General features: G+C 46.8%; 122 protein-coding genes and 1 tRNA gene (2 of these 123 only partly in view). 77 read left to right on the forward strand and 46 right to left on the reverse strand.

What is annotated here, in order from left to right:
- Together MHH91_RS04730 and MHH91_RS04735 are read right to left on the reverse strand one after the other, a co-directional pair.
- A protein-coding gene (locus MHH91_RS04730; protein ID WP_013351606.1) for a hypothetical protein crosses the window boundary here: on the reverse strand, nt 1-220 show its 5' end (the start). It extends 248 nt beyond the left edge of the window; the window shows 220 of its 468 coding nt (coding positions 1-220); its start codon is at nt 218-220; its stop codon lies beyond the left edge, outside the window.
- Nucleotides 217-420, reverse strand: a complete 204-nt coding sequence (locus tag MHH91_RS04735) for a helix-turn-helix transcriptional regulator (protein WP_014469942.1) — start codon at nt 418-420, stop codon at nt 217-219. The genes MHH91_RS04730 and MHH91_RS04735 overlap by 4 nt, the downstream gene beginning before the upstream one ends.
- Before the next feature lie 188 nt (nt 421-608).
- On the opposite strand from MHH91_RS04735, the gene MHH91_RS04740 reads away from it, so the two are divergent.
- Nucleotides 609-682, forward strand: a tRNA-Gly gene (locus tag MHH91_RS04740).
- A gap of 90 nt (nt 683-772) precedes the next feature.
- Here the strand turns inward: MHH91_RS04740 and MHH91_RS04745 are convergent.
- Entirely contained in the window at nt 773-1,396 is a 624-nt protein-coding gene (locus MHH91_RS04745) for a hypothetical protein (RefSeq protein ID WP_013351608.1), read from the reverse strand.
- Between the two features lie 84 nt (nt 1,397-1,480).
- Between MHH91_RS04745 and queG the strand changes: the two genes are divergently transcribed.
- From queG to MHH91_RS04835, 18 genes are all read left to right on the forward strand, one after another.
- Nucleotides 1,481-2,641, forward strand: coding sequence for a tRNA epoxyqueuosine(34) reductase QueG (queG, locus tag MHH91_RS04750; RefSeq protein ID WP_013351609.1), 1,161 nt, complete (start codon nt 1,481-1,483; stop codon nt 2,639-2,641).
- A gap of 76 nt (nt 2,642-2,717) precedes the next feature.
- Nucleotides 2,718-3,629 (forward strand): amidase domain-containing protein, encoded by a 912-nt coding sequence (locus MHH91_RS04755; RefSeq protein ID WP_038463192.1) that lies wholly within the window; start codon nt 2,718-2,720, stop codon nt 3,627-3,629.
- Between the two features lie 36 nt (nt 3,630-3,665).
- Nucleotides 3,666-4,148 (forward strand): tRNA (uridine(34)/cytosine(34)/5-carboxymethylaminomethyluridine(34)-2'-O)-methyltransferase TrmL, encoded by a 483-nt coding sequence (gene trmL / locus MHH91_RS04760; protein WP_088030492.1) that lies wholly within the window; start codon nt 3,666-3,668, stop codon nt 4,146-4,148.
- Nucleotides 4,149-4,273: 125 nt separating this feature from the next.
- Entirely contained in the window at nt 4,274-4,906 is a 633-nt protein-coding gene (locus tag MHH91_RS04765) for a YhbD family protein (RefSeq protein ID WP_013351612.1), read from the forward strand.
- Nucleotides 4,897-5,610 carry a polymer-forming cytoskeletal protein gene (locus MHH91_RS04770; protein WP_013351613.1) on the forward strand — a complete coding sequence of 238 codons (714 nt, stop codon included), beginning with the start codon at nt 4,897-4,899 and terminating at the stop codon, nt 5,608-5,610. The genes MHH91_RS04765 and MHH91_RS04770 overlap by 10 nt, the downstream gene beginning before the upstream one ends.
- Before the next feature lie 11 nt (nt 5,611-5,621).
- Entirely contained in the window at nt 5,622-6,332 is a 711-nt protein-coding gene (locus tag MHH91_RS04775) for a hypothetical protein (RefSeq protein WP_013351614.1), read from the forward strand.
- Nucleotides 6,333-6,690: 358 nt separating this feature from the next.
- The gene (gene prkA, locus MHH91_RS04780; protein WP_013351615.1) at nt 6,691-8,586 is read left to right on the forward strand and encodes a serine/threonine protein kinase PrkA; all 1,896 of its coding nucleotides are present in this window, start codon (nt 6,691-6,693) and stop codon (nt 8,584-8,586) included.
- A 188-nt stretch (nt 8,587-8,774) separates the two neighbouring features.
- Entirely contained in the window at nt 8,775-9,953 is a 1,179-nt protein-coding gene (yhbH, locus tag MHH91_RS04785; protein WP_014469945.1) for a sporulation protein YhbH, read from the forward strand.
- A gap of 187 nt (nt 9,954-10,140) precedes the next feature.
- The gene (locus MHH91_RS04790) at nt 10,141-10,605 is read left to right on the forward strand and encodes a MarR family transcriptional regulator (protein WP_013351617.1); all 465 of its coding nucleotides are present in this window, start codon (nt 10,141-10,143) and stop codon (nt 10,603-10,605) included.
- A 36-nt stretch (nt 10,606-10,641) separates the two neighbouring features.
- Nucleotides 10,642-11,307: an HlyD family secretion protein gene (locus MHH91_RS04795; RefSeq protein ID WP_014471640.1), complete on the forward strand. Its 666-nt coding sequence runs from the start codon at nt 10,642-10,644 to the stop codon at nt 11,305-11,307.
- A 40-nt stretch (nt 11,308-11,347) separates the two neighbouring features.
- Complete coding sequence (locus tag MHH91_RS04800) at nt 11,348-12,943, forward strand: MFS transporter (RefSeq protein WP_013351619.1); 1,596 nt, start codon at nt 11,348-11,350, stop codon at nt 12,941-12,943.
- A 24-nt stretch (nt 12,944-12,967) separates the two neighbouring features.
- The gene (locus MHH91_RS04805; protein ID WP_013351620.1) at nt 12,968-13,501 is read left to right on the forward strand and encodes an NAD(P)H-dependent oxidoreductase; all 534 of its coding nucleotides are present in this window, start codon (nt 12,968-12,970) and stop codon (nt 13,499-13,501) included.
- A 12-nt stretch (nt 13,502-13,513) separates the two neighbouring features.
- Nucleotides 13,514-13,885, forward strand: a complete 372-nt coding sequence (locus MHH91_RS04810) for a hypothetical protein (RefSeq protein WP_013351621.1) — start codon at nt 13,514-13,516, stop codon at nt 13,883-13,885.
- A gap of 118 nt (nt 13,886-14,003) precedes the next feature.
- Nucleotides 14,004-14,771: a hypothetical protein gene (locus MHH91_RS04815; protein WP_014469946.1), complete on the forward strand. Its 768-nt coding sequence runs from the start codon at nt 14,004-14,006 to the stop codon at nt 14,769-14,771.
- Nucleotides 14,772-14,773: 2 nt separating this feature from the next.
- Entirely contained in the window at nt 14,774-15,151 is a 378-nt protein-coding gene (locus MHH91_RS04820) for a GntR family transcriptional regulator (protein ID WP_014471641.1), read from the forward strand.
- Nucleotides 15,141-15,857, forward strand: coding sequence for an ABC transporter ATP-binding protein (locus MHH91_RS04825; protein ID WP_014469948.1), 717 nt, complete (start codon nt 15,141-15,143; stop codon nt 15,855-15,857). Before MHH91_RS04820 ends, MHH91_RS04825 begins: the two co-directional genes overlap by 11 nt.
- Entirely contained in the window at nt 15,858-16,775 is a 918-nt protein-coding gene (locus tag MHH91_RS04830) for an ABC transporter ATP-binding protein (RefSeq protein ID WP_014471642.1), read from the forward strand. It abuts the gene before it with no gap.
- A complete protein-coding gene (locus tag MHH91_RS04835; protein ID WP_013351626.1) occupies nt 16,768-17,715 on the forward strand; it encodes an ABC transporter permease in 948 nt (315 codons plus the stop codon). The genes MHH91_RS04830 and MHH91_RS04835 overlap by 8 nt, the downstream gene beginning before the upstream one ends.
- 83 nt (nt 17,716-17,798) lie before the next feature.
- Here the strand turns inward: MHH91_RS04835 and cspB are convergent, their stop codons facing one another.
- Nucleotides 17,799-17,999, reverse strand: coding sequence for a cold shock-like protein CspB (gene cspB / locus MHH91_RS04840; protein WP_003155376.1), 201 nt, complete (start codon nt 17,997-17,999; stop codon nt 17,799-17,801).
- Nucleotides 18,000-18,379: 380 nt separating this feature from the next.
- Here cspB and MHH91_RS04845 point away from each other — a divergent pair, with 380 nt between their 5' ends.
- Nucleotides 18,380-19,213, forward strand: coding sequence for a MetQ/NlpA family ABC transporter substrate-binding protein (locus MHH91_RS04845; RefSeq protein ID WP_014469949.1), 834 nt, complete (start codon nt 18,380-18,382; stop codon nt 19,211-19,213).
- A gap of 15 nt (nt 19,214-19,228) precedes the next feature.
- Here MHH91_RS04845 and MHH91_RS04850 read toward each other — a convergent pair whose 3' ends face one another.
- Nucleotides 19,229-20,311 (reverse strand): GGDEF domain-containing protein, encoded by a 1,083-nt coding sequence (locus MHH91_RS04850; protein WP_013351628.1) that lies wholly within the window; start codon nt 20,309-20,311, stop codon nt 19,229-19,231.
- 151 nt (nt 20,312-20,462) lie between these two features.
- On the opposite strand from MHH91_RS04850, the gene MHH91_RS04855 reads away from it, so the two are divergent.
- Both MHH91_RS04855 and MHH91_RS04860 read left to right on the forward strand, forming a co-directional pair.
- Nucleotides 20,463-21,854 (forward strand): L-cystine transporter, encoded by a 1,392-nt coding sequence (locus MHH91_RS04855; protein ID WP_013351629.1) that lies wholly within the window; start codon nt 20,463-20,465, stop codon nt 21,852-21,854.
- 291 nt (nt 21,855-22,145) lie between these two features.
- Nucleotides 22,146-22,481 (forward strand): M20/M25/M40 family metallo-hydrolase, encoded by a 336-nt coding sequence (locus MHH91_RS04860; RefSeq protein WP_013351630.1) that lies wholly within the window; start codon nt 22,146-22,148, stop codon nt 22,479-22,481.
- A gap of 168 nt (nt 22,482-22,649) precedes the next feature.
- On the opposite strand, the gene MHH91_RS04865 is transcribed toward MHH91_RS04860, so the two are convergent.
- Nucleotides 22,650-23,156 carry a hypothetical protein gene (locus MHH91_RS04865; RefSeq protein WP_013351631.1) on the reverse strand — a complete coding sequence of 169 codons (507 nt, stop codon included), beginning with the start codon at nt 23,154-23,156 and terminating at the stop codon, nt 22,650-22,652.
- A 143-nt stretch (nt 23,157-23,299) separates the two neighbouring features.
- Here MHH91_RS04865 and MHH91_RS04870 point away from each other — a divergent pair, with 143 nt between their 5' ends.
- The gene (locus tag MHH91_RS04870) at nt 23,300-23,791 is read left to right on the forward strand and encodes a YhcN/YlaJ family sporulation lipoprotein (RefSeq protein WP_013351632.1); all 492 of its coding nucleotides are present in this window, start codon (nt 23,300-23,302) and stop codon (nt 23,789-23,791) included.
- 122 nt (nt 23,792-23,913) lie between these two features.
- Nucleotides 23,914-24,816, forward strand: coding sequence for a hypothetical protein (locus tag MHH91_RS04875; RefSeq protein WP_013351633.1), 903 nt, complete (start codon nt 23,914-23,916; stop codon nt 24,814-24,816).
- Here the strand turns inward: MHH91_RS04875 and MHH91_RS04880 are convergent, their stop codons facing one another.
- Nucleotides 24,817-25,485, reverse strand: a complete 669-nt coding sequence (locus tag MHH91_RS04880) for a spore coat protein (protein WP_013351634.1) — start codon at nt 25,483-25,485, stop codon at nt 24,817-24,819.
- A 186-nt stretch (nt 25,486-25,671) separates the two neighbouring features.
- Between MHH91_RS04880 and MHH91_RS04885 the strand changes: the two genes are divergently transcribed.
- On the forward strand, nt 25,672-27,735 hold the full coding sequence (locus MHH91_RS04885; protein ID WP_013351635.1) for a bifunctional metallophosphatase/5'-nucleotidase: 2,064 nt from the start codon (nt 25,672-25,674) through the stop codon (nt 27,733-27,735).
- Nucleotides 27,732-28,328 (forward strand): class D sortase, encoded by a 597-nt coding sequence (locus MHH91_RS04890; protein WP_013351636.1) that lies wholly within the window; start codon nt 27,732-27,734, stop codon nt 28,326-28,328. Before MHH91_RS04885 ends, MHH91_RS04890 begins: the two co-directional genes overlap by 4 nt.
- On the opposite strand, the gene MHH91_RS04895 is transcribed toward MHH91_RS04890, so the two are convergent.
- On the reverse strand, nt 28,325-29,233 hold the full coding sequence (locus tag MHH91_RS04895) for an RluA family pseudouridine synthase (RefSeq protein ID WP_013351637.1): 909 nt from the start codon (nt 29,231-29,233) through the stop codon (nt 28,325-28,327). The genes MHH91_RS04890 and MHH91_RS04895 overlap by 4 nt on opposite strands.
- Nucleotides 29,234-29,342: 109 nt before the next feature.
- On the opposite strand from MHH91_RS04895, the gene MHH91_RS04900 reads away from it, so the two are divergent.
- From MHH91_RS04900 to MHH91_RS04960, 13 genes are all read left to right on the forward strand, one after another.
- Nucleotides 29,343-29,738: a DUF5365 family protein gene (locus MHH91_RS04900; protein WP_014471644.1), complete on the forward strand. Its 396-nt coding sequence runs from the start codon at nt 29,343-29,345 to the stop codon at nt 29,736-29,738.
- 131 nt (nt 29,739-29,869) lie between these two features.
- A complete protein-coding gene (locus MHH91_RS04905; RefSeq protein WP_013351639.1) occupies nt 29,870-30,292 on the forward strand; it encodes a CBS domain-containing protein in 423 nt (140 codons plus the stop codon).
- A 128-nt stretch (nt 30,293-30,420) separates the two neighbouring features.
- Nucleotides 30,421-31,110 (forward strand): HAD family hydrolase, encoded by a 690-nt coding sequence (locus MHH91_RS04910; RefSeq protein ID WP_013351640.1) that lies wholly within the window; start codon nt 30,421-30,423, stop codon nt 31,108-31,110.
- Complete coding sequence (locus MHH91_RS04915; RefSeq protein ID WP_013351641.1) at nt 31,103-32,641, forward strand: bifunctional GNAT family N-acetyltransferase/carbon-nitrogen hydrolase family protein; 1,539 nt, start codon at nt 31,103-31,105, stop codon at nt 32,639-32,641. Before MHH91_RS04910 ends, MHH91_RS04915 begins: the two co-directional genes overlap by 8 nt.
- A 240-nt stretch (nt 32,642-32,881) precedes the next feature.
- Nucleotides 32,882-34,234, forward strand: a complete 1,353-nt coding sequence (locus tag MHH91_RS04920) for an aspartate aminotransferase family protein (RefSeq protein WP_118977612.1) — start codon at nt 32,882-32,884, stop codon at nt 34,232-34,234.
- Nucleotides 34,235-34,250: 16 nt separating this feature from the next.
- Nucleotides 34,251-34,826 carry a glycerol-3-phosphate responsive antiterminator gene (locus tag MHH91_RS04925; protein ID WP_014469957.1) on the forward strand — a complete coding sequence of 192 codons (576 nt, stop codon included), beginning with the start codon at nt 34,251-34,253 and terminating at the stop codon, nt 34,824-34,826.
- A 173-nt stretch (nt 34,827-34,999) separates the two neighbouring features.
- Nucleotides 35,000-35,827, forward strand: coding sequence for an MIP/aquaporin family protein (locus MHH91_RS04930; RefSeq protein ID WP_014469958.1), 828 nt, complete (start codon nt 35,000-35,002; stop codon nt 35,825-35,827).
- A gap of 16 nt (nt 35,828-35,843) precedes the next feature.
- Entirely contained in the window at nt 35,844-37,334 is a 1,491-nt protein-coding gene (gene glpK / locus MHH91_RS04935; RefSeq protein ID WP_013351645.1) for a glycerol kinase GlpK, read from the forward strand.
- A 137-nt stretch (nt 37,335-37,471) separates the two neighbouring features.
- Nucleotides 37,472-39,139 (forward strand): glycerol-3-phosphate dehydrogenase, encoded by a 1,668-nt coding sequence (gene glpD, locus MHH91_RS04940; RefSeq protein WP_013351646.1) that lies wholly within the window; start codon nt 37,472-37,474, stop codon nt 39,137-39,139.
- A 132-nt stretch (nt 39,140-39,271) separates the two neighbouring features.
- Nucleotides 39,272-41,014 carry a phospho-sugar mutase gene (locus MHH91_RS04945; protein ID WP_014469959.1) on the forward strand — a complete coding sequence of 581 codons (1,743 nt, stop codon included), beginning with the start codon at nt 39,272-39,274 and terminating at the stop codon, nt 41,012-41,014.
- A gap of 144 nt (nt 41,015-41,158) precedes the next feature.
- The gene (locus MHH91_RS04950; protein WP_014469960.1) at nt 41,159-42,298 is read left to right on the forward strand and encodes a GAF domain-containing sensor histidine kinase; all 1,140 of its coding nucleotides are present in this window, start codon (nt 41,159-41,161) and stop codon (nt 42,296-42,298) included.
- The gene (locus tag MHH91_RS04955) at nt 42,298-42,942 is read left to right on the forward strand and encodes a response regulator (RefSeq protein ID WP_014469961.1); all 645 of its coding nucleotides are present in this window, start codon (nt 42,298-42,300) and stop codon (nt 42,940-42,942) included. Before MHH91_RS04950 ends, MHH91_RS04955 begins: the two co-directional genes overlap by 1 nt.
- On the forward strand, nt 42,943-43,467 hold the full coding sequence (locus MHH91_RS04960) for an NADPH-dependent FMN reductase (RefSeq protein ID WP_014469962.1): 525 nt from the start codon (nt 42,943-42,945) through the stop codon (nt 43,465-43,467). It begins immediately after the preceding gene.
- Between the two features lie 13 nt (nt 43,468-43,480).
- On the opposite strand, the gene MHH91_RS04965 is transcribed toward MHH91_RS04960, so the two are convergent.
- On the reverse strand, nt 43,481-43,723 hold the full coding sequence (locus tag MHH91_RS04965) for a YhdB family protein (RefSeq protein ID WP_013351651.1): 243 nt from the start codon (nt 43,721-43,723) through the stop codon (nt 43,481-43,483).
- Between the two features lie 191 nt (nt 43,724-43,914).
- Between MHH91_RS04965 and MHH91_RS04970 the strand changes: the two genes are divergently transcribed.
- On the forward strand, nt 43,915-44,238 hold the full coding sequence (locus MHH91_RS04970) for a DUF3889 domain-containing protein (protein WP_013351652.1): 324 nt from the start codon (nt 43,915-43,917) through the stop codon (nt 44,236-44,238).
- 42 nt (nt 44,239-44,280) lie between these two features.
- Here MHH91_RS04970 and MHH91_RS04975 read toward each other — a convergent pair whose 3' ends face one another.
- The 3 genes from MHH91_RS04975 to MHH91_RS04985 form a co-directional block, all read right to left on the reverse strand.
- Nucleotides 44,281-45,732, reverse strand: coding sequence for a C40 family peptidase (locus MHH91_RS04975; RefSeq protein WP_014471646.1), 1,452 nt, complete (start codon nt 45,730-45,732; stop codon nt 44,281-44,283).
- Nucleotides 45,733-45,912: 180 nt separating this feature from the next.
- On the reverse strand, nt 45,913-46,347 hold the full coding sequence (gene nsrR, locus MHH91_RS04980; RefSeq protein WP_014469964.1) for a nitric oxide-sensing transcriptional repressor NsrR: 435 nt from the start codon (nt 46,345-46,347) through the stop codon (nt 45,913-45,915).
- A gap of 132 nt (nt 46,348-46,479) precedes the next feature.
- Nucleotides 46,480-47,997: a mechanosensitive ion channel gene (locus MHH91_RS04985; protein ID WP_013351655.1), complete on the reverse strand. Its 1,518-nt coding sequence runs from the start codon at nt 47,995-47,997 to the stop codon at nt 46,480-46,482.
- Nucleotides 47,998-48,170: 173 nt separating this feature from the next.
- Between MHH91_RS04985 and MHH91_RS04990 the strand changes: the two genes are divergently transcribed.
- On the forward strand, nt 48,171-49,577 hold the full coding sequence (locus tag MHH91_RS04990) for a SpoVR family protein (protein ID WP_013351656.1): 1,407 nt from the start codon (nt 48,171-48,173) through the stop codon (nt 49,575-49,577).
- Between the two features lie 38 nt (nt 49,578-49,615).
- Here MHH91_RS04990 and MHH91_RS04995 read toward each other — a convergent pair whose 3' ends face one another.
- Entirely contained in the window at nt 49,616-50,995 is a 1,380-nt protein-coding gene (locus MHH91_RS04995) for an alkaline phosphatase (RefSeq protein WP_013351657.1), read from the reverse strand.
- Nucleotides 50,996-51,455: 460 nt separating this feature from the next.
- Between MHH91_RS04995 and MHH91_RS05000 the strand changes: the two genes are divergently transcribed.
- Nucleotides 51,456-52,286, forward strand: coding sequence for a C40 family peptidase (locus MHH91_RS05000; protein ID WP_014471647.1), 831 nt, complete (start codon nt 51,456-51,458; stop codon nt 52,284-52,286).
- Nucleotides 52,287-52,355: 69 nt separating this feature from the next.
- Here the strand turns inward: MHH91_RS05000 and MHH91_RS05005 are convergent, their stop codons facing one another.
- Entirely contained in the window at nt 52,356-53,231 is an 876-nt protein-coding gene (locus tag MHH91_RS05005; RefSeq protein WP_014469967.1) for a LysR family transcriptional regulator, read from the reverse strand.
- A gap of 109 nt (nt 53,232-53,340) precedes the next feature.
- Between MHH91_RS05005 and MHH91_RS05010 the strand changes: the two genes are divergently transcribed.
- From MHH91_RS05010 to MHH91_RS05025, 4 genes are all read left to right on the forward strand, one after another.
- A complete protein-coding gene (locus MHH91_RS05010) occupies nt 53,341-54,444 on the forward strand; it encodes a citrate synthase/methylcitrate synthase (RefSeq protein ID WP_014471648.1) in 1,104 nt (367 codons plus the stop codon).
- Between the two features lie 78 nt (nt 54,445-54,522).
- On the forward strand, nt 54,523-55,392 hold the full coding sequence (locus MHH91_RS05015) for an SDR family oxidoreductase (protein WP_014469969.1): 870 nt from the start codon (nt 54,523-54,525) through the stop codon (nt 55,390-55,392).
- Nucleotides 55,393-55,742: 350 nt separating this feature from the next.
- Complete coding sequence (locus MHH91_RS05020) at nt 55,743-57,146, forward strand: amino acid permease (protein ID WP_013351662.1); 1,404 nt, start codon at nt 55,743-55,745, stop codon at nt 57,144-57,146.
- A 113-nt stretch (nt 57,147-57,259) separates the two neighbouring features.
- A complete protein-coding gene (locus MHH91_RS05025) occupies nt 57,260-58,615 on the forward strand; it encodes a sodium-dependent transporter (RefSeq protein WP_013351663.1) in 1,356 nt (451 codons plus the stop codon).
- A gap of 40 nt (nt 58,616-58,655) precedes the next feature.
- Here MHH91_RS05025 and MHH91_RS05030 read toward each other — a convergent pair whose 3' ends face one another.
- The 3 genes from MHH91_RS05030 to sigM are packed head-to-tail and all read right to left on the reverse strand — an operon-like array spanning nt 58,656 to nt 60,491.
- Nucleotides 58,656-58,946, reverse strand: coding sequence for an anti-sigma-M factor (locus tag MHH91_RS05030; RefSeq protein ID WP_003155315.1), 291 nt, complete (start codon nt 58,944-58,946; stop codon nt 58,656-58,658).
- The gene (locus tag MHH91_RS05035; protein WP_013351664.1) at nt 58,934-60,007 is read right to left on the reverse strand and encodes an anti-sigma factor; all 1,074 of its coding nucleotides are present in this window, start codon (nt 60,005-60,007) and stop codon (nt 58,934-58,936) included. The genes MHH91_RS05030 and MHH91_RS05035 overlap by 13 nt, the downstream gene beginning before the upstream one ends.
- Complete coding sequence (gene sigM / locus MHH91_RS05040) at nt 60,000-60,491, reverse strand: RNA polymerase sigma factor SigM (RefSeq protein ID WP_003155312.1); 492 nt, start codon at nt 60,489-60,491, stop codon at nt 60,000-60,002. Before sigM ends, MHH91_RS05035 begins: the two co-directional genes overlap by 8 nt.
- A 238-nt stretch (nt 60,492-60,729) precedes the next feature.
- On the opposite strand from sigM, the gene MHH91_RS05045 reads away from it, so the two are divergent.
- Complete coding sequence (locus MHH91_RS05045) at nt 60,730-61,329, forward strand: lysophospholipid acyltransferase family protein (RefSeq protein ID WP_013351665.1); 600 nt, start codon at nt 60,730-60,732, stop codon at nt 61,327-61,329.
- A gap of 44 nt (nt 61,330-61,373) precedes the next feature.
- Here MHH91_RS05045 and MHH91_RS05050 read toward each other — a convergent pair whose 3' ends face one another.
- Both MHH91_RS05050 and MHH91_RS05055 read right to left on the reverse strand, forming a co-directional pair.
- A complete protein-coding gene (locus MHH91_RS05050) occupies nt 61,374-62,708 on the reverse strand; it encodes a hemolysin family protein (protein WP_013351666.1) in 1,335 nt (444 codons plus the stop codon).
- Between the two features lie 61 nt (nt 62,709-62,769).
- Entirely contained in the window at nt 62,770-63,195 is a 426-nt protein-coding gene (locus tag MHH91_RS05055; protein ID WP_013351667.1) for a MerR family transcriptional regulator, read from the reverse strand.
- Nucleotides 63,196-63,373: 178 nt separating this feature from the next.
- On the opposite strand from MHH91_RS05055, the gene MHH91_RS05060 reads away from it, so the two are divergent.
- The 3 genes from MHH91_RS05060 to MHH91_RS05070 all read left to right on the forward strand — a co-directional run bounded on the left by MHH91_RS05060 (nt 63,374) and on the right by MHH91_RS05070 (nt 67,457).
- On the forward strand, nt 63,374-64,558 hold the full coding sequence (locus MHH91_RS05060; protein WP_038463195.1) for a pyridoxal phosphate-dependent aminotransferase: 1,185 nt from the start codon (nt 63,374-63,376) through the stop codon (nt 64,556-64,558).
- Nucleotides 64,559-64,590: 32 nt separating this feature from the next.
- Nucleotides 64,591-65,835, forward strand: coding sequence for a beta-ketoacyl synthase N-terminal-like domain-containing protein (locus MHH91_RS05065; protein WP_013351669.1), 1,245 nt, complete (start codon nt 64,591-64,593; stop codon nt 65,833-65,835).
- A gap of 233 nt (nt 65,836-66,068) precedes the next feature.
- Entirely contained in the window at nt 66,069-67,457 is a 1,389-nt protein-coding gene (locus MHH91_RS05070) for a hemolysin family protein (protein ID WP_013351670.1), read from the forward strand.
- Nucleotides 67,458-67,470: 13 nt separating this feature from the next.
- Here MHH91_RS05070 and crcB read toward each other — a convergent pair whose 3' ends face one another.
- The 3 genes from crcB to MHH91_RS05085 are packed head-to-tail and all read right to left on the reverse strand — an operon-like array spanning nt 67,471 to nt 68,940.
- The gene (gene crcB / locus MHH91_RS05075; RefSeq protein WP_013351671.1) at nt 67,471-67,830 is read right to left on the reverse strand and encodes a fluoride efflux transporter CrcB; all 360 of its coding nucleotides are present in this window, start codon (nt 67,828-67,830) and stop codon (nt 67,471-67,473) included.
- Entirely contained in the window at nt 67,827-68,222 is a 396-nt protein-coding gene (locus MHH91_RS05080; RefSeq protein ID WP_013351672.1) for a fluoride efflux transporter FluC, read from the reverse strand. The genes crcB and MHH91_RS05080 overlap by 4 nt, the downstream gene beginning before the upstream one ends.
- Nucleotide 68,223: 1 nt before the next feature.
- Complete coding sequence (locus tag MHH91_RS05085; protein ID WP_013351673.1) at nt 68,224-68,940, reverse strand: glycerophosphodiester phosphodiesterase; 717 nt, start codon at nt 68,938-68,940, stop codon at nt 68,224-68,226.
- Between the two features lie 169 nt (nt 68,941-69,109).
- Here MHH91_RS05085 and MHH91_RS05090 point away from each other — a divergent pair, with 169 nt between their 5' ends.
- The 3 genes from MHH91_RS05090 (at nt 69,110) to MHH91_RS05100 (ending at nt 71,288) form a co-directional block, all read left to right on the forward strand.
- Entirely contained in the window at nt 69,110-69,214 is a 105-nt protein-coding gene (locus MHH91_RS05090) for a YhdX family protein (protein WP_003155299.1), read from the forward strand.
- 162 nt (nt 69,215-69,376) lie between these two features.
- A complete protein-coding gene (locus MHH91_RS05095; protein ID WP_014469974.1) occupies nt 69,377-70,492 on the forward strand; it encodes a mechanosensitive ion channel family protein in 1,116 nt (371 codons plus the stop codon).
- Between the two features lie 64 nt (nt 70,493-70,556).
- Nucleotides 70,557-71,288 carry an NAD-dependent protein deacylase gene (locus MHH91_RS05100; protein ID WP_285854272.1) on the forward strand — a complete coding sequence of 244 codons (732 nt, stop codon included), beginning with the start codon at nt 70,557-70,559 and terminating at the stop codon, nt 71,286-71,288.
- Between the two features lie 33 nt (nt 71,289-71,321).
- Here the strand turns inward: MHH91_RS05100 and MHH91_RS05105 are convergent, their stop codons facing one another.
- Nucleotides 71,322-72,170, reverse strand: a complete 849-nt coding sequence (locus MHH91_RS05105) for a polysaccharide deacetylase family protein (protein WP_014469976.1) — start codon at nt 72,168-72,170, stop codon at nt 71,322-71,324.
- Nucleotides 72,171-72,430: 260 nt separating this feature from the next.
- Here MHH91_RS05105 and dat point away from each other — a divergent pair, with 260 nt between their 5' ends.
- Nucleotides 72,431-73,282, forward strand: coding sequence for a D-amino-acid transaminase (gene dat, locus MHH91_RS05110; RefSeq protein WP_014469977.1), 852 nt, complete (start codon nt 72,431-72,433; stop codon nt 73,280-73,282).
- A gap of 42 nt (nt 73,283-73,324) precedes the next feature.
- Here the strand turns inward: dat and MHH91_RS05115 are convergent, their stop codons facing one another.
- Nucleotides 73,325-73,909, reverse strand: coding sequence for a TetR/AcrR family transcriptional regulator (locus MHH91_RS05115; protein WP_013351678.1), 585 nt, complete (start codon nt 73,907-73,909; stop codon nt 73,325-73,327).
- A gap of 108 nt (nt 73,910-74,017) precedes the next feature.
- On the opposite strand from MHH91_RS05115, the gene MHH91_RS05120 reads away from it, so the two are divergent.
- On the forward strand, nt 74,018-74,569 hold the full coding sequence (locus MHH91_RS05120) for a hypothetical protein (protein WP_014469979.1): 552 nt from the start codon (nt 74,018-74,020) through the stop codon (nt 74,567-74,569).
- A 66-nt stretch (nt 74,570-74,635) separates the two neighbouring features.
- Here the strand turns inward: MHH91_RS05120 and MHH91_RS05125 are convergent, their stop codons facing one another.
- A complete protein-coding gene (locus tag MHH91_RS05125) occupies nt 74,636-75,136 on the reverse strand; it encodes a universal stress protein (protein ID WP_014469980.1) in 501 nt (166 codons plus the stop codon).
- Between the two features lie 419 nt (nt 75,137-75,555).
- Here MHH91_RS05125 and MHH91_RS05130 point away from each other — a divergent pair, with 419 nt between their 5' ends.
- Both MHH91_RS05130 and MHH91_RS05135 read left to right on the forward strand, forming a co-directional pair.
- On the forward strand, nt 75,556-77,313 hold the full coding sequence (locus tag MHH91_RS05130; RefSeq protein WP_013351681.1) for an ABC transporter ATP-binding protein: 1,758 nt from the start codon (nt 75,556-75,558) through the stop codon (nt 77,311-77,313).
- Nucleotides 77,310-79,331, forward strand: a complete 2,022-nt coding sequence (locus tag MHH91_RS05135; RefSeq protein ID WP_013351682.1) for an ABC transporter ATP-binding protein — start codon at nt 77,310-77,312, stop codon at nt 79,329-79,331. Before MHH91_RS05130 ends, MHH91_RS05135 begins: the two co-directional genes overlap by 4 nt.
- 37 nt (nt 79,332-79,368) lie before the next feature.
- Here MHH91_RS05135 and MHH91_RS05140 read toward each other — a convergent pair whose 3' ends face one another.
- The 6 genes from MHH91_RS05140 to MHH91_RS05165 all read right to left on the reverse strand — a co-directional run bounded on the left by MHH91_RS05140 (nt 79,369) and on the right by MHH91_RS05165 (nt 83,412).
- On the reverse strand, nt 79,369-79,989 hold the full coding sequence (locus MHH91_RS05140) for an NAD(P)-dependent oxidoreductase (RefSeq protein WP_014469982.1): 621 nt from the start codon (nt 79,987-79,989) through the stop codon (nt 79,369-79,371).
- A 28-nt stretch (nt 79,990-80,017) separates the two neighbouring features.
- Nucleotides 80,018-80,143, reverse strand: coding sequence for a hypothetical protein (locus MHH91_RS05145; protein WP_014469983.1), 126 nt, complete (start codon nt 80,141-80,143; stop codon nt 80,018-80,020).
- A 102-nt stretch (nt 80,144-80,245) separates the two neighbouring features.
- Nucleotides 80,246-80,452, reverse strand: coding sequence for an alpha/beta-type small acid-soluble spore protein (locus tag MHH91_RS05150; protein WP_013351684.1), 207 nt, complete (start codon nt 80,450-80,452; stop codon nt 80,246-80,248).
- Nucleotides 80,453-80,674: 222 nt separating this feature from the next.
- Entirely contained in the window at nt 80,675-80,890 is a 216-nt protein-coding gene (locus MHH91_RS05155) for a YheE family protein (RefSeq protein ID WP_012117190.1), read from the reverse strand.
- An 82-nt stretch (nt 80,891-80,972) separates the two neighbouring features.
- A complete protein-coding gene (locus tag MHH91_RS05160) occupies nt 80,973-82,331 on the reverse strand; it encodes a YheC/YheD family endospore coat-associated protein (RefSeq protein ID WP_014469985.1) in 1,359 nt (452 codons plus the stop codon).
- Nucleotides 82,321-83,412, reverse strand: coding sequence for a YheC/YheD family endospore coat-associated protein (locus tag MHH91_RS05165; RefSeq protein ID WP_013351687.1), 1,092 nt, complete (start codon nt 83,410-83,412; stop codon nt 82,321-82,323). The genes MHH91_RS05160 and MHH91_RS05165 overlap by 11 nt, the downstream gene beginning before the upstream one ends.
- A 239-nt stretch (nt 83,413-83,651) precedes the next feature.
- Here MHH91_RS05165 and MHH91_RS05170 point away from each other — a divergent pair, with 239 nt between their 5' ends.
- The 5 genes from MHH91_RS05170 (at nt 83,652) to MHH91_RS05190 (ending at nt 89,598) form a co-directional block, all read left to right on the forward strand.
- Complete coding sequence (locus MHH91_RS05170; RefSeq protein WP_013351688.1) at nt 83,652-84,785, forward strand: DUF445 domain-containing protein; 1,134 nt, start codon at nt 83,652-83,654, stop codon at nt 84,783-84,785.
- 85 nt (nt 84,786-84,870) lie between these two features.
- Nucleotides 84,871-85,221: a YlbF family regulator gene (locus tag MHH91_RS05175; protein ID WP_014469986.1), complete on the forward strand. Its 351-nt coding sequence runs from the start codon at nt 84,871-84,873 to the stop codon at nt 85,219-85,221.
- 505 nt (nt 85,222-85,726) lie between these two features.
- Complete coding sequence (locus MHH91_RS05180) at nt 85,727-86,593, forward strand: Cof-type HAD-IIB family hydrolase (protein ID WP_014469988.1); 867 nt, start codon at nt 85,727-85,729, stop codon at nt 86,591-86,593.
- Nucleotides 86,594-86,704: 111 nt separating this feature from the next.
- Nucleotides 86,705-88,207 (forward strand): coproporphyrinogen III oxidase, encoded by a 1,503-nt coding sequence (locus MHH91_RS05185; RefSeq protein ID WP_013351691.1) that lies wholly within the window; start codon nt 86,705-86,707, stop codon nt 88,205-88,207.
- A gap of 101 nt (nt 88,208-88,308) precedes the next feature.
- On the forward strand, nt 88,309-89,598 hold the full coding sequence (locus tag MHH91_RS05190) for a lysine N(6)-hydroxylase/L-ornithine N(5)-oxygenase family protein (protein ID WP_013351692.1): 1,290 nt from the start codon (nt 88,309-88,311) through the stop codon (nt 89,596-89,598).
- 24 nt (nt 89,599-89,622) lie between these two features.
- On the opposite strand, the gene MHH91_RS05195 is transcribed toward MHH91_RS05190, so the two are convergent.
- From MHH91_RS05195 to MHH91_RS05205, 3 genes are read right to left on the reverse strand one after another with little or no spacing between them, the layout of a single operon-like run.
- The gene (locus MHH91_RS05195; RefSeq protein WP_014469989.1) at nt 89,623-90,837 is read right to left on the reverse strand and encodes a cation:proton antiporter; all 1,215 of its coding nucleotides are present in this window, start codon (nt 90,835-90,837) and stop codon (nt 89,623-89,625) included.
- A 7-nt stretch (nt 90,838-90,844) separates the two neighbouring features.
- Nucleotides 90,845-91,342 carry a cation:proton antiporter regulatory subunit gene (locus tag MHH91_RS05200; RefSeq protein WP_014469990.1) on the reverse strand — a complete coding sequence of 166 codons (498 nt, stop codon included), beginning with the start codon at nt 91,340-91,342 and terminating at the stop codon, nt 90,845-90,847.
- A 27-nt stretch (nt 91,343-91,369) separates the two neighbouring features.
- Nucleotides 91,370-91,723 (reverse strand): hypothetical protein, encoded by a 354-nt coding sequence (locus MHH91_RS05205; protein WP_013351695.1) that lies wholly within the window; start codon nt 91,721-91,723, stop codon nt 91,370-91,372.
- A gap of 182 nt (nt 91,724-91,905) precedes the next feature.
- Here MHH91_RS05205 and MHH91_RS05210 point away from each other — a divergent pair, with 182 nt between their 5' ends.
- Nucleotides 91,906-92,673 (forward strand): enoyl-CoA hydratase, encoded by a 768-nt coding sequence (locus MHH91_RS05210; RefSeq protein ID WP_014469991.1) that lies wholly within the window; start codon nt 91,906-91,908, stop codon nt 92,671-92,673.
- 24 nt (nt 92,674-92,697) lie between these two features.
- Here the strand turns inward: MHH91_RS05210 and MHH91_RS05215 are convergent, their stop codons facing one another.
- Entirely contained in the window at nt 92,698-92,883 is a 186-nt protein-coding gene (locus tag MHH91_RS05215) for a YhzD family protein (protein WP_014469992.1), read from the reverse strand.
- A 105-nt stretch (nt 92,884-92,988) separates the two neighbouring features.
- Here MHH91_RS05215 and MHH91_RS05220 point away from each other — a divergent pair, with 105 nt between their 5' ends.
- The 6 genes from MHH91_RS05220 to MHH91_RS05245 all read left to right on the forward strand — a co-directional run bounded on the left by MHH91_RS05220 (nt 92,989) and on the right by MHH91_RS05245 (nt 100,713).
- Nucleotides 92,989-93,885, forward strand: a complete 897-nt coding sequence (locus MHH91_RS05220; protein WP_013351698.1) for an ABC transporter ATP-binding protein — start codon at nt 92,989-92,991, stop codon at nt 93,883-93,885.
- Nucleotides 93,878-95,137 (forward strand): ABC transporter permease, encoded by a 1,260-nt coding sequence (locus MHH91_RS05225; RefSeq protein WP_013351699.1) that lies wholly within the window; start codon nt 93,878-93,880, stop codon nt 95,135-95,137. Before MHH91_RS05220 ends, MHH91_RS05225 begins: the two co-directional genes overlap by 8 nt.
- Before the next feature lie 112 nt (nt 95,138-95,249).
- Nucleotides 95,250-96,473 carry a metallophosphoesterase family protein gene (locus MHH91_RS05230; protein ID WP_014469993.1) on the forward strand — a complete coding sequence of 408 codons (1,224 nt, stop codon included), beginning with the start codon at nt 95,250-95,252 and terminating at the stop codon, nt 96,471-96,473.
- Complete coding sequence (locus MHH91_RS05235) at nt 96,470-99,352, forward strand: ATP-binding protein (protein ID WP_013351701.1); 2,883 nt, start codon at nt 96,470-96,472, stop codon at nt 99,350-99,352. The genes MHH91_RS05230 and MHH91_RS05235 overlap by 4 nt, the downstream gene beginning before the upstream one ends.
- Nucleotides 99,353-99,425: 73 nt before the next feature.
- Entirely contained in the window at nt 99,426-100,370 is a 945-nt protein-coding gene (yhaM, locus tag MHH91_RS05240) for a 3'-5' exoribonuclease YhaM (protein WP_013351702.1), read from the forward strand.
- A gap of 115 nt (nt 100,371-100,485) precedes the next feature.
- Nucleotides 100,486-100,713, forward strand: coding sequence for a sporulation YhaL family protein (locus MHH91_RS05245; RefSeq protein WP_013351703.1), 228 nt, complete (start codon nt 100,486-100,488; stop codon nt 100,711-100,713).
- Nucleotides 100,714-100,751: 38 nt separating this feature from the next.
- Here the strand turns inward: MHH91_RS05245 and MHH91_RS05250 are convergent, their stop codons facing one another.
- Complete coding sequence (locus MHH91_RS05250; RefSeq protein ID WP_014469996.1) at nt 100,752-101,609, reverse strand: peptidylprolyl isomerase; 858 nt, start codon at nt 101,607-101,609, stop codon at nt 100,752-100,754.
- A gap of 158 nt (nt 101,610-101,767) precedes the next feature.
- On the opposite strand from MHH91_RS05250, the gene MHH91_RS05255 reads away from it, so the two are divergent.
- A complete protein-coding gene (locus MHH91_RS05255) occupies nt 101,768-101,854 on the forward strand; it encodes a YjcZ family sporulation protein (RefSeq protein WP_016938346.1) in 87 nt (28 codons plus the stop codon).
- A gap of 123 nt (nt 101,855-101,977) precedes the next feature.
- Complete coding sequence (gene yhzE2 / locus MHH91_RS05260) at nt 101,978-102,064, forward strand: sporulation protein YhzE2 (protein ID WP_013351705.1); 87 nt, start codon at nt 101,978-101,980, stop codon at nt 102,062-102,064.
- A 55-nt stretch (nt 102,065-102,119) separates the two neighbouring features.
- On the opposite strand, the gene MHH91_RS05265 is transcribed toward yhzE2, so the two are convergent.
- Nucleotides 102,120-102,338 (reverse strand): hypothetical protein, encoded by a 219-nt coding sequence (locus MHH91_RS05265; protein WP_003155245.1) that lies wholly within the window; start codon nt 102,336-102,338, stop codon nt 102,120-102,122.
- A 59-nt stretch (nt 102,339-102,397) separates the two neighbouring features.
- Nucleotides 102,398-102,928 (reverse strand): DUF3267 domain-containing protein, encoded by a 531-nt coding sequence (locus MHH91_RS05270; protein ID WP_013351706.1) that lies wholly within the window; start codon nt 102,926-102,928, stop codon nt 102,398-102,400.
- 210 nt (nt 102,929-103,138) lie between these two features.
- Between MHH91_RS05270 and MHH91_RS05275 the strand changes: the two genes are divergently transcribed.
- Nucleotides 103,139-103,480 (forward strand): YhaI family protein, encoded by a 342-nt coding sequence (locus MHH91_RS05275; protein ID WP_003155243.1) that lies wholly within the window; start codon nt 103,139-103,141, stop codon nt 103,478-103,480.
- Here the strand turns inward: MHH91_RS05275 and MHH91_RS05280 are convergent.
- Nucleotides 103,477-104,088, reverse strand: coding sequence for an HTH-type transcriptional regulator Hpr (locus tag MHH91_RS05280; RefSeq protein WP_013351707.1), 612 nt, complete (start codon nt 104,086-104,088; stop codon nt 103,477-103,479). The genes MHH91_RS05275 and MHH91_RS05280 overlap by 4 nt on opposite strands.
- Before the next feature lie 179 nt (nt 104,089-104,267).
- Entirely contained in the window at nt 104,268-104,624 is a 357-nt protein-coding gene (locus MHH91_RS05285) for a YtxH domain-containing protein (protein ID WP_013351708.1), read from the reverse strand.
- Nucleotides 104,625-104,740: 116 nt separating this feature from the next.
- On the opposite strand from MHH91_RS05285, the gene MHH91_RS05290 reads away from it, so the two are divergent.
- Nucleotides 104,741-104,932 carry a hypothetical protein gene (locus MHH91_RS05290; protein WP_007409223.1) on the forward strand — a complete coding sequence of 64 codons (192 nt, stop codon included), beginning with the start codon at nt 104,741-104,743 and terminating at the stop codon, nt 104,930-104,932.
- Nucleotides 104,933-104,989: 57 nt separating this feature from the next.
- On the opposite strand, the gene MHH91_RS05295 is transcribed toward MHH91_RS05290, so the two are convergent.
- The 3 genes from MHH91_RS05295 to MHH91_RS05305 form a co-directional block, all read right to left on the reverse strand.
- Nucleotides 104,990-105,508, reverse strand: coding sequence for a tryptophan transporter (locus tag MHH91_RS05295; RefSeq protein WP_013351710.1), 519 nt, complete (start codon nt 105,506-105,508; stop codon nt 104,990-104,992).
- Between the two features lie 120 nt (nt 105,509-105,628).
- The gene (gene serC / locus MHH91_RS05300) at nt 105,629-106,708 is read right to left on the reverse strand and encodes a 3-phosphoserine/phosphohydroxythreonine transaminase (RefSeq protein ID WP_013351711.1); all 1,080 of its coding nucleotides are present in this window, start codon (nt 106,706-106,708) and stop codon (nt 105,629-105,631) included.
- 136 nt (nt 106,709-106,844) lie between these two features.
- Entirely contained in the window at nt 106,845-107,282 is a 438-nt protein-coding gene (locus tag MHH91_RS05305; protein ID WP_007409220.1) for an HIT family protein, read from the reverse strand.
- A gap of 490 nt (nt 107,283-107,772) precedes the next feature.
- Between MHH91_RS05305 and MHH91_RS05310 the strand changes: the two genes are divergently transcribed.
- From MHH91_RS05310 to MHH91_RS05320, 3 genes are read left to right on the forward strand one after another with little or no spacing between them, the layout of a single operon-like run.
- Nucleotides 107,773-108,516: an ABC transporter ATP-binding protein gene (locus tag MHH91_RS05310; protein ID WP_013351712.1), complete on the forward strand. Its 744-nt coding sequence runs from the start codon at nt 107,773-107,775 to the stop codon at nt 108,514-108,516.
- A complete protein-coding gene (locus MHH91_RS05315) occupies nt 108,509-109,735 on the forward strand; it encodes an ABC transporter permease (protein ID WP_013351713.1) in 1,227 nt (408 codons plus the stop codon). The genes MHH91_RS05310 and MHH91_RS05315 overlap by 8 nt, the downstream gene beginning before the upstream one ends.
- A gap of 43 nt (nt 109,736-109,778) precedes the next feature.
- Entirely contained in the window at nt 109,779-110,483 is a 705-nt protein-coding gene (locus MHH91_RS05320) for an EcsC family protein (RefSeq protein WP_013351714.1), read from the forward strand.
- A 22-nt stretch (nt 110,484-110,505) separates the two neighbouring features.
- Here the strand turns inward: MHH91_RS05320 and MHH91_RS05325 are convergent, their stop codons facing one another.
- From MHH91_RS05325 to hmoB, 3 genes are all read right to left on the reverse strand, one after another.
- On the reverse strand, nt 110,506-111,633 hold the full coding sequence (locus MHH91_RS05325) for an amidohydrolase (protein WP_373419137.1): 1,128 nt from the start codon (nt 111,631-111,633) through the stop codon (nt 110,506-110,508).
- Nucleotides 111,634-111,760: 127 nt separating this feature from the next.
- Nucleotides 111,761-113,146 (reverse strand): hypothetical protein, encoded by a 1,386-nt coding sequence (locus MHH91_RS05330; protein ID WP_013351716.1) that lies wholly within the window; start codon nt 113,144-113,146, stop codon nt 111,761-111,763.
- A 115-nt stretch (nt 113,147-113,261) separates the two neighbouring features.
- The gene (gene hmoB / locus MHH91_RS05335) at nt 113,262-113,762 is read right to left on the reverse strand and encodes a heme-degrading oxygenase HmoB (RefSeq protein WP_013351717.1); all 501 of its coding nucleotides are present in this window, start codon (nt 113,760-113,762) and stop codon (nt 113,262-113,264) included.
- A gap of 122 nt (nt 113,763-113,884) precedes the next feature.
- On the opposite strand from hmoB, the gene MHH91_RS05340 reads away from it, so the two are divergent.
- Nucleotides 113,885-115,343, forward strand: the 5' portion of a protein-coding gene (locus MHH91_RS05340; protein WP_013351718.1) for a transglycosylase domain-containing protein. 683 nt of this gene lie beyond the right edge of the window; the window shows 1,459 of its 2,142 coding nt (coding positions 1-1,459); the start codon lies at nt 113,885-113,887; its stop codon lies off the right edge, out of view.

Consider the following 115,343-nt stretch of genomic DNA (forward strand, 5'->3'; position numbering starts at 1 on the left):
TGTGCTGTTTGCCGTTCCGTTTTTTCTTTTCAGCATAGATATACAGTGCGGCACAAACGGAAAACAGCAGAAACGGAGTGATATTCAGCTCAAATGAACCGCTCCCTTCCGTTTGGAAAAACTGAGCGATCTGCGGTATTGCTTCCATAAAAGAAATCAGCGTCCAGCAGGACAATCCGTAGAGAGCAAGGTGAAAACACGCTTTGCTTTTTAAACTCATTTTTTCTCCTCCTCCAGCCAGAATACTTCCTCCATCGTCAGGGAGAAAGCCCGGCAGATGTTAAGCGCCAATAAGAGTGAAGGCACATAATCTCCTTTTTCAATCGCTGCAATCGTCTGTCTGGTGGCTCCGGCTTCTTTTCCGAGCGTTTCCTGAGAATAGCCGTATCTGGCTCTCAGCTCTTTTACTTTATTTTTCATCATCAGACGTACCTCAAGTTTTCTTCTTTTTCATATTGTATGAGATTCTTAACAAAATGTAAACTCAACTTAACATGTGGACAAAAAAAGAATTTTTTTCGACAAATTTTTTAACATTCCCTTGACGAAAAATAAATAAACATGTAACATTAGAAACATCAAATCGGTACTGAAAAAATAATTTTGATGCGGGTGTAGTTTAGTGGTAAAACCTCAGCCTTCCAAGCTGATGTCGTGAGTTCGATTCTCATCACCCGCTCCATACATACGTTATTAACGCAGTGTTTCGTTTCTCTGATAAACGAAGTATTGCGTTTTTTTATGTGAAAAAAGACACGAAAGGCGTGTCTTTTTATGAAAGCCAAGAGACGGTATGGGTGCCTCCGTGAATTTGTTCAAACATATTGGTTAAGGATGATAACAGCTCTTCGGCCGCTTCGGCGTGAAACGAAGGCGGGAAAAAGATCAGCTGCAGCATTTTTTTCGTATCGGACGTAACGGGGCGGGTATTGATATGTCCGGTAAGGCTGCCGAAAACGCCGTCCGGGCCGGAGAAGGCCAGTACGTCTTCTTTTTCTCCGATCGTAATGGAAATCGGTTCATCGATGTCTGGGGCATCATACGCCATGATGGGCAATGAATATTTCAAGGAGAAAAAAAGTATGGTATCATGGGCTGAATTCACACTTTCGACGAATCGTTCCCGGGAAATATCGCCGAGCATAAGTTCCATCGGCGTTTTTTGTCCAGAAAAGGCGGGGCTGAGCTGTTCCATTATACGCGCCCATTCTTTCACAAAAGGCTGTTCATCTATGCCGCCGTCTGCATAATCAAAGTAAAGCGATTCTTGAAATAAACGGAGGCGGCCTTTCAGCATTTGCGGGGCGGGCCCGACTTCGATCTGTTCATATAATACGGCTGCCGCTTTGATCCCCGGCACCCGTTCAGCAATAAGAGGATCTAAACTGATGTTCAATTGTGTTCACTCCATTCCGGGATGATAAAACTCTATTATACCCGGGCTGGAGCCTGATCACAAAGAAAGGAGGCTGTGCAAAAAATGAATATCCATAAACTGAAAGAGGAATTAATCGAATACGCCAAAAGCATCGGAGTCGACAAAATCGGGTTTACGACGGCTGATACATTCGACAGTCTGAGGGACCGGCTGATTCTTCAGGAATCACTCGGCTATTTATCCGGCTTTGAAGAACCGGATATTGAAAAACGGGTCACACCGTCTTTGCTTCTGCCGAAAGCCAAATCGATCGTCGCCATCGCCCTTGCCTATCCTTCCAAAATGAAAGATGCGCCAAGGAGCACGAGGGACGGCCGGCGCGGCATTTTTTGCAGAGCTTCCTGGGGAAAGGATTATCATGACGTTCTGCGGGAAAAGCTTGATCTGCTGGAGAATTTTCTTCAAAGCAAACATGAAGATATCCGCACCAAGTCAATGGTGGATACAGGAGAATTGTCCGACAGGGCCGTGGCTGAACGGGCGGGAATCGGCTTCAGCGCCAAAAACTGCATGATCACCACACCTGAATACGGCTCTTACGTATATCTGGCTGAGATGATCACAAATCTGCCTTTTGAACCGGATGTGCCGATTGAAGATATGTGCGGCTCATGCACGAAATGTTTAGACGCATGCCCGACCGGCGCACTCGTCAATCCCGGACAGCTTAACGCCCAGCGCTGTATTTCATTCCTTACCCAGACAAAGGGATTTTTGCCGGATGAGTTCCGCACGAAAATCGGAAACCGTCTGTATGGCTGTGACACGTGCCAGACGGTCTGTCCGATTAATAAAGGGAAAGATTTTCATCTTCATCCGCAGATGGAGCCCGACCCGGAAATCGCAAAGCCGCTGTTAAAGCCGCTTTTGACCATAAGCAACCGTGAATTCAAAGAAAAATTCGGACATGTATCAGGCTCATGGCGCGGCAAGAAGCCGATTCAGCGGAATGCCATTTTGGCATTGGCCCATTTCAAAGATGCATCGTCTCTTCCTGAATTAACGGCCTTGATGCACCAAGACCCGCGCCCTGTCATCAGGGGAACGGCCGCTTGGGCCATCGGGAAAATCGGTGATCAGGAATATGCAGCGGAATTAGAAAAAGCGCTTTATAAAGAGCAGGATGAGGAAGCCATACAGGAAATTAAAAAGGGACTGGAACTGCTATCGGTTTCTGATAAGACTAAAACCGGCCAGTCCTGACATATGTATAGAGAAAAAGCACTTGGCCGGAGTTCAAGTGTTTTTTCTTTATAAAAAAGTATGGTGGGTGGAGCGCTTGAAGCATATTATTGAAGATTTAGCGGAGGCCCGGCTTCATTATTTAGTCAACGGAACCGAGATGAGGCAGAATGGACCGGCCGGCGATCTTGAAGCCCTGACGAGAAAAAAAGAGCTGCTTGAAAAACGGAAAGTTGACATCGTTAAAGCGAAGGCGAAAGCCGTCATTGTCAACAGCAGTCTTGAGGACGACGGCACGTTATGCGTATTGTACACGATTCATTTCGAATATTTGTGCAAGGAGCAGGACGGACATCTTTATTTAGAAGAGCAGATTGAGGAACGGACTGCATTTCTCTATGATCAGCTGCTGATTAAAGATCGGGAAGTAAAGAAAAAACCGGCTGGATTTTCTGACGGAAACAGCGTAATCGAATATGAGCGGAGTGAACGGGAAGATTTCGGGAGGGCATTTCAATACGACCGTCTGGCTGCCGTTCAGTACGCGGAAAAGTTTTGGAATAAACGAAACCCCGCTTATAAAAATTTCAGCGACAATTGCACAAATTTTATTTCGCAATGTTTGCATGCCGGAAAAGCGCCGATGCGCGGGCATCCGAACAGAGGCTCAGGCTGGTGGATGAAGCAAAGTTCATGGAGCTACAGCTGGACGGTCGCGCATTCCATGAAGATGTATCTGGCTCAATCAAAGGCCGGTCTTCGCGCGGTGCAGGTGTCAAGCGCCGAAGAACTGATGCCCGGGGATGTGATTTGCTATGATTTTGAAGGAGACGGCCGTTTTAATCATACGACGATTGTCGTCGCAAAAGATAAAAGCAATATGCCGCTTGTCAATGCCCAAACGTATGACAGCAGAATGAGATATTGGTCATATGAGGATTCAACGGCGTATACTCCTTCCATCAGATATGCGTTTTTTCATATTACGGATGATACGACAAAAGAGTAATTAATGATATAATGGTGGGCGGAATAAAAAACAGAGGTGAACATCGTGGCATTACATGTCGTTTTATATCAACCCGAAATCCCGGCCAATACGGGAAATATCGCACGTACTTGTGCGGCAACAGACACAACGCTTCATTTGATCCGCCCGCTCGGATTCTCAACCGATGATAAAATGCTGAAGCGCGCCGGACTCGATTACTGGGAGTTCGTCAACGTCGTATATCATGATTCATTGGACGAATTATTTGAGGCATATGAGAACGGAAAGTTTTTCTTCATTACAAAATTCGGGCAAAAGCCGCATACATCGTTTGACTACTCAAATACGGAGGAAGATGTTTTCTTCGTATTCGGCAGAGAAACGAGCGGACTTCCGAAAGAATTGATCGAAAACAATATGGACCGCTGCCTGCGTCTTCCGATGACCGAGCATGTGAGATCATTAAACCTGTCCAACACTGCCGCGATTCTTGTCTATGAAGCGCTGCGCCAGCAAAATTACAGAGATTTGACCTGAGAAAAAACCGCCCGGATACGGGGCGGTTTTTTTATGTAGCCGTGGTTCATGACATTTTTATATTTATAGGCTTAACAAACGTAACAGTGTTATGTTACAATGTTTTCATCAAAGGAGCTGGATTTATGGAGGAACAACTGATTTCTAAAAAAGAATTACTTGAAGAAACATCAATCTCATACGGACAGCTGTACCGCTGGAAGCGGAAAAATTTAATTCCTGAGGAATGGTTTATCCGAAAATCAACGTTTACAGGCCAGGAAACATTTTTTCCGAGAGCGGAAATATTAAAACGTATCTCAAAAATACAGAAAATGAAAGAAAATCTGTCTTTGGATGAAATGAGGGAAATGCTGTCTCCGCAAATGGCTGATGTCAACATAACGTTTGCGGAGCTGCTTCAAAAAGGGCTGATTTCAAAGGCCGCGCTGCAAGTTTACGGAGAAGGCGGCGTGACATTTACAGCTCGCGCGCTGCTGTCTTTATATGTGCTTGAAGGGCTTTTGCAGTCAGGCAATATCAATCTTGACGAAGGGAAAATGGCGGCGGAGGTGCTGAAAGTGTATGAGGATTCCGAGCTGAAAGCAAATACGGAGCTCGTCATGCTCCGAAAACTCGGCGTAACGACGTGCTTCATCTCAGACGCTGAACATATTCTGTTTGAACCATCTGTCAAAGTGGTTGAACGGGTGGCGCTTGCTGCGGCATCAGAAGAATTAAAAACGAAATGGATGCAGGAGGACCATCAATGGACGTAACAGATAAATTAGTCATCAACGGTTCAGGAAGTTCAAAAGGAGGCCGTTTTCATACGGTGGAGATCAACGGAAGCGGCACGGTCTCGGGTGATGTCGAGTGCACGAGCCTTCTGTTTAACGGCAGCGGAAAAACAGACGGGAATGTCAAGACGCAAACGCTGACGATCAGCGGTTCGGGGAAAATTTCCGGCAGCGCTGAAGCCGAATCTATCCGTATCAACGGAACGGGTGTCATTAAAGGTGATGTCAAAACGGAGCGGTTGAACGTCGCGGGATTTTCATCTTTCGGCGGCGGTGTGAAAGCTGATGATATCTTCATATCCGGGAAAGTCGGAATCGAAGGCGATTGTGAGACAGAGACGTTCCGTTCGGAAGGCAAATGCAAGATCGGCGGCCTGCTGAATGCCGATGAAGTCAGTATGAAGCTGGCGGCGGGTGAGAGCCATGTGAAGGAAATCGGCTGCCGCCATTTGAAGGTGATGAGCAGAAAAAGCGTGCTTACGCGTTTTAAACTGATGCCGGCTCCGGTGCTGACCGCAGAGCTGATTGAAGGTGACATCATTGACTTGGCGGACACAAACGCGCAGACAGTACGCGGGAAAACTGTGCGGATCGGCGCGGGATGCATCATTGAGACGGTGGAATACAGCGGCGATTTTACATGTGATCCTTCCGCTTCAGTAAACAAAGTCGTGAAAATATAGGAGGAGCTGCAGTGGAAACAACAAAAAAATTGAGTCATTTAAAAATGTACGGAGCCGGACACGCGGCCGGAGGCTCCTACCAGAATGTAAGCATTAAAGGCGAAGGGACTGTCGGCGAAGGACTTCGAAGCGAACGCTGCCGGATATTCGGTACAGGGCGTTTTCTCGGAGATGCCGAAACCAATCGGCTGAAAATTTTCGGAGAGCATGAGGTTGAAGGAGATTTATCGGCTCGTTCCGCAAATGTGATCGGCACGCTGAAAATTGGCGGCTCTATGCGTTTCACCCGAATGAGGCTGAAAGGACTTGCTGACATTTCCGGCAGTGCTGCGGGAGAGCAGTGCCATATAAAAGGCAGTCTCACCGTCAGCGGGGATTGCGAGACGGAGCAGCTTCATGTAACCGGCTGTATCAATGTGGCGGGATTGTTAAACGCGGGAGACGTAAACATCCATTTGCGTTATGACCAAAGCAAAGTCAAAGAAATCGGCGGCACATCGATTACCGTCAGACGGAAACCCGGTCTTCTTAAACGGAAAGCGGGAATGCTTTCTGCTGAATTGATTGAAGGAGACACGGTTTACCTCGAATATACGAAAGCGGACATCGTCAGAGGGAAGCATGTGGAAATCGGCCCGGGGTGCAAAATCGGAAAAATCGAGTATCGAACAAGCTGTAAAACACATGAGAAATCAACTGTCCAAGAACACATTCAAATATGAAACATTGTTATGTTGTACAGGAAAGGGTGCTCTTCATAAGGAGCACCCTTTTTGCCGTTATTCGTTTTCAGGCTTGCTGTCGTAACCCGCCGTAAAAATGGATACTAAAAAAGTGAGAATGACCCCCAGTAAAATGATCGTTTTCATCATTTCTCCTCCTCTTTGCTTTTCCATTTGCTGTCCGAGTCTGGATGAAACTGTATTTCTTTCATTATGAACGGTGCACCGGACCCTTGTCAATGACCGCCTTAAAACGCCTTTATTTTTAAGAAACGAAAAGCATGTATTTCACATCACCGCATAGATTGTAACAAAGTACCTTATTTCTAGTGCATTAACCATGATAGAGGAGGTTCTTATGGATATATTAAAGAAAATTGAAAAGTACAGAGAGGAAGAGCAGCGTCTCAAATGGGAAGGGACGTTCGCTGATTATTTGGAGATCATAAAAGAAAATCCATTGGTCGCACAGTCTGCTCATTCTCGCGTTTTTAATATGATAAAAGACAGCGGAATCGAGGAGAATGACGGTAAAAAGACATACAGCTTTTTCTCGCGGGAGCTGTTCGGCCTTGAAGAATCTCTGGAACGGCTCGTGGAGGAATACTTTCACCCGGCTGCCAAGCGGCTCGATGTAAGAAAACGGATTTTGCTATTAATGGGACCCGTCAGCGGCGGGAAATCAACCCTTGTCACCATGCTGAAAAAAGGGCTTGAAGCCTACTCATTGACAGACAACGGCGCAGTTTACGCCATCAAAGGCTGCCCGATGCATGAAGATCCTCTCCATCTCATTCCCCATCATCTGCGCGAAGACTTCTACAGAGAATACGGGATCAGAATTGAGGGCAGCCTGTCTCCGCTTAATGTCATGCGGCTTGAAGAAGATTACGGCGGCAGAATTGAAGATGTAAAGGTTGAACGCATTTTCTTCTCTGAGGATAAGCGTACCGGAATCGGAACCTTCAGTCCGTCCGACCCGAAATCACAGGATATTGCCGACTTGACGGGGAGCATTGATTTTTCAACGATTGCCGAATACGGCTCGGAATCAGATCCACGCGCCTATCGGTTTGACGGGGAATTAAATAAAGCAAACCGCGGAATGATGGAGTTTCAGGAAATGCTGAAATGCGATGAAAAATTTCTGTGGCACCTTCTGTCACTCACGCAGGAAGGGAATTTCAAAGCCGGGCGGTTTGCGCTCATCTCAGCTGACGAATTGATTGTTGCGCATACGAACGAAACGGAGTACCGCTCGTTTATTGCCAATAAAAAAAATGAAGCCCTTCATTCCAGAATCATCGTGATGCCTGTCCCTTATAATTTAAAGGTGTCCGAGGAAGAACGGATTTATGAAAAAATGATTTCTGAAAGTGATGTTTCTGACGTTCACATCGCCCCCCATACATTAAAAGTGGCTGCGATGTTTTCTATTTTAACCCGGCTGAAGGAACCGAACCGGTCTGATATTGATCTTGTCAAAAAAATGAGGCTCTATGACGGGGAAAGCGTTGAAGGTTACAATTCTGTTGATCTGGAGGATATGAAGAAGGAATTCCATGATGAAGGAATGAGCGGAATCGATCCGCGCTATGTCATCAACCGCATTTCCTCAACAATTATCAGAAAAAATATGGAATCCATCAATTCGCTTGACGTGCTGCGTTCCTTAAAAGAAGGACTTGACCAGCATCCTTCCATCTCTGCCGAGGACAAAGAGCGGTATATGAATTTTATTTCCGCCGCCCGGAAAGAGTACGATGACATTGCCAAAAAAGAAGTGCAGAAGGCGTTTGTCTATTCATATGAAGAATCCGCTAAAACACTCATGGATAATTATCTAGATAATGTGGAAGCGTACTGCAACAAAAATAAGCTCCGCGATCCGCTGACGGGAGAAGAAATGAATCCTGACGAAAAGCTGATGAGATCCATTGAAGAGCAGATCGGCATTTCAGAAAACGCGAAAAAAGCGTTCCGAGAAGAAATTTTAATCCGCATATCGGCCTATGCAAGAAAAGGAAAACGCTTCGACTACAATTCACATGAAAGACTCCGGGAAGCGATTCAGAAAAAGCTGTTCGCCGACTTAAAAGATGTGGTGAAAATTACGACTTCAACCAAAACGCCGGATGAGCAGCAGCTTAAAAAGGTCAATGAGGTAGTGGCGCGGTTAATAGATGAACACGGCTATAATTCGACAAGCGCAAATGAACTGCTGAAGTATGTCGGAAGCTTGTTAAACCGCTGATGCTTGATTCATGAAAGGCCCGTCCGTATAAGGACGGGTTCTTTTGTCTGTTTTTCGCAATTGTTTGTCAATTGGAAAGTCCGTCCGGCATAAGATAAGAATAAATCTTTTCGCCGGACTTGTTTCATAAACAGGAACAAGCCGGAATACACATGTAAAACGACCATAACGGTTAAGGAGGGGAATTCATGTCCCGTAATGACAGCGGAAATTTTTTGATTTCAGAGGAAGACTGGTCCCTCCATCGCAAAGGCTTTGACGACCAGCAGCGCCACCAAAAGAAAGTACAGGAAGCGATAAAAAACAACCTTCCGGACCTTGTCACTGAGGAAAGCATTATTATGTCCAACGGAAAGGATGTCGTGAAAATCCCGATTCGTTCGCTTGATGAATATAAAATCCGTTATAACTATGATAAAAACAAACATGTCGGCCAAGGTGACGGTGACAGCGAAGTCGGCGATGTCGTCGCAAGAGACGGCGCAGATAAAAAGCAGGGGGCCGGAAAAGGCCAGGGAGCCGGCGATCAGGCAGGCGAGGATTATTATGAAGCGGAAGTTTCATTGATGGATCTGGAAGAAGCGCTGTTTCAGGAATTAGAACTGCCGAATCTGCAGCAAAAAGAAAGGGACAATATCGTCCATACCGATATCGAGTTCAATGATATCCGGAAAACCGGACTGACAGGGAATATTGATAAGAAAAGGACGATGCTGTCGGCCTATAAACGAAACGCCATGTCAGGCAAGCCGTCGTTTTACCCGATTTATCCGGAAGATTTGAAATACAAAACATGGAATGATGTGACGAAGCCGGAATCGAAAGCTGTCGTATTAGCCATGATGGATACAAGCGGTTCGATGGGCGTATGGGAAAAATATATGGCGAGGAGCTTCTTTTTTTGGATGACACGATTTTTACGGACAAAGTATGAAACGGTTGATATCGAATTTATCGCCCATCATACGGAAGCGAAGGTTGTGTCTGAAGAAGATTTCTTTTCAAAAGGCGAGAGCGGCGGAACCATCTGCTCCTCCGTATACCGGAAGTCTCTTGAATTAATTGATGAAAAATATGATCCCGCGCGCTACAACATCTACCCGTTCCATTTCTCAGACGGAGATAATTTAACATCGGATAATGCGAGGTGCGTAAAGCTTGTCAATGACATCATGAAAAAATCGAATCTGTTCTGCTACGGTGAGGTCAATCAATATAACAGGCATTCCACACTCATGTCCGCCTATAAAAATGTCAAAGATGATAAATTTAAATATTACATCCTGAAGCAGAAATCAGACGTATTTCAAGCGCTGAAAAGCTTTTTTCAAAAAGAAGAAGCGGGTGTAAGCAAAGCATCGTATTAAACAAAAAGCCGAGTGAAGAATCGTGCGGCTGCGATTCTTCCTCTCGGCTTTTTTTAATTAAAAATAAAGAGAAAAAGCGGCATAAAAAAAATCCTTAAAAAATGAAACTTTTCTCTTTACAAACCTTCTTACATTTATTAATATTTTATCTTGTGAACTATTATTAAGGGAATGAGGTGAAAATACGGTGATTGAATCAGAGCTCGCTTTGCTCAGTTTTGAACAGCTGTTTGATACTTCCAGATCGATTTACAAAAAGCAGAAAATGATTCTGGAGACAGTTCTGGAACCTTATGATATTACAGTCCTGCAGTATCTGCTGATGTTCAAAATACATAAGAGCAAAAGCACGCAGCTTTCAAGGCTGGCTTTGTCGCTTGATCTGAAACCGGCGTCTGTCACGAGAATGACCGATATTCTGTATAAGCGCCGCTTAATGGATCGGAGCGACTATCACGACGACCGGCGTGTTGTTATGATTCAGTTAACCGAAGAGGGGGAAGAACTTCTACAGAAAGCTGCTGTTCAATATGCCGAAAAAGCGGCGATCTTATACCAGCAGCTCAATACCGCTGACCTGCAGTACCTGCGCAAGCTTGCCGAAAGTTTAACGAAGCTTGCAAACGGCTGTGCAGTGAAAAACGGTAAATAAAAAAATCCCCACATATTTTTATCATCATTCCACAAAATGATAGAGGAAGAAACGAAAGGAGAAAACAAAATGAACAGAGGACGTTTAATTCTGACCAACATTATCGGTTTGATTGTTGTTCTTGCAATTATAGGCGGAGGTGCTTACTACTATTATCAAAGCACACACTATGTAAAAACCGATGAAGCGAAAGTTGCCGGCGACATGGCTGCTATCACAGCTCCTGCTGCGGGTAAAGTAACTGACTGGAACCTTGACGAGGGGAAAGAAGTAAGTAAAAACGACGTTGTTGCAAAAATCAAAGGACAGCAAAATGCTGACGTAAAAGCCATCATGGATGGAACAATCGTGAAAAACCAAGTGAAAAACGGCCAAATGGTGCAAGCCGGTACGACAATTGCCCAGGAAATTGACATGAAACACCTTTACATCACTGCGAACATTAAAGAAACAGACATTAAAGACATTGAAGTAGGAAACAAAGTAGATGTCGTTGTTGACGGAGACCCGAATACAACATTTGACGGAACTGTAGAAGAAATCGGTTATGCGACAACTTCAACTTTTGATATGCTGCCTTCTTCAAACTCAAGCGGCAACTACACAAAAGTAACGCAAAAAGTTCCTGTTAAAATTTCACTTAGCAACCCATCTGACAAGGTGCTTCCTGGTATGAACGCATCTGTAAAAATCTCTGAATAATACAGATCAGTCATCAAACCATGAAGGGAGGTTGTCTTAGGTGGCTAAATCAGATAATCAAGTAAAAAGTCCTAAAACATTGCTTATTGTGCTTATGGCCGGGTTATTCCTGGCGATCTTGAACCAAACGCTTCTTAACGTGGCGATGCCGCACTTAATGACCGAGTTCGGTGTGAGTGCGACGACGATTCAGTGGCTGACGACCGGGTACATGCTGGTCAACGGCGTTTTGATTCCGTTATCGGCCTTCTTAATTACCCGGTTCGGGCAGAGAAGCCTCTTTCTCGTAGCCATGTTCTGTTTTACAGCGGGAACGTTAGTCTGCGGTATCGCGCCTAACTTCTCAACCATGCTGATCGGCCGGTTAATTCAGGCGGTCGGCGGCGGTATCCTGCAGCCGCTTGTCATGACAACCATTCTGCTTATCTTCCCGCCTGAAAGCAGGGGGAAAGGAATGGGGATTTTCGGTCTTGCGATGATGTTTGCTCCTGCGGTCGGACCGACTCTTTCCGGCTGGATCATTGAGCATTACACATGGCGCATTATGTTCTACGGCCTTGTTCCGATCGGGGCGATCGTTATTATCGTAGCGTTCTTCCTCTTTAAGAACTTGGTGGAACCGCAAAAAATCAAACTCGACAGCTTGGGTGCGATCCTATCCATTGTCGGATTTGCTTCATTGCTTTACGGAGTCAGTGAAGCGGGCAGTGACGGCTGGGGAGATCCGATCGTTCTGTCTACTGTCATTGTCGGTATCATCGCGATTGCCGCGTTTGTCATTCAGCAATTGCGCTCTGAAAAACCGATGCTCGACTTCCGGGTATTTAAATATGATATTTTCTCACTTTCCAGTGTGATTAACATCATTATTACCATTGCGCTTTACACAGGAATGTTCCTGCTTCCGATTTACCTGCAGAACTTAGTCGGCTTTACGGCGCTGCAATCGGGTCTCTTGCTATTGCCGGGCGCGATTGTCATGCTGATCATGTCGCCGATTTCCGGTATTCTGTTTGACAAAATCGGTCCGAGACCGCTTGCGATCATCGGGCTGGTCATCACGGTCGCAACGACATTCCAGTATACAAAATTGACAATTGACACACCTTATACGCATATCATGCTTGTCTATGCCATCCGCGCATTCGGTATGTCACTGTTAATGATGCCTGTTATGACAGCCGGAATGAACCAGCTTCCGGCACGATTGAACAGCCACGGCACGGCGATGAGCAACACGCTCCGCCAGATCAGCGGTTCAATCGGAACAAGTTTGATCACAACTATTTATACGAACCGCACGACTATGCATTATTCGCAGATTGCGGATAAAACGAGCACGGCTGATCCAAACTTCATGCAGTCGTTCCAAAGCGCGGTTTCGAATTTAATGGTCAACATGAACATGTCGCTTGATGCGGCGAAACAAACCGTTTATTCATATCTCTACAAAACAGCTTCACTTAATTCCAATGTTATGGGGATTAATGACGCGTTTATGTGGGCGACGATTTTCGCTGTTATCGGCGTTGTCCTGAGCCTGTTCTTGCGTGACGTACGGAAAGACAAACAGCGGGCGAAGAAAAAAGAGGAGCTGTCATTGCTTCCGGCCCCTAAAGAAGTGAAGGAATCTTAATCATCTGAATGGGAGGTTTCCTGAATGAAAATTTACGTAGTGTACGATAGTGAAGGCGAACACACAAAACACCTTGCCGAAGCCATTGCGGAAGGAGCAAGAGAAAACGCTGAGGCTGAGGTTCTGATTGACCATGTCGATCAAGCCGACATCCGCAAGCTGAAAGATATGGATGCCATTATCTGGGGATGCCCAGGACACTTTGGCACTATCAGTTCAGGCTTAAAAGCGTGGATCGACAAACTCGGCTACCTGTGGGCTGAAGGCGAGCTGATTGATAAAGTCGGCGCTGTATTCTGCACGACGGCGACAACGCACGGCGGATTAGAAATGACAATGCACAATCTGATTACTCCGATGTTTCACCAAGGCATGATTGTTGTCGGCCTTCCCGGAAACGTCCCTGAAAACGCTCTGTACGGCTCTTACTACGGCGCAGGCGTCACATGCCCGGTTGACAGCGATGTGCTGATGACGGAAGAAGGCCTTCAATTAGGCCGAGCGCTTGGCCGACGTGTCAGCCAGGTTACAGGTAATTTAACAGCCGGACGACAGTAAGGAGAGGGTTATATGGCCATTATTATAGCGGTTATTGCTGCTGTCATTGTAATTGCACTTCTTATCACATTCAATGTCCGCAGCACTGCTGCAGGACAGAATGTCAGAGAAGAAACCAGAGAAGCGATCGGCACTGCAGCCGAACAGCCGGAAAAGCATGATCCGGCCGAGGAACGCTCGGCCGAGCATGTTCCCGTCGTTGTAAAATCTGAAGCTCCCCGTGAGAAAAAGAATACAATGGGCGATGATGTGTACCGTCAGGCGCTTCAGAAGTTTAAGACTTCTGACACGGATCAGGAAACAAATGATCCCGAAAGCGGCGGCAAAATGCAGGATAGCAGCTATCGTGATGCGCTGCTCTCCTTAAAAAACAAAAAGAAGTAACGGAAAAGGCAAATCTGCGTAAGAGCGGATTTGCCTTTTTTTATTGAAGATATTGTCATTCACTATGATCTAGTGTACTATGTTACTCATACACTGGATTCGAATGGAGAGAAAAAGAATGACATCGTTTTTAGGTTTGCTGAAAAAAGATGCGAAGGTTTCATGGGTCTGGCTCGCAGTTTGGCTTTGCGTCATGATTTGCTGGGCGCTTACAGCCCACATAATCGCTGCCCGGCAGAAAGAACCGCTCGTCATTTTCGGCTTTTTTGCGGCAATGGGGTTTTTTCAATTTCTTGTGGCGCCGCTTTTTATGTACTATCACCTCCATAAGGAAGGGAAAAATCAGCTGTGGCTTTACAATCCGAATGGCGGGTTTTATCTGCTGGCTTCGAAGCTGACGGCCTCACTGCTGTATCAGTTTATCGGACAGCTGGCGCTGACCGGCTACGGCATTTGGATGTACCGGATGCTTTCTGCAAAAGGAGCCCTTGAACAGCCCGTTCCCCTTGCCGGCACAATGACCGGACTGAATGCTTATCTGCTGATCAGTTCAGCGTACTTATCTGTGATCGTAGCCGTATTTTGGACTGTTTTTCACTCGTTAAAACATTTTCCCATCCTCCGTTGGGTGATCTGCATCGTGCTTGCCGCAGTATGGTCTTATATTGACGATAAAATCATGACGCCTTTCACTTCATCTCAGCATCATTTATGGCCGGTAAAAGTGTATGCGGATTTTGATTTTCACTATACAAAATTGGCCGGCTGGAAGATGGAACTGACGGCCGTCCACTTCTCGCTTTTCAGCTTCCTTGCCGTGATCGTGTTTTCGGCGGTTTGTCTCGCGCTGGCCTCTATGCTGCTGAATCGCAAGGTTGAGGTGTAATGATGGAGCATGAATTTCAGTCATCTAAGCCGATTTATCTGCAGATTGCCGACCGTGTATATTACCGGCTGATCCGAAGTGAGCTTTTACCGGGAGATAAATTGCCGTCCGTTAGAGAGATGGCCTTACAGATGAAAGTGAATCCGAATACGATACAAAGAACATACAGTGAAATGGAAAGGCTGGGGATCGTGGAAACGAAAAGAGGACAGGGAACCTTTATAGCGGAAAGACCTGATCTGAAAGCAGAGCTGAAAGACCGGCTGACAAAAGACGTATTCAAACGCTTTATTCAGGAAATGGCGGAGCTGGGGCTATCTGCTCAAGAAATGCTCGACGGGATCAAACAATATGCGGAGGAAGCAAACGATGAATCTTGATTTTGAACACGTAACAAAAAAATACGGCCGCAGGCTCGCGGTCAGTGATGTCTCATTTTCATTGTCTCCGGGTAAGATCTACGGAATATTAGGGCCGAACGGAAGCGGTAAATCCACAACGCTGAAAATGCTTGCCGGGCTTGCGTTCCCGACCGCGGGAACCGTCCGGATCGGAGGCCGTGCCGTAAGCCGGAACATGCTTTTTCGCACGGCTTATTTAACCGAACATGATATGTTTTTCGCCCGGACGACTGTCGGTGATATGCTCACATTTTATCATTCACAGTTCCCGGATTTTCAGCTGGAAAAAGCACACGGCCTATTATCGGAAATGAATCTTTCAGCGGAGCAGAAGATAAAAGAGCTGTCCAAAGGCAGCCGGGGCAGGCTGAAAATCGTCCTGGCCCTGTCAAGAAAAGCATCCGTTATTCTGCTGGATGAGCCGTTTTCCGGCCTGGATCCTGCGGTCAGGGAATCGATTGTCAACAGTCTCGTATCTTATATTGATTTTGACAGTCAGATCGTAGTCATCGCCACACATGAGATCGATGAGATTGAGACGCTGTTAGACGAAGTGATGGTGTTCAGAAAAGGGAAAATCGCTGAACAGCGCGAGGTCGAAGAAATTCGCGAACAGGAAGGAATGTCCGTGCTTCAATGGTATAAAACCGTGATGCAGAAGCACGAAAAAGAAGGGGGATTCTAATTGGAAACGGTATTGGAACTGCAACAGGTAAAGAAAACGATAAAAGGACGAACGATTATTCATGATCTGAGCTTTTCCGTCCAAGCGGGCGAAGTATTTGGGTTTTTAGGGCCGAACGGAGCGGGAAAAACCACTACGATCAGAATGATGGTCGGATTAATGAAACTGTCTCATGGAGACATCGTAATCTGCGGAGAATCCATTACGAAAAACTATTCAAAAGCGGTCAGGCACATCGGAGCCATCGTGGAAAACCCGGAACTGTACAAATTCCTGAGCGGTTATAAAAACTTACAGCAGTACGCAAGGATGGTAAAAGGCGTTACGAAAGAAAAAATAGATGAGGTCATCGAGCTCGTCGGATTACAGGACAGAATACATGACAAAGTAAAAACCTATTCTCTTGGGATGAGACAGCGCCTCGGCCTTGCCCAAAGCCTGCTGCATAATCCTAAGGTTCTGATTCTGGATGAACCGACAAACGGCCTTGATCCCGCAGGCATCAGGGAAATCAGGGACCACCTGAAAAAGCTGACACGTGAAAAAGGGATGGCGGTCATCGTCTCAAGCCATCTGCTGTCAGAAATGGAGTTAATGTGCGATCGAATCGGCATTCTGCAAAAGGGGGAGCTTGTCGATATACAAAAGGTAAGGGATGAAGGAAAAGAGGATAAAGATGCATACTTCTTCCATATTGAACAAAGAGAAGAGGCACTTGCCGTCCTGACTCAATTTGACTGTGTGAAGAAGACAAACGGCTTTGAGATCAAGCTGTCAAAACAGGAAGTGCCTGATGTGATTTCACTTCTCGTCCGTGAAAATGTCCGCTTATATGAAGTGAAAATCGTCACAAAATCTTTAGAAGACCGTTTCTTGGAAATTACCGGGGGAACGAAAGAGGAGGTTCAATATGTTTAACCTGATCTATAATGAATGGATTAAAATTTTCAGCCGTGTCGGCACGTGGGCAATGATTGTGATTTTAGGCGTTGCGATGATAGGCTTTGCGCTTCTGTCAAACCACTTTACTTCCAATGAAGCCAATCCGAATTGGAAACAAGAGCTCCAGGCTGAAAACAAAGAAATGAAACAGCAGATGAAGGAAACCGGAAATCAGACTCTCATTGATAATCTGAAACAGAATATCGCGATAAATGAATATCGCATTGATCATAATATCCCGAAAGATACAGGGTACACAGTATGGTCATACGTAGCTGATTCTGCGATGATGACTGTTTTGACCGGCTTGTTTACGATCATCATTGCCGCAGGCATCGTGGCGAATGAGTTCAACTGGGGGACGATCAAGCTTCTGGCCATCCGCCCGCTCAGCCGTTTTCAGATTTTGCTTTCTAAATATATGACGGTGCTGCTGTTCGGGCTGCTTATGCTTGTAATTTTATTTGCCGGCTCCGCTCTGTTGGGATTACTCTTTTTCGGCACAAGCGGCGACACAGCCGCTAATGTTCATCTCGTATACAAAGACGGACAAGTTTTTGAGCAAAATATCATCGCATTTCTGGCGAAAACATACGTATATGAATCTGTCTCGGCCTTTATGCTTGCGACGATGGCGTTTATGCTGTCTGCAGTATTCCGGAACAGTTCGTTAGCGGTCGGATTCTCTATTTTTCTATTGGTTATGGGAAGCACGGCGACTGTATTTCTCGCTGCGAAATTTGAATGGGCAAAATATATTTTATTTGCCAATACGGATTTATCGCAATATATGAACGGGACTCCTTTAGTAGAGGGCATGACGATGACATTTTCGGTTGTGATGCTTGTGATTTACTTCATCATTTTTATGGCGCTCGCATTCGGCGTCTTCTTAAAACGGGATATTGCTACCTGATATAAAAAGCTGTTTTGCCTTTGCAAAACAGCTTTTAAATTAAAAAAACCTGCCGGCGTACACCGGCAGGTTTTTTAAGACATTTATGCTTTTGTTACGTTAGCAGCTTGTGGTCCGCGGTTTCCTTCAACGATTTCGAAAGAAACAGATTGGCCTTCTTCTAAAGTTTTGAAGCCTTCGCCTTGAATAGCAGAGAAGTGAACGAATACATCGTCTTGACCTTCTACTTCGATGAATCCGAATCCTTTTTCAGAGTTGAACCATTTTACTTTACCTTCTAACATGAAATTTCCTCCTAAAGCGACATAACGCTTAAATTCACTATTCTTGCTCTAAAACAAACTTCCAAGACGAAAACTCTTACAAAACTTTCTTCTTAAAGATAGTTCGAACAAAAATAATTACCTTTACTCTACCAGTAATCCGGAGAAAAAACAACTGCTAAATGTAACTTTTTTTGAAATAACATTATTTAAGGCGGAACACTCTGGTGGGGAAAGCCGATCTGAGACTGAACAGCACATTTTCAGCTGGTAAAAGCCGCTTTTTACCCTGTGAAGGAAGCAATTGACAACCCTTTTTTAAATCGGTATTGTTAACATAATCATAGCCCGAATGCATGGTGCAGCTTTTGCACATAACAATAGATAGGGAGTAGGTTATCTTGAACCTGCGGCTTATAAACAGTCTGTTTCTCTTCATCGTGATCATGTCACTTACTTCATGCCATTCCCCCGCGGGGAATCGGACAATTACTATCGGAATCAATGAATCTGATCAAATGATCTGGGATTTTGTCGCAAAAAAAGCAAGAGAGAAAGGGTTGAATCTTTCATTGGCAGCGTTTTCGGATTATGCGGAGGCTGATTTGGCACTTGCCGGCGGAGATCTCGATGCCAATGCGTTTCAAACCGTTTCTTATTTTAAATCCTTGCCGCCTAATGTGAAAAATAAGCTGGCTCCTTTAGGAACGACATATGCGGCGTCGATCGGGGTGTATTCCAAGCAGTATAAACAGCTGGAGGATATACCGGACGGCGCGGTCATTGCCGTGCCTGACGAAGCGGCGGCCTTCGACAGAGCGCTCTTTCTCATGCAGGAGGCCGGACTGATTACATTGAAAAAAGGATTCAACGGGACGGGTTCAGCAGATATGATCAAGGACAACCCGAAACATCTGATCTTAAAAACGGAAACAAAAAAGAACGCATTTCAAGCGGCGGAACATGCTGACGCAGCAGTTCTCAGTCAAAGTGACGCGAAAAAAGCAGGATTTCATGCGGAGAAGGACGCATTGATCCGATCGGCGCAGATGAAGGAAGCGTATCTCCATCTGATCGCCGTCAGAGCTGAAGATAAAGATGATGAGCGGATGCGAACACTCCTGTCTTTGTATCAATCAGATGATACCGCGGCGTTTATTGAAAAAGAATATCAGGGCAGCCTGGTTCCTGTTTTCCTGCCGGGCAGCAGCGTTCTCACTGAAAAGAAAGAATGATTCCCCTTGCGGCGGTCATTCTTTTTTTTCAGTGCTGCATACTTGGTTGCGTCCCGATGTTTTTGCTTTGTACAGCAGCCGGTCTGCGATCAGAGGCAATGTCTGCGGATCCGCCGTATTTGTCGGATAATGCGCGATGCCGAGGGAAACGGTCACGGGAATTGTATCTCCGCTCGTTAAAAGAATCGGGTTCCCGTCAATAGCCTGTCTGATTTCTTCTGCGAGGTGAAGCCCTTTTTTATATGTGCAATTCGGTATAAGCACGGCAAATTCTTCGCCGCCGATCCGGGCTGACGGATCAGAGCCGCTGATTAAGAACCTCAGCCGCGCCCCCAGTTCCTTCAGCACTTGATCGCCTTCATAATGGCCGTATTGATCATTGATCTGTTTAAAGTGATCAATATCAAAATAAATAAGCGCGAGCTGAGATGAGGCGGATTGAGACGCCCGGTCGTAAAGAACGCGCGAGACTTCCTCAAATTTTCTCTTATTAAAAATTCCCGTCAGAAAATCATAATTCGCTTGAAACTTGTATTGCTTGAATAAAAGGCGGGCGTCGGCTTCGTGTTTGATGATATACAGTGACAGCATTCCGCCCACGGTGGAAATGAGCCAATAATAAACGAGGGCCCCGGCAGGCTGCTGTTCAGGCATAAGTAACAGCATCGTCAAGGTGAAAATAACGTTTGAGAAAAGCAGCATAACGAACGCCTTTTTGCGATCCGGCTTTTTTCCTCTGAGGACGGCCACAGAAAGAATCGCAATCATCCCGACTGCGACGATGGAAAAAATGGCGCTGGCATTGAAATTGATCAGTATCCGGCCTGCGACGATAATCATAAAGGCAGCTGCCGTAGACACCCAGCCTCCGTAAAGAGCGGCAATAATAATGGGGATATTTCTGAGATCAATGATGGAATCGGAGTAAGAAAAGCCGAAAGCAATCAGAAAAACCCCTAAAAGCCCGCAGGCCGTCCCCTTCAGTAATTGAAACATCGGACGGTCTTCTTTATGCGAAAGCGACTCTTTAAAAAGAAGGGTGAAGAGATAATTAAATGTGATTAAAATCGTCAAATTAAGAAACAGTTCCTTCAGCATAACAATCACCCTTATATAAGTTACTAAAGAAAGGGTGGAAAGAAAAGAGAAAAGTCTATAAAAATACATATATTGTCAATTCTTACTTGACCGATCGGAATTGATATAATATAGTGTTAAAGGATAATGAACAAGGGAGTGTTTACCTGTTTTGGAGAATTTATTTGTTGTCTTACATGTTTTCATAATGCTTTTGCTTATAGCAGGTCTGTTTGTGATGCAAAAAAAACACGTTTCCTTTTCTAAACGTGTCTTTACCGCGCTCGGATTAGGCATTGTATTCGGTTTTGCACTGCAATTGATTTACGGGCCGGCTTCACATATCGTTACACAAACGGCCGATTGGTTTAATATCGCCGGCGGCGGTTATGTCAAATTGCTTCAGATGATCGTCATGCCGCTCGTCTTTATTTCCATTCTCGGCGCATTTACGAAACTGAAGCTGACCCATAACATCGGAAAAATCAGCGGCCTGATCATCGGAATTTTAATCGCCACGACAGCAATTGCCGCGGCAGTCGGAATTGTTTCGGCGCTTTCCTTTGATCTGAAGGCCGTTCATATCGACCAAGGGAGCACTGAGTTATCAAGAGGACAGGAGCTGCAGCAAAAATCTGAGGATATGACGGCCAAAACGCTGCCTCAGCAAATCGTTGAACTTCTGCCGGCGAATCCGTTTCTTGATTTCACGGGGGGAAGACCGACTTCCACCATCGGAGTCGTTATTTTCGCCGCTTTTCTCGGCATCGCTTTCCTCGGAGTGAAACGGAAGCAGCCGGAGCACGCTGCGACATTCAGCGGAATTGTCGATGCGGTTTACGCGATTATTATGCGAGTCGTTACATTAATTTTAAGGCTGACGCCTTACGGGGTATTGGCGATTATGACAAAAACGATCGCGACAAGCGACATCGACAGCATTGTGAAATTGGGCATGTTTGTTATCGCTTCATACGCCGCGCTTATCGTCATGTTTATCATTCACTTGCTGCTGATTACGTTCAGCGGTTTAAATCCGGTCACATATGTGAAAAAAGCATTTCCGGTCATGGTGTTTGCCTTTACGTCCCGTTCTAGCGCAGGGGCTTTGCCGCTCAATATTAAAACACAAAAAAGCATGGGCGTACCGGAAGGAATTGCGAACTTCGCAGGTTCATTCGGCTTATCGATCGGACAAAACGGCTGTGCCGGCATTTACCCGGCGATGCTTGCGATGATGATTGCGCCGACGGTGGGGCAAAATCCGTTTGAACCGGGATTTATCATTTCCGTCATCGCGATAGTGGCAATCAGTTCCTTCGGTGTAGCAGGCGTAGGAGGCGGCGCGACATTTGCGGCTCTTCTCGTCTTATCCGCTTTAAACATGCCTGTTGCGCTTGCCGGTCTGCTCATTTCAATTGAGCCGTTAATTGACATGGGGCGCACCGCCTTAAATGTCAGCGGCAGCATGACTGCGGGACTGTTAACAAGTAAAATGACGAAGGAAACCGATACCTCGGTTTATAATGATTCTTCCATCGTCATTGAAGCTGAAGAAGCTTAACTAAAGCCTGCCATTGGCACATAAGTTTTTTGTCAGCCACACTGCATGGCTGGTCTCATAAAAATAAAATTCTCGACCTTAAAAAGCCTTAACTTCACCCGGAAGTTAAGGCTTTTTTTAGTGAGAAGAAAGACGTTTGCCGCTGCATTAATTGTCTGTTCCCCAGACTATCAGTGTCTCCCTCAGTATTAATCACTAGGTTTTGAGCCAAATGCTATCAATGTAATTCCGTCATTAGCGACATTTACAGTTGATTTATGTGATCCGGACGAAAAGAGACCTCAAGAAGAATTGGCACTAGCCAATTACCTGAAAGATTTGGTAGAGTCTGAAAGCGCATCTATTACATCTGAACAATTAGTCCGTTTTAATCCCGTGGTATTTGATAAAAATATCGTTGAATTGATTGAGCGGGCTGCAAATAAACGAGGGCTGGAATCGAAACGGATGACCTCCGGAGCCGGGCACGATGCACAAATGATGGCCCGCATCTGTCCAACGGCTATGATTTTTGTCCCAAGTGTAGAGGGGATCAGCCATAACCCTGAAGAGTACACGAAAGATCATGACCTTGCAGCGGGTGCCCATGTATTGTTAGATGTCGTTTGTAATCTATCGTCTGACTAATATCAAAATCAATTTATAGCTTGGGATGATGGATGGAGCCTTACGGTTAAACAAGATGCCTGTTGTGACAATTGTTAACGAATGAAGGATTTTTTAGCTCACCGAGTCCAAAACCGGCGGGATTAAAGAACCCACGAATCCTTACTAGACAAGGATTCGTGGGTTTTTTTACTGATTTCCGGGTTCGATTTCTTCCAGCATATTCATCACGGTGCTGTCATTTAAAACATTTACCGCGCTTTCTTCAAAGTGAATCGGCTCCGTATAGTGAGGCTTTGCCGAAGTTTCTTTTCTGCGGTCTGTCTGTCCGTCTGTATGCCTCCGGCTGTGTTCATGAGACGAAGATGATGCGCCGGAGTGATTGCGGGAAGTCTGCTCATGCTGCTGGCGGCCGGATTCCCCGCCGAAAGCCTGTTTGATCAGCTCGGCAGGCTGCATGGAGCCGGTTTGTGAGTGCCGGGCTTTGTCTGTATGCTGCTGGCGGCCGGATTCCCCGCCGAAAGCCTGTTTAATCAGCTCAGCAGGCTGCATGGAATGAGCGCCATCCTTATGCTGCATTTGTCCTGAAACCATTCCGGTGATTTTGCGGCGGATTTCCGGTGATAAAGCTGCGATCAAAAGTGATGATCCGATCAGCAGCGCTGTCGGGCTGATGCCTTTTTTTTGTCTGAACAAGTTAAATCCCTCCTCATTCAATTGATTACGCTTATCTTTTCCTTTCCTTCTGAAATTTATCCAAGCCGCATAAAGCAAACGGCGTGCATAAATCCCGCCGAATAGAAAAACCTATACGTAAAGTGAGAAAGGAGGAATTCAACATGATAAAAAAACAAGCAGTTATTTCTGCCCTTCTTCTGCCGATGCTGATTACCGCAGGGTGCAGCATGGGGAACCAGGGAGAAGGAAAACGAAATGACAACCGTACCCAGAATGTAAATTACCGCAACACGCCTACTGATCATAATAACAACCGTAACCTGAGAGTAGCTGATAAAGCCGCAGACAAGGTGACTGATCTGAAAGAAGTTAAAAATGCAACTGTGATCGTTGCCGGAAACAGCGCTTTTGTTGCCGTTGTTTTGACAAATGGGCAAAAAGGCGCCAGTGCCAACCATTTAAAACAAAAGATTACCGATAAAGTGAAATCAGCCGATAAACATGTCCGGACAGTATATGTATCAGCAAACCCGGATTTCGTTGAACGTATGCAAGGCTACGTAAAACGAATCAAAAACGGCCACCCTGTATCCGGTCTGTTTGATGAATTCGGTCAAATGGTGCAGCGTGTATTCCCAAATCCCAATAAATAAATGAATTTGAAAAAGCCGCATTCTGCTGCGGCTTTTTTATTTTATCTGCCGTCACGTCCCAACGCTCAGGCGCATAAGGTAAAGAATGAGATGAAAATTGAAGGATCGGGGAGGGAGCTTGTTTGCGTGACAGCATGGGGAAACGGGCGGTATTCACTCTGATCCTGTGCGGAGTCCTTGTCATATTGGCTGTCAGTTCAGCCGTTTCAGTAAGTATGATGTACGTCCTGTCAGGCCAAAACAGCCGCTCTGTTCCGACGAAGGAACAAGTGACTGAACACATGAATAAAGAAATTTACAAACATACAGCGATTTACTATACGGCGGATGAAAAGCCGCTCTTGGATCTGACCAAGCTTACGCTAGACTACGCAAAGCGTATCAGCCAAATCATTGTCGGTTATAAAGGAACAGCGCCCCTTGAACTCATTTTCTTTTCGGATGAAGCTGAAATTGAGCAATATTCAGGGTTAAAAAATGTAGTCGGTTTTTATTCAGAGCAGGAGCAGATGATAGGACTGTTGCCTGAAGAGAAAAAACAGCTTTTGAAAAAAGATGAGCTGGCTGTTTTTATGTATAAGCAATTGATTATACATGAATATACGCACTATGCGTTTCATCAAAAAACACGTCAAATGGGGACGGCTACGTCTGTATTTCCGCTTTGGTTTCATGAGGGGCTGAGCGAGTGGGTCGCGCATTATGATGTAGTCATTGATCCGATTACATTTTCCGTCGTGCCGTTTGATCAATTAACGACCGACCGAAAATGGCAGAAATCGCGTATGGAATATGAGACGGATGTGTATTTGCAAAGCTTTTATATGATAAAGGATTTAACCGATACATTCGGAGAAGGCATTATTTTAACCATTATTAACAAAACAGCCGAAACACAGGATTTTGAAAAAGGCTTTGAAGCGGCTACAAAAGAAAGCCTGAAACGCTTTGAACATGATTTCACAAAAGCATATGAAAAAAAGAAAACGGCATTGGAGAGACAGGTATCCAACGCCGTTTCTTAATCAATGCAGGTTTTGCTGCTGCTGTCCCGTTTGGCCTTTAGTCGGAGGCATCTGCGGCTGCCCCTGCGCCGGCGCAAAGGAATTCAGCATGGTCTGCATATCTTGTGCATTGAGCTGAGGAACCTGATAATAACCGTGTTTGTTTTGGTATAAGAAGATTTCATAAGCCATTTCAACGTATTGCTGAATTTGAGCGGAGAGCACTCTTCTTGTCACAGGATTGGTCATTTCAAGCGAGCTCATCGTCAAGAGAGAAGCTTGTGCTTTAATCAGGCCGAGCATATGGCCGCTTATCCCAAGATCTTTGACATCACTTAATGATTGATTCGGTTTTTTCGGCTGTGTCGGTTTTATACCGTACACGGCTTGGTTCTGTTCCTTCATCATATATGTTGAAGTTTCCTGAGAAGGCTTTTGACCGGTCTTAAAGCATTCTGCCGTCAGATTATAGAGTCCGAGAATGAATTGGTACTGGCGATCAAGGATATCGGCCAGCTGCTGATCCTGTATAAATTGTCTGAGCATCATAAATTGATCCAAAACGCCGACTGTTCCGGCCAGTACTTCATGCATATCGAAAAGCTCATGTCCTCCGTGATTCACTTGCGGTGAACCCGGCATCCCCTGATTTACTGGCGACTGCTGCTGCTGATTCTGCTGCTGTTCCACTGGTTGTATTCCTCCTTCATGTCAAATCAGATGTGAAGAAAGCCGATCCGTTATACATCAAGACCTAATTCGTTACATGGTGATTATTTACTATTTTGCGCCAGCGAAGACAATCTTTACAAAAAAGTGATGTGATTTTTAAGAAAATAAGCTAACGTATTTCTTAGAAGACAAGGGGGGAAATGTATGAAGAAAAAAAGGTGTATGCGTCAGTGGTTCTGTCTGCTGGCGGTTTGTTTTATGATTTTCAGCGTAAAAGATGCGGAAGCAGTCGGACAAGCCGGTCCTCTGAATGAATCTGGAACGGATAAGGCAGATAAAGAACAGCGGACAGAAGACCCCGGCCGTGTCCCGCTCAGAATCATCAGCATGAATGATCTGCACGGAAAAATTGATCAGCAATATGAGCTGGACCTTAACGGAGACGGTAAACCGGACGGCACCTTCGGCCGGATGGACTACGCTGCGGCGTATATTAAAAAGGCGAAAGCCGAGAAAGAAAACGCCCTCGTGGTGCATGCGGGCGATATGATCGGGGGCAGTTCCCCTGTGTCAGCCCTTTTTCAAGATGAACCGACAGTTGAACTGATGGAAGACATCGGTTTTGATGTCGGAACTGTCGGCAACCATGAATTCGATGAAGGAACAAATGAGCTGATGCGGATCATCAATGGAGGAGATCATCCGGACGGTAAGGGGACAAGCGGTTATGACGGCCAAAATTTCCCGCTCGTTTGCGCCAACTGTAAACTGAAATCAGGAGAGTCCTTTCTGCCGCCGTATGAAATCAAATACGTTTCCGGAATTCCGGTCGCTTTTATCGGGGTTGTAACAAGATCGGCAGCAGGCATGGTCATTCCGGACGGAATCAAAAATATCACGTTTACCGATGAGGTAAAGGCCGTAAATGAAGCCGCCGCCGACCTGAAGAAGAAAGGAATTAAAGCAATCGCAGTGCTTGCCCATATGTCTGCTGAACAAAATGGCACAGCGATCACGGGAGAATCCGCAAAGCTGGCCGACGGGACAGACTCGGAGATTGACGTGATTTTCGCCGCGCACAATCACAAAGTCGTAAACGGGGAAGTCAACGGGAAGCTGATCGTGCAGGCATTTGAATATGGAAAAGCAATCGGAATCGCCGATCTCGAACTTGATAAAAAGTCGAAGGATATCGTAAAAAAATCAGCGGAAATCCAATACATCGATCAAAGTAAAATTAAGCCTGACCCGGCAGCGGCAAGCATATTAAGCAAATATGAAGAGAAAGTGAAACCGATTGTCAGCGAAGTGGTCGGGGAAGCGGCCCATGAAATAACGGGCGGCTATTCAAATGACGGGGACACGGCACTCGGAAATCTGATTGCCGACGGTATGAAAGCGAAGATGAAATCCGATTTTGCGCTAATGAATGGCGGCGGCATCCGGGACGGCATAAAAAAAGGGCCGATCACATGGGGAGATCTTTATAATATACAGCCGTTCGGCAATGTACTGACGAAGCTTGAAATCAAAGGGAAAGATCTGCGAGACATCATCAATGCGCAAATTTCCCCGGCTTACGGCCCGGATTACAGCATCAGCGGATTTTCTTATACATGGAACCCGGAAACCGGAAAAGCGGTTGATATGAAAATGGCGGACGGGACAGACATACAGCCCGAAAAGGTATATACATTAACAGTCAATGATTTTATGGCAAACGCAGCCGGGGCAAAATACGGCCCAATCGGGAAACTTGGGAAACATCCGGTGACGGGGCCGGAGGATTTGGAAGCGACAGTAGACTATGTCAAAAGCTTTTCAGCTCCGATTACTTATCAAGCGGAGGGCCGCATCCGCACGGCATCAGGAACCGAATCACCTGATGACACCGGAAACCCGCCGGGGAGAGAGGAAACACCCGGAGGCAGCAAACCTGATAACGGAGAAAAACCCGATCCGGCGGAAAAACCAGCTAAAGAAGATAAACCTGCTGGGGCAGAACAGCCTGATCACACCAAAAAACCTGAACGTCCTGTCATAGAAGAAACAGCTTCAGACACCGTGCAACCAATTCCTGAAACCCACGCTGAGCCGGCTCCAAATCTGGAACAAAGCACAAAACAGACTGAAAGCGGCACACAAAAAGGCCGCCCATTGCCTGATACTTCAGCGGGCAGCCATCAGACGGCGCTGGCCGGCATGCTGATTACGGGCGCCGGCGTATTTTGGCTGTACAGAATGAAAAGGAGAACCCGCACACCATGAACAAGCTGAAACACATTCCGCTTCTTGTCATCATCATCGGTGTCATTATCACATGTTATGGAAGCTGGAAGATCGTCGATTCACATATGAAAACAAACCAATCGCTTGAGGAAGCAAAAAAAGCGGCTGAACCCGTTCTGGCAAAGAAAGAAACGAATAGAGCCGCTTTGGCGCAGCGCAAAAAAGAATTTCACCCCAAAACAGGTGAAGCAAGCGGTATTTTAGAAATCCCTAAAATCGACGCTGACCTCCCGATTGTGGAAGGGACTGACGCAGATGATTTAGCAAAAGGCGTTGGACATTACAAAGACAGCTATTATCCGGATGAACACGGCCAAATTGTATTATCCGGCCACAGGGACACGGTGTTCCGCCGGACCGGCGAACTGAAAAAAGGAGACAGACTGAACGTGATTCTGTCTTACGGCACGTTTTCTTATAAAATCAGGCATACAAAAATCGTCAGCCGGGATGATACGTCCGTCATCACCCTTCAGCACGAGCGGGAGGAACTGATCCTGACCACTTGCTACCCGTTTTCTTATATCGGAAATGCGCCGAAACGATACATTATATATGCCGACCCGGTTTAAGAGAAATACGTTTCGGCAAAGTGTGCCAGATCAGCCGGCATCGGCGCTTCGGCAACAATTTCTTCTCCGGAGATCGGATGGACGACACTGACCTTTTTTGCGTGAAGCGCCTGTCTGTGAAACAGCGCCCGGCTTCCGCCGTACAGCTCATCTCCCGCTAACGGATGGCCGATGCTTGCCATATGCACCCTGATTTGATGTGTTCTTCCGGTTTCCAATTCAAGCTCAACCAGTGAAAGCTGTGCGCCGGGATGATAGCCTTTCACTTTGTAATGGGTGACGGCGGCTTGTCCGCCGGGTGAGACGCGCCTTCTGACGGAATGTGACCTGTCACGGCCGATCGGAGAATCAACCGTGCCTTTTTTCGGCTTCACTTTCCCCTCCGCCGCGGCGATATAGGTGCGTTTTAATGTTTTGGTTTCGAGCTGACGGTCAAGGATTGCATGAGCCAGCCGATGTTTAGCGAAAACGACCGCACCTGACGTGTCCCGGTCAAGACGGTGAACGTGGCGCACTTTCGCCTGTTCGCCATTGATTTGAAAATGATAAGCGATCAGGTTGCTGAGGGTTCCGGTCTGACCCTCTTCATTCGGATGAGTCGGCATCCCCGCCGGCTTATTTGCAATCAGCATATGACTGTCCTCAAATAAAATTTCCGCTTCTCCATATTCCGGAACCACCGTAGAGTCCGTTTTTTCCTGAAGATCAATGAATAGGCGGTCTCCGGTTTTCAGTATGATGTTGTTTTTGGGAGATGTTCGATTTACTTGAATGCTTTCTTGGTTCATCCATTCAGTTATCACGGGTTTTGACGCCTGAAATTCTGATTTCAGGACAGAAAACAGCCATTGTCCGGCGTGTTTTTCCGTAATCAGAAGCTCCAGCCCGCGGTCATTTTGTTTCATATCATAAAGCTCCTTTTCAAGCGGAAAGCGGCTGTTTCAATAGGAAACACTTACCTTAGCTTTCGCGTTTTTTTCTATGCTATTCTTGATAAAGATTAAGGATATTCACATGGCAAGAAAGGTGATTGATGTGAGAATTGTGAACGCAGCGACTGACGGACAAGAAAGCGTAATACAAGAGCTTTCCTCTGAATTGTTCCAAAATGTCTTTCCTCTTTATTTCCCCGAACTGGAAATTCAGCGCTTTAAAAAAAGGGGCGTATTATCTTTACAAAACCAACTTTACCAAGGAACTTTAAAGGAAGCGTTTCAAATTATGGCTTGTCTGCAAACGGTACATAGCATGCTGTCAAAGCAGCACCGGGTATATGATGCGAAAGAATGGGCGCTGTTTAATAAAAATTGCGCTTTGCTGAATGATTGCGGGATGAATTTTCCGTTTACTTATGATGATTTTCAGACAGGGGCCGGATCAGAAGCCTGCGGTTACAGAAGGCTGATCTGACGGATGAAAAGAGCCTTTTTACAGGCTCTTTTTTTGCTTCTTTGACATGATACCACAATTTCTTTCCTCTAACTCCCTTTATAATGAGACAAACCCCCGAGCATAATAAATGTCGAAAGGGGTGCTTTACAATGAGTTCAATCAAACAATCAATGACTACCCACGTAGCTACCGTTTCTCCTAACCAAACGATTCAGGAAGCGGCTGCGCTGATGCATCAGCATAATGTCGGAGCGATTCCCGTCGTTGACGGAGGAGAGTTAAAAGGAATGCTGACAGACCGTGATATCGCATTGAGAACAACGGCTCAAGGCCGTGACGGCCAAACACCTGTTTCACACGTGATGTCTTCTAAAGTGGTATCCGGAAATCCGGAGATGAGTCTTGAAGAGGCGTCACAGCTGATGGCCCAACACCAAATCCGCCGCCTTCCCATTGTCGATCAAAATCATCTGGTCGGGATCGTTGCGCTTGGAGACTTAGCGGTCGATCAGCGTTCAAATGAGTCTGCGGGAGCAGCTCTTTCTAATATTTCCAGCCAAAACACACAGTAACGGATGAAGAGAGCTTGCACTGAATGCAGGCTCTTCTTTCCGTCCGAATGTTACTTTTTGAACGCGAAAGACATTCAAGGTATAGTGTATACATAAGTCAGTACGATTAGCTAAAGGAGCTGTAAACAGTGATAAAAGCATTAATCTTTGATTTTGACGGGTTAATTTTAGATACAGAAACCCACGAATATGAAGTGCTGCAGGAAATGTTTGAAGAACACGGATCGACATTGCCTTTATCCGTCTGGGGAAAGGTGATCGGAACGGCTGCGGGGTTTAAGCCGTTCGCCTATTTAGAGGAGCAGCTGGGAAGAAAGCTTGATCATGACGAACTGACGGCGATCAGGCGCGCGCGCTTCGAACAGCGGATGAAGACGGAAACGGCGCGTCCCGGGGTTGAGGCTTATTTAGCCGCGGCAAAAGAATTAGGATTGAAGGTGGGGCTCGCTTCAAGCTCAGATTTCAAATGGGTATCGGGCCATCTGAAGGAATTAGGTCTGTTTGATGAATTTGAAGTGATTCAGACCGCTGACGACGTAGAGGAAGTGAAACCGAATCCGGAGCTTTATCTGAAAGCGGCGGAACATTTAGGCGTTGAACCGTCTGAATGCCTTGCCTTTGAGGATTCCGTCAACGGCTCAATCGCCGCCAAACGCGCCGGCATGAAATGTGTCATCGTGCCGAATAAGGTAACGGGCGCTCTGTTGTTTGAAGAGTACGATCACAGACTGGAATCAATGGCGGAAATGGAACTTGAATTACTTTTACAGCGATTGAACAATCAAAACGAACCGGCAGGGGGAAACAGCATTGTCTGAGAAACTTGATCTGACCCGTTTTGAAAAGAAAATGGTCATACGGAATATGGAAGAAAAAGATATCAACAAAATTATTGAGCTGCAAAAAGATTGTTTCCCGGGGATGGAGCCTTGGGAGCCTGAGCATTTAATCAGCCACCTCGCGCATTTTCCGGAAGGTCAGTTTTGCGCGGAGTATGAAGGGGAAATTATCGGTTCATGCTCCAGCCTGATCATCAATTTCGATGAATATGATGACCGCCACACATGGCAGGACATTACAGACGATGGTTATATCACGAACCACAACCCGGACGGGCTGAACTTGTACGGGATTGAAGTGATGGTCCATCCGGCATACAGACGGATGAAGATCGGACATCGGCTGTATGAAGCGAGAAAAGATCTGGCGAGACGATTGAATCTGAAAAGCATCATTATCGGCGGACGGATTCCGAATTACCATAAGTATGCGGAAGAAATGACGGCGAGAGCCTATGTTGAACAGGTGACGCGCCATCAGATTTATGATCCGGTGCTTTCCTTCCAGCTGATGAACGGATTTACGCTTATGCGGATCAATCCGAATTATCTTCCGGATGACACCGCGTCCATTAAATATGCGACATTAATGGAATGGAACAATGTCGATTACCTGCCGCAGTCGAAGCGCTATTACAAATCGGCATTTCCGGTGCGCATTTGCGTCATTCAATATGAAATGAAAAAGATTTATTCCTTCGAGGAATTTGCCAATCAAGTTGAATATTATGTGGACGTGGCTTCCGATGCGCGATCTGATTTCGCGGTGTTCCCAGAGATTTTCACGACGCAGCTGATGTCTTTCCTTGAGGAGCGTTCTCCGAGTCTGGCTATTCAGAGGATTACCGAATATACCGAGGACTATATCAGCCTCTTTACAGACCTCGCGGTGAAATACAATGTCAACATTATCGGCGGTTCCCACTTTGTTGAAGAAGAGGGGAAAATTTATAACATCGCCTACTTATTCAGACGTGACGGCACGATTGAAAAACAATATAAGCTTCACATTACGCCGAATGAACGGAAATGGTGGGGCATCAGCGCCGGAGACAGGGTGCGCGTATTTGATACGGACTGCGGAAAGATCGCCATTCAGATCTGCTACGATATCGAGTTTCCGGAGCTTGCGAGAATTGCCGCGGATCAAGGGGCGAAAATTATCTTTACGCCGTTCTGTACTGAAGACCGCCAAGGCTACTTGCGCGTAAGGTACTGCTCTCAGGCGAGGGCGGTTGAAAATCAGATTTACACCGTCATCTCAGGCACGGTCGGAAACCTGCCGCAAACAGAAAATATGGATATTCAGTACGCGCAGTCAGCCATTTTTGCTCCGTCTGATTTTGAATTCGCCAGAGACGGAATCGTCGGTGAAACGAATCCGAATATCGAAATGGTCGTTATCGGGGACGTCGACCTTGAAATTTTAAGAAGGCAGCGTGAAAACGGAACCGTGCGCCAGCTGAAAGACCGGCGCAAAGACATTTACCGGATTACGCATCTTAAATAAAGAAAGCCCGCTCCGCTTAGGGGCGGGTTTTTTTATAAAAACACTTGCACCGTACCCCGTTTCGGGATATGCTCTTGTAGCCCTTTCGCTTTCTGGGAGAAAGCGTTTTTTATTTGCCGCCGCTTTGTTGACTCGCCCGCGCTGCGCCTTTATATTCTTATTAAGAGGAAAACTTCACCAAGAAAATCGGCGTCAGAAGCCGTGCAGCTTTCGATACAGTGCAATGATATTGAAAGGGAGATGAGCGGTGTGGAACATGTACAAAAAAATCAGTCACTCAAACAAAAGGATAAAGAGCTGATTTGGCACGCGATGAAAGGGGCGGAGCCGGATGACAGCATAATCGTCCAAAAAGGGGAAGGCGCCTGGGTTACGGATATTGACGGCAGGCGGTATTTGGACGGCATGTCAGGACTGTGGTGCGTCAATATCGGATACGGGAGAAAGGAACTTGCCGATGCGGCCTACAGCCAATTGAAAGAGCTTCCTTATTATCCGCTGACCCAAAGCCATAAACCCGCGATTGAACTTGCGGAAAAACTGAATGAATGGCTCGGCGGCGATTATGTAATCTTCTTTTCCAACAGCGGATCGGAAGCAAATGAAACCGCGTTCAAAATTGCCCGCCAATACCACATTGAAAACGGCGATCACAGCCGCTTCAAATTCATCTCCCGATACAGAGGCTATCACGGCAATACGATGGGGGCGCTCGCCGCTACCGGCCAGGCGCAGAGAAAATATAAATATGAGCCGCTCTCACAAGGATTTTTGCATGCAGCGCCGCCTGATCTCTATCGGAATCCCGCCGATGCTGACACTTTGGAAAGCGCACATGAAATCGACCGGATCATGACGTGGGAGTTAAGCGAAACGATTGCCGGTGTTATTATGGAACCGATTATTACAGGCGGTGGGATACTGATGCCTCCGGACGGGTATATGGCGAAGGTAGAGGAAATTTGCCGCTGCCACGGCGCGCTGCTGATCAGTGATGAAGTCATTTGCGGTTTCGGCCGCACGGGAGAGCCGTTCGGATTTCAGCATTACGGCGTCTCGCCGGACATCGTCACAATGGCAAAAGGCATCACGAGCGCTTACCTGCCGCTGTCGGCGACGGCAGTGAAACGGGAGATTTTTGAGAAATACTCGGGCGGTGAGCCGTACGGCCGCTTCCGGCACGTGAATACATTCGGAGGCAATCCGGCAGCCTGCGCTCTCGCTTTGAAAAACCTGCAATTGATGGAGGACGAAAATCTGATCGCCCGTTCCCGGGAGCTTGGGGAAAGGCTGCTCCGGGAGCTTCAGCCGCTCAGAGAACATCCCGCGGTCGGAGATATACGCGGAAAGGGCCTTCTCACAGGCATCGAGCTTGTAAAGGACAAAATCACCAGGGAACCCGCTGATGCCGCCGCTGTGCAGCACGTCATCACCTCGTGTAAGAAAAAAGGCCTGCTTGTCGGGAAAAATGGCGATACTGTTGCGGGATATAATAATGTCATTCAGCTGTCACCGCCTTTTTGCCTGACTGACGAAGAGCTTTCTTTCATCATTTCGACCGTCAAGGAAAGCGTGCTGAGCATTGATTTTTAATGTAAAGGAGTAAAACATGAGTTTTCACAACCAGCAGATTTTACCGGCTATCCGGAACATGAAGCAATTCGATGCATTTTTAGAAAGTCCGTTCTTATACGGCGTCATTTTAGATATTCACCTCGGTCAATTAAAAGGTGTCGTGAATGAAGCGAAAAAACACGGAAAACACCTGATGATTCACGTCGATTTAATTCACGGCATTAAACATGATGAATACGGTGCGGAGTTCATTTGTCAGGACATCCGGCCTGCCGGCATCATTTCAACGAGATCCGCGGTCATCGCCAAAGCGAAACAAAAGAAAATATATGCGATCCAGCGTCTGTTTCTCTTGGATACAAGCGCCGTGGAAAAGAGTATGGAATTCGTCGGTAAGCATAAGCCCGACTTTATCGAGGTTCTCCCGGGCATCGTTCCGACTTTAATCCGGGAAATTAAAGAGATGACGGGGATACCGATTTTTGCCGGCGGCTTTATCCGCACGGAGCAGGACGTTGAAAACGCCCTGCAGGCAGGGGCTACGGCCGTGACGACTTCAGACACCGATTTATGGGCTAAATATGAACATTCTATGACAAAAAAAGATTGACACCGCTTACACCCGTTGTTACAATAGACCTAGGTTAATACTATGTGATGGAGACCCGGAGACCCACAACAGCTCTTTACGAAAGGCAATAAAGCGTAAAGCGGTTTGTTGTGGGTTTTTTATTCTCTATAACTCTGTCAAACCTGCTATTTTGTCATTTAGGAGGAATGATGATGACAGCATTTTGGGGAGAAGTAATCGGTACAATGCTGCTTATTATTTTCGGCGGCGGCGTTTGTGCGGGAGTCAACTTAAAGAAATCGCTTTCATACCAATCCGGATGGATTGTTGTTGTATTTGGCTGGGGGCTGGGCGTAGCCATGGCGGCATATGCTGTCGGCGGCATCAGCGGCGCTCACTTGAATCCGGCTTTAACGATAGGCCTTGCGCTTGAAGGCAGTTTTCCTTGGAAAGACGTCCCTGTTTATATTGCGGGACAGATGATCGGAGCCATTATCGGTGCGGTTATTGTGTACCTTCATTATCTGCCCCATTGGAAGGCGACGGATGATCCGGCCGCTAAACTGGGCGTTTTCTCAACCGGACCGAGTATTCCTCATACATTTGGGAATATGATAAGTGAAGTCATTGGTACATTTGTGCTTGTGCTCGGCATTTTGGCAATCGGAGCGAATGAATTTACAAAAGGGCTGAACCCGCTGATTGTCGGATTTCTCATCGTTGCCATCGGAATTTCTCTTGGAGGAACGACCGGGTATGCGATCAACCCTGCGCGGGATTTGGGGCCTAGAATCGCGCACGCCTTTCTGCCGATTCCGAAAAAAGGGCCGTCAAATTGGAGATATGCCTGGATTCCCGTTCTCGGTCCGATCATGGGCGGTGCGTTCGGCGGCGTATTTTACAATGCCGCGTTTAAAGGGAATGTGACACCTAGCTTTTGGTTTGTAAGCGTTATAATGGTTATCGTGCTTTTCATACTCTATATTTACACCAAAAAATCTCAATCACAGAAAACATTATCAAATTCTAAATATATTTAAAAAGGAGAGCGGCATCATGGAGACCTATATTTTATCAATTGACCAAGGCACAACAAGCTCAAGAGCGATTCTTTTTAATAAAGAAGGAAAAATCGTGCATTCCGCTCAAAAGGAATTCACACAGCATTTCCCTCAGCCGGGCTGGGTGGAGCACAATGCGAACGAAATCTGGGGAACGGTGCTCGCTGTTATCGCGACTGTTATCTCCGAGTCCGGGATCAGCGCTGATCAAATTGCCGGAATCGGCATCACGAACCAAAGGGAAACGACGGTCGTATGGGATAAAGACACCGGAAAGCCGATATACAATGCGATTGTATGGCAGTCCAGACAAACATCCGGCATTTGCGAAGAGCTTCGTGAAAAAGGATACAGTGATACATTCAGACAAAAAACGGGGCTTCTGATCGACCCTTATTTCTCAGGAACAAAAGTCAAATGGATTCTTGACAATGTAGAAGGCGCCCGGGAAAAAGCGGAAAACGGAAATCTTCTGTTCGGAACGATTGATTCATGGCTCATCTGGAAAATGTCCGGAGGCGCGGCACACGTAACGGATTATTCCAATGCCTCAAGAACGCTGATGTTTAATATTCATGAATTAAAATGGGATGATGAACTGCTTGATATTTTAGGCGTGCCGAAATCCATGCTGCCTGAAGTGAAACCGTCTTCTCATGTATACGCGAAAACGGTTGATTATCATTTCTTCGGTAAAAATATTCCGATTGCGGGGGCGGCAGGAGATCAGCAGTCAGCGCTGTTCGGTCAGGCGTGCTTTGAAGAAGGCATGGGGAAAAACACATACGGCACAGGCTGCTTTATGCTCATGAATACCGGTGAAAAAGCCATTACTTCAGAGCACGGCCTGCTGACGACAATTGCCTGGGGATTAGACGGAAAAGTTGAGTATGCGCTGGAAGGAAGCATCTTTGTCGCTGGTTCTGCCATCCAATGGCTGAGAGACGGCATGCGGATGTTCCAGGATTCGAAAGAAAGCGAGACATACGCAGAGCGTGTGGATTCCACTGACGGTGTTTATGTCGTGCCTGCTTTTGTCGGATTAGGCACACCGTACTGGGATAGTGACGTGCGCGGCTCAGTCTTCGGCCTGACACGCGGAACGACGAAGGAGCATTTTATCCGTGCTACGATTGAATCGCTCGCATATCAGACGAAAGATGTTCTTGACGCCATGGAGGCTGATTCAGGCATCTCTTTGAAAACATTGCGTGTAGACGGCGGAGCGGTAAAAAATAATTTCCTTATGCAGTTCCAAAGCGACTTGCTTGATGTTCCGGTCGAACGTCCGCAAATTAATGAAACGACGGCGCTCGGTGCCGCATATTTAGCCGGAATTGCTGTCGGCTACTGGAAGGACAGCGCTGAAATCGCTGATCAATGGAATCTGGATAAGCAATTCAAACCGGATATGGAAGATGAAAAACGCGAAGAATTGTACAGTGGCTGGAAAAAAGCAGTAAATGCAGCTATGGCTTTTAAATAAGATAAAATTGTGGTATACTGAAAACAAGTTAATAGGAACGGTCCTGAGATGAGGAGAGACCACAGCACCAAAGTGATGACAGCGCTTTGGCTGTTGTGGTCTCTTTTTCTATACCGTGACAACAAGGAGGAAACGTAATGATGAATCACCAATTTTCAAGTTTGGAACGGGATCATATGCTGGAAGACATGACTAAAAAAACATACGATCTGTTTATTATAGGCGGAGGTATTACAGGTGCCGGTACGGCGCTTGACGCTGCTTCAAGAGGAATGAAAGTCGCTTTGAGCGAAATGCAGGATTTTGCGGCTGGCACATCAAGCCGATCTACAAAGCTTGTCCACGGCGGCTTGCGTTATCTGAAACAATTTGAAGTCAAAATGGTCGCTGAAGTCGGTAAGGAACGTGCCATTGTATATGAAAACGGCCCGCACGTGACGACGCCGGAATGGATGCTGCTTCCGTTCCATAAAGGAGGCACATTCGGTTCATTCTCTACTTCCATCGGTCTGCGTGTGTATGACTATTTAGCAGGGGTGAAAAAAGCAGAGCGCAGAAGCATGCTGTCTGCAAAAGAAACACTGCAGAAAGAGCCGCTTGTCAAAAAAGACGGCTTAAAAGGCGGAGGCTACTATGTAGAGTACCGGACGGACGATGCGAGACTGACGATTGAAGTCATGAAAGAAGCCGTTAAATTCGGTGCAGAGCCTGTCAACTATTCTAAAGTGAAAGAGTTGCTGTATGAAAAAGGAAAAGTTGTCGGCGTTTTAGTTGAAGATTTGCTGTCAGGCAAGGAATACAAAATTTATGCCAAAAAAATCGTCAATGCGACAGGTCCGTGGGTTGACCAGCTGAGAGAAAAAGACCACAGCAAAAACGGTAAGCATCTCCAGCATACAAAAGGGGTCCATCTTGTATTCGACCAATCCGTATTCCCGCTTAAGCAGGCAGTGTACTTTGACACGCCGGACGGCCGGATGGTGTTCGCCATTCCGCGTGAAGGAAAAACATATGTAGGTACGACAGATACGGTTTACAAACAAAAACTTGAGCATCCGCGCATGACTGTGCAGGATCGTGATTATGTCGTCAGCTCTATCAATTATATGTTCCCGGAACTGAATATTACGGCTGACGATATTGAATCAAGCTGGGCCGGCCTCAGACCGCTCATTCACGAAGAAGGAAAAGATCCGTCTGAGATCTCCCGTAAAGATGAAATCTGGACATCTCAATCCGGCCTGATTACAATCGCCGGAGGAAAACTGACGGGTTATAGAAAAATGGCTGAGCACATTGTCGATCTTGTCCGCGACCGTTTAAAAGAAGAAGGCGGCCAGGACTTCGGCGGCTGTAAAACGAAGACGATGCCGATTTCCGGAGGACATGTCGGCGGCTCTAAAAACTTCGAGTCATTTGTGGAAGCAAAGACAAAAGACGGCTTGAAAATCGGTTTATCACAGGAAACTGCTAAGCAGTTAGCCATCAGATACGGCTCTAACGTTGATAATGTCTTCAACCGCATTGAAGGTCTGAAAGACGAAGCGGCAAAACGCCAGATCCCGGTTCACATTTTGGCGGAAGCGGCTTACAGCATTGAAGAAGAGATGGCTGCGACACCTGCTGATTTCTTCGTCCGCAGAACGGGCAGACTGTTCTTCGACATCAAATGGGTGAAAACGTATAAAACGGCTGTGATTGATTACATGAGCGACCGATTCCAATGGGATGATGAAACGAAAGCGAAACACACCGAGTGGTTAAACACGCTGCTGCATGATGCGGTTGTTCCGCTCGAACAATAATAATCGGAGGGCTGTGCCGAAAAGGCATAAGCCCTTCTTTTTACATAAAGCGTTGAGTTAAGTTATCAAGTGACACGGACAGCCGCTTCATATTAAAATATGGTCATAAGCTGAAATTATAGGAGGACGAACATGAGTTGGAGTAAGAGTTACGAACGCTGGAATCAGGCCGAACATTTAGATTCAGAATTGAAAAAATTATTGGCGGCCGCAGAAGGAAACGAGCAGCTGCTGGAAGACTTTTTCTACAAAAATCTGGAGTTCGGAACAGGAGGCATGAGAGGAGAAATCGGACCGGGCACAAACAGAATGAACATTTACACGGTCCGCAAAGCATCCGCCGGACTCGCGGCGTATATCGCCAAACATGGCGAGGACGCGAAAAAAAGAGGCGTTGCGATCGCGTACGACTCCCGTCATAAATCCCCTGAGTTTGCGATGGAAGCTGCCAAAACCCTTGCTTCCCAAGGCATTCAAACATACGTATTTGATGAGCTCCGCCCGACGCCTGAGCTGTCTTTTGCGGTGAGAAAGCTGAACGCTTATGCGGGTATCGTCGTGACGGCCAGCCATAACCCGCCTGAATATAACGGATATAAAGTGTATGGCGATGACGGCGCACAGCTGCCGCCGAAAGAAGCGGACATCGTCATTGCTGAAGTGAATGCCATAGAAAATGAATTAACGATTCAAGTTGAAGATGAACAGGCGCTGAAGGAAAAAGGTTTAATTAAGATTATCGGTGAAGAAATTGATAAATCATATACTGAAAAACTGACTTCCATCTCCGTTCATCCCGAGCTTTCAGAAGAAGTGGACGTCAGCGTTGTGTTCACTCCGCTGCACGGCACGGCGAATAAACCGGTACGCCGCGGTCTTGAAGCACTCGGTTACAAAAACGTCACTGTCGTAAAGGAACAAGAGCTTCCGGACCCGGATTTTTCAACCGTCAAATCGCCAAACCCTGAAGAGCACGCGGCATTCGAATATGCGATTAAGCTCGGAGAAGAACAAAATGCCGATATTCTCGTCGCTACGGACCCGGATGCCGACCGTCTCGGCATTGCCGTGAAAAACAGTGAAGGCAAGTATACGGTACTGACGGGGAACCAGACAGGCGCGCTTTTATTGCACTATCTGCTTTCCGAGAAGAAAAAACAGGGGTCCCTTCCGGAAAACGGCGTTGTCATGAAAACGATTGTCACAAGCGAATTGGGCCGCGCCGTCGCTTCATCGTTCGGATTAGATACGGTTGACACGTTAACAGGCTTCAAATTTATCGGTGAAAAGATCAAAGAATATGAAAAATCCGGCCAATACACATTCCAGTTCGGGTATGAAGAAAGCTACGGCTACTTAATCGGAGATTTCGCCCGTGACAAAGATGCGATCCAGGCTGCGCTGTTAGCCGTCGAAGTATGCGCTTTTTATAAAAAGCAGGGCATGTCGCTTTATGACGCGCTGCTCTCCATCTTTAAAGAATACGGATATTATCGTGAAGGCTTGAAGTCATTGACGTTAAAAGGAAAACAGGGAGCCGAACAGATTTCCGCTATCCTGACTTCATTCCGAAATGATCCGCCAAAGCAAATGGCCGGAAAACAAATTACGCAAGCTGAGGATTATTCAACAGGAAAACGGACTGTATTTGCCGGTCATCGGGAAGAGAATATTGATCTTCCGAAGTCAAACGTCCTGAAATATTTCCTTGAAGACGGCTCTTGGTTCTGCCTTCGTCCATCAGGAACGGAGCCGAAAGTGAAGTTCTATTTCGCAGTGAAAGGCACTTCTTTACAAGACAGCGAACAGCGTCTTGCAGCATTATCTGACGCCGTCATGAAAACGGTGGACAGCATAGTGGAAAAAACGAAATAAACAACAAACCGCCGGAAGCGACATCCGGCGGTTTTTTTTATGCCTCATCCGAAAGTATGAGAAAAAATCATGCTGAAAACAAAGGAATATGCAGATAAGAATTGATATAATATGGATAATTCTGATTGGCCGGAGTGAGGGAGTTTGACGAAAACGACGGTAGAAACGTTAAAAACATTAAAAGCGATTGCGGAAACATTAAACCAAAGCCACGATATGAAAGGAGCGCTTGATAAAGTCCTGCGCGAACTGCTCAGTCTGACCGGGCTGCAGACAGGATGGATTTTTCTGATTGAGCCGGACGGATCCTATACGCTCGCCGCATCCGCTTATTTACCGCCGGCTCTCGGTCAGCGGGACAATGCATTAATGTGCAGCGGGGACTGCTATTGTCTGACCAAATTCAGTAACGGCGGGTTGACCAAGGCTGTAAACATTATGAATTGTAAACGGATTGAATTTGCGGAACAGACGACGAACTGCCGCGACACGGAGGGCATTACCCATCATGCGACCGTTCCCCTTGAAGACGGCGGCCGGAAATTCGGTTTACTGAATGTCGCTGCAAGTGAAAAGACATTTTTCAACGAAGAAGAACTGCATCTTCTTGAAGCGGTTGCGTTTCAAATCGGAACGGCGATCCAGCGGATGAAACTGGCTGAATTTGAACAGCAGAACGCCTTGTTGATGGAACGAAGCAGACTGGCGCAAGAGCTGCATGATTCCGTCAATCAGATGCTGTTTTCTGTCAGCTTAACGGCAAAAGCCGCTAAAAGCTTGACAGATGATGAACGGCTCCGGCAGATGATTACGTTCATCCAGGAGCTCTCTCAGGATGCGTTAACAGAAATGAGGGCGCTCATTTGGCAGCTGAGGCCGGAAAGCTTAACGAAAGGGCTGTATGCGTCGATCAAAAGCTATGCCGCTCTCATCGGTCTGGAAGCCGTCTGTGACATGGAAGATGAACTGGAGCTTACGGATGAACAGGAACATGCGCTATGGCGGATCGCCCAGGAAGCTTTGAATAACTGCAAAAAGCATGCGGGAACGAACTTCGTTACCATTTCCGCCGTTAAAAAGCCGGATTACGCTGAGCTTACCATTAGCGACCATGGAGCCGGCTTCAGCACTGATGCGCATGTGGGACTGCCGTCGCTCGGCATTGCCGGCATGAAAGCGCGCGCCGAAGCAATCGGAGCCCGTTTTACATTGCAATCTGAGCTTGGCGGCGGAACGATTGTCTCCGTTCGGCTTCCGTTTTTCGGGATAGGAGGGTCTGACTGATGAAAATTGTGATCGCTGATGATCATCACGTTGTCCGCAAAGGACTGCGCTATTTCTTCGCCACTCAGGAAGATATTGAAGTTGTCGGTGAGGCGTCTACCGGTGCTGAAGCGCTTCAGCAAGCTGAAAAGACGGGGCCGGACATCATTTTAATGGACTTATCAATGCCTGATATGGATGGCATTGAAGCGGCAAACATTGCGGCTGAACGATTTCCTGACATCAGCATAGTCGTGTTGACCAGCTATTCTGACCGGGAGCATGTCATTCCCGCCCTAAAAGCCGGCGCCAAAGCGTATCAGCTGAAAGACGCCCAGCCCGATGACTTAGTGAAAACGCTCCGTGAAGTATATTCCGGACGTTACAGGCTGTCGGCGGACATTGTGCCTCACGTGCTCAATCATATGGTTCAGGATGATCAGAATAAGGAAAAATATTATCAGCTGACCCCTCGTGAAAAAGATGTTCTTCAAGAAATAGCCAAAGGGAAAAGCAATAAGGAAATTGCCGCATCTCTGTTTATTTCTGAAAAAACAGTGAAGACCCATGTGTCCAACCTGCTGTCAAAGCTGAATCTTTCCGATCGGACGCAAGCGGCATTGTATGCCGTAAAATATAATATTTCTGGAAAGGCGGTAAAATAAATGAGCATATTAGTGATCAGCGGCACCCCGAGAAAAAACGGGCGGACTAGAATTGCCGCTTCTTATATCAGAGACCGGTTTCATACCGATTTTATTGACTTGAGCGAAAGCGGACTGCCGCTATATAACGGTGAAGAAGAACAGAATGAATTGCCTTCAGTGCAAGAGCTGAGACGGCTTGTGAAAAAGTCGTCTGCCGTCGTCTTATTATCTCCCGAGTATCACAGCGGCATGAGCGGAGCGTTAAAAAACGCCATTGATTTTTTAAGCAGCGAACACTGGACCTATAAACCGGTGGCAATCATTGCTGCGGCGGGCGGAGGAAAAGGCGGCATGAACGCACTGGCGAATATGCGGACGGTCATGCGGGGCGTCTATGCAAATGTTATTCCGAAACAGCTGATTTTAGATCCGATTCACATTGACATGGAGCGCAAGACCGTATCTGAGGATATGGCGGTCAGCCTGAAAGACATGATGGAAGAGCTGAACATGTTTATAAACACAGGAAATCCCGGCGTTTGACGCCGGGATTGTTTTATGTCAGCATGGCTAATTGATCTTCATACGCGAGTTCTGCCGCATGATCAATATACCCGAGAAGGGAATACAGCTCTTTTTCAAGCACCGCATCATCATATTCGAAATGATACGCGTGCAGAAAGTGCTCAATACGCTTTGATAACAAATCGTCTTTCGTACGTACCATCAAAATTAACAAATTGTCCCATTGGGACCGGTGTGTGTAATACAAGGCTTTATCATAATCGGCATGATCCATCTTACGCTTCTCCTTTCAATGAGAAGTTCTCCGTTAGTTTATGCCGCCGAAGCCGGAATGCAACGGGGGAAAAGTTGGTGCCCGTATAACTGCGGTATAGCAATATGAGGGAGACATAAAATAAAACCGCATATCCGCCCCTTTTTTGGACACGCTAAGATTGACTAAAAACGACTCAGGAGAACATAACAATGAAATCCCTTCCATTTGCGCTGGCCTTATTGTTTTGCGGAATTCTCATCGCCTCGATCGCTGAAAAAGGACATACAGAACACCTTGATCCATCAGTTGAAAAATGGGAGCAGCTCGCATGGAATCAGCTGGAACGTGAATACGAGGGAGCCGAGCTTACCGATTATTCATACATGGGCCGTACGAAAGTAAACCGGGAACAGACGAAAGACGTGTTTCGCGTTACGGTAAAAACAAAAAAAGACACGTTTTCTTCCCGTGCTGAAGTGTATTTTCATCCCGTGACAAAACATGTGATCAGCATTAATATTTTCAGACTGTAAAAAAAGCTGCACAGCCTGATGCGGCTATGCAGCTTGTCTGTATCAGAAGAAGCGTTTCGCTCCGAGGTAGCGCTGTTTCCAATAGGAATTGTTCATGCTGGAAATGACGACACCTGAATCGTTGGCATTGATAAACTGTCCGTTTCCGAGATAAATGCCGACGTGGGAAGGGCCGGCTTTATAAGTTGAGAAAAAGACAAAGTCACCGACCGCCGGCTGGCTTACTGATGTCATCGTATTCCAGTAGCCTGCGGCTGAAAGTCTGGATACGGAAGTGACCTTATTGAGAACGTAATAAATAAAACCGCTGCAGTCAAAGCCTCTCGGCGTTGTCCCGCCCCATACATACGGTACGCCCAGTTGAGCTTTTGCGGCATCGATCATTACATTAATCTTCGCGCTTGTTGAACCTGTGCCGCCTGTTCCGCCGGACTGATTCGGTGTTGGGTTTGTCTGCTGTCCGGTAATCGTCAGCTTCTGTCCGATATGAAGCACATCTGTTTTCAGATTGTTTTTCTCACGGATCTGCTGGGCGGTTACATTGAATTTTTGGGCGATCACCCATAAAGAATCCCCGCTTTTCACGGTATATGTAGTGGTTTTCCCTTTATCTCCGGATTGGTTCGGAGTTGACGGAGACGAAGAGCCGGAAGATGACGTTTTTGTCAGCTTAAGCACTTGTCCGACCCGCAGCATGTCTGACGTCAGTTTATTGATACTTCTGATTTGCTGAACCGTCATATTGTATGCGTTTGCGATTTTCCAGAGCGAATCGCCGCTTTTTACTGTGTAAGAGGACGTTTGCGTCTGGTTTTGATTTTGGTTTGAATTGTCCTTTGGCGGCGTACTTCCCGAAGAAGACGTTCCTTTTGTTTTCAAGACTTGGTTGACGTAGATCGTATCCGTTTTTAAGTTGTTTAAAACTTTGAGTTCCGCAATGGTCATATGGACGCTGTTTGCGATCTTCCATAGTGAATCGCCGAGTTTGACTTTATATGTCCCGGAAGATGATGACTGATTTTTGCTGCTGTTTGAGCTGCTGCCCGGCACGGTTTTTGTCTGATCGGTGCTTGAGGAAACTTTCCCTGTCACTTGCAGCTTCTGTCCCGCGCGGATTAAGTCGCTTGTCAGACCGTTCAGTTTTTTCAGTTCCTGCACGGACATTTTAAAATCAGATGCGATCAGCCAGAGCGAGTCTCCGCTTTTAACCGTATACACACCTTTAGATGTGCCGCTGTTCTTTGAAGGTGACGATGAGCTTCCGGAATCTGATTTGCCGTTAGGGATGGTGAGCGTCTGCCCGATGGAAAGCACGCTGGATTTTAAATGATTCGCTGATGTAATGGCATCCACGCTTGTATTATAGGTTTGGGCAAGCTTCCATAATGAATCTCCGCTTTTGACCTTAATCGTTTGTGCTTCTGCCGGTGTTACAGCTAATGCAGACCCGACAATCGCAGATGCAGTCAAACCGACCGCTAACTTTTTTTTCATAGTGAATCTCCCTTTTCCTGCGATGATTTTACTATCCCCATTCGTTGCAGCCGCAAGATGAGGATATCAGTAATGATAATCTTTATATCGGCACTTGTCTGCAATCATTTATCATATATTAAGAGAATTAGTCCTTTTTTCTTATGCGGGCATAAAAAAAGAAGGAATGCGGACATTCCTTCAGCTTTTGAGCAGTCTCATAATCTCCTCTTTATTTTTGACCAGATCCCTCAACGTATATTTGTCTAAAACGGCCAGATAAGCTTGGAGAGCTTCATACAGCAGGTTCTTTAAGTTGCAGGCGGGAGATATGATACAGAGATTTTTTTGGGAGTCAAAGCATTCTACGATGTTAAAGTCGTCTTCTGTATTTCGAACGACTTCGCCAATGTTTATGTCTTCCGGTATCATTCCTAATCGAATACCGCCTCCACGGCCGCGGATTGTTTCTACATACCCGAGCTGGCCGAGACGGTAAATCACTTTCATAAGGTGGTTTTTAGAGATGGAATACGTGTCTGCGATTTCTTTTATGTTAGAAAGTTCTTCGGAAGGTCTGGAAGCCAAAAAAATCAAAACGCGTAAAGAATAATCAGTGTAATTCGTTAATTTCATAGAATGACCTCGAAAAAAGAGATTTTACTTCTGTTACATTTTATCATAAAGGAATTCAAAATGAAAAAAAAGGAATTTGCCCCTCAAACTCAAAAAAACGTGCGCTCCTTCTGAGCACACGTTTTTTTTGAATTAAGACATCGGCGGCTTACGATCGTCAGAAGCCGATTGATGTTTTTCAATTTTGCGATCCAATTTCGCGAGATAACGGGAGGCAAACTCTTTTCCCCCAAGACCGAATGAAAGTCCGAAGGCAAGTGCAAAACCGCCCAGAATGAGAATAAACGCGGCATTTACGATCGTATCGGCGACGCCGAGCTGATCTAGCGCCATAAAGATTGAGAGAGTGATAATTGTATATTTCGCAAGCGGCGCCAGGAATCTGAATTCTTTTCCGCTCAGCATGCCGACAAGCAGTCTGCTGACGAGCTGTCCGGCCAAAAGCCCGATTCCGAGAATAAATACAGCGGCCAGAACATTAGGCAGGTAAGCGATAATGCCGGTCGCGATGACGACGAGAAATTCGAGATGAACAAGCTGCAGCGCCTCTGCCGTAAAGAGCAGGACGATGATGATCTGCGCAATCATGCCGACCGTCTGAGAAAGCGTAAGTTTCGGGCGCTCCGCCTGTTCAAAGCCCATTTTTCCAAGAAGTGAGTCGAAGCCGGCCCGGTGCAAGAGTCCTGTTACAATGCTGTTTACCCATTTTCCGATCCAGATGCCGGCGATGATCAGCACAATACCGATGATGATGTTAGGAAGCATTGTGAAGACCGTGTTCAGCATTGCGGACGCCGGTTCAGAAATGCCTGCTACATCAAGCCGATCCAGCGCAGAAATGACAACCGGAATGAAAATCAGCACGTAGACAATCGTTCCGATGATTGCCGACAGGCTTGTATCTTTCAGATAAATAGAAAGCCCCATACGTGCGGCAAGTCTTTCCGTGCCGATACTCGCCAGAAAGTTTGTGACAATATCACGGACGAGACGGGCAACAAGCCAGCCGATTAATACAATCAGCGCCGCGGCGAATAATTTTGGTATAAAGGACAAAACGCTTTGGATCATATTTGTAAACGGTTCTGATACTCCGCTGATCTGGAGAGCGGACAAAACGCCCGGCAGGAACAAGAGCAAGACGAAATAAAAAACGATTCGTGAAGCGGCCGTAACGGATCTGCTCATCTCCGCTTCTTCAGAAACCATGGTCCATTTTCTGAGCCAGCCGTGTTCAGCCAGTTTCATGCCCGCTTTTTTGACGAGATAGCTGAAAAGCGAAGCGGCCGCCCAGCCCAACAGCAGAATCAAACCGGCTTTTAAAACGCTCGGCACAGCCGCCGTTATCGCCGACAGCATGCTGACAAAAGGCGAAGCCACGGTTGTCAGATGCAGAATGTTAAAGAATAGAATAAAAACGATAATTAATGCGATAAAATAAATGATTTTACTGATGACTTTTTCCGAGGAATAGCGCGCCGGCTTTTTTTCGGCGAACAGTCTGTCGTCGATTTTTGTTTTTTGGAGGCCTTTGTATACGGCTTTTTCAATGATTTTCGCAATGCCCCAGCCGATAAGCAGGACGAGCAGTGCAATGATCAGATTCGGCAGTTTGCTGAGATACGTGGTAAGCATGTCTGCTGTGTTCAAGTAGAATCGCTCCTTTTTCTTTTTTTTAGGGTGTGGTGTGTGTTTTACCCACTTACATATAAAGCAAACGGGGCGGATGTGCCGAAAGTTTTCAGACGGAAACCCGTCTGTTATTTCATCTTTTGAGAGGAGGGGTCATACATTATAAATAAGTCCAAGTAGGGGGGATTCGGTTGAACGCGGAGGAGACAAAAGGTTTACAGCGGGCAATTGAGGAAATAACCGACATTGCGAAGGGATTCGGCCTTGATTTCTACCCGATGAGATACGAAATTTGCCCGGCTGAGATTATTTATACATTCGGGGCGTACGGCATGCCGACGAGATTCAGCCACTGGAGCTTCGGCAAACAATTCCACAAGATGAAACTCCATTATGATCTCGGTTTGAGCAAAATTTATGAACTTGTCATTAATTCCAACCCTTGCTACGCTTTTTTGCTGGACAGCAATTCGCTGATCCAAAATAAATTAATTGTCGCCCATGTTCTTGCGCATTGTGATTTTTTCAAAAATAACTGCCGCTTTCAAAATACGAACCGGGACATGGTTGAGAGCATGGCGGCTACAGCGGAGCGGATTAAGCATTACGAAAGAATTCACGGGATTAAAGAAGTGGAGTCCTTTTTAGATGCCATTCTGGCGATTCAGGAGCATATCGATCCGTCGCTCGTCAGGCCGAAGCTGCTGTGGAGCGTCGATGATGAGGAGGAGGACGAAGAGGAAACCGCGTCATCGCCGTACGATGATTTATGGGATATGGATAAGCCGAAGCAGATTAAAAAGAAAAAAAGGAAAAAACCGTTCCCGCCCCGGCCGGAAAAAGATATTCTGCTTTTTATCGAAGAGCATTCGCGGGAGCTTGAACCGTGGCAGCGTGATATTTTAACGATGATGAGAGAAGAAATGCTGTATTTCTGGCCGCAGCTGGAAACGAAAATCATGAACGAAGGCTGGGCATCCTATTGGCATCAGCGGATTATCCGAGAGCTTGACCTGACTTCGGATGAAGCGATCGAGTTTGCGAAGCTGAACGCAGGCGTCATTCAGCCGTCAAAAACGGGAATCAATCCGTATTATTTAGGGCTGAAAATTTTTGAAGACATCGAAGAGCGCTACGACAACCCGACAGAAGAAATGAAAAAAACAGGAGTAAAGCCCGGTTCCGGCAGGGAGAAAATGTTTGAGGTCAGGGAAATTGAATCGGATATTTCATTCATCCGCAATTATTTGACGAAAGATCTTGTGCTGCGCGAGGATTTGTATTTATTCCAAAAGCAGGGCAGAGACTATAAAGTGATCGACAAGGAATGGAAGGCTGTGCGCGACCAGCTCGTGAACATGCGGGTGAACGGGGGATTTCCTTATCTGACCGTCAATGACGGAGATTATTTGAAGAATAACGAGCTTTATATTAAACATTGGTATGAGGGAATTGAGCTTGATCTGAAATATTTGGAGAAAGTGCTGCCGTATCTGTACCAGCTGTGGGGCAGGAGCGTGCATATCGAATCAGTTCTCGAAGATAAAGAAGTGATGTTCTCGTATGACGGAAAAGGAGTGCATCGGAGATATCTCTAAAAAAGAAGAAGGGATGCGGGGAAACCCCGCATCCTTTTTTATTTGCCGCTTTTTAAGATGTGAAAGATCTTTTTGGCCTGATCCGTGTTGTTTAAAAGCCCCGCAAATGATTCTTTTCCTGGACCGTATGCGTAAACGGGAACTTCTTCGCCCGTATGATCGCCGGTTGTCCAGCCGCTGTTGGTTTTTGCATTAAAGAGCTTAATGATCGCTTTGTAGGCGCCCTTGTCAGCATCCTGCTTTGCAGCCGTTTCGATCTGTTTGATTTCATCTTTTGACCATTTCAGGTCGGTATAACGCGCAAGCACGGAAGATACGGATTTGCCAGCTTTGATTTGGTCAGCCATAAATGCCGGCGTTTTTTTCGCTGCAAGAACCGGTTCAACATGCCAGTTTTTATCGTTGTTCGCTCCGATTGTCAATCCGCCGGTCGTGTGATCAGCCGTAGCGATGACAAGCGTATGTTTGTCCTTTTTGGCAAATGCGATCGCTGCTTTATACGCTTTTTCAAAATCCTTCATTTCGCTCATTGCGCCGACTATATCGTTGTCATGTCCGGCCCAGTCAATTTGGCTGCCTTCGACCATTAAGAAAAACCCTTTTTTATTCGAGTTCAGTCTGTCGATTGCTGCCGTTGTCATGTCTTCTAATGAAGGGACGGCGTTTGAACGGTCGATCGCTTTGTCGAGTCCGCCATCGGCAAACAGGCCGAGAACCTTTTTATTGCGGTCCTTTTTAAGCTCCTGTTTTGATGTAACATAGCTGTATCCCGCTTTTTTGAAATCCTTCGTTATATTCCGGTCTTTACGGATAAAGTTTGATTTGCCGCCTCCGAGGAGCACATCCACTTTCTGTTGTCCGTTGATGCGGTCATCAAAGTAGCTGCTCGCGATTTCATCCATATTTTTTCTGGATTTGTTATGGGCTCCGAATGCCGCAGGGGTTGCGTGGGCAATCTCTGAAGTCGCGACAAGTCCGGTTGATTTGCCTCTTTGTTTCGCTTCTTCAAGGACGGATTTTACCCGCTTTCCTTTTTTATCGACCCCGATCGCCGCGTTATACGTTTTCACGCCGGTGGCCATTGCCGTGCCGGCCGCCGCGGAATCGGTGATATTGGAATCAGGATCGTCAGGATAAGTCATCATCATGCCGGTAAGATTGGGGTCAAATGCCGTCAGTTTCATGCCGTCAGAAGGCTTTCCTTTGTTAATGACCGAACGGTAGGCGTTCATGTATGGCGCGCCCATTCCGTCTCCGATCATGAAGATGACGTTTCTGATCTCGTTTTTCTCAGGCTGTTTTTTTGCCGCAGCCTGATCAGAGTGCTGAAGCCCCGCACCCGCAATCAGACCGGCTGTCAGCACGGATACGGCTGCCGCCGGCAGAAGTTTTGATCGAACCTGTTTAAATAAACTCATTCTCAAATCGTCCTCCTTTAATCGTGTCTGTACGTCTAATGGTAGGGGATGTTTGTAAAGAGCGCCTGTCCCTCCTGTAAATTTCAGGTGAAACATTGTTAGAAATGTAAATTCCGATGTAAGGTTATGTTTTCTGGAAAAGGTGAAAATCATTCACTTTTTCAAAAAAGACGAGGATTTTTTTGACAAGGGTCAATTTGGAAAATGAATTTCTTTGTTTTTCCAAAAAACGAGGATCACAGGAAAAAAACATGACAAAACGGCTCGTTTTTCGTCACGTTTGAAATCAAATTGAAATATTTAATACCCTTAAAAACTTTTTACAAAAACGAATTAGTAAGAAATTTGTCACGGGAAGTCAAGTCTATTTCTAGTGGAAATTGAACCTTATAATAGAAAACAGATAAAAACTTTAAAAAAGAGACTTATAAAATAGATAGAATCATTCAGGGAGGAAAACATGAAAAAGCAACTTGTTACAGCAACAACGGCAGTGGTTTTAGGGACGACTTTGTTTGCGGGTGCGGCATCTGCGCAAACGATTAAGGTAAAAAAAGGCGATACATTATGGGGACTTTCAAATCAATACGGAACGTCAATTAATTCCATTAAATCTGAGAACAAATTAAAATCGGATATCATTTACATCGGACAGACGCTGTCAATCAACGGTAAATCATCTTCAGGTTCAAGCTCTGGCAGCAATTCATCATCGTCTACATATAAAGTCGTAAAGGGCGACAGCCTTTGGAAAATTGCGAATAAATATAAAATGTCTGTAAACCAATTGAAAAGTTTAAACGGTTTAAAAACAGACCTGATCTGCATCGGACAAGTTCTTAAAGTAAAAGGATCAACTTCCGGTTCAAACTCCGGAACGTCAACGGGATCTTCATCAAATCAGTCTTCATCTAACTATAACGCTGCACAGACGAGCCTGAATGTAAACAAGCTTGTTTCTGATGCGCAATCTTTAATCGGCACGCCGTATGTATGGGGCGGAACAACGACTTCCGGCTTTGACTGCAGCGGATTTATCTGGTACCTGCTGAACAAACAGACGAGTGTCGGAAGAACCAGCACTGCGGGATACTGGAGCTCAATGAAGAGCGTGTCCAGCCCGTCGAAAGGGGACTTCGTCTTCTTTACAACATATCAGGCCGGCCCTTCACACATGGGTGTGTACATCGGAAACAACAAGTTCATCCATGCCGGTTCTGACGGCGTCACAACCAGTGACCTGAATAACAGCTACTGGAAGCCTCGCTACCTGGGCGCGAAAAGATTCTAGCAGCCAGGGAAACCCGTTCATCAGAACGGGTTTTTTTATTTAGACGGGACAGAACTCCATTTGTTTCACCTAAAAATGAAAATGTGATAAAAAATCTAAAAAGGTTTGCTTTTTTTCATTTTCATGTAGTGCGATGGCGTACGCGCCTGCGCTCGGTATCTGGGCGAATTCGCATGGAATTTCAATCATGCTGCCTGCGGCGAGTTCGGCCTTTACAGCTGACAGCGGCAGAAATGAGACACCCAGCCCCTCTTTAATAAACCGTTTCGTAATATGCGTCTGTGTCACCTTCATCGTTCTGACGAAAGGGAATTGTATTCTGACCTGACGGAGCAAATCATCCCAATAGTCAGGATGGTTATGGGTCAGGAGCAGATATTGTCCGAACAGGTCTTTCACTTCAGCCGCCTTCCCTGATGCTGATTTTCGGCCGGGGGGCGCGACGAGCACAACGGGGTCATTGTACAGGGGGCGGCAGGTGAGGGAAGATGATTGCACCTTTAAGCAGCTCAGCCCGATATCGGCTGAGCCGTTTCTGATTTGGGAGGCGATTTCTTCCGACTCGTAGATGGTGACCGTCATTTCAGTCTCTTTATTGTCCGCTGTGTAACGCTTCATGACAGACGGAAGAACGGTGTCGGCGATAAGAGGCGAAACAGCGAGCGTCAGCGTGTGGAAGTAGCCCTGGCGCACCCTGTGCAGCTCCGCCATACTGTTTTCATAATCCTCCAAAAGCCTCATGGCAAACGGCACGTATGCTTTTCCTTCTTCCGTTAATTGTATTTTTCTCCCGCTTCGTTGAAACAGCTTGCAGCTGATTTCTTTCTCTAATAATTTTATGTGAACGGTGACGGTCGGCTGAGATAGAAAAAGCGTTTCCGCCGTTTTTCTGAAATTCTCATATTTTGCTGCGGTAACGAAGGTGTGAAGCCATTTAAAATCCATAGATGCACTCCTCTGATTAAAAGTTTTAATTAATTCCCTTAAAAATATTCATTATTTTTTAAATATTATATTTACTATAATAACAGAAAGAGGATAAGGGGGAATGAAATTGATTTATCGTGGATTGAAAGGAATTACTTGTGCAGAAACGGCTATCAGCCACATTGACGGAGAAAAGGGGCATTTAATATATCGCGGCTATGACGCAAAGGATATCGCGCTGCAATGCAGTTTTGAAGAAGCGGCGTATCTCATTTTAAACGGAACGCTTCCGGATGAGCGGCAATTGCTTGCGTTTCAGGATGAACTTGCAGCTGAGCGCGGGCTTCCGCAGCATCTCATCGGCTTATTGGAAACGCTTCCGGACGAGATGGACGACATGGCGGTGCTGAGAACGGCTATTTCAGGTTTGGGCACAGATTCATTTACATATCCGCCCCAGCAGGAAGAAGCGATTAAACTGATTGCCGTCACACCGACGATCATTGCGTACAGATATCGCCGGAAAAAAGGGCTGAAAGCATTGTCACCTGAAGCACGATACGGCCACGTGGAAAACTATTTGTACATGCTGACCGGGAGGCAGCCGTCCGCAGCTCAGAAGAAAGCGCTTGAGACGTATATGATTCTGGCGATGGAGCACGGGATGAATGCATCGACTTTTTCAGCGAGGGTCACCGTTTCGACTGAATCTGATTTAGTGTCTGCCGTCACTTCCGCACTGGGTACGATGAAAGGGCCGCTGCACGGAGGCGCGCCTTCAGGTGTCACGAAAATGCTTGAAGACATCGGCGAAAAAGAAAACGCAGAAGCCTATTTGACACAGAAGCTTATGAGGGGAGAGCGCCTGATGGGCTTCGGCCACAGAGTGTACAAAACAAAAGACCCTCGGGCAGAAGCGCTGCGCATAAAGGCTGAAGAGGTAGCGGGAAATGATCCGTCGCTTGACTTGGCGCTTTATGTGGAGAAGGAAGCCATCCGCTTATTAGAGCAATATAAGCCGGGACGGAAGCTGTATACAAATGTGGAATTTTACGCAGCGGCTGTGATGCAGGCCATTGATGTCGATAATGAGTTGTTTACGCCGACTTTTTCAGCAAGCCGAATGACGGGCTGGTGCGCCCATGTACTTGAACAGTCCGCTGACAATATGATTTTCAGGCCGTCTGCGAAATACACCGGTACCTTACCCGAAACGGCTCAGCCGCTTTAAGCCCGGCATATTTATCCGTTTAGCTCTCCGCACTGCGTGGTATCGTCTCAGTAATACCAATTGCAGGAGTGTGAGAATATGAATCCGATGGACAGACAAACGGAAGGACAAAAACCGCAGGTGCAAAACCGCCAGCCCGGCATTGAGTCGGAAATGGACCCGAAGCCCCTTCTGGAAGATCCGGATGTAAAAGGGTCGGACAGATTAAAAGGAAAAGTCGCCGTCATCACGGGCGGAGACAGCGGCATCGGCGCGGCGGCTGCGATCGCTTACGCGAAGGAGGGAGCGGATCTTGCCATCCTGTATCTTGACGAACATGCCGATGCCGAGAGAACGAAAAAGCGCGCGGAAGAATGCCAGGCCGAATGCCTGTTAATTCCGGGAGACGTCGGTGATGAAGCGCATTGTCAGAAGGCAGTCCGGCAAGTCTTAGATCACTACGGGAAAATTGATATTCTTGTTAATAATGCGGCTGAGCAGCATCCGCAAAGCGGGATCCTTGATATTACGGCTGAACAGCTGGAGAAGACATTCCGCACAAACATGTTTTCCATGTTTCATATGACAAAAGCTGTGCTTCCTCATCTGAAAAGAGGGAGCGCCATCATTAATACAACGTCTATTACCGCTTATCAGGGCGATACATCATTGATCGACTATTCGTGCACGAAAGGCGGCATCGTTTCCTTTACACGTTCGATGGCGATGTCATTGGCCGATCAGGGGATCAGGGTTAATGCAGTGGCGCCGGGCCCGATCTGGACCGCTCTGATTCCCGCGACATTTACTGAAGAAAAGGTAGAAAACCACGGTCTGGACACCCCGATGGGACGGCCGGGACAGCCGGCGGAACACGCCGGAGCTTACGTGCTTTTGGCTTCAGACGAATCTTCCTATATGACAGGTCAAACCATTCACGTAAATGGCGGAAGATTTATTTCCACATAATCCGTAAGCCTTATCCCGCACTGCTAAAAGGTGCGGGATTTTTATTTGAACATACATATTAATATCATGCGGCAGCTGTCAGTCAAATCGTGAACTCAAAGATTGTAATACATGAGAACCCGCTGTATGAAGGGACGTTATGGGTTCCGTTTTGCTTTAAGAAATCATAAAAATAATATATAGAATTTTCAAAAAGTTATTTTCATTTTTATATGTTTCGTTATAATATGGTATAGGAGAAAGGAATGATGTGCTGAAATATTTCATGCGAAAAATAAGAATTTAGTCATTACATCCATTGTTATCTGAATATTCTAACATAAGAGATTGATATACAAGGAGTGAAGCAGATGAAGGGGAGCATATTCAGAAAGAAAAGCATTCAGGAACTGCTTGCCGCAACCGGCGGCGAAAAGTCGCTGAAAAGGGAGCTAGGAGCCTTTGATCTGACCCTGCTGGGGATAGGGGCTATCATCGGAACGGGAATTTTTGTTTTAACCGGAACAGGCGCGGTCACGGCGGGACCGGGGCTGACCATTTCATTTGTTATAGCCGCTCTTGCGTGTTTATTCGCGGCTTTGTCATATGCTGAATTTGCTTCAAGCGTGCCGGTTTCAGGTTCCGTCTATACATTTACTTATGCGACATTGGGCGAACTTCTCGCTTTTATCATCGGATGGGATTTAATATTGGAATATATGCTCGCCGTCAGCGCGGTTTCGGTCGGCTGGTCCGGCTATTTTCAATCATTTTTGGCTGGCTTCGGCATTCATCTTCCGGCCGCATTAACGGCCGCGCCGGGATCAATTAAAGGCACGGTCACATTCTTTAATCTTCCCGCATTTGTTATTGTGCTTGCGATTACATTTATCCTCTACTTAGGCATTAAAGAATCAAAGCGGGTCAATAATATTATGGTAATTCTGAAAATTCTGGTTGTTTTATTGTTTATCGCCGTTGCGGCCGTATATGTCAAACCGCACAACTGGCAGCCGTTTATGCCGATGGGGTTCGGCGGTGTTTTCAGTGCCGCGGCGCTCGTTTTCTTCTCCTTTATCGGTTTTGACGCCGTCTCTTCCGCCGCTGAAGAAACGAAAAATCCGGCGAAGGATCTGCCGAAAGGAATTATTTTTTCATTAATCGTCTGCACCGTGCTGTATGTGACCGTATCGGCGATTATGACGGGTGTCGTACCGTTTGCCCGCTTTGAAGGCGTCGATCACCCGGTTTCTCTCGTCCTGCAGATGGCCGGGCAGAACTGGGTGGCGGGCATTATTGATATCGGCGCGGTGCTGGGAATGACAACGGTGATGCTCGTCATGCTGTACGGCCAGACGAGGGTGATGTTTGCCATGTCCCGTGACGGTTTAGTGCCGGGTGCGCTTTCGAAAGTCCATCCGAAGCATAAAACGCCGCATGTGGTGACATGGGTGTTCGGTATTCTGTCGGCATTGCTCGGCTCGCTCGTCCCGCTTGATGAACTGGCGAAGCTGGTGAACATCGGCACGCTTGCCGCGTTTGTCCTGATTTCCGTGGCGGTTATCGTGCTGAGAAAGAAACAGCCCGATCTGCCGAGAGCGTTTAAATGCCCGGGAGTTCCCTTTATTCCGGCATTGTCCATTCTGTTCTGCGTGTTTTTAATAATTAACCTTGGCGCCGCCACCATACTTCGTTTCTTTATCTGGCTGATCATCGGTTTGGTGATTTATTTCTTATATTCGAGAAAGCATTCAAAATTAAACGGGGATTTGTAAGGAGCGGCATCAGCCGCTTCTTTTATTTTTCAGAAGAGTGAAACATATTGAAATGGGCTTAAGTTATCGCAGCGAATAAGGGATAATATAGGGCGGAAGGGAAGTGGAAAGTCGTGTCTGACCAAAAAAGGGTTCAATGGGCCTCAAAAATAGGATTTATTATGGCCGCTGCCGGTTCGGCGATCGGCCTGGGAGCCATTTGGAAGTTCCCTTACGTAGCGGGTACGAACGGAGGAGGCGCTTTTTTTCTTGTCTTCGTCCTCTTTACCGTACTTTTAGGCTATCCGCTTTTGCTCGGTGAATTTATTTTCGGAAGACGGGGCCAGACAAATGCGATTGATGCCTACAAACAAGCCGCGCCAAAGTCGGTATGGCACCTCACGGGTTATGTGGGTGTGGCGGCCTGTTTTTTAGTTTTGTCTTTTTACAGTGTTGTCGGCGGATGGATTTTGCTCTATGTGCTGAAAGCCGTTACCGGTTCTTTATCAGGACTCACTCAGGAGCAGTACGGTACGGTGTTCGGTACGGTCATTGAAAATCCGATCCAGACTCTCGCCGCGCAGCTGGTATTTATGATCATGACGGTTGCGGTCGTCGCAAAAGGCGTGCAGAAAGGGATTGAACGTGTCAGTGCGGTGCTGATGCCGATTTTATTCGTGCTGTTTCTGTTGCTTGTGCTGCGCTCTGTCACGCTTGATCATGCCGTTGAGGGGATTAAATTTTTACTGGTTCCGCATTTTGAAGATTTGACGCCGGAATCCATCCTCTATGCTTTGGGACAGGCGTTTTTTACATTAACGCTCGGCGTTTCGGTCATGGTGACGTACAGTTCGTATCTGCCGAAGACCCAAAACCTCCCGGGCTCGGCAGGTTCAATTGTTATCATGAATGTGCTCGTCACGCTGTTTGCGGGACTGGCCATTTTTCCGGCGGTTTTTTCGTTCGGATTTAAACCGGATGAAGGACCGACATTGCTGTTTACCGTGCTGCCGGCTGTTTTTGACCGGCTGCCGTTCGGCTCGCTGTTTTTTATCAGCTTTCTCGCAGTCTTTTTCTTTGCCGCGCTGACTTCGGCCTTTTCTATGGTGGAAATTATCGTGGCGACTGTGGGGAAAGGGGATGAAACGAAAAGAAAGAAGCTGTCCTGGACAAGCGGTCTGCTCATTTTCTTAGTCGGAATTCCGTCCTGTTTATCATACGGTGTTCTCAGTGATGTTCATTTGTTCGGAAAAACGTTTTTTGATCTTGCGGATTTCACCGTCAGCAATGTGCTGATTCCGCTCGGCGCCTTATTAATATCAATCTTTATTCCGCTGAAAATACCGAAGCAGGAGCTGTTTGCCGAGATGAAAAGCGGCTCCGCCATCGGCTACCGTTTCTTTCAGCTGTGGTATTTCCTTCTGAAATATCTTGTGCCGCTGGCTATCATTGTCGTATTGCTGCATTTAACCGGCGTTCTTTCATTTTAAAAAAACAGGCCCCGTAAAAGGGCCTGTTTTTATTTTATGCTTAAAAACCGAATTGCAGATTCGTATCAACCGCAACGATCGTATATACGCAGACAATGACGAACAGATTGAGTATGACACCGAGCAGTCCCGGTCCGGTCCGTCCTTTTTTAATAAACAGCTCAATGATGCCGAACGGCACGGCGGCCATCGCAAACGGCAGCATCTGATAAGAATAGAATGTCACATTGCTGATGATCGCCACATTCAAAAGCAGCAGCGACAAAATCGCGGTACCGACCGATATCCAGCCGAAAACATTATGCTCTTTAAAGATTCTTACCAATTCCATAATTCCACCTCACCGATGTTTGCTGCTTTGACTGTTTTGTTTTTCAGCAGACGTTCGATTTCTTTTGTCGGCCCCGTCACGACAGAGCCGTATACGTTCATTCCGTGATGTTCAACATAGTCGATTCTGCTGCTCAGTTTCATGTCTTTGCGTTTCGATATCACCTGCGCCCATTTTTTATGATGGGACATAAATTCAAGGGCGCTGATAAATTGTTCTCGGTCTGTCTGTCCCTGCGCTTCGAAAGAGGGAGCCAGCTTAGAATCTTTCCCGGGAAATCCTAACGGATCGGCATAAGGACTGTCTTTCAGGTTTTTCTCCGTTTCGATCGCGTTCCATAAAAACTTCACATCGTATTTTTTAAAAGTTGAATATACTTGAGAAGAAGGATAGGCCCGGTCATAAGAAAGATAGACCTCCGCCACGCTTCCTTCAGGCAATTTTTTTAATGTCTGTCCGGCTTTGTCAATCGTGCGTTCCTTTAAGCCGGAAGGATGGGCGAAATAATGCTTTGCCTGTGCCGCGTCTAGATCATAGTAGTTAACGGCAGGCGATTTGACTGTATCTAAAAACATTTCAATCCGTTCTCCGCCGACGGATTTCGTTTTTGTGCCAATCTGCTTTTGCAGCGGAAATTCCGTATTCATTCCAAACAGTTTCACCTGGCTTTTCAGTCCGGAGGTATCGACGAGGACGTTCGGCATTGTGGTCGCCACTGTCACGGCCGCGGTTTCCATTAATTGATTGCCTGTGCTTTCTTTTCCTCCCAAACCGTAATAGAGGTAGCTTCCCAAAGTACAAAGCGGCAAAATCATCAAAGTGGAAATGACGGCGAGAACTGAAATCCGCAAATACGATTTGCGTTTTCCGTATGATAAAATAGCCTTCTGTTTTTCCGGGCTGATGCCGACGTCCCATTCCCGGTCGTCCTGCATTTCACTTTCAATCAATTCCTGATAGACTTCCAGCTTTTCCAGCTCTTCTTCAAAGGCGGCCATTTCCCGGTCGCTCATTTCTCCATTTTTGTATTGGTAAAAACGCTTTTTAAATTCTTCATTCATCATTAACACCTCTATTATAAAGTGCTTTCAGCCGCTGTCTGGCACGAAATAAAACACTTTTAAAATTAGCCTCTGAAATATTCATAATATGGGATGCTTCTTTGTAATTCAGTTCTTTTAAATAATACAGTGTTAAGGCCTCCCGATAATTGTCGGGAAGTTCGGACATATACCCTGTCAGCACTTCCTTGATTTCAATCTGATGAGCCGGGCTTTGAACAGCCGTCTGAAAAAGGCTCCCAATTAAGTCATCGGAAATGGTCACTTCCTTTTTATGTTTTCTGACATAATCTATAAACGCATTTCTCGCCACTTGAAAAAGCCATGGCTTTACTTTGCTGTGGTCGTAGGAGTGAATGTGTATGTATGCCCTCATAAAGGTTTCCTGCAGCAAATCTTCAGCGAGATGCTTGTCTTTTGTCATGGAGAGCAGGAACCGGTAAACATCATTCATATACATTTGGTAAATTTCATCGATCGTCACTGCCTTTTCTCCCCTCTATGTTATACACGCATAAGAAAGGTTTAAAGTTGCACGTTCCATGCAAACGGCTTAAATTCATTTTCACCTAATCAAACACCATTTCTTTATAGTACCCAAAATCCGTCATAAAAGATAGGGATCGGCAAAGGAAAAATATAATTATTAGTACCAGGTAATAAAAAATATTGTTATAATAGAGGGAGAACACTTTTGATCATTACAACAAAGGAAGTGCGTTATGTATAAGTTTTGTGCAAATGCCATAAAAGCCATTCTTTCCCTGCGCGGGGGAGTGAAAGTGTACAACAAGGAGAATCTTCCGTCTGATAAAGGATTCGTTATTGCGTGCACGCATGCGGGCTGGGTGGACGTCCTCACGCTCGGTGTCGGAATATTGCCTCATCAGATTCATTATATGGCCAAAAAAGAACTGTTTCAGAAAAAGTGGATCGGGGGTTTTTTGAAGAAGATTCACGCATTCCCGGTTGATCGTGAAAATCCGGGTCCGAGCAGCATTAAAACGCCGATTAAGCTTCTGAAGGAAGGACAGATTGTCGGGATCTTTCCGAGCGGCACGAGAACATCAGAAGACGTCCCGCTGAAAAGAGGAGCCGTGACCATCGCCCAAATGGGGAAAGCGCCGCTCGTTCCGGCCGCATACAGAGGCCCGTCTTCGGGTAAAGAGCTGTTTAAAAAGGGAAAAATGCGGCTCATCATCGGCGAGCCGATTTTTTTGGAGGACTTTTCTGATTTTGCGCCGAAGGAGAGGCTTGCGGCCATGACAGAAGAGCTGAATGCCAGAATTAAAGAGCTTGAGAAAAAACTTGATCAAATGTAAACAAAAAAAGCTTGCCGTCTGTATCAGACGCGCAAGCTTTTTTATTATGCTTCTTTTTGTTCAGCGGTTTCCAGCAGTTCATCAAACGCCAGTTTTTTTACTTCGATATATGCGACGTGGTGGCCTTCAATTTCATTAATGATAAATTCGCAGCCTTCTTCGATAATCGAATCGTATTGTTCAACATCGTATTTCTGGGTAAGGAACCAGCCGCCGATGGTGTCGACCTCGTCATTTTCTAAATGGATGCCGAGCAACTCGTTCACTTGATCAATCAGAACCTTACCGTCCAGCATGTAATGGCCGTCGCCGAGTTTGCGGATTTCGTTGATTTCATCTATATCAAATTCATCGCGGATTTCCCCGACGATTTCTTCGATAATGTCTTCAACGGTGACAAGCCCCGCGGTTCCGCCGTATTCGTCCGACAGAATCGCCATATGAACCCGTTCCTTCTGCATTTTCACAAGCAGGTCGTGAATCGGTGCCGACTCAATCACATGGATGATCGGATTGACAAAATCGGTGATCGGCGAGTCGACTGATACTTCGCCGCTGATGCAGGCGGTCAGCACTTCTTTAATGTTAATGACGCCGATAATATTGTCTTTGTCACCCTCTTCGACAGGGTAGCGTGTATATTTTTCAATCTGAATGATCTCCATCATTTCAGAGATTTTGATATCATGCGGCAGACTGACGATTTCCGTACGCGGAATCATAATTTCTTTTGCGAGTCTGTCGTCAAATTCAAAGATTTTGTTCACATATTTAAATTCAGACTGGTTGATTTCACCGCTTTTATAGCTTTCCGATAAAATGATGCGCAGCTCTTCTTCCGAATGGGCAAGCTCATTTTCAGACACCGTCTCCAGACCGAACATCTTCGTTAAAAGACGGGCGGAGTTGTTCAGAAGCCATATAAACGGGAACATGATGCGGTAAAACCAAATGAGCGGCTTCGAAAACAGCATCGAAACGGCTTCCGCTTTTTGGATGGCGACTGTTTTCGGCGCTAATTCTCCGACGACCACGTGTAAAAACGTAATGATCGCGTAGGCGAGAATAAATGAAATAATGTGCGATAGTGAGCTTGGTACGTTTATTTTTGTGAAAAGCGGATGAAGCAAGCGTTCAATCGTTGATTCGCCTAAGACACCAAGACCAATGGAAGTCAATGTTATGCCGAGCTGGCACGCCGATAAATACTCATCTAAATGCGTGGTCACTTTTTTGACACCGATTGCGGCTTTATTTCCTTCTGCTATAAGCTGGTCAACCCGTGAGCCTCTGATTCTGATTATCGCAAACTCAGATGCTACGAAAAATGCCGTCAGCGCGATTAAAACCGCGACTAAAATCAAATTCACAATGTCCAATTAGAACCTTCACTCCTTTTGGGAAGATGAAGGTAACACCTCCTGTTAGTAAGATAATGGTTTAACTTAACAGCAGCATAAATGATTGAAGCACTGCAAGCTTTTCAGGAGCCAGCCTTTTTTTCAGCTGGGCGCGCTCCTCTGGTTCAAGCTTTTCAAACCGATGCAGGATCCCGGAGATGTTTTGATTCATATGATCAATTTCCGATGCCAGATTTCCAATATCGTCAGGCAAGGCTGAAGAGGGAAACTGGTTTTCCAGTCGGTCTTTTATATCAGACAGGGCCAATCGCTGCTTTTTACAAGCGACTATAAACTGTAATCGATTGAGTGCAAGTGTATCGTAGTAACGGTAGTTCGAGCAAGATCTGTCAGGCTTCAAAAGCCCGAGGTTTGTATAGTAATCCACCGTGCGTTTCGTTACACCGGCAAGCTCTGCTAATTCACTGATGCGATAAGTCTCAGCCCCATCTAAATCCCTCCCCAACCATCACGTTATAGTTATGAGAATAGTTTAATATATGAAGGGGAGTTTGCACAAGTTTATTGTTTTCCGTCTTTCCTCTGAAACGGGGGGCAGGCTTCCGGAAAAAGCGTTGACTGCGCCATGTAAATCTTTCATAATCATTGTAAATAGAAACGGAAGAAAAAGACAGAAGGGACAGATGACAGTGGCCGGTTTATCACGGGAAGTGACAGAAAATCTGGAGAAAGGCTCTTGGATACGAAAACTATTTGATGAAGGCGCGCGGCTGAAAAAAGAATTCGGCGCCGATAAGGTGTTTGACTTTTCAATAGGAAATCCGGTTGCGGAGCCGCCAGAAACATTTAAAAAGGCGCTTTGCGAAGCGGCTGAAACAGGTAGGCACGGATACATACAAAACCAGGGGCTTCCGGAGGCGAGAGAGAAGGTTGCAGGCTTTTTGTCAGAGCGGTTTCAGACCGAGATTTCTGCCAGGCATACAGTCATGACGGTCGGGGCAGGCGGAGCGCTGAATGTTGCGCTGAAGAGCATCCTGAACCCGGGGGAAGAAGTCATCCTTCTTTCACCTTATTTCGCGGAATATAAAGCGTATGTTGAAAATTACCGCGGCAGCCCCGTCATCTGCCCGCTGACTGACTCATTTGAGATTGATATTGAAGCGGTGAGAGAAGCGATCACTCCCCGTACGAAAGGACTGATCGTCAATACGCCGCATAACCCGACGGGGACTGTGCTGAACCAGAAAAATCTTAATGATTTGGGCGCCTTATTAAAAGAAGCCGAGGAGCGGAACGGGCAAAGCATCTTCATTTTGTTTGATGAACCGTACAGCCAGCTGATCTACGGAGAAGAACAGGCGAATCCGTTTCAGGCGTATCACCGCGTTATTTTAGTCAGTTCGTTCAGTAAAGATCTCGGCATTGCGGGGGAAAGGCTCGGGTATATCGCAACAGACGCCCAAATACCTGAGCGCGGCCTTCTGACGGATGCGCTCGTTTTCTGCAACCGGACGCTCGGCTTTGTGAATGCACCGGTCATGATGCAGCGCGCAATAGCGAAAATGGACGATCTTTCGATTGACGCCGAACCTTATCGAAAGCGGAGAGATCTTATGGTGGACATCCTCACAGAAGCCGGCTTTGAATTTGAAATGCCGAAAGGAGGCTTTTTCGTCTTTCCAAAATCACCGATTGAAGACGAGGTGGCTTTCTGCATGCATGCCGCACAGAAATATAAACTATTGATCGTACCCGGCAGCGGATTTGGAAAAAGCGGCTATTTCCGATTATCTTTCAGCGTGCCTTCAGAACAGATCAGACAGTCGCGGGACATTTTCAAAGCACTGTATCAAGATTTTTCTTCATAGCTTCCAATACATAAAGATGGGAGAACGGTCAAATGTCGAGGAGAAATGATGGCACGTCAGACATCAGCATTACAGGAATCGGGGTCTTAACCGCGGTCGGACAAGGCAAGGAGGCGTTTCTTGATGCGCTTATGGATGGGCGGCACGCCTTCGATGTGATGAAACGCCCCGGCCGGCAGAAAGGCAGTTCGTTTATCGGCGCGGAGCTTAGCGGATTAACGCCGCCTGATGCGCTGTCGAAGCGCTTGTACCGAAGGGCCGCATTATCAGGAAAGGCGGCGCTTATCGCTTTATATGAGGCATGGCATGACGCTCAATTAGACGGCGCTGATCACAGCCGCACCGGTCTGATCATCGGCGGTTCAAATACGACGCAGCGCGAACTGATGCAGGTCTTTGAGAAAAACGGTGAAATGCCGCAATTTGTGAATCCGACGTACGGGCTTTCTTTTATGGATAGTGATTTGTCGGGGCTTTGTACGGAGCAATTCGGGATAAAAGGGCCGGCCTTTACGGTCGGCGGCGCGTCGGCAAGCGGTCAGGCGGCGGTTATCCAGGCCGCTCAAGGAATCAATGGCGGCCTGTTTGACCGCTGTATCGTGATCGGGGCGCTGGCCGATCTGTCGTATATGGAGTGTCACGCTCTCCGCTCACTGGGAGCAATGGGCACCGATACATACGCTGAACGTCCTGAAGCCGCTTGCCGCCCGTTTGACCGGCATACGGACGGGTTTATATTCGGAGAAGCGTGCGGGGCGATCGTGCTGGAACGCGCTGAATCTGCCGAACAGAGGGGCGCGCGTTCATGGGCCGGCTTAAAGGGCTGGGGCATGGCTTCCGATGCGAACCGCAATCCGAATCCTTCAGCAGAGGGTGAAATGACGGTGATCCGCCAGGCACTGGAGCGGGCCGGTCTTTCAGCGAAAGAGATCGATTACATCAATCCGCACGGCACCGGTTCGCCGATCGGAGATAAGACTGAATGCCGGGCGCTTTCTGAAAGCGGTCTGTCGCACGCACGGATTAATGCGACAAAATCGATTACAGGTCACGGCCTGAGTGCGGCCGGAACGGTAGAAATCATTGCGGCGCTCCTGCAAATGCGGGAATCCAAGCTTCATCCGACCAGAAACTTAACGGAGCCGATCGACGGCGCATTCCAGTGGGTGACGGACGAACCGATCGCCCATACCGTACACCATGCGCTAAGCTTAAGCATGGGATTCGGAGGGATTAATACGGCGCTTTGTTTAGAAAATCATTTCCGAAGCAGATAACGGCAGTCTTCTTTTTTGAAGGCTGTTTTTTTATATGATAAAAAAATCTGAAAATGAAGAAAGAATTGAGTTGTGATACAATAAAATATACAAATTATAATCATGCTTTGACTTAGGAGGTGGCAGGATGGGGCCCTCTGCATAGTCAATCACCCATTTCGTTCCTCTCGCTTAAGAAAAAATGATGAAATCAGGAGGTGACGTCCTTATCCTTCAATCAGGGATAAGGTGAAATGGACGATATTGACAGTTTGATTTTAATCGGTGTGCTCATTGCGTTAACGGCGTTTTTCGTGGCGAGTGAATTTGCGATCGTCAGAGTGAGGAGATCCAGAATCGATCAGCTCATCCTAGAAGGGAACAGACGGGCAGTGCTTGCAAAGCGTATCATTACGGATCTTGATGAGTATTTATCCGCCTCGCAGCTCGGCATTACACTGACATCCATCGGGCTCGGGGTGCTGGGAGAGCCAGCATTTGAGCGGATGCTTCATCCTGTGTTTCGGGGTATGGGACTGCCGGATTCTGCTGAGCATGTGATTGCTTTTGCCGCGGCGTACGGGCTGATTACATTTTTACATGTCGTCGTCGGTGAGCTTGCGCCTAAAACGGTTGCCATTCAAAAAGCGGAAAAGCTGACGTTATGGATTGCAGGGCCGCTTCGGTTATTTTACGTGTTCATGTTCCCGTTTATTTGGGTGCTGAACGGCTCCGCGAGAATTTTGACCGGTTTGGCCGGATTAAAGCCGGTATCTGAGCATGAAGGCTCCCACTCTGAAGAAGAGCTGCGGATCCTGCTGTCAGAAAGTTTAAAAAACGGAGAAATCAATCCGTCTGAATATACATTTGTGAATAAAATTTTTGAGTTTGATAATCGGATCGCCAGGGAAATCATGATTCCGAGAAAAGAAATCGCCGCTGTTTCAACTGATATGTCAGTGCCGGAAATGCTTGATATGATGCTGAAAGATAAATATACGCGCTGGCCCGTAACGGACGGGGACAAAGACAGCGTTATCGGCATGATCAATACGAAGCATCTCTTTTCAGATCTGCTGTTTATGACAGAAGATGAAAAAGCGGAAGTATCCATCGCCTCTTACGTCCGTCCGGTCATTGAAGTCATCGAGACGATTCCGATACACGATCTTCTGATAAAAATGCAGAGAGAGCGTATTCATCTGGCGATATTATCTGATGAATACGGCGGAACGTCCGGTCTTGTGACGACCGAAGACATCCTTGAAGAAATCGTCGGCGATATCAGAGACGAATTTGATGAAGACGAACAGCCGCTGATTCAAAAGCTGTCCGAACGCCATTATGTGCTGGACGGAAAGGTTCGCATCGATCAGGTAAATCATCTGCTCGGCGCAGGGATTGAAGAGGAAGTCGACACGATCGGCGGGCTTGTGCTGAAGCGGAATATTGATATCTGTTCGGGTGAGTCGATACAGATCGGGGGATACACTGTCCTCGTATTAGAAATGGACGGCCGGTTTATTAAACGTCTTGAAGTAAAAGAAGAACAGGGCCGCGCTGGCGGTCAGGAAACAATAAACCGCCCCCTGCCCGTGCCTGAAGCGGTCATGCTTCATAACGCAACCTTGAGCGAAAAATAAGCTCAAGGTTTTTTTAAATGGATATGATAATGAGGCCGCACCAGAACGCCAAAAGGCTTCCGGCTGCTGAAACTGCGATATAGAGCAGGCTTTCCTTTATGCGATTGTTCATCATCAGCTGCACGGCTTCAATACTGAAGGTGGAAAAGGTCGTAAACGCACCGAAAAAACCTGTCGCGATGATGATACCGGCGGAAGGATTATCCAGACCCAGTCCGGTGAACATGCCGAGACCGAAAGAGCCGAGCAGGTTGACCGCAGCCATTCCAAGCGGAATCGGAAAACCTTTTGTCCTTTCTGAAATGGTTTGACCCAGCAGAAAACGCAATACCGCTCCGATTCCCGCTGCGATAAGCATCAAAACAATCGTCATGACGTTTCATGCCCCTTTCCCGCTGAACGGAGAGCAATCCGCCGTCCGCAGAAAATGCCGGCATACGCAAGGGCAAGGCCGGCGAATAATGTCGCGGCAGCATAACAAAAAGCAGCTGCGGGAGACGATTGCAGCAAAAAGACGGTTTCTTTTGCGAAGGTTGACATCGTCGTGAAACCTCCGCAAAAACCGGTTCCGAAAAAGGCGGTTAGAAGAGGGCGCTTTGCCCGAATGACAAAATAACCCGTGATAAGACCAAGTAAAAGGCTTCCCGCCGCGTTTTCGAGGAAAGTAGCCGCGGGGAAAGAACTGCTGTGAATGTGCGTGCTCAATTCAAAGCGGAGCAAAGCGCCAAGCGCCCCTCCGATAAAAATTGCGATGTATTGTTTCATATCAGCCATCCTTAGAAATAAAATCCGGAAAATCAGTTACAATGCCGTCAACTGCCATCATTTGCAGCTTTTCGGCCGTCTTTTTGTTTCTGACCGTCCATGCAAATACTTTCAGGCCGTGTCTGTGGGCGGTGGAAATCAAGAACCGATTCAGGCGGGTGTATTTAATATTGACATAATTTGCGGCTGATTTGTAGGCGGTCAGCTGGCTTTTGGAAAACATCCCAAAGCTGGGCCTGGCAATGATCGCAGTCGGAACGGACGGATACATGTCATGAAAGATCTGAATCGACTTGAGGCTGAAAGATTGAACGATATGATAAATGGAAAAGGAAAACTTGCTTAACAGCTGGCCGACTGCTTTTTCAAGACCGACTTGAGAAGCGTGCCCTTTTAGTTCAATTAAAAATCCGATTTTAGAATGATAGCGCTTCAAGACCTCTTCGAGCAGGGGAATCCGCTCTCCTTTAAACTCAGCTCCGTACCAGCTTCCGGCGTCCAAAGACTGCAGCTGCTTCAGCGTGTAATCTTTTACAAAACCGGAGCCGTCCGTTGTCCTGTCGACTCTGTCATCATGAATGACGACAATGTGTCCGTCTTTTGTGAGCTGGACGTCAAGCTCAATGAAATCAGCGTTCAATTCGGCCGCGATATCAAATGCCGCAAATGTATTTTCGGGCGCATTACCGGATGCGCCGCGATGGGCGATGGTATACAAGCTTGTCAGCTCCCCTCAAGGGCATTTCTGTTATTATATCAAATTCATATATGCACAGCGATTCAAACTGGTGAATGTGCGAAAGAGGATTTTTTTGGAATGAAGATAGTGCTTTTTTCGGTTTACAATCCGCAGTGGTGATTTATAATGGCAAAAAGGAGGCGAGATCATGGGAAAAGGGAGATTGAAAGTGGAAGAAAGAATTAAAGCCGAAACCGATGCTGAAATTCAAAAAGCGACTCTCCTGAAACAGACACAATCGAAGAAGAAATAGTGCCTGCCCCTGTTGTATCTGGCTGAAAGATGAACGAATTTTGTGAAAACCCCGGCTGTGTTCTGCTGCCGGGGTTTTTAGGCTGCCTGAAGACATTAAAAGAAGCTGATGTCCGAATGTTTTAGTATAATGGATTTTCGACAAGACAAAGGAGCATATGCCATGATGACACATTTTCAGAGCTTTTTTACTCTTGACCATATTTCACAGATCGGTATCAGCATTGGAATTTTAGCGGCTTTTCTCATTTTGAGAAAGCTGTTTGTCAAATACTTTTTTCAGCTTGTTTATAAATTGGCGAACAAACCGAAAACCGACATATTCAAACAGATTGCCATCGCGTTTGACAAGCCGGCCAGATGGTTTTTCGTGGCGCTGGGGCTGTTTTTGGCGATTGAGTATTCGCCGTTTTTAGACGGGCAGATGGACATTGTCAAAAAAATGTACCGCTCTCTGATCGTGGCGCTGATCGCCTGGGGGCTTTGCAATCTGACATCCGCGTCTTCCTTTTTATTTCATAAAGTCAATCAGCGCTTTGAGCTTGATATGGATGACATTTTGGCGCCGTTTTTATCCAAGGTGCTGCGCTTTGTCATTCTCGCGCTCAGCGTCAGTGTAATCGCGCAGGAATTTAATTATGATGTAAACGGGTTCGTGGCCGGACTCGGACTTGGCGGGCTGGCCTTCGCACTTGCGGCTAAAGATACGATCAGCAATTTTTTCGGCGGCATCATCATTATTACGGAGAAGCCGTTTACGATCGGCGACTGGGTCGAGACGTCGTCTGTGACGGGGGGCGTAGAAGATATTACATTCAGAAGCACAAGGTTCCGCACGGCGCAGGGGGCGCTTGTCACCGTGCCCAATTCAACGCTGTCCATGGAAGCCATCACAAACTGGACGAGAATGACGAAGCGCCAGGTTACGTTTTCCGTTCGTGTCTCTTATGCGACGCCGATTGACCGTTTAGATCGGTGCATCATCAGGCTCAGAGAAATGCTGCGTGAACATGAAGGCGTACATGATGATACGATTATGGTTCATTTTGACGTGTTTGCAGACAGCTATTACAATCTGTTTTTTAACTTCTACACAAAGACCATCGTCTGGGCGGAAAGCCTGGATGTGCGGCAGGATATCAACCGCCGGATTATAGATCTTTTTGCTGAGGAAGGCGTGGAATTCGCCTATCCGGGCCAAACGGTTTTTGTGAAACAGAAAAATCAGGATGAACCGGTTCAAGTCAATGGTCATTCCGGAGAAAAAGAACGGGCATAACAGGCGCCGTTCTTTTTTCATGATATGATAAAAAGAAAAAGGCGGTGGAAGAGTGGAAGCGTTTATGACATTGATCAATCAGGCTGAACGTATCATGGTGCTGACGGGAGCGGGCATGAGCACGGAATCCGGCATTCCTGATTTTCGTTCGGCAGGCGGGATATGGACCGAAGACACCTCCAGAATGGAAGCGATGAGCAGGGAATACTTTGAACGCCGTCCGCGCGACTTCTGGCCTAAATTCAAACAGCTGTTTCAGATGAAAATGAGCGGAAGTTATGAACCGAATGCCGGCCATAAGTATTTGGCGGATCTTGAAAAGCGGGGAAAACAGGTAGACATTTTCACGCAGAATATTGACGGGCTTCATAGGAAAGCGGGAAGCAGCAGTGTCTATGAGCTTCACGGTTCAATTCAGACCGCCGTATGCCCCCGCTGCGGAGCGCGCTACGGGCTTTCACATCTGCTGAAGGAAGAAGTGCCGGAATGTACGGCGGAAACCGGAGATCATGAGGTATGCGGCGCTGTATTAAAGACGGATGTCGTCCTGTTCGGCGATCTTGTTCAGCATTTTGAAACCCTTTATGAAAAGCTTGATAAAGCCGATCTTCTTCTTGTGATCGGCACTTCGCTTGAGGTGGCGCCGGCAAGGTTTGTCCCTGAGGATGCGAGCCGGATTCCCGGTTTGAAGCAAGTGATCATTAACCTTGAGCCGACATATTGCGACCATTTATTTGATCTTGTCATTCATGAGAAGATCGGTGAATTTGCAAAGCGGATCAGCACCGCGACATAAAAAAAGCCGGATCATATACAGATCCGGCTTTTCTTATTCATGGACGGGAATCATTTGATCCGTCAGCACGTCAAATGAGTAGCCCTGAGCTTTCAGTTTTTGGATCAGGCTCGGCAAAGCATGCACCGTCGCAGGCAGATCGTGCATTAAAATGACATGCGGCCTGCTCGTATGAACGCTTTCCAAATATGCGAGCTGATTCAGCACTTCCGGCACATACCGGGCATTCTTGTACTTCCAGTCCTCGCTGTCTATCGTCCAGTCCCAGTACACGAAGCCGCCTTTTTCGAGATGCTTAATCTGGGTGTCTGTCAATGACGGTTTGCTGCCGTAAGGCGTACGGACAAGATCCGTTTTCACTCCCGTGATTGTCTGGAGCGTATCGCGTCCCTGCTGCATTTCTTTCAGCGGCGATGTCGGTGTTTGATAAAACAGATGATTATCGTGCGTCACGCCATGCAGGCCGAGCGCGATTCCTTCCCGGTTCGCTCTTTCCACGGAATGCTTATAGGCTTTCATCCGCGGTTCAAGCATAAAAAAAGTGGCTTTTGCGCCATTTGCCTTCAATACATTCAACAGCTGTTCAGTATATGGAGACGGCCCGTCGTCGAAGGTTAAATATACCGTTTTTTTCCCTGTGTCTTGCTCTTTCTGCAAATGTTTAAGTAAGACGTCGGGAGAATCATTTTTCAGCCGCAGGCTTTCTGTTTCATCTCGAAGCTGCCCGTTTGCGGTCACGGTGACCTGTTTGTTTTTTGCGGCGGAAGCGGAATAACCCATTATGACGATTACCAGAAGCAGTCCGCACAAAACTGCTAAACTCGTAAGTTTAAAAGCCAATGAAAACAGAGAAGGGGAAGCACCTTCTTTTGTCTTGCGCATAACAATCTCTCCAGTAGCATAAATTTCTTCATAATGCTGGTAACAACGGAGGCTTGCAAAGTGCCATAAGTTAACAGCATATGTATGTCGAATCAAGTATACAGGAACAAAACTGGAAAAGACATAGAAAATATGTCGAATGATAAGATTTTAAGAAAAAAATAAACTCCGCTGCCGGCTTGCTTGTTCAATATGATAGAATAGTTGACAATAACAGCTGAGAATGCACATCACGGCAGATAACGATTAGGAGGGTTTACATGAAGGCATTAGTAAACGGCCAGTTGATTGATCGTGAGGAAGCGGCAGTTGATATTGAGGACCGCGGATATCAATTCGGTGACGGTGTGTATGAAGTCATCAGAGTGTATAACGGCGCCTTATTCGGACTGCGGGAGCATATCGTCCGTCTTTTCAGAAGCGCCGCAGAAATCGGCATCACCCTGCCGTTCTCCGCAGAAGACATAGAATGGGATCTGCAAAAGCTCGTACAGGAAAACAAACTCATTGACGGCGGAGTTTATATTCAGACGACGAGAGGGAAGGCGCCGCGAAAGCACCAGTATGACAAGGGATTGGAGCCGCAGACGACGGCATACACCTTTTCAGTGAAAAAACCGGAAAATGAACAAAAAGCCGGAGCGCAGGCCATAACGGCGGAAGACAAACGCTGGCTGAGATGTGACATTAAGAGTCTGAATTTACTGTATAATGTGATGATCAAACAAAAAGCATATGAAGCAGGCGCATATGAAGCAGTGCTGATAAGAGACGGGGCGGTAACGGAAGGAACCTCCTCCAATGTATACGCCGTCATTAACGGCACCGTCCGGACGCATCCTGCAAACGAGCTGATTTTAAACGGCATTACCAGAATAAAACTTTTAGAACTGATGAAAGAAAATGGGATTGAGGTGCGGGAGAAGCCCCTTACTGAAGACGAACTCAGAGGCGCGGATGAAATTTTTATCTCGTCAACGACGTCTGAACTAATTCCGATCGTAACCCTTGACGGAAAACCGGTCGGCAGCGGTGTACCGGGTCCTGTAGCCAAAACAATTCTGGAGGCTTTTCAGTCGCGCATTCAGCAGGAGATCGGGGTTCAATCATAAGCGGAAAAAAGGCCGGAAACACATCCGGCCTTTTTGCTTCTGTTAGATAAAAAGAGATTCGATATGCTGAATGAGCACGCGGGAGATCTTCTCTTTTGAAAGACGATTCGGTTCAAGCATGGCATGCAGCGCCAATCCGTCTGCGATGGCATACAATTTCTCCGCTTCTATCTCTTTATCAAGATTTGGTTTCAGATGCTTATTTTCATCCAGCCAGTCAATCAGGCTGCGGATATATTCCAAGATCCCGTCATGCTGGGGATGAAATTCTTCCCCCTTATGTCTGGCGTAAGCTGTGAAAGCGAACCATACCTCCATTTCAGCCATCGATTCTTCATCTGTCGGGATGATTTCAAGCATCAGACGCACCGCTTTTTCTTTCGGCGGCAGATCTGTCATGGCGACTTCGTTTATTCTGGCGGCAACTTTTTCTTTTACGAGTGTCATCGCGTACCCCAAAAGCTCGTCCTGGGTGGTGAAATAGTGCCTCAGCGCGCCTAAAGAAAGACCCGCTTCCCGGGCGATGTTTCTCACTGTCGCTCCTTCCATGCCCCGCTCCAAAATCGTCCGCCATGTGGCTTCGGCTATTTGTTTTCTTCTTTTTTCGTGGTCGATTATTTTAGGCATGGTTCCAGTGTAACAGGAAAAAAATTTTCTTGCAATTTTGTAATACGATTGTATTAAATAAAAAGAGGTGTTACAATGCTTTTTAGAAAACGATAAGGGGGAACCGGATTGAACGCAGTTGCTTGGTTGATTGTCATTTGTGAGGCTGCTTTTTGGGCGGCTGTCATCTGCGGATTGGCGGCACGGTATTTATTCAGGCGGCAAAAGCTCGGAATGTTTTTTTTCGCTCTCATTCCTCTTTTGGATGCCGTATTGTTTCTTGCGGCCGCGGCTGATTTATACAGAGGGGCGACAGCGACTTTGGCGCATGCTTTGGCCGCCGTTTACATCGGAGTGTCTGTCGCCTTCGGAAAAAGCATGATTCAATGGGCGGATGAGCGTTTCCGCTATTATGTGGTAAAGGAAGGGGCAAAACCAGTCAAGCGGTACGGACTGGATTATGCCAAACATTATGCAAAAGGATGGGGGAGGCATGTATTAGCGTTTATCATCGGCGGCATTCTTCTGGCCGGAACGGTATTTCTCATTCACGACGCTTCCCGGACCGAAGCGATAAGCGGCCTGTTAAAGGGCTGGTCCGTCGTATTGTGCATCGATTTTTTGATCATGGCGAGCTTTTTTGTGATGCCGAAAAAAAGAGGAAACAGCCGGGAGATGTAAATCGTCTTCATGCACGGACGAACACAGAAAAAAAGCAGCTTTTTATAAAGCTGCTGCATAGAAAGATCATTTTACGATAAGCACCGGAATATCGGATTTAGACGACAGCTTTTCACTGACGCTTCCGAATAAAAGTTTTTTCAGCCTGTTCCGGTCTCGGCTTCCGATGACGATCAAATCCGCCGATATGCGGTCGGCATGCTCGATAATGGCGTCAGCGGGATCACCTTCTAAAATGTCGATATCCCCGTCAATCTGGGCGTCGTTCATCAGCATTCTCGCTTCGGCAATGATTTCTTCCGTGCGGTCTTCATAAATCATGGGATCAGGGGAGATTCTTTCCGCTTGGAGCGGATCAGGAACGCTTGCAATCCCGCCTCCGATATACGTCGCCCCGGCTCCCGGCCTCGGAGGATCAACAATCGTCTGGGTATCTTTTGCATTGTGGGAATGCACGACCGTTAAATCCGCGTGAAACGTTTTTGAAAGGTCTATGGCTTTTTGTAGCGCTTTCTTACTGTCATCACTTCCGTCAAAAGCTGCAATCAACCGGTCCGCATGAAACATCGGCCTCATCCTTTCAGTAAAAAAGGTTTGCAGAACAATACCCGTTTGGAAAAAAGCTAAAACCCGGATTGACAATAAAAGGATTTATTTATATGATGAAGGAAGAATATAGGAAAAAGGAGGTATGGATCATGTCAACATTACAGCGTGTCAACTCAGCTTCAGCTAAATACCGGCGTGACTGCCATACACCTTCCGTTTTCTGAACATTTGCTTAAAAACGGTGCAGTCGCGCATAAAAGGCGGGTCTGTACCTTATTTATCATAATAAGAGGCATGGAGCTGACGCTTCATGTCTTTTTTTATACAAAAAAATGAAGAAAGACAGGTGTGATGCATGTGGCGGTATTAGTGAAAAAAATGTACAACAATCCGGAAAAGCTTGAGGGAGGCTGACTAATGAAAGGGGATGACGGTATTTGTTTACTGTATTAAAAAAGCTGGCTTGGTTTTTTAAAGCCTATTGGCTGCGCTATACGACGGCGATTGTTCTGTTATTGATTGTGAATGTCATTGAAATGTTTCCGCCTAAACTTCTCGGTAACGCAATAGACGATATGAAGGCGGGTGTGTTTACGAAAAGCGGGATGCTGTTTTATATATGTGTTTTTCTCGCTTTAACGGCAGCCGTCTACTTGCTGTCTTATTTTTGGATGTATCAGCTTTTCGGCGGAGCGAATGTCATGGAGAAGATTCTCCGTTCAAAGCTGATGGGAAAACTTCTTCACATGTCACCGCCGTTTTTTGAGAAATACAGGACGGGCGATTTAATGGCGCGGGGGACAAATGATTTGCAGGCCGTCAGTATGACGACGGGCTTCGGGGTCTTAACGCTCGTTGATTCGACGATGTATATGCTGACGATATTTTTAACGATGGGGTTTGTCATCAGCTGGAAGCTGACATTCGCCGCGATTATCCCGCTGCCGATTATGGCGGCTGCGGTCAGTCTGTACGGAAAAAAGATTCATGAGCGGTTTACGGAAGCGCAGGATGCTTTCGGATCATTAAATGACAAGGTGCTGGAGTCGGTATCCGGCGTCCGGGTCATTCGGGCTTTCGTGCAGGAAAAAAATGATGTCAGCCGATTCGGAGATATGACGGCTGATGTATATGAGAAAAACATGAAGGTGGCGTTTATCGATTCTCTCTTTGAGCCGACTGTGAAACTTCTCGTCGGCCTCAGCTACCTCATCGGTCTCGGCTACGGCGCCTATCTCGTTTTTCAAAACCGGCTGACGCTGGGAGAGCTTGTATCGTTTAACGTGTATCTCGGAATGATGATCTGGCCGATGTTTGCGATCGGCGAATTAATCAATATCATGCAGCGCGGCAATGCCTCCTTGGATCGTGTCAATGAGACGCTTTCTTATGAGCCTGACGTGATCGGGCCCAAGCATCCCGCAGGTATCAAGGAGCCCGGGCGTCTCGTTTTTGAACAAGTGACCTTTACGTATCCGAGCGGAGCGGGACCGGCTCTTTCTGATGTCTCTTTTTCCGTAGAAAAAGGGCAGACGCTCGGCATTGTCGGGAAAACGGGAAGCGGAAAGACGACGATCATTAAGCAGCTTTTGCGTGAATATCCGCCCGGTGCGGGGGCGATCACGTTCACAGGCGTACCGATTCAGGAAATTCCGCTTGATCAGCTCCGCGGGTGGGTCGGCTATGTGCCGCAGGATCATATTTTATTTTCAAAGACGGTAAAGGAAAATCTGCTTTACGGACGGCAGGACGCAAGCGAAGAAGAAATCGGCAGCGCGCTGAAAGATGCGCATTTTGAAAACGATATCGGCATGCTTTCCGACGGGCTTGAGACGCTTGTCGGCGAGAAGGGCGTAGCGCTCTCAGGCGGACAAAAGCAGCGCATCTCAATTGCGAGAGCGCTTTTGACAGATCCCGACATCCTCATATTAGATGATTCGCTTTCCGCCGTTGACGCGAAAACGGAAGCGGCCATTATTGACAGCATCCGTAAAAAACGGCGGGATAAAACAACGATTATCACCACCCACCGGCTCTCGGCGGTTGAACACGCAGATCTCATTCTCGTCATGGACGAAAGTCGGGTGTCTGAAAGAGGCACACATCAGGAGCTATTGGCGCAGAACGGCTGGTATCGGGAACAATATGAGAGGCAGCAGCTGTCCTCTCTTGAAGAAGGGGGGACCAGCGCATGAAGACCGGAAGAAGATTATGGAATTACGCGCTTCAATATAAAAAACTGCTGATTTGGGCGGTCGTTCTGCTTATTATTGCGGTCGGCACTGAGCTGACCGGCCCGTTTATCGGAAAAAAAATGATTGACGATCATATTCTCGGCATTGAAAAAATATGGTATAAAGCCTCTGCGGACGATCCGGGCGCCGTCAGGTTCCGGGGGCATGATTATGTCAGGGAAGACCGGATCAAACCGGGGGCGGACAAAACCGGAGAGGTGCACATTTATCAAGTCGGTGCGGCCTACTATTTTGTTGACCGCCCCGTCAGTTTTGACGGAAACCGTTCGGTGTCTGACGGCCGGCTGACGATATCAAACGGTAAGGAAAGCAGGTCATATCCCGCCGTTACGTTATCCAAACAGGAAATTTTTCAATTTTACCGGCCGGAAATAAAAGGACTGCTGACTTTGACCGCCATATATGCGGGGCTGCTCATGTTTTCCGTGTGCTTTCATTACGGCCAGCATTACCTGCTGCAGATGGGAGCAAACCGGATCATACAGCGCATGAGGCAGGATGTATTTTCGCACATTCAGAAAATGCCGATCCGCTACTTTGATAATCTGCCCGCCGGAAAGGTCGTGGCCCGCATTACGAATGACACAGAAGCGGTCAGAGATTTATATGTAACGGTGCTGTCTACGTTTATCACAAGCGGCGTCTACATGCTCGGCATTTTTACGGCGCTGTTTATGCTTGATGTCAGGCTGGCCGCCGTTTGCCTTCTGATTATTCCGATCTTAATAATCTGGTCGGTTGTGTACCGTAAATACGCATCCGTCTTCAACCAAAAAATTCGTTCAATTAACAGTGACATCAATGCGAAAATGAACGAGTCCATTCAAGGTATGCCGATTATTCAGGCGTTCCGCCGTGAGAAGGAAACGATGAAGGAATTTGAAGAATTAAATGAAGCTCATTTCCGCTTCAAGAACAAAATGCTGTCCTTAAATTCCCTCATGTCCCACAGTCTTGTCAATGTTCTTCGCAATCTTGCGTTTGTCGGATTGATCTGGTATTTCGGAGGCGCTAGTCTGAGTGCGGCAGGATTTGTTTCGATCGGCGTGTTATATGCGTTTGTTGATTATTTAAACCGTTTGTTTCAGCCTGTTACAGGGATTGTCAACCAATTTTCGAAGCTTGAATTGGCTCGTGTTTCTGCGGGCAGGGTATTTGAACTTTTACAGGAAGAGGAAACGGAAGAAACAGGCGCTCCCGCACACAAAAAGGCGGAAGGGACTGTGGAATTCCGCGATGTTTCTTTTGGTTATCGAAAGGGAGAAGAGGTGCTGAAACATATCAGCTTTACAGCTGAAAAAGGTGAGACGGTCGCCCTCGTCGGCCATACGGGATCCGGCAAAAGCTCCATCCTTAATCTTCTGTTCCGTTTTTACGATGCCCAAAAAGGCGATATACTGCTGGACGGCAAAAGCATTTACGGCATGTCGAGACAGGAGCTGAGGTCGCATATGGGCATTGTGCTGCAAGACCCGTATCTTTTCTCGGGCACGATCGGCTCCAATGTCACCCTTGATGATCAGCGTATTTCTCCCGAGCAAGCTGAAGAAGCGCTTCGCCAAGTCGGCGCCGAAAGCCTTCTGCAATCCCTGCCGAAGGGCATCATGGAGCCCGTCACGGAAAAAGGCGGCACACTGTCCTCAGGGCAGCGTCAGCTGATTTCTTTTGCAAGGGCGCTCGCGTTCGATCCGGCCATTTTAATTTTGGATGAGGCGACGGCGCACATTGACACCGAAACAGAAGCAATCATTCAAAAAGCGCTGCAAGTGGTTCAAGAAGGGCGCACAACATTTATTATCGCCCATCGGCTTTCCACGATCAGACACGCAGACCAGATTCTCGTGCTGGAAAAGGGGCGCATCATTGAAAAGGGAAGCCATGACGAATTAATGGCGCAAAAGGGGCAGTACCATCAAATGTATGAATTACAGAAAGGAACGGCGCAGTCCGCGGTGTAACCGGAAAGGGTGAATCTAAAGATTCGCCCTTTTTTCATTAGTAAGCCAGTCCCACCCGTTTTCTGACAAACTGCGGATTCAACAGCTCACGGTACAGAAAATGCGCCGTGTCTCCGACGGTGATTCGCGAACCGCCTTCAGGCAGGATATCCTGTTCGAACCGGTAAACGCCGGAAGCATCTCCGTCAGGAAGGTAGGTGGGGCAGATGATCGTCCAGTCAACATCCTCTCCCAGAAGCATCTCGTATACGCGGGCGTGTTCCTTTGCGGCTCTTGCTGATTTTCGTTTTGATTCCGGCGATTCAAAACGGTATTTGTCAGGCATGAGCCGTGATTGAAGGATACCGGCGGTGCCGATCGTAATCAGACGATGAACATGATGCCGTTTCATGCTGTCTATTATATGGATCACAGCGGCTGAAAGGGTATCGCCGCCATCCGTGCCGAGACAGCTCACGACTGTGTCCGCTTTGGAGATCAATCGGTCGACATCCTCCCGCCGTCTCGCATTCCCTGTTATGATATGTTTTTCAGGAATGGGAAGGGCTGTTTCAGCTGATCTGACAAGAGCGAATATGTCACTGTGTCCGTGTTTCTGCGCTTCTTTTATAAAAGCCTGTCCGACTCTTCCCGTTGCTCCGAGTAAAGCGATTTTCATGTAAAAAACCTCCTCGCCGCTCATTATATCATTCAAAGCAGCGGGGAAAAGAATACCTGTGAATAAAGGGGAAATGGTGGGCAACATATTCATTGACCAAAGAAACAGTTACGAACTGAAACAGCTCCCAATTGACTGAGGCAATGAATGACATGTTTTCCCTCCTTTTTTCCTAGGGTATGTGGAATAGGAAAAAAGGGTGACGGCATAAAAAGAAGACGCGGTATCCCGCGCCTTCTGCAAGCCATTTATTGAGTTATTGTATGCCTTGTCCGCCCATGTGCTGCTGCGCGAAAGATACTAAACGTTTAGTGATTTCTCCTCCGACAGAACCGTTTGCACGAGAAGTTGTTTCTCCGCCAAGGTTTACGCCGAACTCAGAAGCAATTTCGTATTTCATTTGGTCGATTGCTTGAGCAGCGCCAGGTACTAATAGTTGGTTTGAAGAGTTGTTGTTAGCCATTTGTATGATCTCCTTTATAAATTAGTATGGTTGGGTTTGCTGGAATTGCACCAGCTGATGGTTTCCGGAATGAAAACCATTGCCAGCTCGGCTTCACCCAATGCTGTTTGCCGCTTTGTACTACGTATTATGGTGAATCAAACGGCATCTCATTCGGAAAACGGTGTGGTAAATAGCGGAAGAAAAAGAAAAGCCCAGCCTTTGTCGGCTGAGCTTGAACTTTCAGTCATAGATGTGATAAAGCATTAATTCATGCAGCTCTTTTACAAGAGCCGGCTCTTCTTTCCCCGGATGTGTATGTCCCCATTCAATGTCTCCGGACTTATGGTAAATCCCTTCGTAATGAGTACCCTGCCAGTAAAACGAAATCCGCCATCCGGGCAGTTTCTCTTTTTTGAATAACGGTTTCCAGCTGAAGTGCGAAATCATGACGTTCACGCTCCTTATCGGGAAATGTTGATCCTGTTCATTGTAGCTTATAGTTCTGTGCCTGTCCCGGGTAAACGAAAAAAAGACGGCCTCACCGCCAAAGTTTTTCCGGGGCGGTAATGGACCGTTCTGATAAATATGACGCATATTCAAAATTTCTCCGTTTTGTCAGGTAATCGACAGATCGCAGCTTCGGATGAGAGAAAATGCTGCGTCCGGGGCGGGAATTGGCCTCGAACATCCAAACTTTCCCTGTGTCATCGACGCCGAGGTCAAAGCCGATTTCACCGATAAAACCTTCTATATGCTCATTTAACACACGGCTGACCGCCAAGGCGGCTTTCGAAAGCTTCCGGATCATGCCGACTCTCTCTTTCGGATCGCCGTATAATTCAGCTAACGTTCTGACTTCACCGCCGTTTGCCAGATGTGTCGTAATGCTGTTTTTACCGGAAATTTTTGCTGCGATGGCCGTCACTGTCCATTTTCCCTCGGCATTTTTATTCGTATGCACCCTGAAATCGACGGGACGCCCATCCAGACAGATCAGATCAATCCCTTGCTGTATTAAAAAAGCGGACGGGTCGTTGTTTTCTTCAAATGCTTTCATGAAGGATGCCGCGTCTGAATAGTTTGCCGTCAACACCGTTCTTTCCTCATTTGTGTGTTTGACAGAGAAGCCGGCATCTGTTTTTTCCAGCTTGTAAATTCCCGTTCCGAGAGCGCCGTCCGCAGGTTTGATATATACGGTGTTAAACGTGCCGCATAACGTCTCTATCGCTTCTGCATTCGGATGGAGGACCGATTTGGGCAGGAGCGAAGCGGTGAGGCTGTTCTTTTCCAGAAGCTTATGAATGTCCCATTTATTAAAGAATTGCGGATTAAACCAAGGAATCTGATAGTCATTCATCAGCCTTTGTTTTGTCTGCTGTAAAAGCGGAACTTCTTCCGTTTTTCGGCTCGGGAGCCTGTCATATACGACATTCGGAAGCGGGACGTGCGCCCGTTTCCAGCTGTTGTCCTTATAAATCAGCGCTTGGACGGTGCCCTCTTCCCAATTGATCTGATGAGCCCCGAAAACGAAACAATATCCGTTCGCCTGCTCATGCAGGGAGAGCAGCTTGGAAAAGAAGGATGTGCGGTCTCTTAACGGGCGCGACGTTGATGAGGTGAAACCGGCTGTGAAAACGCCGATCAGCGGTCCGATGTGCACCGTCTGGCCGTGAATGAGAAAATCAGCCCGGCTTTTATGCGGTATCATCAGCTCCTCAAACAAATCTTCAGAAAGGAGCGCGCTTTTTTCAAGTGATTGAGAAAAGGCCACACGGCATTTGACAACCTTGGTCCCGAAGGCAGCGGATAACATCCCTTCCCGTTTCATGGAAAAAGGGAGATACAGCGTGTTTTTGCTTTTTTTATCGATGCCGACAATCATCCCTTTATGATTCACGCGGAAGTGCTCCTTTCCTGCTTTCCTGTGCCTGAAGATCTCTGAAGCGTTTCAGCGGACTGGTATACAAATCCTCTTTCGACTCGGGAGCCACGCTTAAAATGGCGTTTCGTCCGGGCTTTGAATTGACATCCAAAAGCCAGATGCGCCCGTCTTTGGCATAACAAATATCGAGACCCAGCTCAAACAGCGGGCCGAACTGCTCATCAAGGAAATAAGGGACGGACTGGGTGATCGAAAAGACATCATCCAATAATACGGCCTGCTGCTTTTTCGGAATGTCTTCAAACCACGTGTCAAATTTAATCGGTTCGGATCTTCCCGGCAAATGAGATAAAAGACCGTTCTGATAACCCCTTCTGACCGCTTTTCCGACCGTTTCCCAAGCTCCTGACTCATTTTTGCGCATGAAAATGCGGATGTCGCACGGGTGCTGTTCTTTATCCTGAATATTTAAGTAGGCTTGAAGCAAATAGCGGTGCTGCAGCACTTTTTTGCACCACGACTTAAAAGATACGTGGTTTGAAAACGTTTTTGTTTGTTTATTTTTTCCGATATAGTAAGTGGCTGAAATTGATTTTTTGCCTGTTTTAAGGAGGATGATGCCTCTTCCTCCCGCGCCGAAAGCGGGCTTAAGTATACATGCTTTTTCCTTCGCTAAGTATGATTGCACCTCTTCATAGCGGCTGACTTCGGCCGTTTCAGGAATATAGGGACTGATCAGATGATGCTGCTGGAGCGCATTCGTGACCGTCCATTTATCAGGAAGCCCGCGGCCGATAAATTCCGTTTTCGGATATTTTTTCAGCCATTCGACGATCGGTTTGGCTTTTTGAGCCTCGGCGGATTTTCCGTAAAAACAGCGATCGTAAATATATTCAGGAATATCAATTTCTGTTTCGTTCCATTTTCCGCTTTTCGGATGATACACGAGCGCTTTCACTCGTAAAGAATCCGGAGAGATATCAAACGGTGTAAAGCGGGCAAAGCGCACATTATACTCTGGCGCCCTTTCAGCCAATTCACCGGCGAAGTCTTCTTCGTGCCGGCGGGATACGGACATAAAACCGAGTGTTGTCATGTTGTTACTCCCCCTTTATTCAAAAAGCCGCTGATGGAACGGCCCTTCCATCCAATAAACATGCCAAGCGCAGCATAAAAAGATGATCTACTGTAAAGAGTACGAAACAGCATCTTGCCTTATTCCTGACAAACAACAATTCAGGTTCTTCATTTGCCCGCATTCACGCCAGCCTCTATAATACGAATAGATATATCATCTAGAAAAAAAGAACATAAGATGGAGGCAGAAGAAAAGGAATGGGCATAGCAGGAACGTTTCTATTTATGATTGTGATCGGAGCCGCGATCGGCGCGGTGACGAATCATCTTGCCATTCAGATGTTATTTCGTCCGTACCGCCCGTATTACCTCTTCGGGAAACGGATTCCGTTTACTCCGGGTCTGATCCCGAAAAGACGGGACGAATTGGCAAAACAGATGGGGCTCATGGTGACGAACCACCTGTTAACTCCGGAAGGCATAAAAAAGCGGCTTTTGTCAGATACCGTTAAAAACCAGGCGCTTGGATTCGCCGAACAATTCACGCAAAAAATGGCCGCGTCCGAGATGACGGTGCAGGAAGCCTTGGCCGCTGCAGGCATCCGGAATCCGCAGGAAAAAACAGATGCATGGATTGACCGTTTTACAGATGAAAAGCTTTCGGAACTGTACGCGAAATATGAGCATCGCGCCATAAAAGACTGGCTCCCTGATGAGCTGCAGAAAAAGCTGGATGAAAAAGTCCCGCTGGCCGCTGATTATATCCTGAAGCGGAGCATTGACTATTTTGAAAGTGAAGAAGGAAAAGACAGACTCGGCAATATGATTGACGACTTTTTGAATGCCAGGGGGATGCTCGGCAGCATGGTGCAGATGTTCCTCGGCAATTCAAGTCTGGCGGAACGCGTGCTGCCTGAGCTGTTAAAGTTTTTGCGCAATGAGGAAACGAAAAAGCTTCTGGCTGATCTGCTTTCTCAAGAATGGGGCAAGCTCAAATCCTATACACTTTATGAGGCCGATGAAAAGTGGAATGCGAAAGATCTGCTGTTCAGCCTGAAAAAACGGGGTCTGGCCGCACTTCAAACCGCACCCTTTTTTGAAAGCCGGCTCGGTGAGATCATCTCCCGTTATGAAAGAGAGATTACGGGAACGTATGCGCCGAAGCTGCTTGATGCAGCGCTCGGCGGTATTGCCGCTCACTTGGAGGATGTGCTGAAACGCCTGCGGCTTGAGGAAGTGGTCAAAGAGCAGGTCGATCAGTTTCCGGTTGAACGGCTGGAGGAAATGGTGCTGTCGATTTCCAAGAGAGAATTTAAGATGATTACGTATTTAGGCGGTCTGCTCGGCGGAGTTATTGGAGCAATTCAGGCTTTGTTTGTCATTCTTTTCTAAGGGAAACACCCGCCGAGGATGAAAGTCGCTCCGCAGTCTGTTATAGTGGAGTGGTATGTCTGTAAGGAAGAAAGGAGCGGTTACTATGGCAGTTAATTTTTATGATGCGGCTTATGATCTTGAAAAAGCTTTGCGAAACAGTGATGAATACAGCCGTCTGAGAGGGCTTTATGATCAGGTAAACGCAGATGAATCCGCAAAACGCATGTTTGATAATTTCCGCAACGTACAGCTGCAGCTGCAGCAAAAACAGATGTCAGGTGAAGAAATCACTCAGGAAGAGGTAGAGCAGGCGCAAAAAACGGTTGCTCTCGTACAGCAGCATGATTTGATTTCTCAGCTGATGGAAGCGGAACAGCGCATGAGCATGCTGATCGGCGAGTTAAACAAAATTATCATGAAACCTCTTGAAGAGCTTTACGGAAACCCGCAATAAGCTCCAGACCCCTCCATCCCGGATATGGAGGGGTTTTTTTATTCAACTGAAAATCAAGGAATGCTGCTTGCTGAAGGCTTTGTGATGGCGGTTTCTGTTCCTTTTGAGCTTTATCGTACATTCAGCATAGATATTTCTTCTGGTTTTTTTAGTTAAAAAAACCCTTGTCTTTTGACAATAAAAGTGTGATAATAACCTTGAAAGCGCCTACACTTACAGGATGATCCAAGGATACGGTCGCCGATACTGCCTGATATGTTAAGGGGTAGCAACAGAGAGTAAGTGAAACGAGCGCATCAACGGTCAAATAAGGGGTTCCTGATAGATTTCTTAAATAGAAGTACACATTGGGGAGAAGGCAGCAAATCGATCGTATCCCAACAAAACGACAGTTCAAAGTCTGCTGACGGCAGGCTTTTTTGCTGCTCGGAAAAGGTTGTTCTAAACAAAGAGACAGGGTCATATCCTAATGACAAGTACAGTCATCAAGGAGGGGGACTTCTCTGTGTCAAAACAAATGCTGGCGTTAAATATAGACGGAGCGCTTCTTCGCTCCAACGGCAAACTGCATCAGACGACAAAGGATGCCATCGAATACGTCAAGAAAAAGGGAATTTACGTCACACTGGTCACAAACCGCCACTTTCGCTCCGCTCAAAAAGTAGCGAAAATATTAAAGCTGAATGCAAAATTGGTTACCCACAGCGGCGCCTACATTTCCGAAAAAATAGATGAGCCGTTTTTTGTAAAGAAAATATCAGAAGATCATACGTTTAATATTGTTCAGGTGCTTGAAAGCTATCAATGCAATATCCGGCTTCTTCACGAAAAATATTCGATCGGAAACAAGAAGAAAGTGAACTCCAATCTGGTTGGGAAAACGATCATTCATCCGTCTGACCCGATTTTTTACCCGGTGCAGTTTGTCGAATCATTAAGTGATCTGCTTCTTGATGAGCCGGTTTCGGCGCCCGTCATTGAGGTGCATGCTGAAAACGGATTGCAGGCTGACATAACGGATACGATAGGGAAAGCATTCCCGGCCGTGGACGTGATCCGCGTCAATGAGGAAAAACTGAACATCGTGCCTAAAGGGGTGTCAAAAGAAAGCGGACTTTCGATGGTCGCCGCTGAACTTGGGCTTTCAATGGAAGAGGTTGTCGCCATCGGCCATCAGGAAGATGATCTGCCAATGATTGAGCTGGCCGGCCTCGGTGTCGCGATGGGGAACTCCTCCAATGAATTAAAAAGAAAAGCGGACTGGGTGACAAGGTCAAATGATGAACAGGGAGTCGCCTATATGATTAAGGAATACTTCCGCATGCAGCACCGCAAAGGCTTTCTCGATAAGTTCCACATGAAACGGTCATAATGAAGAGCCGCAGACACGAAACGCCGTCTGCGGCTTTTTCGCGGATTGATTTTAGCCTGTTCTTTCTGTACACTAAAGAAAGTTTTGAATCTGAAAAATAAGGTGATCACATTGCAAATAAAAATAGACGGCATAACGGATGACAGGCTGCATCGTCCGCTGCAGAATATCGCGAATTTATTTTTTGAAGAGTGTGTTCTTGCGTACGGCGAAACGGAGGAACCTTCTGATCTCGTCATTTCACTTGCCATTTCTCAAGATGCAGACAGCGTGTCAGTATCGGGAGAAATCAAAGGAACCGGTGAAAAGGAGCATCACACGAAACCGCTTCTTGCCGGCTGGAGCGAAAAAGAAGTATTTAAACAGGTGAAAAATACGCTGTCGTACGTATACTTAAATCTTCTCCAATCACATACGGGCATGACACAAAAATGGGGAATCTTAACCGGCATCAGGCCTACTAAACTCCTTCATAAAAAGCTGCAAAGCGGCCTGACAAAAGAAGAAGCGCACGCCGATCTGAAAAAAGATTATCTGATACATGATGAAAAAATCAATCTGATGCAGGAGATTGTCGACCGCCAGCTCGCCGCGGTTCCCGATCTGTACCGGGTCAAAGATGAAGTCAGCATATATATCGGCATCCCGTTCTGCCCGACGAAATGCGCCTACTGCACGTTTCCGGCTTACGCCATCCAAGGACAGGCAGGCAGAGTCGGCTCCTTTTTATGGGGGCTTCACTATGAAATGCAGAAAATCGGAGAATGGCTGAAACAGCATGATATCAAAGTGACGACCATTTATTTCGGCGGCGGTACGCCGACAAGCATTACGGCTGAGGAAATGGACCTTTTATATGAAGAAATGGTCCGTTCTTTCCCGAATGTAGAGAATATCAGGGAGATTACCGTTGAAGCGGGACGACCCGACACGATTACGGAGGAAAAGCTTGCCGTTTTAAATAAGTATAAGATTGACAGAATCAGCATCAATCCGCAATCTTATGAAAACGAAACGCTTAAGGCCATCGGCAGACACCATACAGTTGAAGAAACCATCGAAAAATACCATCTTTCCCGCAAACACGGCATGAATAACATCAACATGGACTTGATTATCGGCCTGCCGGGAGAAGGGACGGCAGAGTTCAGGCACAGTCTTGATGAAACGGAAAAGCTGATGCCTGAATCTTTGACCGTTCATACGCTTTCTTTTAAACGGGCGTCAGAAATGACGAGAAACAAGCATAAGTATAAGGTTGCCGACAGGCAGGAAGTGTCCCGGATGATGGATGACGCCGTGCGCTGGACAAAAGAGCACGGCTATACGCCGTACTACTTGTACCGGCAGAAAAATATTCTCGGGAACCTTGAAAATGTCGGCTACTCCTTCCCGGGTCAGGAAAGCATCTACAACATTATGATTATGGAAGAGGTGCAGACGATTATCGGTATCGGCTGCGGCGCGGCAAGCAAATTCATTCATCCGGAAACCGGAAAAATCACGCACTTCGCCAATCCGAAAGACCCGAAATCATATAATGACCGATTCGAGCATTATACAGAAGAGAAAATAAAATACTTAGATGAGATGTTTGTCAAATCTGCATTATAATAAAAAAACGGCACGGAATCAGCGTGCCGTTTTTTTATGTTTATCCGTCAGTCAAAACGGGAAAAGACCATTCAGACTGCTATTTGCAAGAGGTGTACAATATGTATGATGTCATAGGAGCGGGAATCGGGCCGTTTAATTTAGGCCTTGCCGCATTGTTAGAGGATATACCCGAAACAAGCGCTCTTTTTTTCGATAAAAAGAAAGAATTTGCGTGGCATCCGGGCCTGTTAATTAAAGGAACGGATTTACAGGTGGCGTTTCTGGCGGATCTTGTCACGCTCGCTGATCCGAAAAGCCGCTACACGTTTTTAAATTTTCTCCATGAGCATGACCGGCTGTACCGGTTTTACACGTTTAATGAATTTGATATTCCAAGACGTGAGTTTAATGACTATTTAAGCTGGGCAGCTTCAGAAATCAAATCATGCCGTTTCGGCTCAGAGGTGATTGACGTGAAAAATGCCGGCGGGCATTATGACGTCAGCGTTAAGAACATCGAGGACGGCAGCATCAGTGTCTATCAAACGAAGCATTTCGTTATGGGAACGGGTTCTGAGCCGCTTATTCCCGCAGAGATTGATGACGAAGCGCGTCAGGACACGATGGTCAGCACGGAATATTTGTTTCGGAAAGATGAGCTCGCCGGCGCCGAATCAATCACAGTAGTCGGTTCCGGACAGAGCGCAGCGGAGATTTTTTCTGATTTATTGCAAGATGAACAATACCGCCGCTGCCGGCTGCAATGGGTGACACGTTCCGCCGGATTTCGAGAATTAGAAACCGCCAAGCTCGGGCAGGAAATGTTTACACCCGATTATGTGGAATATTTTAACCGCCTGCCTTTTCAAGAACGGCTGAACACACTGCCGGAGCTGGACGGACTGCGTCACGGCATTGATTCTGACACACTTGCCGCCATTTATGACGCCCTGTATCACAGGTCGATCAGCGGAGGTTCGCCTGATGTATATATTCAGCCGATGGCGGAGCTTGAAAAAATTGAAAAGCAAAACGGGCGCTGTGTACTGAGCTTTCATCAATGGCAGATGGATGAAAGCTTTACGGCCGATTCAGAAAAAGTAATTTTGGCGACCGGCTTTAAACCTCATATTCCGGAATGGTTTACGGCAATTTCTCCCGATATCGAATGGGAGGATGAGAAACGGTTTAAAGTGACGGCAGATTCCCGTCTTGTGTTTAAGGACGATAGGCGGCATCATTTTTTCACGTTAACGAATCTTGATCATGCCCACGGAACGGGCGCTACGAATTTGAAGCTGTCTGTTTACAGAAACCAAAAAATCATCAATACGATTCTGGGAAGAGAGCATTTCTCCATTAACAAAAAAACAGCTTTTCAGCAATTTCTTCCCGCGCGAAAAAACTGACCCCTTAGAAAGAGGTCAGTTTTTTTATGATTTCTGCAGCTTCTTTTCAGGCTTTTTCCATTTGAAAACACTGTTCAACAGGAGATATATCCGCTTCGATTCTTTCGTGAGCAAAGGGCCGAGAATAGCCAGTATCAACACATATAAGGCGGCGAACGGCTTGAGTGAAGCGGACAGGCCGCCGGCGATGCCGAGATTTGCGACGATGATGGAGAATTCGCCGCGGGAGACGATGGTCAGCCCGATGTTAGACGATGCTTTATGAGAAAGCCCCGCCCGGCGCCCGGCAATCATGCCGGCGATAAAGTTTCCGGCAATCGTCAGCAGAACGGCGCCGAGGGCGAGCCATACCGCTTCTCCCAGTGAAAACGGGTCAATGCTCAGACCGAAACTGAAGAAAAACATGGCTCCGAAAAAGTCACGGAACGGCACGACAAGGTGTTCAATCCTGTCAGAATGGGCCGTCTCCGAAAACACGAGCCCGAGCAAGAGCGCGCCGATCGCTTCAGCGACATGAATCGTTTCGGAAAAGCCGGCGATGAAAAAGAGCGCGGCGAAAATGACAATGACAAATACCTCGTTTGAACGGATATCAAGCAGTTTGTTCAGAAGAGGCGGCAATTTTCTCGCGGCGATGAAAAACAGCAGCATGTATCCGAAAGCGATCACGATTGACAGCAGCGCGCCCCCGACAGACGTCGCGTCTCCAAGTACAAGTCCGGAAACGACGGATAGGTAAACCGCCAGAAAGATATCCTCAAACATAATGATGCCGAGAATCAGCTCCGTTTCCGGATTGGCCGTGCGTTTTAAGTCGACAAGCACCTTTGCGACAATGGCGCTTGATGATATCGTGATGACACCGGCCAATACAAGCACTTCCAAAAAGGAAAAGCCCGTGATAAAGCCGTATATCAGTCCTAAACTGAAATTAATCAGAATATAAATCGTTCCCCCGGCGGCGATGGAGCGGCCGGATTTCACTAATTTTCCGACCGAGAATTCAAGTCCGAGGTAAAAGAGGAGGAACAGGACGCCCATCCGTCCAAAAAATTCAATCACTTCCCGGCTTTCGATAAACGTCAGGTCAATGATGCCCGCTTGGGGGGCGTGCGGCCCGACAAGCATCCCTAAAATGATCAGGAAGGGAATGATCGAAAATTTAATTTTATTGGCGATGACACTCGCAATGGCCACAAGAACTAGCGCCGTACCGACTTCAAATACGAGATGGTCCATAAACAGATCACACTCCGTCTCTGGAGAGGAAGTCTTGGATCAGTTTCTTCAGATGCTTTCTTTCGCCTGAGAGAACGAGTGTATCGTTTGCTTCAAGAAGCGAATCAGCGCCCGGGTTCAAAAACTTTTTCTGGTTATGCTTAATGATGGCGATCACCGTCACATCATAGTTCTGGCGCACATCCAGTTCGCCGAGCGTCCGCCCGGCCGCTTTTGCTCCTTTTTCAACTTTGAACCATTCGATGATCAGATCGCTGAACGCCATTTCAATTGATTCAAGCGCCTGCGGTTTGTACACCATCCCGCCGATAATCGCGGCAATCTGCCTTGCTTCCGCATCATCAAGTGAAATGCTTGCCAGAAGCTCATCAGGGTCGCGGTCATCAAATCTGTAAATTTCCCGCCTGCCGTCATCATGAATAATGATCGTCATTTTTTCATGGTTTCTCGTTTCGATTTCGAATTTTTTCCCGATGCCGGGCAGATCGTTTTCTTTAATATTCATAAAAAATCCCTCCGGAATATACTGTTTTTAAACCGTAAATACAGACTGGCATTGAGAGATTGTCTGATGCCGGAGGTAATTTGACTGGTATTGTATCGGAATGGCGCACGTCCTTTCCAGAGTGGAATCAATAAATTGATCAAGAGGTTTGACAGACAGCAGGGTGACCATCCGGGATAATACGTCGTATCCTTTAGACAGGCCGTACGGAGCGGTTTTGGTATGAGCCGGCGTTTTTGCCGAGTCCGTCTCCTGCGGGTAAACCGAAATTTGAACGTGGCTGTCTGTTTCTGTCACCAATTGGGAAGGAAGGGCGACATCCGAAGGGGGAAACAGCACCATAAAAAAGCTCAGTAAAAAGCTGAGTATCACATATTTCATTATCGGCGTTCCCCCCTTTTTGTCTTGTGTGTCAATTTCACTATATAAAAATGTATGTTCAGTTTCAAATGATATGCATTTTTCGGTATCTGTTGACCTTGAAAAATAAAGGAGTTTCGCTTCGGCGGAAGGAATATATTATTTGAACAAAATATGTAAGCGGATACAAGGGGGATGTAAACATGCAGTATATTCGATATGAAGAAAAGGGAAAGATCGCAGAGATAGTGCTGAACCGGCCTGACAGTTACAATGCGCTGAATGAACAAATGCTGCGGGAATTGGAGAATGCATGCGTCATGGCAGCTGACAGTGAGGCGCTTATCGTCCTTTTGAGGGGGGAAGGCAGAGGGTTTTCCGCAGGCGGTGATATTCAGATGATGACGTCGGAACATGATTCAGGAGAATATGAACGGCTCATGAAAATGATCGAATCCATTACACTGACCCTCTATGATATGAAAAAAATTGTGATAGCCGCCATCCACGGGGCCGCGGCGGGGCTCGGGCTGAGTTTTGCGCTGTGCGCCGATGTGGTGCTCGCAGAAGAAAACGCCCGCCTCGCGATGAATTTCATCGGCATAGGTCTGGTTCCCGACGGGGGAGGCCATTACTTATTAATGAGACGCGTCGGTGAGATCGAAGCGAAAAAGCTGATCTGGAGCGGTGAAAAATTGCCGGCAGAAAAAGCGGTGCGGCTCAAGCTTGCCGACGGGCTGTTCAGCGGTGACCCTGCGGCCGGGGCAAAACCGTATATCGACCGATTGTTACACACGCCGCTGTCAGCAATGATTGAAACGAAGGCTATTTATCAAAGCCTCCATATCAGCCGGTTAAAAGATGTTTTGTCTCTTGAACGAAAGGCCCAGGAAAATATGAGAAAAACGGATGATCATAAAGAGGGCATCCGCGCCTTTTTAGAAAAGCGGACGCCGCAGTTTAACCGGTAAAAAACAGAAGCCGGAAAGCTTCTGTTATCTGTGAAATAAAATCAGCTTTCCGGCTTCATTCACCAAGCGATGAGTATTGTTCTCAAGCTTTTTTTCTTTTAATAAAGCCTCTCCGGCGGCTTTCGCCTCCGCCTCATTTTCTGCTTCGATCCGTTCATTCAGCAGTGTTTCCCCCGATGCGTGGAATGCGGTCAATACAAATTGTCCCATCACGTCACCTCCTTTATAGAATGATATTCTGATAAAGAATTTAAAATCCTCCATTAATTTTTACCCATTATTAGTATATAATGGGTAGCGGAAGGAGTTGGATTCGTGCTTACAATTGAACACGTGACGAAAACATTCGGCAGCTTTACCGCTGTTGATAATTTGAACCTGCAAATACCTGAAAGGGAGATGTTCGGGCTGCTCGGCGCAAACGGCGCGGGAAAAACGACGACCTTTCGGATGATTTTGGGTCTTTTAAGCCTGACTGACGGAAATATCAGATGGAAAGGGCAGCCGGTCAATTATTCTATCAGCGAAAAAATCGGCTATCTCCCGGAAGAGCGGGGGCTGTACCCGAAAGTGAGAGTGAGTGACCAGCTTGTCTATCTTGCGAGATTAAAAGGAATGAGAAAAAAAGATGCGGAAAAAGAGCTCATCACATGGCTTGAGCGGTTCGGCATTACAGATTACAAGAATAAGAAAGTCGAAGAGCTGTCAAAAGGAAACCAGCAGAAAATCCAGTTCATTTCCGCTGTCCTGCATAAGCCTGAGCTGCTGATTCTCGATGAACCTTTCAGCGGCCTTGATCCGGTGAATGTCGAGCTGCTGAAAGAAGCCGTTATTTCTTTAAAAAACAGCGGCGTTTCCATCGTTTTTTCTAGCCACCGAATGGAGCATGTGGAAGAGCTTTGCGAGAATCTATGCATTCTCCAAAAGGGAAAACCTGTCGTTCAAGGCAATCTGAAAGACATTAAGCGGTCTTTCGGCAAAAAAAATATCACCGTTCATTCAGATGACGATCTCAGCTTTTTAAAAACGCATGAAGGTGTCGTGAAATGGAAGGAAACAAATGACGGGATCAGGCTGCAGGTCGCGAATGAACCGGTGTCTCAGGATATTTTTCAGGCGCTGCAAGGGAAAGGTTTTATACGGAAGTTTGAATTGGAAGAGCCGTCACTGCATGATATTTTTATAGAAAAGGTGGGGGCCGTTTATGAATAAATTTTGGATTATGCTGTTTCATACATATAAAAACAAAATTACGACAAAGTCATTCATTATTTCGACCGCCATTACCGTTTTATTAGTTTTAGCGGTGACCAACCTGCAATCGATCATTTCAGTGTTCCAATCGGATGACGGCAAGCAGCAAATCGCGGTGATTGATGAAACGGGCGGGCTGTACCCGGCATTTGCAAAACAGCTTAAAGCGGCGGATACAGACAATGATTTGCAGGCGATGCAGACGAAGGAGTCCGAAAAAGATGCCGTAAAGCGTGTCAAAGATGGTGAATGGGACGGGCTTTTTATCATCAGACAAGATCAAAAAGGAACGATAACAGGAGCCTACAAGGCGCTGACCATTTCTGATGAATCAGCGTATAAACTTCTCAAGCAGGCTTTAACACAGACAAAGACCGCTGTTGAAACCGCCAAGCTCGGCATTTCGGCAGAAAAAGTCAGCAGCCTCTACACTCCGCCTGAAGTCAGCAAAGACGCGCTGGAAAAAGGGGCGAAATCTGAGGAAGAGCTCGGTCAGGTGATGGGGCTTGTATACATCATGCTGTTTGTCATCTACTTTTCAGTCATCATGTACGCAAGCATGATTGCGATGGAAGTTGCGACGGAAAAATCGTCACGGGTCATGGAAATTTTAATTTCAAGCATGCCGCCGATTCAGCAGATGTTTGCCAAACTGTTCGGTATCGCGCTTGTCGGGATCACACAGTTTGCGGTGCTGCTTGCGGCGGGTTTTCTCTCACTGAAGCTGAACCCTCAAAATGATGAGTCGTCGCCGATCAGTGCATTTCTCAATTTTACGGATGTTCCCGTCTCGACGATTGTCTATGCCGTCATTTTCTATCTGCTCGGCTATTTTCTTTACGCGACGCTTGCCGCGTTTCTCGGCAGTGTTGTCAGCCGGATAGAGGATGTGCAGCAGACGATTCAGCCAATGGTTTTTTTAATCGTGGCAGGTTTTATGATCGCCATGTTCGGCCTCGGCAATCCTGATGCGGGCTTTATTACCGTTACATCTTACATTCCGTTTTTCACGCCGATGATTATGTTTTTACGCGTCGGGATGCTCGATATCCCGTTTTGGCAGGCGGCGGCCGGAATCGCCCTGACTCTGGTCACAATCGTGATCTTTGCAACGGTCGGCGCGAAAATTTACAAAGGCGGCGTTTTGATTTACGGAAACGCCGGCGGATTCAAAGCGATCAAACAAGCGCTGCGCATCTCCAAAAAATAAGTCCAAACAGCCCGAGACAGCCGGGCTGTTTTTTTATGATCCAGAACGTGCATTCGCATGAAAACGATGCTAAAATAAAGGGTAATTCAATCTACAGAAAGGGGAGGGCGAGATGGCTGATCTGACGTTTATTCATGCCGCTGACCTGCATCTGGACAGCCCGTTTTACGGCATTTCGCATCTGCCTGAACCGGTATATGCGCGTATTAAAGAAAGCACATTTCACAGCGTCCGCCGTCTTACGGACGGGGCGCTCGGGGAGCGGGTCGATTTCGTGCTGCTTTCGGGGGATCTGTTTGACGAAGCCAACAGAAGTTTAAAAGCCCAGCTGTTTTTGAGAAAACAGTTTACCAGATTGCAGGAAGCGGATATCCAAGTGTTCGTCATATTCGGCAACCATGATCATTTGGGCGGTGAGTGGACACCGATTGAATGGCCTGAAAATGTACATATATTCACCTCGGATACACCGGAGGAAAAATCTTTCTTTAAAAACGGAGAGCTTGCGGCAAGCATATACGGATGCAGCTATCAGGAAAGAAGCGTAACGGCCAATCAGGCCGCCCGGTACCGGAAAATGACCGGCGCGCCTTATCATATCGGCATGCTCCACGGCACGTTATCAGGAGCGGAAGGACATGATCCGTACTGCCCGTTTACGAAAGAAGACCTTGAAAAGAGCGGCATGGATTACTGGGCGCTCGGACACATTCATAAACGGCAGGTTCTTTCCGCTCAGCATCCCGCCGCCATTTACCCCGGAAATATTCAAGCCCGCCATCTAAAAGAAACCGGCCCTAAGGGATATTATCTCGTCCGGGCGGCAAACGGTGAGATGTCTTGGGAATTCAAAGAAGCGCACGATGTGTTATGGGAGGAAATTGACCTTGATATTTCCGGAGCTGAACATATGACCTCACTTATGAAAGCCGCCACGGATTCGTTCTCAGGCTTGCGTGCGGCGGGCCGCCCGGCATGTATCAGGCTGGTGCTCCGCGGTGCGGCGCCCCGCTTTTGGACGGAGGCGCCCGCAGGGATCGCAGAGGAGCTCCTTTCCGCTTTACAGGAGGAAGAGGCCGAAGAGGAATGTTTCGTCTGGCCGCTTGCGATTGAGGATCGGACGGATGAAACAGACACCGTCCCGCCCGATCCGTTTTTTAAAGGGCTGCTTCAGGACATAGAACAATGCGCGGACATGAGTGGTGGGTTTGAAGCGCTCGAGCGTCATCCCGTATATCGGCGGCAGATGACTTCATTTACAGATGAAGAGGTGCTGGACATTAAGCGGCAGGCCCAAGCCGTTTTAAAGCGACAGCTGAAGGAGCTTCAGCGATGAAAATAACGGCGCTCTATATTTACCAGTATGGAAAATTTTCCAATCGAAGCTTTCAGCTGTCGGATTCCCCCGTACAAGTCATCTACGGATTAAATGAAGCGGGCAAAACGACATTGATGTCCTTTATCAAAAGCGTCCTGTTCGGTTTTCCGAAATCAAAAAAATACGAACCGAAAACCGGCGGGGTTTACGGCGGCGTTGTGGAACTGAATCATGACGATTACGGTGCTGTCAAAATCGAACGGACAAAAGGGGCTGCCGAAAAAGTCAGAGTGTACACGGCTTCAGGCGAAATTAAGGACGGAAAATGGCTCAAACAGCTGCTTTCCGATACAGATCGTGCGCTGTACGAAGCGATCTATTCGTTTGATGTATTCGGACTGCAGGAGATTCAAGCCTTTAACCGAGACAAAATCGGGGAGTTTCTCCTGTTTTCCAGCTTATTCGGGTCTGAAGCGGCGGCGAAGCTTGACGGCAGACTGGCGAAAGAACTTGAAAGAATGTATAAGCCGAACGGGCGGAACCCCCGCTTAAATCAGGAATTGGATACATTAAAGCGGCTCAGCGCCAAGCTCAAACAGGCGGAAACTGCGGAAGCGGGCTATCACAGCCTCCTGGAAGAGAAAAAAAGCGCCGGCGGCCGTTTGCAGGATGCCAAAGCGCAATTGAAAGATATAACTGAAGAAATCAAAACAGTAAAAGCGGCGATAGAAGCAAAGCCGCTTGCGGACAAAAAAACAGCGCTGGAAAGCGAACTTTCTTCTTACCCGGAAGCAGCGGAGCAATTCCCGAAGGACGGAATGCATCAGCTGGAAAAATACGAATCGCATCTCCATCCGAAAGCGGCCCGGCTTGAGGGGCTTCGGGCAAAAGCGGCTGAAATCAAACGGCAGGCTGATCTGCTCTCTCCAAATGAGGACATGTTACAAAAAGAGCGGCAGCTGCAGGAGCTTTCCGGCGAGCAGCATATGTACGAATCACGCGGCGAACAGCTTGCCGCCATCCAATCACAGATCCGGCAGACATCAGCCCGTGTTTCTTCAGGATTACAGCAGCTCGGCAGACATGAGGAAGACGACATTCTTTCGCTGAACACCGATTATGAATATGAATGGCAGCTGCAAGAAGCCGTTCAGAGCGCCGGACAGGCCAGAGAAAGAAAAACACAGCTCGACTCTCTATTTGAACAAGCGCGGCTGGAGCTGGAAGACGCTGAACGAAAACATGCCGTGACGGCAGAAAACGTCTTGGAACCCGCTGTCAGAAAAGAAAAAGAAGCCGCCTTACAAGCATATAAACAAACGGCTGATACTGAAGGAAACGAATGGCAGGCTCATCTCCGGCAGCTGGAAAAACAGCGCGCCAAACAAAAAAAGCTCTTTCTCGGTACGGGCATTCTGTTCATTGCGATTTTCGTTATGTTAAAGGAATGGCTGCCCGCCGCCCTTTTTACCGGCGCTCTGATGCTGTACGTGCTGACTGGCATGCAAAAGGCGCTGCCGTCTGAAAGAAGCCGGCCCGGTCACAAAAAGCAGAAGCCCCTGATCTCAAAAGAAGAGGCTGATCTTCTGCAGGAAGAGCTATGGCGTGACGGCCAGCATCGGCAGCAGCTGATTGCGGATCAAGCGGTGCTTGAACAGAAAGAAGCGGCATATGAAAGAGTCATCCGCCAATATGAAGAATGGGAGGCCGAAATGGCGCCCTCTGAAAAAAAGACGGAACATTTTATGAAGGAACTGGGGTTTTCGGGCAGCCCGTCCCATCTCCTCGACGCATATCATGTGATGAAAGATGTCAAAAAAGAAATCCTTACCAAGCATGAGCTGACCATTGAAGCGGGGCGGCTGCAAAAACTGCAACGAGCATTTGAGGAACGGGTCAAAAAGCTGAGTCCTTCAGACGGCCGGGAGCTGTCCGTAAAAGAAAGGCTGCACTTTTTGCTGCAGCAGGCAGAACGGGCCCGTGAAGATGCAAAACGAAAACAGGCGCTCGAAACAGACCTGCTGCATACCCAAGAGCAAATCCGTGAATTAAACGAAGAAGTTCATTACTACGAACAGCAGGTCAAACAGCTTTTTACAGAGGCAGGGGCAAAAAACCGTGAACACTTTTGTGAACTTGGCAGGCTGAATGAAAGCCGCCGGGAAACAGAGAGGAAGCTGTGCGAAATCAAAACGCACTTATCCGGCAAGGGCGGCAAACAGCTGGAGCCGTACATGAGCCGCACAGTGCCCGAACTTGAACATACAGCCGTTCAGAAAGAACAAGAGAAAGAAACACTTGAGGAAAAAATCGCCCATCTCCGTGAGCAGATCGCTTTATTAACGGTGAAACAAGAACAGCTGGAGTCCTCGGGGCTGGTATCCGATTTAAAACAGCAGACAGAAATGCAGAAAGAACGCGTTAAAAAAACAGCTAAAGAGTGGGCCGCATTGCAGACGGTCAGACACATCATCAGAGAAAAAATGGAGCGGCATAAAAAAGTCACGCTTCCCCGTCTGTTGGAAACCGCAGGTGCATTGTACGGACCGCTTACGGACGGACGCTATCAGAAATTGTATTTCTCTGAAGCTGATGACTCCATTATGGTCATGCAGAAAGACGGCACGGTTTTTTCTGCAAGCGAGCTGTCACAGGCGGCATGCGAGCAGCTTTATGCGGCGATCCGTTTTGCCCTTGCATCAGAACGGGAATCTGCGGTATCACTTCCGTTTTTACTTGATGACAGTTTTGTTCATTTTGACAGGGAGCGGCTGCAGCGGCTGTTTGATGTGCTGAATCAGCTTTCAGAAGGCGGCCGTCAGATTCTTTATTTCACCTGCCATGAGCATGTCAGCCGGTCATTTCACAGCGGGCAAGTCATGCGGCTCCTGTCATAAAAGAGTTTATTTTCAAAAAAGAGGTATGTGCTATACTGGTATTATGTAAGATATGGAGGGAGCTTTTAATAGAATGGCAAAAGGTATTATGCTGCACGAGGTCGGCGAGCAGGTCGATCAATACTTTCTGATTAAATCTTCGACTAAAGGAATCGCTAGCAACGGAAAACCGTTTCTGACATTAATGCTGCAGGACCAATCCGGGGATATCGAAGCGAAGCTGTGGGATGCCAAGCCGACTGATGAAGTCACGTACGCGGCGCAGACGATCGTGAAGGTAATCGGAGATGTCCATCATTATCGCGGTCGAAACCAGCTTAAACTGAGAAATATCCGGCCGGCCGCCGAGAATGAAAATGTCAGCATTGATGATTTTCTGGAAACGGCGCCGATTCCAAAAGATGAAATGATGGAGACCGTCACGCAATATATTTTTGAAATGAAAAATCCAAACATCCAGCGGATCACAAGACATTTGATCAAAAAATATGCCGCTGATTTTATGGATTACCCGGCGGCGGCTAAAAACCACCATGAGTTCGTCTCAGGGCTCGCGTATCACGTCGTGTCCATGCTGAACTTGGCAAAAGCGATTGCCGATCTGTATCCGTCACTTGACCGGGATTTGCTGTATGCGGGAGTCATTTTGCATGATCTCGGCAAAGTAAAAGAGCTTTCAGGCCCTGTCTCCACGACGTACACCGTGGAAGGGAATCTGCTCGGACACATTTCAATCATGGTGACAGAGCTTTCAAAAGCAGCCGAAGAGCTTCAGATTGATGCTGAAGAAGTGCTGATTCTGAAGCATTTGATTTTAAGCCATCACGGAAAAGCGGAGTGGGGAAGCCCGAAACCGCCGATGGTGAAAGAAGCGGAAATTCTGCACTACATTGACAATCTGGATGCAAAAATGATCATGATGGACAGAGCACTGGAACGGGTGAAACCGGGCGAGTACACAGAGCGTGTATTTGCGCTTGAAAACCGCTCTTTCTACAAACCGACTTTCCATCAATAAGATAAAAAAGGCCGATCCTCTGCGATCGGTCTTTTTTACGTTCAGCTCTCATAACTTGTCTTTATCAAGCATAGCTTAGAATAAAGACTCTGGGTGAAAAAGGGAGGAAAACAACGTGCTATTTTTTCCTTGGTGGGTATACCTCTGCATTATCGGGATTATTTTCAGCGCTTATAAGCTTTTCACGACAGCTAAAGAAGAGGAAAAGCTTGACCAGTCGTTTATTGAAAAAGAAGGAAGAGTGTATATTGAACGGATGGAGCAGGAACGCGAGCGCCGTATGGCGGCGCCCGAAAATGAAAACGGGGATGCAGAAGAGAACTCCAATCATTCCATCGCATAAAAAAACTGTGCGGCTCGCCGAGAGCCCGCACAGTTTTTTTATTTAGATTCAGAAGATGTTGAAGCTGAAGTGTTAAACGTGTCTTTTAAGTCTTTGTCTTCAACTTTTACGTCAGCTTTCTTCATGACTTTTTGAATCGCTGCCTGTACAGCTGAGTTGTCGTTTAGCTTCTGTTTAAGAACTTCTTCTTTCAGTTCTTTTTTCATGTCATCATATTTGCCGCGTTCTTCCGTCTTTTTGATGATATGATAACCGAATTTTGTTTTGACCGGATCGCTGACTTGTCCGACTTTCAAGCCGAATGCAGCTTTGCTGAATGTCTCATCCATTGATTTTTTATCGAACCAGCCAAGGTCGCCGCCGTTGTCTTTTGAGCTGTCAGTTGAGTATTCTTTCGCAAGCGTTTCAAACTTCTCGCCTTTTTTCAGCTTTTTCTCCACTTCGTCAGCTGTCTTTTTATCAGCGACAAGGATGTGGCTCGCACGGATTTTACCTTTTAAGCCGTCGTAATATTCTTTCGTGTCGGAGTCAGTGACTTTGATGTTGTCTTTCGCCGCTTTTTGGGCAAGCAGTTCGTATTTCACCTGATCTTTCAGGTAATCTTCGCCGTACTGCTGTTTAAGGGCGCTGTACTGGTCGCCGAGCTGAGTTTTGTACTCTTTCAGCTTGTTATCAATTTCTTTATCCGATACTTTGTATTTTTTGGCTAATACTTTTTCTTGTACGAGCTGTGTCAGCACACTTGCGCCCGCGGTTTTTTTCATGTTCGTGTAGAGCTCGCCTTTTGTCACATTGCCGGCATCCGTCTTGGCAATCACGTCGTTGTCGCCGCTGCTGCATGCGCTGAGAGCGAGGACGCTCGTTGCCGTAATAGCTGCTATCGCGATTTTCTTCATTCCTTTAAACACTCCTAATCATCCAAATTAAATTGCATATGCGTATCATAACATATTGTGGCTTTCTGTAAAAAGATTTTAAATAAAGGGCATTCGTCTAGTCAAACTTTTTCCTGATACATACAAATATATTGATCATGAAAAGGAGGTAATGAACCATGGGCGGAGGATATTCAAACGGTTTTGCGCTGCTCGTAGTACTGTTCATTTTGCTTGTTATTGTAGGGGCAGCTTACATTTGCTAAGCGGACCGGATCGCTTTTTCTAAAGCGGTCCATTTTCTTACCCGAGCGCCTAATCGTTTCTGAAGTGAATTGCATATGATGTAATTGGAAAAATAAAACGTTTTGTAGGAGGTGCTTTTGGAGATGGGTGAAGTATTTGCAGGCGGTTTTGCATTGTTGGTTGTTCTGTTCATCTTATTGATCATCATCGGCGCTTCTTGGATTTACTAAGAAAAAAATATGGCTGTCCGCGTTAATCCGCCGGCAGCCATATTTTTTTGCCTGTTTACACAGTAAAGGAGATCTCGACGAACGAAGAGATCAGTAAAATTAAAATAGATACATTAATAAAACGGAATACCTTATCCTGCCGGTCTTCAGGAATCTCTCTGACAAGGCATAATGTATTTGTGAGCCTGTTTATGAAATAAAGAATAAACAGGGCAGCCACGATAAAATAGAATAAAATGATGGGAGATTCCCCCTCTCTCTGAACTGCTCCCATATTACATTACCAAATATTTATTGAAAAAGATAGAATGTAAGCTGAAAAATCAGCGGACATCAAGACTCCGGCACTTTTTTTACTAAAATATCAAAGCCGTCGGATTCCTGGTCAATCAGACATGATTTGGGCGCTTTGACCAGATGCAGCGCAAACAGAAGATCAGGCAGGCAATAACCCGCATGAATGCTCGAAATCATATAAAAGTAATGGGCGTGACTCGGAAATGCCAGCCCGGCATAAAATAATACCGGCGTAATGAATAAAAACGGGCTGATCGTTGAAATCAGCATTGTTGTTTTTGGTATGCCTTTCCATGTCGGCATCCGCAAAAAGTACATTTTCATTTCCTTTTTTCTTTTTTTACAGATCATCGGCAGGACATGTATGACTTTATGTACAAATAAAGTAACGACGAGCAGAACGCAAAAAGCAAATACATGCCCGTCACTTAAACTGATATTCGGACGCAGCAGCCCGAATGCCAAGAAGTTGCATATAAAAAACAGGATCATAAAACCTACAGCAGTCAATAATAAACGAACCGCACCATAATCTTTGATCAGATTAATGGTTTTCCAGCAATTCATCAGAGTCATCCTTCCGTACAAAGATGGAATACAATCTCAAAATAATTTACTCTCTTCAGGAGAAAAAATCAATCCTTTTTTAAAGAAAAAAATAAACCCGGAAAGGGAAGATCAGAAGAGAGCGGTGAAACATGGAAATGTACGGTTTAAGCTTTCTTCTCTATTCATTATCAGCTAAAATAAGATTAAAGATAGAAAGAAGTGAAACGGATGGATTCAATGGATCAGCGTATCGGGCGGTTAGAATATTACATACAATTGCTTGTGAAAACAGTGGATATGGATAAGTACCCTTTTTATGCGATGATGATCGAAAAAGGGCTGACCGAAGAGGAAGGTGAAGAGGTCGGGCGGATCTGCCGCGAATTGGAGGACGAGCTGGAGTCGCAAAAAGCGCAAGGCTTTGTGACGTTCGACAAACTCCTTGCGCTTTTTGCGGGACAGCTGAACGAAAAATTAGATGTTCATGAAACGATTTTTGCTTTGTATGAGCAGGGGCTTTATACAGCGCTGATGGAAGAATTTATTGAGATTATGAAGCACTTTGATTAACTGTTGATCGGTTCCAGTTCTTCAGCCGTTTCATGGACAGCCGATTCGCCCGTTTTTTTCTTCAGACTTCCGTCTTCACTTTCAAAATCATTGTTTATGTTTGTCAATGATTTCTCAAATATCTCCATAAAATCTTCGCCGTAAATGTGGCGGATGACACAGGTTAATTCTTCAATTTCCGGAAACTTCCCGAATAAATGGTAGAGCGGCTGTGAACCTTTAAACACCGCGTTTCTCGACGGGGCAAACTCCTCAAGAAGACTTTCGAATACATTTTCCCCTTCTTCTGTTAACTGAATGTACGTGTTCCGTTTGTCATTCAGCCGCTTGGAAAATTTCAGATATCCGCGTTCTTCAAGTTTTTTTGAAAAATTAAACGCAGTTGATACGTGCATAACGCCGAATTTGGCGATTTCTGAAATAGAAGCTCCTTTAAGCTGATAAGCAATCCATAATATATGATGCTCGTTAATATTAAGGTCGTACGGTTTCAGCCAATTCTGCCAATCTTTTTCGATAGATTTCCACAGCGCTTTGGACAGCTGAGCCATTTTTTGGGTATAGATTAAAGCTTCTTTTAGATCGTAAGGCGGTTCAACACGATTCAATACAGATCACCTGCTTCACCTTTTCTTTCCCTCTATTATGCCAATAAAATAAAGATTAATAAAGATGAAAATTTAAGAATTTTATAATAAATTCTTAATCCATTGCTGTGAAAGGTTTTAAACACGCAAAAAAAGTGCGGAACGCAATATGTCCGCACTTTTTTTGGTTGTATAGGATATTAGTTTTGTAAGGTTTTCTCCAGCTGTCTGATTTTCTCTTCAATATCAGCGATTTCCTTTTGGAGATCCTGCTGGTGCGGCTTGATTTCCTCCTGCCACCTTTTAATGCTGGTCTGAAGCTCTCCGCCTACGTCTTTAATGACTTCGGCGCTTTCTTTCGCTGTTTGGACAAGCTGGTCCTTAAGCGCCATTCCGTCTCTTTTTAACCGTCTGATTGTGTCCTCAATTGAATTGCAATTCGCTTTGATTTTGCCCCGCAGCTCTTTTCCGGATGAAGGAGCCGAAAGCAAAACCGCCGCGCCTCCGATCAATCCGCCTACGAAAAGGCCTTTTAAAAGGGAACGTCCGTCAGCCATTTGAAATCACCCCGTTTTTTTCTTGTCACTTTTATCATTTTTGTTCAGAAGAATAAACTTCTATACATAGCTTGCTTTATTTTAGCATATTTTTTAAGGGAAAAGGAGGGAGAAGGTTGTCTGTCTTCATGATTGTTTTATCTTGTATGGCTCTTGTCTTCGCGGCGGGCGCCGTTTACTACCTTAAACTGCTCGGTCAGGCCGCTTCTTATCCGCCGAAGCGGGTCGTCCGCCAAAAGGCCATTGTCTGCTCAGCAGGAACCGCCCTCGCATTGTTCCTTATCTTTTTCACAAAACTTCTCGTGTAAAACATGCTGTAACACATTAAAAAACCTCTTCCGGCCGGAAGAGGTTTCAGTATGCGGCTATTTCACCGTTTCAATCATATTGGACCGTCTTAAGATCGTCTGCACAATCGGATACATAATGACAATGGCGATCGCATTCAGCGCAGCCGCCGGAAGGACGACCGCGAGCACCAATGCGGTGAATCCGCCCGGCAGGCCGACAATCAGAAGGGCCAGCGCCAGAAAGATCACGCCGGAGATGAAGGTGCCGGCTATCGTAATGACGGCAGCCGCCGCTGTTTTCACGCTCTTTTTTATCAAAAGCGCCAGCGCCAGAAACAGAAACGCCGTTACCGGTTTTTCAATGATATTCGGAAGCTGTCCGCCCGGAAAAGATGTCGTGAGTGCGGAAATGATTCCCGTTACAATTCCGATCATCAGCACGTTCTGCACACGGGGAAATAACAGAATGCCCATAAACATCATCACAAGCATCATATCGGGTTTCATTCCGAATAATACCGGCGGCATAATGGAGTGAAGCACCGCTCCGATTGCCGCAAACAGGGCCATAATGACTAATTCTTTTGTTTTCATACTAAGCTCTCCTCTGCTAAGCTTTTTCGCCATCCAATAATATGCTCGTCATTTATTGCGATGGCCGGAAAAATTGATATGCAAACAGTATATCAAAGGAACCGTTATGTTAGAAGAAATTTATTCGTTTTCCTGCTGGAACTTTCTCATAAACTGAGCCAGTTTTTCACAATCAGCCAGGCTGACGGCGTTGTAAACAGACGCCCTGCAGCCTCCGACTGAGCGGTGGCCGCCGAGTCCGGTCATTTTAGCCGCTTTCGCTTCTTCAACGAATTTTTTCGTCAGACTGCTGTCGCGGAGAGTGAACGTGACATTCATGTGAGAACGGCTGTTTTTTTCGGCATGGCCCGCGTAAAATCCGCCGCTCGCATCGATTGTGCCGTACAGGACATCCGCCTTTTCCCGGTTGCGCCGTTCAGCCGCTTCGACACCGCCATTTTCAGCCAGCCATTCAAGGACGAGGCTCAGCATATAAATCGCAAATGTAGGCGGTGTATTATACAGTGAATCGGCTTTCGTGTGAGTGGAATATTTCAAAATTTTAGGAACGTTTGTATTTTCTTTTTCAAGCCAAGATTTTTTCATGATGACGACCGTAACGCCGGACGGCCCGAGGTTTTTCTGGGCTCCGCCGTAGATGACATCAAACGAGCTGACATCAATTTTTCTGCTGAGGATGTCGCTTGACATGTCGGCTACGAGCGGGATGGGTGAGTTCGGGAATTCTTTCCATTGCGTTCCGAAAATCGTGTTGTTGGACGTAATATGCAAGTAGGCGCCGTCTTTGATCCCTGAGAGGTCCGCTTCCGGTATATGGTTGTGGTTTGAATCTGCGCTTGTTGCCGTGACGGATGTGTTTCCGAACAGTTTCGCCTCAGCGAGGGCTTTTTCAGACCATGCGCCCGTCACGATGAAGTGCGCCGTCTTCTCCGGTGTTAAAAAGTTCATCGGAAGCATTGAGAATTGTAGGCTTGCTCCGCCTTGAAGAAATAAAATATCATAATCGTCGGGAATATCCATCAGTTCTTTCAGAAGGGTTTTGGCTTTTTGATGCACCGCATCATATTCCGTGCTCCGGTGGGACAGTTCCATGACGGACATGCCGGTGTTATTGAAGTCGACAAATTCTTTCTGTGCTTTTTGCAGCACATCCAGTGGAAGGGCTGCGGGTCCTGCATTGAAATTCGTTGTACGTTCCATGTTTACGATCTCTCCCTGTTTTCCGCTTTAGTGTAAGAAATAATACAATTATCCTATCACAATTTTTTGATTTTTTTGATATAAAAAAATATAATTTTATGTTTTATATATGTTCAGACGCAAAAAAACCTCATCCTTAAGATGAGGCAAGCCGTTTTCTGACGGTTGAAGCGATTTCCTGAAGATCGTCAGGCGTGTAGTCTTCGGCATGTGTCTTCCAGACCGCTCCGAAGCCGTCGCCTTTTCCGTAACGCGGAATGATGTGCATGTGAAAATGGAACACTGATTGGCCCGCTTTTTCACCGTTGTTATTGAGAATATTCAGCCCGATCGGCTCGAATTCATCCCGGATGGCGCGCGCGATTTTCGGCACCGCCTCAAAATATTCTTTAGAAAGCTCAGGCGTAAACTCGTACACGTTTTCAATATGTGTTTTCGGAATCACGAGCGTGTGGCCTTTTGTGACCTGGCTGATATCAAGAAACGCCACGACGTGTTCATTTTCGTATACTTTTGAAGACGGAATGTCACCGGCAATGATTTTGCAGAAAATACAATCGTCCGCTTTGTGCATAGATGGGTTTCCTCCCTGAAAAGAAATATATGTATATTCTCATCCTACCACAAAAACGGCCAAAACAAAAAACAGGATGAACGGCTGAGCGTTCATCCTGATGCAGAAGTACGAGCTTTATCACAGAAAATTTAATATGCCTTTTGTAAGCACCTCATTTGTTTTTAAAATGAAGACTTATGGGTCTGCTTAATCATTCCTGGGACAAACACCTCATTTGATTATTTCATCATGATTGAAGAACATCATCAAAGCAGTGTGTGAAGAAATTGTAAGCATAGGACATGTTGATTTTCATCCAACTGTTCAAAGACGTCTTTTATAAACACCTCATTTTCAGTTGATTAAAGCTGTTTCCTTCTACACGCATTATGATGTCCGAGATCACGATAACTATGCACGCTTTTCACGTGAGAAAAAAAGGGAATCGTTTCAAATCAGCCTTTATTTTTGGTACTATGAAGAAAAACGAATCAGAAGGGGAGAAATTATGTCTCTGCTATCGGTAAAAGACTTAACCGGCGGTTATACGAGAAACCCGGTTTTAAAAAATGTTTCATTCACCCTTGAGCCGAACCAAATCGTCGGGCTCATCGGATTAAACGGCGCGGGCAAAAGCACGACGATCCGGCATATTATCGGTTTAATGGACCCGCATAAAGGCTCAATCGAGCTGAACGGCAAGACGTTTTCGGAGGATAAGGAAAGCTACCGTTCGCAATTTACGTACATTCCCGAAACACCGGTGCTGTATGAAGAACTGACGCTCAAAGAGCATTTGGAGCTGACGGCCATGGCGTACGGCCTTTCCAAAGAAACGCTTGAAAAAAGGCTTCCTCCGCTTTTGAAGGAATTCAGAATGGAAAAAAGGCTGAAATGGTTTCCCGCTCACTTTTCCAAAGGGATGAAGCAGAAAGTCATGATCATGTGCGCATTTCTCGCAGAGCCTTCGCTTTATATCATTGACGAGCCGTTTCTCGGGCTTGACCCGCTTGCGATCAATGCTTTATTAGAGCGGATGGACGCCGCGAAAAAAGCCGGATCAACCGTCCTGATGTCAACGCATATACTGGCTACGGCAGAGCGCTACTGTGACGCTTTCATCATTTTACATAACGGCGAAGTGCGGGCAAGCGGCACACTGGAAGAACTGAGAGAGCAGTTCGGCATGAGAGACGCCGCTCTTGATGACTTGTATATTGAATTGACAAAGGAAGACGCCGGCCATGAATAATATGTCTAGTATTTGGCAGTCCCGGCTTGAGGAGCATATAAAGGAAACAAGAATGTATATGAAATATATGCTCAATGATCATCTCGTCATTGTGCTGATCTTTTTTATCGCCGGCGCGGCGAGCTGGTACAGCAAATGGGTCAAAGACATTCCCGATCATTTCCCGTCATTTTGGGTGATGGCGGTGCTCTTTTCATTTGTGCTGACGGGCTCATACGTCCGGACGCTGTTAAAGGAAGCGGATCTCGTGTTCCTGCTGCCGCTTGAACCGAAAATGGGGACATACTTTAAGCATTCATTCAAGTACAGCTATCTGTCACAGCTGTTTCCGCTTTTCGCTCTGTCGCTTGTGTGCATGCCTCTGTTTTTCGCTGTAAGCCCGGGAGCGTCACTTACGTCGTATGCCGCCGTTTTTATTCAGATGCTGGCGGTAAAAGCATGGAATCAGGCCATGGAGTGGCGGATGACATTTATGAATGACAGAAGCATGAAAATGACGGATGCGATCATACGCTTTATCTGTAATATGCTGCTTTTATACTTCATTTTGCAATCGTTTTATCTGTACGCTGCCGCCGTCTACATTGTGATGGCCGGTCTTTATGTGTATTTCACATCTGCCGCGAAACATAAATCGTTAAAATGGGAAGCTCATATTGAATATGAATTAAGAAGGAAGCAGCGGTTTTACAGAATCGCCAATCTGTTTACCGATGTGCCTCACCTGAAGAAACAGGCAAAACGCCGGGCGTATCTCGACTTCTTGCTCAGAATGATTCCGTTTGAACAGCGGAAAACGTTCTCATATATGTATGCGCGGGCCTTTCTTCGTTCAAATGATTATCTCGGCATTCAAGTCAGGCTCACGATTATTTTTATTCTGATAATTATGCTCGTTTCCGCCAATCCGTGGATAACGGCGGCGTTAACCGTATTTACCGTCTTTATTACGGGGATACAGCTTTTGCCGCTGTTCGGGCATTTTCATCATCTTTCTTTACAGGAGCTTTACCCGGTCAATCAGAAAGCGAAGCTGCAAAGTTTCTTTTCCCTGATGAAATCGGTGCTAACCGTGCAGGCATTGCTGTTCACGGCAGCGTCGGCCTATGCCGCGGGAGTCAGCGGGGCGCTTTATGCCGCTATCGCTTCAGCCGTTCTGATCTTTGTGATTATGCCTTCGTATATGGGAGGCAGATTGAAAAAATACGGCAAGCTGTAATCAATCGGGTTTTTGAAACCTATAGCGAAAGAAGGAGACGCAGATGACCGGCGATCAGCAGCTGATACATGAAGCCTTGCAATGGAAAGCGCGTTTTTTGCGTAAGGATTCGATGCTCGAACGTTTTTCTAAAGGAATGCAGGCGAAAATAAATGAGCGGATTCCCGAAAAAATTCATACCGTTATCACAGAAAGCATCAAAAAAATGACCGAAGCAACAATGGCGGGTTCAAATCTGGCAAAAAGCAATCGGGATACAAACGGTATGACCCTTTCAGAAAAAGATGCCCTGGCCAGACAAACCATCGCATCATACCAGAAGGTCGCGGCAGCCGAGGGTATCGGTACGGGGGCTGGCGGAATTTTTTTAGGAATGGCTGATTTTCCTTTGCTGTTGTCGATTAAAATGAAATGCCTGTTCGATCTTGCCTCCATTTACGGCTTTGATGTGAGTGATAGAGATGAACGATTGTTTTTGCTGTTTATTTTTCAGCTTGCTTTCTCAAGCGGTGAACGGCGGAAACACATATACTCGATTATTGAACATTGGGATTCAAAAAAGCATGATGTCGATTGGAGAGTTTTTCAGCAGGAATACCGCGATTATCTGGACGTGGTGAAATTGTTTCAGCTTTTGCCGGTCGTCGGAGCAGCCGTGGGCGGAGCGGCCAATTATAAACTGCTGTCACAGCTAGGCGAGACGGCAAGGCATGTTTTTCATTTAAGAATTACAGCAGCCGGTACGTAATGTACCGGCTGTTTTTTTATGCCTAGCGGCGGTAGCTCACCGCGGCGCCGATAAGCACCTTGGCGGCCGTCAGCATCGCTTTTTCATTAAAATCAAATTTCGGGTGATGATGAGGATAAATAGATTCCGCATTTTCTAAAGCGGCGCCCGTAAAGAAAAATGCGCCTTTCGTATGCTGCAGATAATATGAAAAGTCTTCTCCCGCCATCTGCGGCTCTCCTTCAACGACTTTTGTGACGCCGTCTGTTTCCGCTGCGGCAGCAGCCGCGTGCGCCGCTTCCTCAGGGTGATTCACGACAGCGGGGTAGCCGCGTTTGAAACGATATTCATAAGAAGCGGAGTGCATGGCGCAGATTCCTTTGACGACGGCTTCTATTTCTGCTTCGAGCAGGCTGCGCACCTCTTCGTCAAACGAGCGGACGGTGCCGGTTATGACTGCGTGATCCGCAATCGCATTAAACGGATTTTCAGCGACGAACGAGCCGGCTGAGATGACGGCCGGGTGCATGGGGTTTACCCGCCGGCTCACAATATGCTGAAGGGCGGTGACGATTTGTGAGCCGATTAAAACGGCGTCCTTCGTATCGTGAGGGATCGCGCCGTGACCGCCTTTTCCGATGACTTTAATCGTAAATCCGTCAGCGGCGGCCATCACTGCGCCCGGGCGGCATAAAACCGTTCCGACGGGTTCAGTCGCCCAAAGGTGCGTGCCGAAAATGGCGTCGACATGTTCGAGGCAGCCGTCTTCAATCATTGATTTTGCTCCGCCGGGAGATAATTCTTCGGCGTGCTGGTGGATCATCACAAATGACCCTTTCAGGTTTTCCCGGTTGCGGGAAAGCACTTTTCCGACCGCAAGCAGAGCTGCCGTATGGCCGTCGTGCCCGCAGGCGTGCATGACGCCGGGGATTTGTGAAGCATAGGGCGCATCTTTTTCATCCTGTATAGGCAAAGCGTCAAAATCAGCCCTGAGCGCGACAGCCGGTCCCGGTTCACTGCCTTCAATATAGGCTGTGACTCCGTTTCCTCCGACATTCGTCCGGATGGGAACGCCGAGTTTTTCATAAAACGATGCGATGAACGCCGGTGTTTTTTTCTCTTTAAAGGAAAGCTCGGGATTCATGTGAAGGTGACGCCTGATTTCAACCATTTCCTCATACAGGCCGTCAAGCTCGGCGTATAAGCTTTTTTGAAGTGCCGTTAATGTCAAAGCGATGCCCCCTCGTCTGCTTTTCCCATGATTGTATAGAAAATGTCAGAAGATTTCAATCTTTTTGCTAAGGGAGAATGATGATGGCGGCGATCGTTGTGACGACAAGTCCGGCCGCCACCGGAATAAAGTTTTTCCTGGCAAGCTCAAACGGATCAACTTTACAAATAGCCGCAGCGGGGATAAGCGCCCAAGGGACCAATGTTCCGCCCCCGACCCAGATCGCTGAAATCTGCCCCAGCGCCGTTAAAACGGCCGGGTCCGTATGAAGCGCGGCGGAAAATAGTTTTGCCATCGAGCCTGCAAGAGATATCCCGGAAAAGCCTGAACCGTCAAGCCCTGTAATCGCACCGACTGCGGTGAGGGCGATGCCGGCGAATTCCCCGGACATCGGAAAGGAATGGGACAGCGCCAGCCCGAGGTCATTGACGATCCCCGCAGATCCCTGCGGCAGAGGGGTGTTCAAAATACTTTTAAACCCCGCGTCACCGAGATAAAAGAAAGCCGCGATCGGAATGACGGGGCCGAATACTTTAAAGCCGAATTGAAAACCGCCGATAAAATACTCAGTGATCTTTTCTAAATGCCGCTGCTTATGAACAATGAAATGAATGATCAGGAGGATGCCGATCGCAGTCCCCCCGACGAGTGCCGTCGCGTCATTTCCTTGCAGGCGGTATACGAGCATGCAAATAATATCGGCAAGAAAAACAATCGGAATGAAAACCGCCAGGATGACCCTGAGTTTTTTCGGAAGATACATACTTGTGTCCAAAGAACCGGAGCTGTAAAAGGAGAGGGGGGCCTGCGTTTTTTTTCGTTCCCGCATGATGAGAAAAAAAGCGGTGACTGTCGTCGTTATCCCCATGATCAAAACGAGCGGAATACTCGCCTGCATGACATCGCCCACAGGAACTCCGGCGGCATCGGCTGTCAATTTCGGCGCCGCCTGAATGACGTAATCACCTGATAAAGCGAATCCATGGCCGAACAGGTTCATCGCCATTGCTGCGGCGATCGGAGAAAGACCCGCCCGGATCGCTGCGGGAAGCAGCACTGCGCCGATCAGCGCCACCCCTGGTGACGGCCAGAAAAAAAGAGAAATGGCAAACATCAGTCCGCCGATGACCCAATACGCGACAGCCGGCCCTTTCATCAGCTTCGCAAATGGAGAAATCATCGCTTCATTAATACCTGTTTTGGTCAAAATGCCGCTCATCGCCACGATAAAACAAATAATAAAAATCGTCGGCAGCAATTCCCCGGCGGCATACGTGAAGCTGTGAAACAGGCTGCTGACCGAAGCGGAGAATGAATGCGTCGTCCATAGCGCAATCACAAAAATACCGGCAAGTGAAATAAAGGTTGTATCTTTTCTGAGAAGCATAAAAACGATAATGGCTGCGATAAAAGCAACATAAAGCAGATGTATCGAGTAGACGCCGATCCCCAATTGAACCACTCCGTTTATAAATAGGATTGCTACAGGTTATTCATAGGCGGGCGGAAGGTGCAAAGAAGGAAGCTGAAAATCGGGACAAAAAAAAGCCGGAGAATCTCCGGCGGTTTTAGTCTATAGCGTAATAAGCGGTTACATAAGATGGACGGGAGAAAATGGACGTCGTATCAATGCCTGCTGATGTTCCGCGTTTTTTATGAGCTTCCTGATAAGAGTTTGACTGCTGCCAGTTCTGAAAGGCTTTTTCCTCTTCCCACAGGGTCAGGATGACATACGTATCGCCTTCGAGCGGCCTTAATACGCGGATGGCTTTAAAGCCGGGTTCATTTTCCACTTTGCCGGCTCGGTTTTTAAACCGATTTTCAAACAGCGGCCGGCCTTCCTGGGTAACTGCGATGTTGTTGAGGACGGCGTAGCCCGGATTTTTGATTTCCCCGACGCTGTCGATGCTTTCATATGAATGGGGCGCCTGGAAAACGGTTTCTCCATTTGTCTCATGGATTAAAATCGCATTTTCATCCCCTTGCATCAGCACCATATTCTCACCAGGGTGTTTCTTTGCAATCGTCTTTAAAAAATCGGCTGTCCCGTATGTAATATAAACCTTCATATCAGCCACCTCCTGCTTGCTAGTATATCAAAAGAGTGGTATAAGTTTCTATTGGCGACTCATTCTGACATAAATCGAAACAATATTTCCCATACTACAAGTTAAGAAAGGCGAGGTGACTTATGCTGAAAAAGAAAAAAAGATTCTTTATTCCGGCTGTAATTGCAGCGGCAACCGCTTTTCTCGCGTTAATCGGATACATTATCATTATATTTCTCGGCCATTATGTCATCGATGAAAAGAAGTTAATACTGCACGCATCTTCAAAAATCGTCGATCAAAACGGTGATGAAATCGCGAGCCTTTATACGGAAAACCGCGAACCGGTATCCATTCAGGAGGTTCCGGAAGATGTGAGAGATGCGTTTATCGCCGTTGAAGATAAACGGTTTTACGAACATCACGGCATTGATGTGAAGTCTGTCGGTCGGGCGGTGTTCCGGGATGTTTTAGCAGGCGGCAAGGTGGAGGGCGGAAGCACGATCACCCAGCAGCTGGCGAAAAACATTTTTCTGACTAATGATAAAACATTTTTGCGCAAGACAAAAGAAGTCATCATTGCCATCAATCTTGAGCGTGATTACAGCAAGGATAAGCTGCTTGAAATGTACCTGAACCAGCTCTATTTCGGCCATGGCGTTTACGGCATTCAAGCCGCGTCTCACTACTACTTTAATAAAGAAGTAAAAGATTTAACCGTTGCAGAAGGCGCCGTTCTGGCAGCCATACCGAAGGCGCCATCCCTTTATTCGCCGATTCAGCATCCCGGCAAAAATAAAGAACGGCGCGATACGATTCTTTCCATGATGAACGATCAAGGCTATATCAGCGCCAAAGAAGCCGTCAGAGCCCAGGGCAGGACATTGGGGCTTAATGTCAAGAAAACATCTGAAACGCCTTGGTTTGACAGTTATATCGATCTTGTCATCAAGGAGGCGGAATCCCGTTATTCGATGTCAGGAGAACAGCTTCTTCAAGGCGGCTATACGATCCGGACTTCGCTTGATTCCAAGCTGCAGAAAACGGCATACACACTAATGAGGGAAAACGGCTATTTTCCGGGGACGGATCAGGCGGCAGAGGGAAGCGCCGTCTTTATTGATAATAAAACCGGAGGCGTCCGCGCGGCGGTCGGCGGGCGCGACTACGTGACAAAAGGATACAACAGGGTAACTGCGCCGCGGCAGCCGGGCTCAACGTTTAAGCCGCTTGCCGTATACGGGCCCGCCATGCAGGAAGACAAGTTCAAACCGTATTCGCTTCTTCAAGACAAACTGCAGTCTTACGACGGGTATGAACCGAAAAATTATGGCGGGCAGTACAAGGGGCAAGTGACGATGCAGGACGCGATCACATACAGCATAAATGCGCCCGCTGTCTGGACATTGAAGCAGATCGGCGTGGATACGGGAAAATCGTATCTTGATAAAAACGGCATAAACATTTCTGACAACGGGCTCGCGATTGCGCTTGGCGGTCTGTCAGAAGGCGTCACCCCGCTTCAGCTTGCCGGAGCTTATCATACCTTTGCGGCGAACGGAATGTATACGAAGCCATTTTTTATTGAGAAAATCACGGACG

This window comes from Bacillus sp. FSL K6-2819, from assembly GCF_038008305.1.
Lineage (GTDB): Bacteria > Bacillota > Bacilli > Bacillales > Bacillaceae > Bacillus > Bacillus amyloliquefaciens.

Bases quoted from the DNA above. Each gene is read 5' to 3' on its own strand.
- MHH91_RS04735 (WP_014469942.1), bottom strand. From the start codon at position 420: ATGAAAAATAAAGTAAAAGAGCTGAGAGCCAGATACGGCTATTCTCAG.
- queG (WP_013351609.1), top strand. From the start codon at position 1,481: ATGAATATCCATAAACTGAAAGAGGAATTAATCGAATACGCCAAAAGC.
- MHH91_RS04765 (WP_013351612.1), top strand. From the start codon at position 4,274: ATGGAGGAACAACTGATTTCTAAAAAAGAATTACTTGAAGAAACATCA.
- MHH91_RS04770 (WP_013351613.1), top strand. From the start codon at position 4,897: ATGGACGTAACAGATAAATTAGTCATCAACGGTTCAGGAAGTTCAAAA.
- prkA (WP_013351615.1), top strand. From the start codon at position 6,691: ATGGATATATTAAAGAAAATTGAAAAGTACAGAGAGGAAGAGCAGCGT.
- yhbH (WP_014469945.1), top strand. From the start codon at position 8,775: ATGTCCCGTAATGACAGCGGAAATTTTTTGATTTCAGAGGAAGACTGG.
- MHH91_RS04795 (WP_014471640.1), top strand. From the start codon at position 10,642: ATGATAGAGGAAGAAACGAAAGGAGAAAACAAAATGAACAGAGGACGT.
- MHH91_RS04805 (WP_013351620.1), top strand. From the start codon at position 12,968: ATGAAAATTTACGTAGTGTACGATAGTGAAGGCGAACACACAAAACAC.
- MHH91_RS04810 (WP_013351621.1), top strand. From the start codon at position 13,514: ATGGCCATTATTATAGCGGTTATTGCTGCTGTCATTGTAATTGCACTT.
- MHH91_RS04815 (WP_014469946.1), top strand. From the start codon at position 14,004: ATGACATCGTTTTTAGGTTTGCTGAAAAAAGATGCGAAGGTTTCATGG.
- MHH91_RS04820 (WP_014471641.1), top strand. From the start codon at position 14,774: ATGGAGCATGAATTTCAGTCATCTAAGCCGATTTATCTGCAGATTGCC.
- MHH91_RS04825 (WP_014469948.1), top strand. From the start codon at position 15,141: ATGAATCTTGATTTTGAACACGTAACAAAAAAATACGGCCGCAGGCTC.
- MHH91_RS04835 (WP_013351626.1), top strand. From the start codon at position 16,768: ATGTTTAACCTGATCTATAATGAATGGATTAAAATTTTCAGCCGTGTC.
- cspB (WP_003155376.1), bottom strand. From the start codon at position 17,999: ATGTTAGAAGGTAAAGTAAAATGGTTCAACTCTGAAAAAGGATTCGGA.
- MHH91_RS04850 (WP_013351628.1), bottom strand. From the start codon at position 20,311: ATGCTGAAGGAACTGTTTCTTAATTTGACGATTTTAATCACATTTAAT.
- MHH91_RS04870 (WP_013351632.1), top strand. From the start codon at position 23,300: ATGATAAAAAAACAAGCAGTTATTTCTGCCCTTCTTCTGCCGATGCTG.
- MHH91_RS04885 (WP_013351635.1), top strand. From the start codon at position 25,672: ATGAAGAAAAAAAGGTGTATGCGTCAGTGGTTCTGTCTGCTGGCGGTT.
- MHH91_RS04890 (WP_013351636.1), top strand. From the start codon at position 27,732: ATGAACAAGCTGAAACACATTCCGCTTCTTGTCATCATCATCGGTGTC.
- MHH91_RS04895 (WP_013351637.1), bottom strand. From the start codon at position 29,233: ATGAAACAAAATGACCGCGGGCTGGAGCTTCTGATTACGGAAAAACAC.
- MHH91_RS04900 (WP_014471644.1), top strand. From the start codon at position 29,343: ATGGCAAGAAAGGTGATTGATGTGAGAATTGTGAACGCAGCGACTGAC.
- MHH91_RS04905 (WP_013351639.1), top strand. From the start codon at position 29,870: ATGAGTTCAATCAAACAATCAATGACTACCCACGTAGCTACCGTTTCT.
- MHH91_RS04920 (WP_118977612.1), top strand. From the start codon at position 32,882: ATGAGCGGTGTGGAACATGTACAAAAAAATCAGTCACTCAAACAAAAG.
- MHH91_RS04925 (WP_014469957.1), top strand. From the start codon at position 34,251: ATGAGTTTTCACAACCAGCAGATTTTACCGGCTATCCGGAACATGAAG.
- MHH91_RS04930 (WP_014469958.1), top strand. From the start codon at position 35,000: ATGACAGCATTTTGGGGAGAAGTAATCGGTACAATGCTGCTTATTATT.
- glpK (WP_013351645.1), top strand. From the start codon at position 35,844: ATGGAGACCTATATTTTATCAATTGACCAAGGCACAACAAGCTCAAGA.
- glpD (WP_013351646.1), top strand. From the start codon at position 37,472: ATGATGAATCACCAATTTTCAAGTTTGGAACGGGATCATATGCTGGAA.
- MHH91_RS04945 (WP_014469959.1), top strand. From the start codon at position 39,272: ATGAGTTGGAGTAAGAGTTACGAACGCTGGAATCAGGCCGAACATTTA.
- MHH91_RS04955 (WP_014469961.1), top strand. From the start codon at position 42,298: ATGAAAATTGTGATCGCTGATGATCATCACGTTGTCCGCAAAGGACTG.
- MHH91_RS04960 (WP_014469962.1), top strand. From the start codon at position 42,943: ATGAGCATATTAGTGATCAGCGGCACCCCGAGAAAAAACGGGCGGACT.
- MHH91_RS04965 (WP_013351651.1), bottom strand. From the start codon at position 43,723: ATGGATCATGCCGATTATGATAAAGCCTTGTATTACACACACCGGTCC.
- MHH91_RS04970 (WP_013351652.1), top strand. From the start codon at position 43,915: ATGAAATCCCTTCCATTTGCGCTGGCCTTATTGTTTTGCGGAATTCTC.
- MHH91_RS04975 (WP_014471646.1), bottom strand. From the start codon at position 45,732: ATGAAAAAAAAGTTAGCGGTCGGTTTGACTGCATCTGCGATTGTCGGG.
- nsrR (WP_014469964.1), bottom strand. From the start codon at position 46,347: ATGAAATTAACGAATTACACTGATTATTCTTTACGCGTTTTGATTTTT.
- MHH91_RS04995 (WP_013351657.1), bottom strand. From the start codon at position 50,995: ATGAGTTTATTTAAACAGGTTCGATCAAAACTTCTGCCGGCGGCAGCC.
- MHH91_RS05000 (WP_014471647.1), top strand. From the start codon at position 51,456: ATGAAAAAGCAACTTGTTACAGCAACAACGGCAGTGGTTTTAGGGACG.
- MHH91_RS05005 (WP_014469967.1), bottom strand. From the start codon at position 53,231: ATGGATTTTAAATGGCTTCACACCTTCGTTACCGCAGCAAAATATGAG.
- MHH91_RS05015 (WP_014469969.1), top strand. From the start codon at position 54,523: ATGAATCCGATGGACAGACAAACGGAAGGACAAAAACCGCAGGTGCAA.
- MHH91_RS05020 (WP_013351662.1), top strand. From the start codon at position 55,743: ATGAAGGGGAGCATATTCAGAAAGAAAAGCATTCAGGAACTGCTTGCC.
- MHH91_RS05030 (WP_003155315.1), bottom strand. From the start codon at position 58,946: ATGGAATTGGTAAGAATCTTTAAAGAGCATAATGTTTTCGGCTGGATA.
- MHH91_RS05035 (WP_013351664.1), bottom strand. From the start codon at position 60,007: ATGAATGAAGAATTTAAAAAGCGTTTTTACCAATACAAAAATGGAGAA.
- MHH91_RS05045 (WP_013351665.1), top strand. From the start codon at position 60,730: ATGTATAAGTTTTGTGCAAATGCCATAAAAGCCATTCTTTCCCTGCGC.
- MHH91_RS05060 (WP_038463195.1), top strand. From the start codon at position 63,374: ATGACAGTGGCCGGTTTATCACGGGAAGTGACAGAAAATCTGGAGAAA.
- MHH91_RS05065 (WP_013351669.1), top strand. From the start codon at position 64,591: ATGTCGAGGAGAAATGATGGCACGTCAGACATCAGCATTACAGGAATC.
- MHH91_RS05070 (WP_013351670.1), top strand. From the start codon at position 66,069: ATGGACGATATTGACAGTTTGATTTTAATCGGTGTGCTCATTGCGTTA.
- crcB (WP_013351671.1), bottom strand. From the start codon at position 67,830: ATGACGATTGTTTTGATGCTTATCGCAGCGGGAATCGGAGCGGTATTG.
- MHH91_RS05080 (WP_013351672.1), bottom strand. From the start codon at position 68,222: ATGAAACAATACATCGCAATTTTTATCGGAGGGGCGCTTGGCGCTTTG.
- MHH91_RS05090 (WP_003155299.1), top strand. From the start codon at position 69,110: ATGGGAAAAGGGAGATTGAAAGTGGAAGAAAGAATTAAAGCCGAAACC.
- MHH91_RS05095 (WP_014469974.1), top strand. From the start codon at position 69,377: ATGATGACACATTTTCAGAGCTTTTTTACTCTTGACCATATTTCACAG.
- MHH91_RS05100 (WP_285854272.1), top strand. From the start codon at position 70,557: ATGACATTGATCAATCAGGCTGAACGTATCATGGTGCTGACGGGAGCG.
- MHH91_RS05105 (WP_014469976.1), bottom strand. From the start codon at position 72,170: ATGCGCAAGACAAAAGAAGGTGCTTCCCCTTCTCTGTTTTCATTGGCT.
- dat (WP_014469977.1), top strand. From the start codon at position 72,431: ATGAAGGCATTAGTAAACGGCCAGTTGATTGATCGTGAGGAAGCGGCA.
- MHH91_RS05115 (WP_013351678.1), bottom strand. From the start codon at position 73,909: ATGCCTAAAATAATCGACCACGAAAAAAGAAGAAAACAAATAGCCGAA.
- MHH91_RS05125 (WP_014469980.1), bottom strand. From the start codon at position 75,136: ATGTTTCATGCGGACCGGTTGATTGCAGCTTTTGACGGAAGTGATGAC.
- MHH91_RS05135 (WP_013351682.1), top strand. From the start codon at position 77,310: ATGAAGACCGGAAGAAGATTATGGAATTACGCGCTTCAATATAAAAAA.
- MHH91_RS05140 (WP_014469982.1), bottom strand. From the start codon at position 79,989: ATGAAAATCGCTTTACTCGGAGCAACGGGAAGAGTCGGACAGGCTTTT.
- MHH91_RS05145 (WP_014469983.1), bottom strand. From the start codon at position 80,143: ATGTCATTCATTGCCTCAGTCAATTGGGAGCTGTTTCAGTTCGTAACT.
- MHH91_RS05150 (WP_013351684.1), bottom strand. From the start codon at position 80,452: ATGGCTAACAACAACTCTTCAAACCAACTATTAGTACCTGGCGCTGCT.
- MHH91_RS05165 (WP_013351687.1), bottom strand. From the start codon at position 83,412: ATGACAACACTCGGTTTTATGTCCGTATCCCGCCGGCACGAAGAAGAC.
- MHH91_RS05170 (WP_013351688.1), top strand. From the start codon at position 83,652: ATGGGCATAGCAGGAACGTTTCTATTTATGATTGTGATCGGAGCCGCG.
- MHH91_RS05175 (WP_014469986.1), top strand. From the start codon at position 84,871: ATGGCAGTTAATTTTTATGATGCGGCTTATGATCTTGAAAAAGCTTTG.
- MHH91_RS05190 (WP_013351692.1), top strand. From the start codon at position 88,309: ATGTATGATGTCATAGGAGCGGGAATCGGGCCGTTTAATTTAGGCCTT.
- MHH91_RS05195 (WP_014469989.1), bottom strand. From the start codon at position 90,837: ATGGACCATCTCGTATTTGAAGTCGGTACGGCGCTAGTTCTTGTGGCC.
- MHH91_RS05200 (WP_014469990.1), bottom strand. From the start codon at position 91,342: ATGAATATTAAAGAAAACGATCTGCCCGGCATCGGGAAAAAATTCGAA.
- MHH91_RS05205 (WP_013351695.1), bottom strand. From the start codon at position 91,723: ATGAAATATGTGATACTCAGCTTTTTACTGAGCTTTTTTATGGTGCTG.
- MHH91_RS05210 (WP_014469991.1), top strand. From the start codon at position 91,906: ATGCAGTATATTCGATATGAAGAAAAGGGAAAGATCGCAGAGATAGTG.
- MHH91_RS05215 (WP_014469992.1), bottom strand. From the start codon at position 92,883: ATGGGACAATTTGTATTGACCGCATTCCACGCATCGGGGGAAACACTG.
- MHH91_RS05225 (WP_013351699.1), top strand. From the start codon at position 93,878: ATGAATAAATTTTGGATTATGCTGTTTCATACATATAAAAACAAAATT.
- MHH91_RS05230 (WP_014469993.1), top strand. From the start codon at position 95,250: ATGGCTGATCTGACGTTTATTCATGCCGCTGACCTGCATCTGGACAGC.
- MHH91_RS05235 (WP_013351701.1), top strand. From the start codon at position 96,470: ATGAAAATAACGGCGCTCTATATTTACCAGTATGGAAAATTTTCCAAT.
- yhaM (WP_013351702.1), top strand. From the start codon at position 99,426: ATGGCAAAAGGTATTATGCTGCACGAGGTCGGCGAGCAGGTCGATCAA.
- MHH91_RS05250 (WP_014469996.1), bottom strand. From the start codon at position 101,609: ATGAAGAAAATCGCGATAGCAGCTATTACGGCAACGAGCGTCCTCGCT.
- MHH91_RS05255 (WP_016938346.1), top strand. From the start codon at position 101,768: ATGGGCGGAGGATATTCAAACGGTTTTGCGCTGCTCGTAGTACTGTTC.
- yhzE2 (WP_013351705.1), top strand. From the start codon at position 101,978: ATGGGTGAAGTATTTGCAGGCGGTTTTGCATTGTTGGTTGTTCTGTTC.
- MHH91_RS05265 (WP_003155245.1), bottom strand. From the start codon at position 102,338: ATGGGAGCAGTTCAGAGAGAGGGGGAATCTCCCATCATTTTATTCTAT.
- MHH91_RS05270 (WP_013351706.1), bottom strand. From the start codon at position 102,928: ATGAATTGCTGGAAAACCATTAATCTGATCAAAGATTATGGTGCGGTT.
- MHH91_RS05275 (WP_003155243.1), top strand. From the start codon at position 103,139: ATGGATTCAATGGATCAGCGTATCGGGCGGTTAGAATATTACATACAA.
- MHH91_RS05285 (WP_013351708.1), bottom strand. From the start codon at position 104,624: ATGGCTGACGGACGTTCCCTTTTAAAAGGCCTTTTCGTAGGCGGATTG.
- MHH91_RS05295 (WP_013351710.1), bottom strand. From the start codon at position 105,508: ATGAAAACAAAAGAATTAGTCATTATGGCCCTGTTTGCGGCAATCGGA.
- serC (WP_013351711.1), bottom strand. From the start codon at position 106,708: ATGGAACGTACAACGAATTTCAATGCAGGACCCGCAGCCCTTCCACTG.
- MHH91_RS05305 (WP_007409220.1), bottom strand. From the start codon at position 107,282: ATGCACAAAGCGGACGATTGTATTTTCTGCAAAATCATTGCCGGTGAC.
- MHH91_RS05310 (WP_013351712.1), top strand. From the start codon at position 107,773: ATGTCTCTGCTATCGGTAAAAGACTTAACCGGCGGTTATACGAGAAAC.
- MHH91_RS05315 (WP_013351713.1), top strand. From the start codon at position 108,509: ATGAATAATATGTCTAGTATTTGGCAGTCCCGGCTTGAGGAGCATATA.
- MHH91_RS05320 (WP_013351714.1), top strand. From the start codon at position 109,779: ATGACCGGCGATCAGCAGCTGATACATGAAGCCTTGCAATGGAAAGCG.
- MHH91_RS05325 (WP_373419137.1), bottom strand. From the start codon at position 111,633: ATGGTTGAAATCAGGCGTCACCTTCACATGAATCCCGAGCTTTCCTTT.
- hmoB (WP_013351717.1), bottom strand. From the start codon at position 113,762: ATGAAGGTTTATATTACATACGGGACAGCCGATTTTTTAAAGACGATT.